Genomic DNA, 115,343 nt, shown 5'->3' on the forward strand with positions numbered 1-115,343 from the left:
CGTTTTGCCGCCATGGAGGCGGTGTCTCCTGAGCTTGCGCCCAAGGCGGCATCACGAGTGCTGCTTGGCGGCTTGGTGGCGGCCTTCCTCGGGCCTGAACTTGCGGTGCTGGGGGCCGAGTTGGTACAAGGCTCCTATGCCGGTGCCTTCCTCTTATTGTCCTGTGTGTCGCTGGCAGCAGGGGGCGTGCTGCTTGCCTACCGCAATGAATCCCAGTGGCAAGCCAGTGGCCTGGCGTCTGCCACCGAGGCAGACCGCAGTTTGACTGAGCTGCTTGGGCAGAGCCAGTTATGGGTGGCCCTCGGAGCGGCCGCGATAGGCTACGGCATGATGAGCCTTATTATGACCGCCACGCCGCTGCATATGCATCATATGGAACATCACTCGCTGGCAGACACCAAGTGGGTTATCCAAAGCCATATCGTGGCCATGTATCTGCCGTCGCTGTTCAGTGGCATGCTGATTGCCCGCTTCGGCCACGGCAATATGATGCTGGCGGGACTGACGGCCTATGGCGCGACTATCGCCATGGCATTGTCGGGCAGTGAGCTGCTGAACTACTGGACGGCGCTTGTACTGCTCGGTATTGGCTGGAATTTCCTGTTCGTTTCCGGTACCTCGCTGCTTCCGTCCTGCTATCGCGGCGGCGAGAAATTCAGGGTGCAGATGTTTAACGACTTCTCGGTATTCGGTTTTCAGGCGATGGCATCGCTGGGGGCCGGGGCGCTGCTGACCGGCCTTGGCTGGCAGATATTGCTGGTGGCCTGCCTGCCCTTCATTGGGGTGCAGCTGATGTTGGTGGCTTGGTGGAAACTCAGTAAAAGCAGGGTGTTACAGGGTGATAACAATTGATTTATTCAATCTCCTTACCTACAACACTGTGTTAAACTTCACTATCCCTGCTCGGGGTCAGAGCAGGGCGTATCAGTGGAGTAAATGATGCAAAGGTTAACACTCGATGTGGGGGGAACCAACGGCCTATTTGAACTCAGGCACGAAGGTCACACAGAACAATACAAATTCCCCACCGGTGATGGTTTCTCAATCCGTGATTTGAACGAGCAGATCCAGGCGTTCGAGCAGGACTTTGGCCTTGGCAATTATCGCCTCGCCATTGCCGTGCCCGGTCTGGTGCGGGACAACCGCCTGGTCACCTGCAAGTCGCTGCCCGGGCTGACCGGGCTGAATCCATCACACATCCAATGCAGTGGTGAACTCGCCTTTATCGTTAACGATATGGACGCGGGTATACAAGCCATTGCCGATCCCCGTCACGACTGCGAAGTGCTGGTGATGTGCGGCGCCGGGCTGGGTATGGCGATTGCCATGAACGGCCGGGTGTTCAGCGGCGCCAGTGGCTTTGCAGGCGAATTGGGACACTGCCGGATCATGACGGAAGGCGGTGAATTTTCCCTTGAGCAGCTGGCATCGGCGGAACTGCTGCGTGGCCGCAAGCAGGCTCCTGCCGATGAACTCAACCAGGGCGGTATGTATCTGGGTATGGGGCTGGCGTGGGTGGTCAACCTGTTCAACCCCAACCGGATTTGGCTGGCGGGCAGCATGATGAACAGTGCCGAATTCTACAAGGGCTGTATGAGCAGCCTGCGGGATATGGCATTGGGCGCGCCCATGGCCAACTGCCAGGTGCACAGGGTGGATGATATGGAAACCCTGGTTTGCCGAGGATTGGTTGCCATGCTGGATAAGCAGGAAAGCTAAAGTAAGAAAAAACGCCGCAATCGCGGCGTTTTTTATGCCTGCAGCCGGGGCGGTTCCAGCGGCAGATCCTGGCGCTCGTCATCCCAGCTGGCCATAAAGCGAATTTCATCTTCATCGCGGCTGAAGTTGCCAAGGGGCGATAGCAGGTTTGGCCGTCGTGCTTCTTCCTGTGCCCTGTGTTTGAGGCCAACTATCAGACTCACCAGCCACCAGCCAAACACCCCAAGGCCGGTGTACAGCAGCCAATCGGGGGCGAAATACCAGATAAGTGCCATCAGCACAGAACCCGGTAGCAGGTACCAGAGGCTCACGTGGCCAAGGCCGAGGGTGAGTTTATGCAGCCGATACCAAAAACCTCTTGGTTTCAAGGCGTTGATATCGATGTGCGGCGATGGGATGCCAAGGGTTTCATAGTGGTCGAAGGCGCTCTTGCCGCTTTTATCCAGCACGCTAATATCCACACCGCGGGCCAGCAGCGAGGCGGCGCCCTTGTGGTTGAGCATCAGCACCGCGCTCATCAGCGGCGTCTGGCCTTCGCGGTTGAGGGCATCGGCATCACAACCGGCATCCAGCAACAAGGGGCAAAGATCTTCATCGTGCATCGCGCCCATGCGGGCGGCGAGGTGCAGCGGGGTGTCTTTGTCATGCTCGCTCGGCATATCCAGCGACAAGCCCGCCGACAGCAGAGTAGGGATGAGTTCGCCATGGCCACGATAACAGGCCGTGTGCAGTAAGGATTCGCCCTCAAACCAGCTGTGTGGATCGGCGCCTTCGGCCAGCAGGTATTCGGTCAGGGCCAAGTGGCCATTGGCTACCGCAAAATAGAGCGCGGTGGCGCCATCTTTGTCACGGGCATTGAGGCGGGCCTTGTGCTCAACCAGCAGCCTGGTCATGGTCACATCCCCAAGATAGGCCGCCCAGCTCAGCAGCGCCTGACGTCCCTGTGGTCTTAAGGGCTCGCGCAGGGCATCGGCTTCCTGGCGCAGACGGCTCAGCGGACCCAATAACACCTCGAGGCTGCGATGACTGCCGGTGGCCTTGAGCCTGGGCACCCTGAGCAGATCGCGGGTGCTGGCACCGGCATCGAGCAGCATACGGCAGATGTCGGTGTTGCCGCTTATCACTGCCATTGCCAGTGCCGTGTTGCCCTCATGATTGGCGTGGTTGAGGCTTTGCGCCTTGCCCACCAAAAAGGCGACTATTTCGCGGGCGCCGTGGCGACAGGCGTGAATCAGCAGGGTATCGCCCTGATGATTGATGATGCGTTTGTCTCTGAGCCTTAGCCAGCTGCGCTCGAACGCGGCGGTGTCGCCAAGGGCAATCACAAGCCAGATATGCTCGCTCACCGGCAACTCAAACAGCGCATCGTGAAAGACCTGATGCAGCTCGTCATCCTTGGGACGCAGCCGCAGCATGGCCTCAAATACGGTTTCGCCATCGAAATTGGTTTCGGCGGGATTTTCTCCCGAGGCCAGCAGCATACGCGCGGCCATGGGGCTCAACTCTTCCAGATAGTCGTGCAGCAGCGGCGTGCGGTAACGAAACGGTTTATTGGCTTTCAGCAGAATCGATAGGTTATTCAAAGCATTGTGATGAATTGCCGTGCCAATCGCCCTATTATGGTCGAAGTGCTGAATGCGGCGGGTGATGATGGAGATAAGCCGGCTGGCTCTGTCGTCTGCCACCAGATACTCCACCAGATCGGCGCAGCAATCATCGATATTCAGCCCCAGAGATTCTGACTTGAGCAGCAGATAGGCCACCAGCCGGAAAGCGCCGCTGGATGCCGCCCCCTGCAGCAGTTCCACCATGTCATCGCCATGGCCGCCAAACTCCAGCCCGAGCGACTCCAGATGCTTAAAGCCCACCAGATTGTCGACCTGGGCACAAATGCCCGCCAGCACCATCAGTTGATCGTGATTGAGTACCAGTGTTGACAGCAGCCGCTCCAGCACGGGCTTATCGTGATGACGAATAGCGCGCTTGATTTGCTGCTCCATATTGCCGTCGCGGTAGGCGGCCTCGGGGCGTAAATAGGGAAAGCCCTGACGATGCAGGCTGCCCGCCAGCTCATAGTCGAGGGCAAAGCTGTGCCATAAAATCGAGCCGCCATCGTCCAGGCGCCGCGCCTTGTCCCAGCCGGCATCGATTAACGCCTGAATAAAAGGAGCCAGCTTTTTGTCGCCCAGGGCAAACAGATGGGCCATTAAATCCTGTCCCTGACGGTCGCGCTCTTCCCGATCGGCGCCGCGGCGCAGCAGTAGAGTGAATATCTCCAGGCTGCGATGCAAAATGGCGTTGAAAATCAGTGGCTCATCACCGATGGGAGTATTGGGATTCAGGCCCTGGATCAGCAGCCGTGCCAACTCATCGGCCTTGTGCTCGCGGATAAGGGATTCCAGCGTATCTTCAGGTAGATAGCGCGCAAGCAGTGATGCAAGTTCGGCATCCTGCGGCCGGCGGCCGTGAAAGAAAAAACTGTCTTGACTGGCTTCGAGAGCACCGCAACGGGCGTGAACCTTGATAAATTCCACCCCCAGAGCTTTGGCGGCCCGCATCAGGCGGAAATTGATCCCGGCGTCGCTGGCAATATCGAGTCTGAGGTGATTGCTGAAGGCTTTAAAATCGTCGAGGGTTTCATGACTGTCGAGCCATTGGGACAGCCCGAGCAGATCCAGAGCCTGCATTGGCGTCAACGCGCTTACCTGCTGCCTGGCGCGCTCGCCATCAGCTGCTGATAAACACAGGCTGTACCTGAACCAATTGGCCGCCATGGCTCCCTCTGACACCTTTTCCCCCGGGTAACTGCGCAGCGTTTTCGGCCCGAATGGTCGAACCACGCAACACTGGCGTCACAATACCCACAAGCGCCTCATCTGGCAATCGAAATTGGCCCGTGAACGGGGCTGGATTGCCCAGCGCGATCTCCGGCGCCGATTTATCGCACAAAAGCCCCGTTTGGGTGGCAGCGATTGCCTGGAACCGCTGCTTTGTTGCTTATTGCAAGCATCTGTGAGGGCTGCGATTAACAGTTCGTTGGCGCCGGATTGTCGCCGCTTGTCAGGGTTAAAAAATAGTGACCCTGTTGACCTTTTAGCAGCTTGCGCAGCGCTGTGCCAGCAGACGGCGATGGATATGTGAGCCACTCAGGTGAAATCTGACCGAAAATCATACCTCAAGGTGATAATTGTCAGCGGCTGACCCCCAAAATCGGCCTTGATGAAATGAATTCTGATTCACTGTTTGTATACTTTATGCTAAAAAGGCGGCAATCAGGAAGCGCGACCAGCGGCCTTTCGTAACGCTAACAAGAGGTGAAGTATGACCATAGGTGTAGGCGGGTTAACCGCAGAGCAGGCACTGGCCGGGCTCAGTGACATGACCCACGGGGTTGAGCCCATCGCAGTGGCCGAGTTCCAGGAGCGTATCAACAAGGCGCAGGGCTTGATGAAGTCGCTGGGTTTGGATGCGGTTTACCTCAATGCAGGCACCAATCTTTACTACTTCACCGGCACCCGTTGGTACGCCAGCGAACGCATGGTGGGTGCTATTCTGCCCGCCGAAGGGGCGCTGGAATACATAGCGCCGGCCTTTGAGCTGGATACCCTCAAAGGCTACATGGCCATCAAGGGCGAGGTAAACACCTGGCATGAGGACGAAAGCCCATATCAGCTGTTTGGCGCAGTGCTTGCGCGCCTCGGTCTCACGCAGGGCCGGGTGGGCATGGATGAGTCGGCGGCCTTTTTTATCAGCGAAGGCATTCGTGATGCCAACCCGGAACTTAAGGTGGTCAGTGCCAAGGGCGTGACTGCCGGATGCCGGATGCAAAAATCCGCCATTGAACTTGCGCTGATGCAGCGTGCCAAGGATATGACCCTGGAAGTGCACAAGGCGGCCGCGGCCATGCTGCGTCCCGGCATTAGCGTTGGTGAAGTGGAAGCCTTTATCGATGCTGCTCACCGCAAGGTTGGGGCTCCGGCGGGCTCCTATTTCTGTATCGTGCTCTTTGGCGAAGACACCGCCTATCCCCATGGCGTTAAGAACCCCAAAGCGCTGGCTGAGGGCGATACAGTGCTGATTGACACCGGCTGCCAGCTCTATGGTTACAACTCAGACATCACCCGCACCTATGTTTATGGCACCCCAAGTGCGCGTCAGCGTGAGCTGTGGAACCTGGAAAAGCAGGCGCAGGCAGCGGCTTTTGAAGCAGCAAGATTGGGCGCGCCCTGTGGCAGCGTCGATAAGGCCGCCCGCAGCGTGCTCGAGGCCGCAGGCTTTGGCCCCGGCTACGCCGTGCCAGGTCTGCCACACCGCACCGGCCATGGCATAGGGCTGGATATTCACGAATGGCCTTATCTGGTGGCAAACGACACTACGCCGCTGGCGCCGGGCATGTGTTTTTCCAACGAGCCCATGTTGTGTGTGCCGGGGGAATTTGGGGTGCGCCTGGAGGATCACTTCTATATGACGGCGTCGGGGCCAAAGTGGTTTACCCAGCCTTCTTACTCCATTGATGACCCGTTTGGATTTGAGGTCTGACCAGACTCCTGATGCGGCGCCAATCGGCGCCGTTTGTTTTTAAGTTTATGAATAAAATCGATATTATTTAAAGTTTTCACTCCAGCCTATATCCACTTTCCGCTGAATTTCACCAAAACAGATAGCGTTCTGTAAATAAGTTGTTGCCGCCTTAAAAATAATTAGCCTATGCTGAATTATGAATGACAACGTTGTCATTTGGTTCTGCCAAATAGTCATTTGTGAAAAAGGCAAACCGGTCGAAATGCCGGGACGCAAAGCCACCGGTCTAAGGGCGCTCTGTAAAGACAGAGGCTACGACAGCGGGGATACCACAGGATGATGTCTTAAGCGGGTGTTTGGTCGCACCCCATGCTTGTTGTCGGCATCTGCCGTTCCTGAAGGCGCTTTGCCTTGCCTTATTGAAAAGAATAAAAACCAATAAGGACAAAGACATGTTTCTAACTAAACCCTCAGTAACCGCGCTCGTGGTGGCGTCGGCGCTGGCCGCGCCTGCCATGGCCGCCAAACCTGGAAAACCGGCTCTTGCATGGGGCGAAACCAAGTTTTCCATCATCGAAATCAATCAGGCGGCCACCGCCTACAATCAGCTGGTCACGGTTAAGGATGCCGCCAATGTGTCGGTAAGCTGGAACCTGTGGAGCGGCGATGTGGGCGATACCGCCAAGGTGCTGCTGGACGGTGTGGAATACTGGAGCGGCCCGTCGGGCGCGTCCGGCACCGCAACCTTCCCTGTTAGCCAGGGCGGCCGCTATCAGCTCACCGTGGCCCTGTGTAATGCCGATGGCTGCACCGCCAGTGATGCCCGTGAAATTCTGGTTGCCGATACCGATGGCAGCCACCTGGCGCCACTGACTGCGCCGCTCAAGGAAAACAACAAACCTTACGCCAATAAATCCGGCAAGGTGGTGGGCGCCTACTACGTGGAGTGGGGCGTCTATGGCCGCAAGTTCACCGTGGACGATATTCCGGCGCAAAACCTGACTCACCTGCTGTACGGCTTTACACCAATCTGTGGCGGCAATGGCATCAACGACAGCCTTAAAGAAATCGAAGGCAGCTTTGAAGCGCTGCAGCGCGCCTGTTCCGGCCGCGAAGATTTCAAAGTGGCGATTCACGACCCCTGGGCGGCAGTGCAGATGCCACAGGGCGATTTGTCGGCCTACGACGAACCCTATAAGGGCAACTTTGGCAACCTGATGGCGCTGAAACAGGCCTATCCGGACCTGAAAATTCTGCCGTCCGTTGGTGGCTGGACCCTGTCCGATCCTTTCTACTTCCTTGGTGACAAGACCAGGCGCGACACCTTTGTTGCCTCGGTGAAGGAGTTCCTGCAAACCTGGAAATTCTTCGACGGTGTGGATATCGACTGGGAATTCCCGGGTGGTCTGGGCGCCAACCCCAACCTTGGCAGCCCCGAAGATGGCGCCACCTACGTGACCCTGATGAAAGAGCTGCGCGCCATGCTCGATGAGCTGGAAGCCGAAACCGGCCGCGAGTTCCAACTGACCTCGGCCATCAGCGCCGGTGATGACAAGATTGCCAAGGTCGATTACCTGCAGGCACAGCAGTACATGGACCACATCTTTGTGATGAGCTATGACTTCAACGGCGCCTGGAGCAACACCGAGCTTGGCCATCAGACCGCACTTTACGATGCCTCCTGGGATCCCAACACCCGTTACACCACCGACAAGGGCGTGCAGGCGCTGCTGGCTCAGGGCGTGACTCCGGGCAAACTGGTGGTGGGCGCCGCCATGTATGGTCGCGGCTGGACCGGCGTGAGCAACTACAGCAACAATAATCCCTTCACCGGCACCGCCAGCGGACCGGTAAAAGGCACCTGGGAAAATGGCGTGGTGGATTACCGCGACATAGTCAACAACCGTATGGGCAGTGGTTGGCAACAAGGTTATGACGAAGCGGCTGAGGCACCATGGCTGTTTAACCCATCGAGCGGCGACCTTATCACCTTCGATAACGAGCGCTCGGTCAAAGCCAAGGGTCAGTATGTGCTTGCCAATCAGCTGGGTGGTCTGTTTGCCTGGGAAATCGATGCCGATAACGGCGATATCCTCAATGCCATGCACGAAGGCCTGGGCCACGGCGAAGGCACCAACCCGCCTGCCAACAAGGCGCCCATAGCCAATGCAGGCGCTGACGTCAGTGTTACCGGCCCTGCCGATGTCGCGCTGAATGGTTCAGCATCCCGCGACCCTGAAGGTGGTGCCCTGAGCTACGCCTGGAGCCAAACCTCTGGCCCGGTTGTTGCCATCAGCGGCAGCGACAGTGCCAATGCCAGTATTTCCCTTGGCTCAACCGAGGCGGACGTCAGCTATGTATTCAGCCTGACAGTGACAGACCCACAGGGGCTTGCCAGCACTGACTCAGTGACAGTCACCAACAAGGCTGAAACGCCAAACCGTGCCCCTGAAGTGACTGTGGATGCAGCCTTCAGCGCCGAGTCCGGCGCCGCGGTGAGCATAGCGGCCAGCGCTGCTGATGCCGATGGGGATGCGCTGACTTATCAGTGGACAGTGCCTACGGGCCTCAGTGTGTCCGGCCAAAACAGTGCCACTCTGGTGGTGACTGCGCCTGAGGTGACTGCCGATACCCAGTTCAACATCAGCGTGCTGGTGTCGGATGGGGCGCTCGATGCCAGTGCAGCCACAGTGCTGACCGTGAAACCCAAGTCAGGCGGTGGTGACAACGGCGGCTGTAATGCCACCGATCCCAATGCCGGTAACTTCCCAGCCTGGTCAGCAACTACCATCTACAACGGCGGTGACAAGGTGAGCCACAGCCAGCTGGTATGGCGCGCCAAATACTGGACTCAGGGCAACGAGCCAAGCCGCAGTGCCGATGCCTGGGCGCTGGAGAGCAATGTTGACCTCGGCTGGGATGCGGCTGTTGCCTACAACGGCGGCGATGTGACCTCCCACAATGGCCGCAACTGGAAAGCGTCCTGGTGGACCAAGGGCGAAGAGCCGGGTGTTGCCAGCGTATGGGTCGATGTGGGCCCAGCCAGCTGCAACTGAGACCTGAGCGATAACGACTAACCCAATACAAGCCCGGCTTCGGCCGGGCTTGCTGTTCATGGGAATAACATCATGAATAAAATATCTATTTTGGCAGGCGCTATGGGCGCACTGCTTACGGCCAGCCTGTATGCGGCCGACCTGTACGATATCAACAAAGCCTATGGCGGCGGCAGCCAGGTCAGCTTCAATGGCAAGCTCTATGAAGCCAAATGGTATGCCAACCCCGGACAAAGTCCGGGTAACAGCTATCCCAACGAATGGGATAATCCCTGGAGCCTGGTTGGGGACGACCCGGGTGATACCGGCAGCGCGGGCGGCGGTACAGAGAGCGGCGGCGGCACAGATTCTGGCGGCACAGGTGGCGGTGGCAGTGGCGGCGCCAATGCCGATGGCACTGTTACCATGACGGCGGCCGAGGTGGCGGCGAAAGAGGCGAGTCTTACCGACTTTCCCCTGATGCATGCCGTTAAATCCTCCATCGCCACCCGCGACAATGCCATTGTTGAGGCTGTGCTCCCCGGCCGCGCCGAAAATCCGGCCAACGTGAAGCGGCTCGAGGCGATACTGCCTGAAGCCGAGTTTGAGTTTATCTTCCCGGTCCGGGCGCCGGAGTACAGCTACCGCGGCCTGTTGCAGGCGGCGGCCAAGTTTCCGGCGCTCTGCGGTGACTATGATGATGGCCGCAATGCCGAGGCCATTTGCCGCAAGTCGCTGGCTACCATGTTCGCCCATTTTGCCCAGGAAACCGGTGCCCATGATGTGTGGCGCCCAGAGCCCCAGTGGCGTCAGGGGCTTTACTGGGTGCGGGAAGTGGGCTGGGATGAAACCAAACGTGGCGGCTACAACGCCGAGTGCAGCCCGGATACCTGGCAGGGGCAGGAGTGGCCCTGTGGCAGCTTCGCTAACGGTGAATACAAAAGTTACTTCGGCCGCGGCGCCAAGCAGTTGTCGTACAACTATAACTATGGCCCCTTCTCAGAGGCCATGTTCGGCACAGTGCGTACCCTGCTCGATAGCCCAGAGCTGGTGGCTGACAGCTGGCTGAACCTCGCCAGCGCGGTGTTTTTCTTTAGCTATCCCCAGCCGCCCAAGCCGTCGATGCTGCATGTTATTGATGGCACCTGGCAGCCCAATGCCCAGGATCTGGCATCCAATCTGACGCCGGGGTTCGGGGTGACCACCATGATAATCAATGGTGGCATCGAGTGTGGGCAGGGCACAGAGAAGCCTCAGTCTGTTAACCGTATCGAGTATTACCGCGCCCATGCGGCCAATCTCGGTGTACCGGTTGCCGATTCTGAGGTACTGGGCTGTAAGGATATGAAGGCCTTTGCCGTGGGCGGCAGTGGCGCCATGAACATCTACTGGGAGCAGGACTGGAGCTATGTGCCCGGCAATCCCAATGGTGGCAAGAGCTACGCCTGTAAGCTGGTGGGCTATCAAACCCGTTTCAGCGCCTTCCGCGATGGGGATTATGGCCGCTGCCTGAGCCACTTCTTCCCGGAACTGGTGATTGAGGCAGGTGATGGCTCCGGTGGCGGTGGCGACAATGGCGGTGGGGACAACGGTGGCGGCGGTGAGCCTGCCAACCAGCCTCCACTGGCGAAAATCAGTGGTCCATCCGAGGCTGACAGCGGTGCTTCGGTGCAGCTGTCGGCGCAGCAATCACGCGATCCTGAAGGCAAGGCGCTAAGCTTCGCCTGGAGTTTACCGGCGGGCGTGACGGCAGACAGTGTCGATGGCGCGCTCATCACCCTGTCACTGCCTGAGGTAAGCACGGATATTAGCTTGAGCATAGGTGTGACAGTCTCTGATCCCGAAGGCGCGAGCCACAGTGTCAGTCACGTGCTGCTGCTGAAGGCGGGCGCCGGGGAAACACCGGCCTATCCTGGCTATCAGCCAGGCGCGAATTATCAGGCCGGCAGCCGGGTCAGCAATCATGGCAAAAACTACGAGTGTAAGCCATACCCTTACAGTGGCTGGTGCAGTGGTTCAGCCTGGGCCTATGAGCCGGGCGCAGGTGCCTATTGGAGCGATGCCTGGCTGGAGTTGTAAGTTGCCAGTGGTATAAGTCGTCAGCGTTGTAAGTTGCCAGTGGTGCTAGTTGCAGCTAAATGAGCTTAACGTGCAGCTAAATTAGCGCATCTTGCTTGCAAGTGTTGGAAAATAAAAACGGAGGCTCAGGCCTCCGTTTTTATTTTGCGTCAGTCAGTATTTACTCGATGGCAATCAGTTCAACATCGAAAATCAGTACCGAGCCGCCCGGGATCTTGCCCACGCTGCGGCTGCCGTATGCCAGACTTGCCGGAATGAAGAAGCGGAACTTGTCGCCTTCTTTCATCAGTTGCACCCCTTCGGTCCAACCTTTGATAACCCGGTTCAGTGGGAAGGCGATGGTTTCGCCGCGATCAACCGAAGAATCGAACACTGTGCCATCGGTCAGGGTGCCATGGTAGTGCACCCGTACTGTGTCACTGGCGCTGGGGTGACGTTCACCATTGCCTGCTACCAACACCTCATACTGCAAGCCGGAAGCTGTGGTTACCACGCCATCGCGTTTGCCGTTGTCGGCAAGATACTGGGCACCTTTTTCTTCGTTGGCTTTGGCGGCCTTTTGGCCGTTCATGGTGGTGAAAAAGTAAAAGATAACGCAGGCAATAACGACAGCAGCGAGGGCAATTCTCATGGGTGGGTTCCAGTGTCCGGATTAATAACCTGTGCAGTATGGTACGGGGGGAATGAAGAGCGAACAAGCCTTTAATTAGAAGCGGTTGTCGCAGCGAACCTGAAGCTGGCACTGAACGTTTGCGGCTTGTCTATTCTGCCTTTTTATCGGGTATTGGCTCGGGGCTCAGCCCCCGGCATTTATATCAGGAATAGCCATCTGCCGACCTATTCGTCTGCGGTAAGTACGGGAGTATGATAAGTTGAAACTTTGAGCAGTGAATTTGGATTGTGCTGGCTGATAGTGTAAAATATCCCATTTAAACAGCATGTTACAAGGATTTTACCTATGTTGCGTCCCACTGGAAATGCAGTTTTACATCTGTTGCTTCTTTGTTCGCTGATCACGTCCGGCACCCTGCGCGCAGGAGAACTGACCGGCTCCCCCGATGATACTTCCTTCAGCCCATACCCCTATGTGGGAGCCAAAGCCGGCTGGATGCATTATCAAAATGCCTGTGAAGACTGGAATGTTGGCTGCGATGGCGATGACAATGCCTTCGGTGGTTTTGCCGGTTATCAAATTAATGAATTCCTTGGCTTTGAAGCCGCCTGGTTGGATCTGGGCAATGCCGTGGGGATTTACCCAGAAGGCGGGGTTAGCCAAACCTATACAGGCTCCATGGCTGGCTGGGAGTTCTCGTTTCTGGGCCGGTTTGGGCTGACTGAAAACCTCGATGCCTTTATCAAGGCAGGTGCCTTTGTTTGGGATGGTGAAAACCAGGGCCCGAGGCGCACCGACACGGATTCAGGTACGGCACCCATGGCCGGTGTAGGCCTCGAATATCAGTTTGCCAGGCATTGGAGTGCACGGCTCGAATACCAGTACATCGACAGCCTCGGCAGCGATAAGCTGGGGGGCAGCAACGGCCACTTTACCAGCCTTGGGGTTATCTATCGCTTTGGCTCCGAGCCAGAGCCCGTGGTCAGCACAACGCCAGAGCCTGAGCCGCAGCCCGTGGTGGTGATGCCAACCACGGTGAGCCAAACCTTGGAGGCGCTGCATCTGGTGACCCTGTTCGCCTTCGACAGCAGCGCCCTGACCGATACTGCAGCGCTCGATACGGCCCTGGAAAGATTGCAGCGTTACCCCACCGCCAAGGTGCAGCTGAAAGGCTACACAGATGCCAAAGGCAGCAATGCCTACAACCTTAAGCTTTCCGAGCGGCGGGCGCAGGCGGTAGCAGATTATTTTATGGCAAGGGGCATCAGTGCAGACCGAATTCAGACCCAGGCCTTTGGTGAAGACTTCCCGGCAGCGGCTAACGACAGCGCCGAGCACCGTCATTTGAATCGTCGGGTGGATGTGTTTTCGCCGTCAATTGTGATTGAAGTGGATGTGACTCCGGTCAGCAACGATGCCAATGCACGCTGAGGAGGGCTGGGTGACTTTGTTCAATCGATTGAAAAAACACCTGTTATTGCCACTGGTGATGCTGCTTGGCGCCTGCGGTGGTGATAACGATGGTTTCCCCACCGCCGAATGCGGCGGGCCGGACAATCCCTGCCCACCCTATGCGGTTTCCCTGAGCGTGAGCCCGAAGGAAAGTCGGCTCGCGGTGAATACATCGCTTCAATATCAGGCACTTGCTACTTACAGTGATGGCAGCGCAAAAGATGTGACCACCAGTGTCAGCTGGCAAGCCAGTGACACTAATGTGGCCAGCATAGCCGCCGGTGGCAAGGCATTGGCGCTGGCCGCAGGCAGTACCCGTATCAGCGCAACTCTCACATCCACAACGCCTGGCGCCAGCGACCTGACTGACGATGCCAATCTCAGTGTGACCGATGCTGCGCTGGATGCGCTGGTGGTAACGCCGGCAGAGGCGTTGACGCTGGTTGGGCTCGATAAGGCCTTTATGGCTGAGGCGCTGTTCAGTGATGGCCATCGCCAGGATGTCACTCAGGACGCCAGTTGGTCGAGCCTGAACAGCGCTGTCGCCACTGTGACCAACAGCGAAAACAGTAAGGGTGTGGCCCGTGGCATCAGCGTGGGGGATGTGTTTATCCAGGCGAGCTTTGGCGCCAAGGCTGCCAGCGGCGAGCTTATCGTGCTGGCGAGCAAGCCAAAAGCCCTGGTGGTCAGCCCCAAAAATCACACTCTGCCCAAAGGTACGGGTGTGGCGCTGCACGCGGATCTGCTGCTCGAAGATGGCCTTAGCCTGAATGTCACAGCGCAGAGCCAGTGGCAAGCGGCCGCGCCTTCCGTGGCGACGGTAGACAATGCAGGCTTCGTCTCGGCCCAGCAGTCTGGCCAAACCGCCGTGACTGCCACCCTCAGCTTTGCAGGGGTTTCTTTAGCCGACTCTGCCAGCATTACAGTCACAGACGCAGTGCTTGAATCCTTGTCGCTGACACCGGCGCAGGCGAGCATTCCGGTTGGCCGTACTCAGAGTTATCAGCTGATGGGGCTCTACAGCGATGGCAGCATCCATCCCCTTGGGCAGGTGGCGAGCTGGCAAAGCAGCGATCCGGCCATTGCCACGGTAAAGGGGGCGGGCACCGCAGTTGGGCTGCAACCAGGGTCAGTGCAAATTGAGGCCAGTGTGCATGGGCTCAGCGCCCAGGCGCAGCTCGCGGTAACCGATGCTGTGGTGACATCATTGGTGGTTACGCCCGGGACGGCGCGGGTGCCGCTGGGGTATGAAGGACGTTTCAGTGCCAATGCTCATTTCAGTGACGGCAGCAGTCAGGATGTGACCCAGGATGCCCTTTGGCAAAGTGGCGATGAGTCTGTGGTGACTCTGGTTGCCCTTGGAGAGTTTGGCGGCAGTGCCAAGGGCGTTGCCGTTGGCGCGACTGAAGTCACGGCAAGCTTTGCCGGTTTGACGGCCAGCAGTCTTGTTACCGTTACTGACGCTGAGCTTAAGCAGTACAGTATCGCCCCTGTGACCAGCACAGTGGCGGCAGGGCTGACACTGCAATACACGGCTAGCGGTGTCTTTACCGATGGTACAGTGCAGGACCTGACCCGCCAGTCCAGTTGGATAACTACGGACCCAAGCATTGCCGATATCAATGGCGGGGGATTGGCAGGTGCCTACAAGCCCGGGACAGTGACAGTTCAGGGCAGTTTCCGGGGTTACAGTGCCAATGCCAGCCTGACAGTGACCGCAGCCGAGGTGCGTGAGCTGCAACTGACACCTTTGCAGGTGAAGGTGCCGGTGGGCACAGAGGGGCTGTTTGAGGCCACGGCGTTTTACACTGATGGCCATATTGAGCAGGTGAATACCAAAGCGCAGTGGCGCAGCAATGACGAGACCCTGGTGGCGGTGACCAATGGCGCTGAGGGTGGTATGGCGCAGGCATTGGCGGTTGGGCAGACGCAGGTGAGTGTTACTTTCGCAGGCCTTAGCCGCAGTGCTGAAGTGGAAGTGACACCAGCCACCCTGGTGGAGCTGACCATTTCGCCCATTCAGGCCGAGGTAGCGCTGGGCCTCAATCAACACTATCAGGCGTTTGCCCGTTTCTCGGACAACAGCAGCAAAGAGGTGACACTGGAGTCGTCATGGCTTGCCGCCGATGCTGCCGTCGCCCGCATCGACAAATATGGTGTTGCCCACAGTGTGACAACCGGCGAGACCCAGGTTCAGGCGAGCTATCTTGGTTATAAGGCCACAGCCAGTTTGAAGGTGACAGAGCCGGTTCTGCTTGAGCTGCAGATAAGCCCGCCCACTGCCAGCCTGCCCATCAAGGGGGTGATGAACTTCCGCGCCAGCGCTATCTTCAGCGACAGCCAGGTGGTGGATGTGACTACCGGCAGTGGCTGGACTGTGGACGACCCAGGCATAGCCCAGGTGGAAACAGTCAGTATTACTTCGGGCCGCACCACTGGGCTTGCCACTGGCAACACCCGGGTGAATGTTACCTACGCAGGTATGACCGCCACAGCTGAGCTGACGGTGACAGATCTTGAGTATCTGGGGATCAATGTTGAGCCCTATGAATCATCGGTTATTCAGGGGCTGACCCGCCAGTACCGCACCTTTGCAGTGTACAAAAATGCCCTTGGGCAGACTATCAGCCAAGAGGTGTCCGGTGCCCTGTGGGAGGTGGAAAAGCCAAGCATAGCGACCATTGACCAGATGGGGCTCGCCACCGGTCAGTCCGAAGGCCAAACCATGATATTTGCCCACTATTTGGGATATCGTGGCGAAGCCAGCTTGCGAGTGTTGCCCAAAAACTTCGATAGTCTCAAGGTCGTTCCCGACACCGCCAAAGTGCCGCTGGGTACCAAGGGAAGGTTTAAGGCGCTGGCTTCATACGCGGGCTACAGCTATGAGGTGGATGTGACCGAGCTGTCGACCTGGAGCTCGAATGCGACCGATATTGTCTCTGTGGTGGCAACCGGGGCCAAAGGTGGCCAGGCAACCGCTCTGGCCCTTGGCAACGCCACAGTGACAGCAAGCTTCGATCGCAGGCTAACCGCATCAGCGGCCGTTGCTGTTTATGAGCCTGAGATAGCTTCCTTTGAGGTCACACCCGCTTACTTGGCGGTGGAGCCCAATACCACTGGGCAGTTGAATGCCATAGTGCATTATGTGGATGGCAGCAGCCGGGATGTCACTTTGGACAGCGTCTGGGTATCTGACACACCCTCGGATGCCACGGTGGAAACCGGCACAGAGTTCTCCGGTCGGGTAACGGGCCATGTCGACAATGGTTTTGCTACTGTTACAGCAAGCTATCAGGGCATGAGTGATACCGCTGAAGTGAGCGTGTACGATCAGCCCATCGCTTACTTCCGCTTCGAGCCCAGCACGCTTGAAGTGCAGGTCGGCAAGGTTGGCAGCTATATCCTGTGGGCGGTGTTCGATGATGGTCATGAAGAGGATTACACCCGCTTTATTGAGGTGACCGCCGACGATGACACCCTGGTGAATGTGTACGGCAATGGCACCTTTGAAGGGTTGGCGCCTGGTGAAACCCTACTGAGGGCGCGCCTCGATATGGTGACGGGTGAGGCGAAACTTACAGTGCTGCCCTGAAAAATCTGAACCCCCATAAATCAGTGCCTTTAAAGCCGCTGCTTGTGCATTTGCCGCAGCGGTTTGAAGGGGGTAAGGCCCAAAACCGTGCAATGCGTGAAACCAGTGCAAAAAAGCCACCCCTGGGTGGCTTTTTTATTGTTGGATGCGGCAGGGAAAAGGGCTCAGTTGCATTCGCCTTTGCTTTGCCCCAGTGCTTTGTCCTGATGCTTTGCTGATATGCACTGAGCTGGACTGGGCTGGGCTGGGCTGGGATTACAGCCTGCCTGTGCTGGCAGAGTTAACTGACGCTACCCTGCCCGAGCATATACCATATCAGCCCGGCGGCAAGCAGCAAATGGACTGTGGTTGCCACAAAGAACGGCCATAAAAAACTGCGCTTGCTGGTTTTGTGGCGAAACAGTCCCATAGCCAATATGGCACCGGCAAACCCGCCGATAAGCGCCAGCAGCCAGAGTTTGACCTCGGCGGTTCTTTGCAGCTCTTTTTTGGCGGCGCGTTTGTCGAGGCCGTACACCGCAAAGGTAAAAAGTCCAAGCGCAGCGTAGCTTACCAGCAGCCAAAGCGGCAGCAGATTGAGTGCCACCGCGATGGCCAGTAACAAATAGAACAGCAAGGCAAACACTATCATGAACTTACCTCTGAGGTGCCGCTGCGGCCAGCCTGTCTGCCAAAGGCCAGATAGCGCCACAAGGTTTCCAGCGGCCCTTGCTTGAACACTTTCAGATACAGGCTCGCCAGCAGCAACTGACACAGAGCCCAGACGATGGCCGCGGCCAAATAGTGGATGCGATCGAAGTCCATCAGCCACTCGGGGAACAGGTAGCGGAAACACAAAATCCCCACCACAGACTGCAAAATATACAGTGACAGTGCAAGCTTACCCACTGCCTGCAGCGCGGATAACCGCGAGGGGCCAGCGGCGCAAAGGCGAATAATGGCATCGGCATACAGCAGGGCAACCGGGATTGCGCTGTAAATCACCGTGGCCTGAGACAGGGAATGTAGCCGCGGTGAATCACTTAAAAACAGCATCAGGTCGATGGCCACCAGAAGCAAGGCCAGCGCCCACACTCGGCTCCTGTGACGGCTGGAGAAGCCATAGCTGAAAAACTCTGAGCGATACAAGTACATCCCCAGCAGCATCATACCCGCCACATACCAAAGCATCGCCAGCGGCAGAATGAACATGTTCATGGTCGCCATCATCATCAGGTGTTGCAGCAGCTGCTCGGGATAGCTGCCAACCCAGGGCGCCAGCATTTCCCGGAACTCTTCGCTGGTACGGATTTGGTTAATGGATTCGATATCTATCTGCGAAAGGGCGGCCATGGACACCAGCGAAATACCGATAAACAGTGCCGAGCGGGCGCGCAGGGTGTGCATATCCGCGTTCAGATAACTGATGGCCAGCAGCGACGACAGGCCGTAAGTCAGCAGCACATCACCGGGCCAGATAAACACGCCGTGCAACAGGCCGAACAACATCAGTATTTTGAGCCGCTTTTTGATGGGCACAAAGGGGGTGTCTGTGGTGCGGCTGAAACTGGCAAATTGGATAGCCAATCCCACTCCGAACAGCAGGGTAAACAGCCCGATAAAGCGTCCTTCGAGGAACACCCGCGAAAACAGCTCAACGGCAGTATCCGTGGCCGCGGCCGGGTCGGTGGCGCCATAGCCAAACAGGCTGTTGCCCATAAACAGGATATTCATGAAAAAGATCCCGAGCACTGCAAGGCCTCGGACGGCATCGATACTGGGGTTTCGAGTACGGCGAACTTCAGACATCCACTGTCTTCCATCAGGTTGATTAGCAAGGGAATCAGCCTAGCATGAAAACAAAATCGCGAGCCAGTGGCTCGCGATGATTTGTACGAAAGGCTACCCGTGTCAGAACATCAGCGCCTCAATCCAGTGTTTGTAGAGCGGGATCCCTATCAGGACGTTCACCGGAAAGGTAATGCCGAGGGAGGCCAGCATCGCCAGGCCGATATTGGCATCGGGAATCGCAGCGCGGATGGCAGCCGGTGCGGCTATGTAGGAGGCGCTCGCGGTCAGGCCGGCCAACACCAGCACTGTGCCCGCAGGCAGCCCAAGGGCGATGCCTGTGCCTATGCCGACCCAAGCGAGCACAAAGGGGGCGGTGGCGGCGAATGCCAGCAGACGCCATTGTTTCAGCGGCAGCGGGATAAACACTTTGGCGGTAACCAGACCCATTTCCAGCAGGAACAGTGCGAGCAGGGTTTTAAATCCGCCCAGCAGCATAGGCGCCAGTGGCTCAAGACCGGCCGGACCGTAAAGCCAGCCGATAAATACGCCACCGAGCAGCAGCACCACGCCGCGGCTGGTCAGCGCCTCATGCAGGATGTTGCCGCCCTGGGGCTTGCTGGCTGCTGTTGCATCTTGCTGGCCCTGGCTCAGCTTGCGGTGCAGCCACAGCATGATGACGATGGCAGGTAGTTCCAGCAGCACCAGATACAGGGTGGTTTCGGGCCTCAACTCCCAGCCTGCCGTTTCAGTCAGCGCCATGACCACCGCAAAGGTGCCAGCGCTCACAGAGCCGTAGTGGGCAGCGATACTGGCCGAATCTGAGGTGCTCAGTTTCACCAGCAGCCTCAGCACCGGAAACAGCAGCAGCGGGATGGCAAAACCCAGGCCGACCACTGCAACCAGTTCCAGCGGTTCCAGGGTGGCGGTTTGGCCGTGCAGCGACATGCCGCCTTTGAGGCCCAGGGTCAGCATCAGCAAAATCGACAGGGTTTCGTAAATGGACTCTGGGACCTTGAGGTCCGATTTGATCACCCCGGCCAGCAGACCGAGGGCAAAAAAGGCAATAACGATATCCGGCATGACTGTCTCTCTTTATCCTCTGTTTCTGGTGCCACAGCTTGCATGGCTTGGTAAAAGACTCAGGTTCAGCGGATGGCGATTCTGCCTTGAATTGGTTATATTGAAAAATAAATTTTAAGTCATTCAGGTATAGATAGATATCTATGATCAATCCCCGGCTCAAACACCTCAGCATGCGGTTATTGGAGGTTTTCATTACCGTGGTGCGCCTTGGCAAGGTGTCGGCAGCGGCGCGCAGTTTGCACCTTACTCAGCCAACAGTGTCGTTGCAGCTGAAAAAAATGGCAGAGCTGGTGGGTGAGCCACTGCTTGAGAGCCGCGATGGCAACATGGTGCCCACCGAAGTGGGCGCAGAAGTGTACCGAGCTGCTTGCGATGTGTTGTCGCGGCTTGACGATCTGGACAGCTTCCTTGGCGGGATCCGTGAAGGCAGCTCCGGCCATATCCGCATTGGGCTGGTGACCACCGCCAAGTATGTAATGCCGCGTATTCTGGGGCCCTTTTATCGCCGTTTCCCCGGGGTGCAGGTCACCCTGAGCATTGGCAACCGCGCCCATGTGCTGAATCGTTTTGAGCAGCAGGAAGACGATTTGTACCTCTTCAGCCACCCACCGGCCGGTGAACGTGTGTTGGCGTCCCGGATCATTTCCAATCCGCTTAGATTGATTGCACCGGCGGATCATTGGGCCGTGGGGCAAAAAGGTTTGAGTTTTGATGCCCTTAAGACAGAGCGCTTTATTATGCGAGAGCCGGGCTCGGCGACCCGGATGATGTTTGAAAGCTGGCTCAGTGCCCGAGGGATTGAGCTCAGTGACACCATGCAAATCGAGAGCAATGAAGCGATTCGTCTCAGTGTGGCTTCGGGGCTGGGGCTGTCGGTCATTTCGGCCCACACCCTCAGCGAAGGGGACATGGGGCCGAAGAAACCCACGGTGCTGGACGTGGCGGATTTTCCCCTGCGCAGCAACTGGTATCTGGTGGCACGGCGCGATAAGCGTTTGCCCCAGAGTGCGCTGCGGCTTATCCGTTTTATGGCCGAAAATCTGGGGGACTGTATCGACCCCAGATACGTGGCTGGTGATATAGGTAATTTGGCGTCGGTATTTGGCAAGGCTCCCAAGCGATAGCGCCAGCCACATGAATTCAAAGGCATAAATACAATTGTATTTAACTTGTTGAAATTATGTGACTTGAGATAGATCAATGCCACTGCTTTCTGCAATTGTGTTTTGCTTGCCCCTCCTCTAGAATGCGCCGCCCTCCAAGCCTTCCCAGCTTGGAGCAGGCACAGCAGATCCCGACCGTTGGCATCAGTTTGCCGGCGGTTATTTAATTCAGGAGTTAACTATGTCCACCCCTCTGGCCAACCCCGCCCCCCTCGGGCTGATGGGCTTTGGCATGACCACCATTTTGCTCAATATCCACAATGCCGGTTTCTTTCCCATCGATGCCATGATCTTGGCCATGGGGATTTTTTACGGCGGTTTGGGGCAGGTGATCGTTGGCATTATGTGCTTTATGCGTGGTGACACCTTTGGCACCACAGCCTTTACCTCGTACGGCCTGTTCTGGCTGACCCTGGTTGGGCTGATTTTGATGCCAAACGCCGGTGTGGCGGCGAGTCCAGCGTCCTTTATGGGCTGGTATCTGGCTCTGTGGGGCGTGTTCACCGGCTTTATGTTTATCGGTTCGCTGCGCTACGCCCGCATCAAACAGTTCATTTTCGGCTCGCTGACGGTACTCTTTTTCCTGCTGGCGGCCCGCGACTTCACCGGCAGTGAACTGATTGGCACCATAGCCGCGTGGGAAGGCATTATCTGCGGCGCATCAGCCATTTACTTTGCTATGGCGCAGGTGATTAACGGTGAGTATGGCCGCACTGTGCTGCCAATTGGTGAACGCAAAGTCAAGACGCCAGTGGTCGCCGTGAGCGAAGCCAAAGCGGCCTGACAGATAAATGTGACTCAACAGTGAAACGCCCCGACTTCTCGGGGCGTTTTTGTGTCTTACCGCATCTACGGCATGGTGATATTAGAAGCCGTTATTTGTCAGCCACTCAATCAGCGCCGCCACATCTTCTGCAAACAGTCGCTCTGAAAACGACTCGTCAATCAATACCATGTCAAAAAGCAGCAGATTTCTGCTGAGCTCAATGACGGTATAGGCACCTCTTTTCACAGTGACCGAATGCCGAAAAAAAAGTGTTTCTGGTGTAAGTTTATCGACCGCTTTTGTTCTAGGGCCTGCTTTAATTCACACAATAGCGGTCTGGTTACGTTTACCGACTTACTAAGCTTGTGATTCCACTTGTGGCCAAAACGCATTTGGTAGCGGCCCTTGGCGTATTCAGAAAGGGTAAATTCCAAGCCGGTCTCCGGCCTGACTTGCAGTTGGATTTGTATGATGCTCACAGGCCCTCATGTTCGAGTCATTTGATTGATTTGGAAAGAAGATAAGCTTAAAGCCTGGATTTGCAATGTTTCTGTTATCAATTCTGACTACGTTGCATCGCTCATCTTGGGGCCAAACCTGAGCTGACTCGCAGAGTGGGGATGTGAGGCAGTTGGTCAGGGTCTGTGCCCTGGAGGCAAAGCCGTGACTATGCTGACACGCTGCCTCCTGCTTGGCGGGGCATTGATGACCTTGAGCGGGTGTATTATTTTTCCCACTGACGATTCAAATCAGGTTAAGGTGTTGTGGCACAATCCGACGGCGCTGGCGCAGTGCCGACATTTTGGCTTTGTTATCGGCTCTCAGGGGCATTTTTACGATTACAGGCTGTACGCAGACAGCGACATGCTTTGGGGCACCCTCAATGAAATAGGATAAAGGGGGCCGCCATGGGCGGCGATACCCTGTATCAGCCGTTTGGCTTTATTGGCTCGGTGACCCTGTTTGGTAATGCCTACCAATGCGAAACCGGTGATTCCAACGGTGGTTGATGGCACGTTTCTGTCCGTTGTCGACTCATGATCCTGTGCGAGTCATGGTACCTAAGTAGTCTTTGTCAAAACTAACATACTCGATTAGGTCGTGGCTGATGGCTGCGATCCTGCGGTCATACACTTTAACCTCGGTACTGGTTTTGCGCTTGCCGTAGTCTGAGGGGGTGGTACTGTGCAGCTTAATCAACAGCTGATTACCGTTCAGTGTCCAGTTGCCGTGCATCTCTACCTTTACCCCGTTGATACTGGTGCTGCCCATATAACTGCCATCACCGCCGAAGTATTCGTCCACGTCTATGTCGGAGTTATCAGTCCAGCGACCGATAATCTGGCTCTTACTGACCTTGACCTTGTTGCTGAGAGTACTGACCTCTTCGTTGTCGGCATTCTTGCCTTTTTTGGGCTTCACCTCTTCGGCCGTATCAGATTGTGGCCGGTCGCCAAAGTGAACCTTGCCGTCTTTATCGACCCACTTGTAGACGTTTTCTGCCAATGCTGGCTGGGCGAGGCTCAGACCTAATATCAGTCCGAGCAAAGTGATCTCTAATCTCATGGTCTATTTCCCTATGTAACCAGCGGGCGATCTTCGCAGCTGATGGCAGTACAATGCAATCGGCTGCGAAGCTTTAATGGGCTATTTTTTATCAGAACGCAGTACCAGTTCCACCCGGCGATTTTGGCTCTGACCTGCCTCGTTGGCGTTGCTGGCAACGGGGCTGAATTCGCCCATGCCATGCGCTTCGAGCTGCGCAGGCTGGATCTGATAGTCCTTCACCAGGGCGTTAACCACGGCTGCTGCTCGTCGCTCTGACAGGCTGCGGTTGTAAGCTTTGTCACCCTTGTCGTCTGTGTGACCCACCACATAAAAATACAGTGCCGGATGTTGCTTGAGGTAACTTGCCAGCACTTCCATAACCGGTTTGGACTCTGGCAGCATGCGGTCGCTGTCGTAGTCGAACAGCAGGCCTTCCAGGGTTGCCTTGCCGGTTTGGCTGATGGCATCGGTGAGGGCTTCGAGATTAATGCCAATCCGGTCGTCCTTAAGGCCCGTTTCTTCAATTACCCTGAGCTCGTTCCACAGTGCCCCGGAGAAGCCAAGGGTGTAGCTGGACACTGTGATGTCGCCTTCGGGGCGACTGAGGCGATACAGACCGTAGAACTGGCTCTCGTCGGTGCCATTGGAGACTAAGGGCTTTAGCGCATAGTAGAGCGAATCCTTTCTGCCACAGCCCTTGCCTTCGCAGCTGAAAACCTCCTGAAAACCGAGCTTTTTCAATGCGGCCACATAGTTGGCATTGACTTCAAACTCCGAGTAAGTGCGTGGCAGGCTGTAAGCGATTTGGGTCAGTTTGCCTTCCCGTGCCTCGGTCACGGCTTTGTTTTCGTTAAAACCTGTGAGTACCAGCGATTTGGCGTAGCCCTGTTGGGTGTATTCAAAAATATAGGCGCCGGGGAGGCGCTTCATCAATGGATGGTCGGCGCTGTTGCGGGCATCTTTTTTACTGTTGTCCGCCATGGCAATTTCAGTGGGCTGAGCGCTAAGCAGTGCCCCGTTTATCTGCACCAGATCCAATGGCTCGGGCGTCTCTTCCAACACATCGATTTGAATGTCGGTGCCGTTATGCCAATTGGCAGCGTAAAGCCCCACATAGATGGCGCCATTTGGGCGACTGAGCTTGGCTGACAGGTAGTTTGGCTGGTATTTGCTGACCGAAAACAGCGGCGCAATCATGCGCTTGAACTTTTCATCGTTGCCGCAGGCCTCATTGGCACATTCAAACAGGATCTCGGCGCCCTGCTTTTGCAGCTCGGCCTTATAGTTGTTGATAAGGTGCTGTGGCTCGTAGCTGCGTGGCAGCTCAAAGCTGGTGCGGCTAAGCACGCCGCCCACTTCGGTAAACCCAAATCCCTTGCCATCACCATCGGTGATAAGCCTGAAGGGGATGTAGTGGCGCAGCTCTTTTTTCGTCGATTGTACATCGGGCGGCGAGGTAAAAAGTTCAGCCGCATCGGTTGCCATAACCGGCGTAGCGCCAAGGCCCATCAGCAGGCCAAAGGCGAGGGAGTATCCAAGGGTACGCATCCTTTTATATCCTTAGTATTATTTTGATTTACAATTACTTTTTATCAGAGCGGAGCACCAGTTCCACCCGCCGGTTCAGCCGCTGACCGGCTTCGTTGGCATTGCTGGCAACGGGGCTGAATTCGCCGTTGCCATGGGCGGTTAATTGGCTGGCGGGGATCTGGTATTGCTCGGTGAGCTGCTTTATCACGGCTATCGCGCGGCGCTGTGACAGGCTCTGGTTGTAGCTGCTGTCGCCCTTATCATCGGTGTGGCCGACCACGTAAAAATCCAGCTTCGGATGTTGCTTAAGGTAGCTTGCCAGTACTTCCAATACGCCCCTGGACTCGGGTAGCATTTGCTCACTGTCGTAATCGAACAGCAGGCCTTCCAGGGTTGCCTTGCCGGATTGGGTAATGGCCTTGGTAAGGGCGTCAAGGTCAATGGCAACCCTGTCTTCTTTCAGTGCCGAGAGCTCCATTACACGCACAGTGGTGTCGGCTGGCGTGCCATCGTAGTAGCCCTGGGCATAGATATCGAAATACAGATCACCGCCAGGATGGCTTAGTTTAAATAGCTGATAGTCCTGCCATTCATCGGTTTTAACATCCTGATATAACCCCATCGCCTCTATGAGTTCTGCGTCGTCACCACAGGTATTACCCTTGCAATGGAACACAGGCTCTGCCCCTAATTTTTTGGCTGCGGCGGCGTAGTTACTGCTTATTTCAAACAGCGAGTATTCCTCAGGCATCCGATAACGGATCTCGGTGAGTTTGGCATCGAGTGGTTGGGTTTGATATCCGGCTGCAGAAATACCCACAATCACAGGGACTTGGGTAAAATTGGTTTGCTTATAGCGGCTGATGTAACTGCCTGGCATGCGGCCAAGCAACGGATGATCGGCCGAGTCCTTTCTATCTTCACTGCGTCTGTCTTTTATCTCCACGTCTTTTGGAGCCTGCTGTAAAAACGCCTGATTTGCCTCAATCAGACCCAGCGGCTCGGGCATGCCCTCGAGGGTAGCAAGCTGCACCCTGGTGTAACTGCCTTCACGGTGAAAGGCATAAATGATGCTGTAAACATCCCCGTTGACACCTTTGAGCTTTGCCGCCACGTAGGCGCCGGGATAACTGGTGTCTACGCTTATCCTGGGTGCCAACCGATCCCTTAGGGCGTAGGGCTCGCCGCAGGCTTGCTGCTGGCATTGAAACACGATTTCGGCGTTTAGTTTTTTGAGCTGAGCCAAATAGTTATTGATAACCAGCTCCAGCGTATAGCTGTCTGGCAGCTCAAAACTCTGTTGGGTAAGTTTGCCTGACACCGGCAAAACCGAGAGCTTGTCACCATCAACCGCAGTAATGACATCGAGTGGCGTAAAATGTATGTGTTTTTCTGCGGGATATTTGGCATCCGGGAAGGTGCTGAACAGTGCATCGGCAGAAGCATTGAAGGCAGTCGCTGCTAAAAATATCGTACTCAATAAAGTATTTTGTCCCATAAAAAATCCTTTTCAGCGGGCGAATCTTACTTTAGCGTATTAATTAAGAGAGCAGGATGATACGACAAAACAATTAAAATGTCCGCCTCTTGTAGTCGTAGTACCCAGTAGTAATTTTACCCCTGAGAAACGCAATATGGATATACAAACCCGTGCCAGCATTCACTTGGAAGGCGAGGGCTTCGACTTATTACCTGAGTTGAAACAACTTTACCTTGCAAATGGTGGGTGTTTACGAAAGGCGCTGCTAAACACGGACGAGCAACACATAGACCGTGTTGTTTTTGTGGATTGCTGCCAAAAACCGCCTACATCCAACTCTCTAAGTCGTAAGCCCTTTCTTGCGTATATCGCTATTGTCGACCAAGCAGATCTACAACTGGAAATTGAGCTGTTACGGGCGGGATTTTTTGGGCTGGTGCTTGTTGAAAGCCCTTTGGTCCTTCAGCTTTCGGCGATTGATAGCATAACTAGAGGAGAAATGTGCTTCTCTAGGAAGGCGCTTTCTAAGTTTGTTGAAGAAATTACAGGGGGTGTAGGAGTAGAAAGCAGGAATTGGGTAGGTAATGTAGATTTAGATCTAACCGTTAAAGAACGGCAAGTAGTTGATTATGTATTTCAAGGCTTAGGTAATCAACAAATAGCTGATAAATTAGCTATTTCTCAGAATACGGTAAAAATGCATTTACAGAATATTTATCGTAAAAACAATTTGAAAGGACGTGTTCATCTACTCTCGTCATTCTAAAGGGCTAGCTATCGTGGGTGTAGTTTTCGCATTTTGACCTGCCTCTACGGGTAATAGAGTTTGTAAGCGGGATTGTGTGATAATCCCGCTGAATATTTGTTCTATTTCTGTGTCAAGGAGTGATTCATGAAAAAACGTAAGATAATGGGTATGGCAGCAACAGAGTATGTTTTGGTGCTGGCCTTGGTGGCGATAGCTGCAATTGGTGTTTATAGCTTCTTTGGAAAGACGCTCAGAAACCAAGTAGCAGGTTTGGCTTCTGAGCTTTCAGGACAGGATGCTCAGCAAAACATCCAAAATGCCAAGTCTGCAGCAGATAACGGGGAAACTGTTGCAAATAAAGATTACAATCTGGGGAACTATAACGAGGGTGCCAATAAGGCTGCCTCTGGCCAGTAATACCGGATTAAAGAGCTCCTTTATAACCTTATTATAGGGGGCTCTAATTAGGTTCAAGGATTGAATATGAATAAGCAGCAAGGTCTATCAAGTGTAGAATATGTGTTAGTTCTGGCACTGGTTGCTATAGCAGCAATTGGAACATTCAGCTTTCTTGGAAAGACATTAAGGAACCAAGTAGCTGGTATTTCCAGTGAACTATCGGGGCAAGATGCCCAAGGAAATATTGCTAATGCTAAAAGTGCGGCAGGCAGTGCTAAAACTGTCGCCAACAAGGATTACAATTTAGGGAACTATAACGAAGGAGCTAACAAAGCTGCCGGTGGGACATCCGGTGGTGGCGGTGGCGGTGGTCCAGTTGTAGATTAAATCCCTAAGGCCAACGAGCTTTAGGAGACGCAGGGATGTTGAAAACTCGTCAACGTGGACAGGCAATGATCCTGTCCGTCATTTTGCTAGGGTTTGCTGTGATGGCGATGTTGTTTGGCTTTAATGCTTCACAGCTAAACCACCAAGGCACCAAGCTTCAATACACGGCTGATAATGCAGCATATTCTTTGGCGGCCATAGCCGCTCGCGACTTGAACTTTAAGGCTTACACAAACAGAGCTGCTGTTGCAAATCAAGTTGCGGTTGCACAAATGGTTGGTCTGTCTGCTTGGTTTAATATGACCGAGACCTTCACCGATAATGCATGTGATTTACTTTGCTGGGTTCCTTATCTTGGGCAAGCAATTAACGCCGTAGCCAATGTAACGCGTACAGTTAATCAAGGTGCACAACCATTTTTTGAGGTGGTTATAGATCTTGAGAATGTGGTGCTGAAACTAATTAGCGGTGCTCAGTATGCGGTAAACTATGCGGGTTTTGTTGGAGGGATCGATACAGCTAGGAAAATTGTAGAGGTCAATGACCCTGATGCTCGATTAGATCTAATGCAGAACCCATTGATGATAAACGATGTAAAAAGCATCTGGATGGATTTTCAAAAGCGATTTAGTCGTGAAGATAGCGATGATGGCACTCAATACCAAGACTTCCTTGCGGTGACAGGGGCATCAAGAGACAACTTTTCAAAGGGTAGCAACTATAAACTCGGATTTCCCTGGTCATTAAGGCTTTGGCCAATACGCTGGGCAACCAAAAAGGCCGGAGGGAGTGATCTTATTTCGAATGGTTCGAGTGAAGCAGAAACTTGGACTTCAGCGCATACACTTGGGATCCATCTTGAACGTTGGAGTTGCAAGAGATTTAGATGTAAGTGGAGAGGGGGAGAAATACCTGTTGGATGGGGAGGAACTCGATCTGACGAAAGAACAAGTCTAAGCGATGTAAACTCAAACAATGTTTGGGGACGGAGTCGAGCTACAAACTCTAGAGCGACCTACTTAGCAGCTTACAATGAAGAAACTCGTGGGGATTATGATGGCATACAGCCATTTTATGCTTTGGATAATAAAGGTGATGGAAAGAGTGAAACTGACAACATAGCGATCGTGATTTCGAAATCGCAAGGTTATGTCAGAACGTCTGCTAGATTAAGCGTTGGTCACACGAATACAAATCCGGCACTCAATGAGAAGATGCTTGGGGATAGGATGTCTGCAATGGCATCTGCAAGTGTGTTTTATTCCAGACCAAATGATCTATCTAGTTGGCTTCGAAGGGATAAAAAAACAGAGTACGGCAACTTATACAATCCCTTCTGGCAACCTCATTTAACTGATGACTCGGGCGTAGATCGACGTTGGGTATATTTTCTTACCAACGTGATCTGAGTAATGAGGGTACGGATGAAACGTCAAAAAGGTCAGGCAATGACAGAAACTGCAATAGCGCTGGCGTTTGTTATATTGCCATTGATTTTGCTTATACCATTTCTGCATAAAATATCTGAAGTTAGAAATCGTACGTCTCAAGCTGCCCAATATGCAGCATGGGAAAGAACTGTATGGCGTGCTGACAGGCCAGAACAATTTCCTAGTGGATCATTTCATTTTGCCAGTAAGTCGGAAATGTCCATTCACAATGAATTACCCTGGAGATTCTTTTCCAAAAATGGGGAAGCATTAAGAAGTAATTACTCTGACGACTGGAGTTGGGAAAATAAAGTAAATCCTTTATTAAAGCATAATCTAGAACGCGATAAAGCCCCTATTACGATTATCAAATCTGTAGGAGATTCTGCAAAAGATAAAGAACCACAGGATCGCCTAATAGCATCTATTATCGGGAAAAAGGCTCCTGGACTCTGGGAGTCAGGAGTTGGTACTGCAAGAAACATGCTTTCCTATACAGGTTTCTCACTGGATAGAAATCGCTTTTACGAGGCTAAGGTTTCGGCAACTATGGAGAAGTTTAAACTGTTCCCATTGTCTGATTCAACTCAAGAAGACCCAATGCAAATATTGGATCTCAATTTAGTTGGAAGCAGTGCGCTCTTAGCCAACTCATGGAATGCTGGTGGTCCTGTTCACGCAAAGAATTTAACGGAACGCCTAGTCTTAACCAAATATATGGATATGAAACCAGTGAGTTTATTGCAGCAGGTGCTAGGAATAATCCCCTTCGGGCGAGAGTTGAAGCCAGGAAGCTTAAGATTTGGTCATACAGATATGGAAGCCATTCCTGCTAATCGACTCTGTAACTATGGCTCACCAAATTGTGGGAATGGGGGTAAGTAGTGCGTTGGTTAATAATACCTTTTCTGTTTTTTTCCGGTGTTACTAGTGCTGATGAATGGCCTGAAATTACATTTCCCCAAAATGCGTCTGTTGACATCGTGAGCGATAACATGAATTTCATGGGACTGCCTATGCGGACTTGGGTTGTAAACTATCGAGGTGATGCGTCTGAACTTGCTAGGTTTTTTACAACTCAATGGGAAGGTAATAGTGTAAAGTTTAATGATACCATTTTAAATGGAGACGTGATTATTAATAGCTGGCAGCCACCATATCTATTGACAGCCAGAGTCAAGAGGAGATACGAATTTTCAGTTGCCTATGTCGGAGTCTCACAGAATCTTTCCTTTGACGAGTATGAAACTAATAAGTCAAATGTATTTCCTTCCCTCAATGGTACGGCAGTACTTTCTGATGTTAGCTCAATAGATCTTTTTAAACGAGGTCGAACAGTCGTTTTAATGAATGAAAGACGAGTTTCTGAAAGCTATTACTATTATAAAAACTACTTCCAGTCGAGGGGATGGACAGAGGTTGTTGGTATTCTTGAGCCTTCAGTAAATCAGGCAGTGTTAAGGTTTAACAAACAGAATAGCTTCATGGATATCAGTTTGAAGTCTGAACTAGGTAAAACTCATATAGTAGCTAACGAGATGGTAGATGGTCTATGAATAAGCATTGTTTGAAGGGGCAGTCTAGTGTTGAGTATCTTTTGGTTTGCGGAGCCTTAGTTGCGGCATTGTTAGTGCCAATAGACCACAGCTCAGGTGGCAAAAATGTAGTTGAAGTTTGCTTAGATGCTTTAAAAACATGGTATGTGGCTTTTGCTCACTCAAAGTCACAACCTCCATTACCTCTTTGAAATAAGGATGTAGAATAAATGCAGTTGAAACGCATAGACTTTAACTGGGTCTTGCTGGTTATTGCTCTTCTTTTGGGGATGATTGCCGCTTGGGCAACTAAGAACTATTTTATTGTAAAAGAACAAGAAATTAGGGCTGAGCTTTCTAATAGTAATGTACAAATGATAGACGTTGTCGTTGCTACACAAGACTTGCGAAAGGGCGATATTGTTAGTGAGTCAAACATGTCAGTTCGATCTATTCGTGAAGATGTATTGCCTTTGGATGTGATTCACCCTTCGCGTTTTAGTGAAGTGGCAGGGCAGATGTTGTTGAACGAAATGTCTCCCGGCCGCCCCTTATTGAGTACCTATTTACCTGGTTTTAAAGCGAAACAGTTTTCGGATCTATTATCTGAGGGTCAGCGAGCCGTAACTATTGATATTGACGAGGAAAACTCAACTGCTGGTATGTTAGTGCCGTCAGATGTTGTTGATTTGTACTTAAGCTACAAGGTTGGAGAGCAGGAGGCTTCAAGAGGAAAGTTAGAGCTACTAATTGAAAAGGCGCAGGTGCTTGCTACGGGGAAGAGGAGTATAGATATACATCCTGAACTCGTCGAGTCTATCTATGACAATCCCGACTCTTATAATACCGTTACTTTAGCGTTATCGGTTGAAGATGCCGTGCGTGTATCTTTAGCTAAAGGTAAAGGTAAGTTCGTCTCTTTACTCAGGAATAAGAATGAGACAATTCCAGTAAGAATAAAAGATATGTATAGCGATCAGATTTTTGGAGTGAATTCAAACAGTCAGTTTAAGCAAGTAGAGATAATTACTGGTGGCAGTGGAGCAAAAAGCTCATTCCAAGCGTATCCACTTCCTGAGAAAATCATGGCTGAACTAGCAAAGGAAAGCAATAAAGCAGCACTATGAATACTATAAAATCTATTTTTTTATTAGTGATGATTTTTCTCGCTAACAGTGTATATGCACATAATAATCAACCTGTTAGGTTATATGTGGGGGCAGTTGAACTCTACAAAGTGAAGGATGTAGAAAGAGTTGTAATTGGAAACTCAGGAATTGTAAGTGCGAAAGTAGTCGATGAGAGTAATGTTCTTCTTATTGCTGAGGGAGAAGGTCTTTCAGACATACAGTTTTGGCAAAAAAATGGTTCCATTAAAAAAATGAGTGTAGTAGTAACTGCCGATAATACACTAAGTACAATGTCAGCTCTTAAGCGAAAGCTGTCTGAGTTTAGTGCATTAGATGTCACGGAAGCAGATGGTGTAGTTATTGTCCATGGTGAGATAGACGCTTCTCATAAGGAAGTGTTGGATAAGATATTGACTGGACATGAAAATGTGTTGCCTCTTATAAAATATGTAAAGTATGGTAAGTCTATAGAGCCAATGGTTAAGATGGAAGTAAAGATAGTAGAGTTTAACAAGTCTACACTTAATAACCTTGGTGTACAGTGGGACACAGCTATTTCAGGTCCCGCTTATGGTGCTGCAAAAGCGTTTACTGCAAACCCAATATTCAGTGTTACTTCGCCAGGGCAATATGCAGACGCAATTAGTGAGGCTGTTTCCGGCTCCATTGGTGTGCTCGACACTCGTGGATGGAGCTATTTAGGCATAGTGACAGGCATTGGATCTCAAATTCAGTTGTTGGCACAAAAAGGGGATGCCCGAATGCTGGCAGAACCTAATCTTACGACTAGAAGCGGCGAATCGGCTAGCTTTTTGGCCGGTGGTGAAATTCCTATCAGAACCGTAAGTGGCGTTGGGTCAGTCGACATACAATATAAAGAGTATGGTATTAGACTCGATATTGAACCAGTTGTTGATTCTGACTCAAATATTGTTAGTAAAGTAATGGCAGAAGTAAGCTCAGTTGATCCTTCAATACAATTAGAAGGCGGAGCTCCAGGATTTCTAACACGTAGAACCGAATCTGTAATCAATGTGCAAAATAAACAGACAATGGTCATTTCTGGTTTAGTAAACAGTGAAATGTCAAAGGTGGTTCATAAATTTCCCTTTTTAGGAGATATTCCAATCCTTGGTGAGTTATTTAAATCTCGTGACTTTAAAGAAGATAAAACTGAGTTAGTAATATTTGTTACGCCCACTGTTGTATATCCAGGGGAGGAAAGTCACGAAAAGTCACTGTTGAGGGCAAGGGAAATGGTTGATGATGCATTAAAGTTGGAAGCGTTTTACATTCTGGATTAGGAGTTACCATGTTTAATGTAATCGTTAGTACAACAAAGGGGACAAAAGTCGGTGAATTTAGCTGTATTCACCGTGAATGTCATATCGGTAAAGATCCTGAGAATCTTATTGTTTTAAGAGGGATTAAGGTTGCCCGACATCATGCCACTCTTAAACGAGAGGATGCAGGTATTTTTATTGAAGACAACCGTAGCATGACTGGGATTAGAGTTAACGAACAACGTGAGCGCATATTTGGTCCCTTGCAGTTTACTGATAAAGTTCAGATTGGTGACTACTTTATACGAGTACAAGATAACAATAGGGGTTTTGAGGGGATTGGAATAAGTGAGGTTATTCCCCAATCAAATGCTGTCGATGCAGAAAATCTCGAGCAAGTGGGAGAATCTGTCGGGACGCAAGCTGACCCAGCTAGTCAGAAGACCACGGCTGAGCCTCCATCGTTCGACTTAACCTCGAGCATTGATCGAAGCCATATCAAGCTCCGTAATCACTGGCGCCGGCAAGTCCATAAAGAGTTGTTGAAACAGTTTGACCTTCGACGGGTAAATGTTAATGAGATGAGTGACGTAGAGCTTAGAGAGCAAAGTGAAGCTTTGATCCGACATATCGTCATAAACATGACGTTGCCAGAAGGAATTGATGCCGATGACCTAATTAAAGAGGTTCTTGACGAAACTATTGGACTTGGACCATTAGAGGCATTAATTGCTGATTCGGATGTCACCGAAATTATGGTGAATAGTCATGATCAGATTTTTTTTGAGAAGTCCGGCCAGTTATATTTGTCTGAGATTTCGTTTAGTGATGACCAAGCTGTTCTAGGTGCAATTGAGCGAATCGTCGCACCTATCGGTCGGCGGATCGATGAAGGCTCCCCAATGGTGGATGCGCGACTTAAAGATGGTTCAAGGGTTAATGCAGTCATACCTCCTCTCGCATTAAAAGGGCCCTGTATAACAATTCGTAAGTTTATGCAGAGGCGCTTGAGTGCAAGTGATTTAGTTGTATTTGGCTCAATGAATCAAAAAATGGCCGATTTCTTGGAAATGGCGGTTAAGCAAAAGTGCAATATCGTTATTTCCGGGGGGACTGGTTCAGGTAAGACAACTTTGTTGAACGTCCTTTCCAACTTTATCCCGGAAGATGAACGCATTATTACTGTTGAGGATGCTGCAGAGTTGCGGCTCTACCAGCCTAATTTGGTTTCCCTCGAAGCGAGACCTCCTAACCAAGAGGGTAAGGGGGCCATAGAAATACGTGACTTGGTCAAAAATTGCCTTCGAATGCGACCTGACCGAGTCGTTATTGGCGAATGCCGAGGCGGAGAAGCACTTGACATGCTTCAGGCAATGAACACCGGCCACGATGGTTCGCTTACAACTGCTCACTCGAACTCGCCCCGAGATTGTATATCGAGGCTTGAGGTTATGGTGATGATGTCAGGGATGGATTTGCCGGTACAGGCAATTCGCGAACAAATTGCGTCAGCAGTGAACATCATTGTACAGCAGTCCAGGTTTTCCGATGGCTCTCGAAGAGTAACGAGTATTTGCGAAGTAACTGGAATGGAAGGTAGTACTGTTCAACTATCCGAGATATTCAGGTTCCAGCAAACCGGCTTCGACGAGAGAGGTAAAGTATTAGGATTCTATACCGCGACAGGAACAATTCCTGAGTTTTACGAAGCTCTACGCAATAGAGGTGTTCGGGTACAACTCGATATCTTTGATAAGGAAGCTCGTCATGGCTGATGTGTTGCTTCCTATGCTTTTGGCATTCGTTTCGATGTCTTTGCTGGTGTGGTCAGTGAAGCACATTGGAGAATCACTGGCTCGTAGATATCAAGAAACCTTTACTTCATCTGCCAGAACGAATTTGGCAGATATGTTTTTGTTTATTGAGCCTAAACAATTGTTTTTCATAAATATATTGACTTTGGTCTCTGTTCCATTCTTTGGCAGGTTGCTGTTCGGATCTTGGTTTGTTGGCATTTTATTGAGCATCGCGTTGGCGGTATTACCACGATACGCCTATCGATACTTACATACCAGGAGGCGCCGTCAATTCGTGCACCAGCTGCCTGATGCACTCAATATGATTTCTGCTTCTATGCAAGCTGGTGCCAATGTCACAAATGCGATTGAATTCATGGCAGAAGAAATGGAAGCACCCATTAAGCAAGAGTTTCAACTATTTCTGCGAGAGCAGCGTTTAGGGGTGGAGTTCAATACAGCACTTGAAAATGTTTATCAGAGGATCCCGGAAAGTGAATTTCAGCTTGTGGTTGCCGGAATGCAAATTTCAAGAGATGTTGGCGGAAACTTGGCGGAGGTTTTACTCAGATTGTCCGAGACTTTGCGGAAAAAAATCGAGATGGAAGGCAAAATTACAACTTTAACCTCGCAAGGGAAAATGCAAGGCATAGTGATGACGCTATTGCCCGTGGGCATTGGGGTTACTTTGTATCATATGGAACCACAATCAATGGGCCGTATTCTTACTGAGCCAGTTGGCTGGGCCGTGATTTTTGTATCTTCACTTTTGCTTTTTGGTGGATATATCACCATCAGAAAGATTGTTTCGATCGATGTGTAGGAGGGGATATGGTTAATCTGCTGGTTGCCTTCTATGCCCTATCAATCATTTTTTTGATTGTTTCTTGTGCACGAATTTATCGTCGAGTTCCCGAAGAGCGTAGGGAATTTATGGACCCTTTAACGCCAGGTCTAAAATTGATCTGGCCTTTGGTCAATGTCGTGGCATTTTACTTCAGTGAAAAGCTAAGCGTCGATTATCTTGAGCGTATTTCAAAAAAGCTTCAGGTTTCCGGCCTATCATATCTGATGACTGCCGAGCAGTATTTTGCAATTCGTATTATTAGCACCTTGTTTTCAATATTCCTTGTCTGGCTTGGGTGCTGGATGCTAGATGCACTATCTATCAATTATTTATTAATTGGGGCGATAGTAGGTTACTTTCTGCCAATGTTAACGCTAAACGATCTTCGGAAAACTCGCCAAGAGAAAATTGTGAAAGTCTTACCGGTGTATCTTGACTATTTGACAATGGCAATCGAGGCTGGGTTAAACATGTCTGGCGCGCTAACTCAAGCTGTTGAGAGGGGGCCTGTTGGTCCTCTTAAAATTGAATTTGAGAAGGTAATACGTGACATGCGTGCGGGTATCTCACGGGCTCAAGCATTCCGAAATATGGCTGAACGGGTTCAAATTACAGAAATTAACAGTTTGGTTAGTGCCTTGGCACAAGCAGAGAGAACTGGTGCAAGTTTGGGGTATACCCTGAGAGTTCAAGCAGATCAGCGGCGTGTGGAGCGGTTTCAGCGTGCAGAGAAAAAGGCTATGGAAGCACCCATAAAACTTATGTTTCCGCTCATTATGTTTATTTTTCCAGTGACATTTCTGATCCTCTTGTTCCCTATTGTGTCCAAGTTTTTGTATGAGATGTGATATGGAAAAAATACGGTTGGTACATAAGAAAAGCGGGCAACTGATTAAGGTTTTGGTTGCAAAGAGCATGTTTCAAAAACTGCGTGGACTGCTTGGCCTTAAGCCACTTCAGGAAGGTGAAGCTATGTTAATAACCCGTTGTAGCTCTGTACATACTTGCTTTATGGGATATCCACTTGACCTTGTCTACTTAGATTCTGAGTTGAAAGTTACTAAATTGGTAAAGTCCATACATCCATGGCGAGCCAGTAGCTGCTTCCAAGCCTGCCAAGTGATGGAATTTGCCGCTGGAGAAATAGATAAGATGGCACTTTCAGTAGGAGACAGTTTTCAATGAAATACCTGAGCCAAATAATCAGCGTAACTTTGCTCGTGAGCATGTCCATGGGGTGTGCATCAACCAGCAGCCAACAGGAACATGTTGGTGATCCGCATATTATGTCGTTGCAGGCGCAGGCCGAGGCGTCCTATAAGCTGGCGAAGTTAGATCAAGCAGAAAGTCAGTATCTTCAAGTACTGCAGTCGGTTCCAAACTACGCACCAGGTTGGTTCCGATTAGGTAACATCTATACCCGTACGGGACGTCATGATGCAGCTATCGCAGCCTATCAACGTTGCGTGGAGTTAGAGCCTGAGAACCAAAAAGCCTGGTATAACATGGGGCTCGTGAGGATAAAGCAATCTACAGAAATATTGGAATCGATCGATCGTCGTGGAGATGTTAATACCCCGGTAGGCAAACAGATATCGGCACTGCTGGATGCTCTCAATAGGTTGCAACGTGAGCCGGGCTCCAGCTCGCAGGCGAGTTTGAAATGAACTTGCGATCCAGACAGCTTGGCCAAGCGATGTTTGAGTTTAACCTTGCTTTGCCGCTGCTCATTCCTTTTGTATTGCTTTCTATGATGCTGGCGGTGCAATGGGTGTTTATTTATGTCGGAAAGTCTACATTGGATGCAGCCACTATAAAGGCAGTACGAGCGGGCGCTCTGAATCATGGCAATAAGGGGGAAATGGAGAAGGCGCTCGCGGAGGGACTTATACCCCTGTATGTTCGAGATACCGATCTCCTGAGTAGTTATTCGGCACTAGCTGAGGCAAGAATCGCAGTTGCTACTTTGAGTGATCTAAAGGTTCTTAATCCAACCAAGGCTGTATTTGATCAATTTAAGTATCGGGCCAAGGTGAACAATAACAGTGTTAACGAAATACCAAATGATAATCTGATGTATCGAAGTACTGTGCAGAAAGATGTAGGTGACGGACGAAAGATTAATATTCAGGATGCGAACTTGCTACAAATTGAAGTGCGTTGGTGTCATCGCTTGGTGGTACCATTTGCCAATTATGCAATTAAGCAAATAGTCACCTCAGTTCTTTACCAACCAAGCAAAGAGCAACTTACTTGCAACGCACTTGGGTTGGCAACAGATGATGTTTATTTGGCCATGATTTCACAGGGGATGATGCGGATGCAAACCCCTTTTAGGATGTAAAGTTAAGGGAATGATGATGAACTATAGAAAATTGTCTCTGGCATTATTTATTGCCAGCGCGCTGGCAGTTACAGGCTGTAATGGTGAATTGGAACCTGATGAAGGTAGCGGCTCTGTGCCAGATTCGGGAAGTCCAACAACACCACCAGATACTGGCATTCCACCAGACTCCGGTAACCCTACTACTCCGGGTAATCAGGTTGGCACATGGGAAAATAAAGATGAGGATGGTGATGGCGTCCCTGACGAGCAGGATGACTATCCTTTTGATAAGACAAAAAGTAAGTATACAAAATTTGAAGATACCGAATTCAACAACAACCTGTCAGTAGCCACACCTATCAGCTCGGCGGTCCCGTTTACAGTGATAGGTAATGTTCAACAAAAAAATGATACCGATCTGTATAAGTTCACTTCTGAGGCAGACCAAACTATTACTGTTCTGCTGACTTCATATAATGCCGAGTTTGATCCGTACATTACTATTTTTGACAATAAAGGTGAGTCGATTCAACTGCTTCCTACAAATTACAAACCTATAGGTAGACATAAGGCCGTTGGAACATTTTCTTTAAGGTATTCCGGAGACTATTATCTTGTTGTGAATGATAAAGACCGAAATGGCGGTACTGACTTTAATTATCAAGTGAGTGTATTTACTGATTCAGACGTCGATGGAATCGACGATGCTATAGAGTCAGCGTTTGGCTTTTTACCAGGAGCACAAGATTCTGATGATGACCGGGTCTTCGATTCAAATGAATTCTACGTTTATGAATATGATGATGTATATTTACATGATGTAGATGGTGATGGTATTCCCAACTGGTTGGATGATGACTCTGATGCCGATGGTATTAAAGATAGACTTGAAGGCGTTTTCGACTTTGACTTAGACGGTGCACCGTCCTTTGCCGATTTAGATTCAGATGGTAATGGTAGCAACGACACTAGTGATGCCGGCGGGGATGTCGGAAGCCCCAAGGACTTAGACAACGACGGACTATTTGACTTCTACGATACGGATGATGATTCAGACGGATTGCTAGACGTTAATGATCTTGAACCTACCGTTAGGAATAAGCAAAAACTTCCTGGAGAGGATGGATATATCTCAATTTATGATATCTCTTATGTTCTATCTGGAGAAAGAATTGGTGAAGTAAATATTGCTGGTGAAGCTCATAGTCTTTCTGGTAATGGATTTACAGATAATGGTATGTTAGTTTTTGATATGGGGGCAGACAATCCACCTATAAATATTTCAGTGAACAATATTTCCGCAAGTGAAATATTGTTCAAACTACCTAGGCTTGCAAGAAGTGTATACTACAATTCGGCTAGCGGAAATAGATCTAATGCGCTACCTATTAATTATGTAAATCAGCGTATACCTATAGTGCAAAGCCTTCAAGGTGAATATTATCAAGTAGGCGATATTATAGAAGTAAAAGGTGTTAACTTTTTTAGCGATACCAAGGTGTTTATAGATGATCAACAAGTAGATTCTACAATCTATTCAGAGGGGAGTTTGTCCTTTGTATTACCAGATATAACTGCGAGAAAATCTAAAGTTTCATTGCTAACCTCTTACGGTAAGAGTAATGAAATGACTATTAAAATAGGGCGAAAGATTGAACTTTCTATCGATAACTTGCCGATAGATAATGTTGAATCATTTTTTGCGGTTTCTGCCTTTAGTCCTAACGGGGAAAGAGCTACTTTTACAAAAGAGAAGCTCAACTCACCTTTGGTAGTATCTCCAGGTTATGATGTTGCAATATTAATGTATTCAAACACACCGGATAGTCGTAAGCCATATTTGTTTTCAACAGTGTTTTCTGATACTAAAGATATTGATTTCACATATTTAGGTTCAGCCGTAGCCGAGGTGTTTTATTACTCGGATATGAATAAAAGATTACCTCAAGATAAGCTTCGTGAATTCCACTCTGCGGTGTCAAATTTATCAGAAGTTATAGCTCTGGCTAAATACATAACTGATCACTCTGCAAACCCAGGTTATCAAGATGACGACATTTATGATAGTATTAGAACGGATGCTGTAAACGCGGCGATAGAGTTTTCCAGAAATTTTTCCGTTAGCCAAGGACAGGCTAACGGAAAAAATAAAAAATCAATGGTAGCTGGTCGCAAAGAATTATCAGGATCTTCTGACGGATACAGCCCAGATATAGTTGTTGATTGGGATGAATATGAAGATGTTATTGACGTTTATCCGACCAAGAAATGGGACAATTTTGGAGACCTAGTTTTTGATGGCAATCTTGGTGTCGACAATGATACGGGACTTTTTTTAAGCGCTCAGTTTAATATTCTAGGTAATGAGAGTATTGCATTTCCACATATTGATTCTTGGTTTCACGCAGATATGATTGGTCCCCAGGATTGGGGGGTATTAAATCTATCGGTTACAAAAGAGGACTACAAGCAGTGTAATTATCATGACTGTATTATTGAGGTTGTAACACCCGGATTTACTGGTAACCAACCTGTCACTGACATTGCTTTAAGTGCTCAAGAACTGTTATTGCTGAGAACCTCGGTTGAACAGATCATACTACCAGCGATCGGCCTTGTTTTGGGAGATGATGATCTAATCGGTGACCGTAAATGGGTTGCTTCTTTATTAGAAGAACTTTATCCAAGTTTTAAGAAGGCAATAGAATTATCCCAACAGAAAACTCCCATAGATATTACCCAAAAGTTTCTTGATATTGTAGTAACAGATTTGCTTAACGCAAATGGTACCAGTAAACTTATTAGTATAATTGCTCAGAAACTTGGTACTGGAGATATTATTGAAGTTGTCGTAAAAAGGATAGCGCAGTACGTCGCGCCTTTGGCTGTCCCTGTTGCTGGCGAAATTGCTGTTTTTGTAAAGCTTTTACATGATCTGTTAATGCTTACAAATACGTTTAACCAAGTTGCAAATACCGCCTATGATCTTATAAATGTCCCGGGGTTAATTCGATATGAGGTCAAGTGGCCAGTATTTATTTCAGCAACCATTCCTGCTGCTATTAATAAAAAGAAACTTGATAGCGATGTGAAGCTAATTATTGAGGGAGGCGGTTTTCTACCTGTTGATGGATTTTTGGGTGAAATTTATCCAGAGGTGCAGGTTATAGATACCAAGGGGACTGAGGATGAGAGTGATGATGTCGAACTATATGATCATCCAGTTAGTATGTCTCAACTGGTTAACGATGGTAGTAAAATTGACCATGTGATGTTAGAGAGTGAAAAGTTAAAAGCTGCAACTGGTCCTCTTAGAGTGTTTGTTGAGGTTTCCGACAGTAAAGTATACAAAGATATTGAATTTTTCGATGGCATTAAGATTACCTCAGTTCATCCAGATAAAGTTTTTGTTGGAAGAGAGATACTGATTGACGGCGTAGGATTCAGCAGTTTAGCTGAGCAAAACATAGTCACATTCCAAGGCGTTTCCACCAGAATCAAAGCTAATGTTATTTCAGCAGGTGAAAGTCGGCTTAAAGTTATCGTACCTGATGGTGCGGTAACAGGTGAGCTTAAATTGACAGTAAATGGTACTCCAGCGGTAAACAGTTACCCAATAACTGTTGTCGAGAGTGGCATCACTATCAGGTTTGGTGATAATGGTAATGATCCTGACGACATTTTTACTGTATCCATTGATGGCAAGAGTTTGGTTATGCAAACAGAAGGGCAGCGAGCAATAGAGTTGAATAAAACTATTGCACCTGGTGAATATACCGTGATTATGAATGCTGATACTGTTCCCGATGCTCGTGGTACCTACTATGTTTGTTTTTCGGATAACGTCGAAGTTTTAAATGGTTCGCCGTTAACATCAAAGACACTGTTGCAAAAAACCAATGATAAGGCATCATGGACAGTCAAGGTCAGTCCGGGGCGTGGAGACGTGATATCTCAATGCTCTCAGGGTGAAATCCAGCCCAATGCGACTAGTCAGTTGTTAAGTAGCGGAATTATTGATTAAACATTTTACAGGGTCTTTTTATTCATTTTTCGTAATGCGTAAAGAGGCCTTTTTACACTTTTAGGGTAGGATTATGAAAAATTATGGTTTTTTTAGTATTTTGCTGTCGATTTTGTTTATGAATAGTTACTCGGTGATAGCAGACGAATCCGATACAGATAAACTCCGACAGCTGTGTGTCGACTATTACACCGCTGCATTGAATAACGATTTAGATGAAGTGATTAAGTTTTATCGAATGGACAAAGCGAAATATCCTGAAAAACAGTGGGAATCTGGGAAAAAGTCTATTCAGAAGCAGCTTGATAAATTGACTGCGAAAGTTGTTAAATACGGACGCCCTGAGTTAAAGGTTGGAGATGTTGACCACAACACAAGAGATAAGTCAGGAGAAAAGCGTGGATTGATCAACACTCACACAGTAAATATAGATTTAGATTTTTCACAAATTAACCGCAATTCGTTCTGTAATTTTGGCTATAGAGAAGCATCGAAAGAATGGGTGATATATAATGCGCCTTGATGCAGACGGAGTTCACAAGAGACACGAATATTGTGATTAAATGGATGTCTGGCGTGTTTTTTTAGTATTTAATAACGTTAATTTTTACGGAAAAGGAATTGTGGTGGATGATGGTTGAGCAGAAAAAACTTTTGTCAAGCGTACTAGTTCTCGCGTCGGCTAGCGCTGTTGCCAACACAGATGATTTGGCCTTGACAGAGGTTTTTAAGCCCCGCTGTGATCAGGTGTTGCTTGACCTTAAAGCCAAAGATGAGCAGGCTATCTTTGAGCGATTTCATCCAATGCGGCAGTCATGGAACGAAGGGAAATCAGCCAAGAAAATGGTCGCTCGTAAAATCGCGGACTTTAATGTGATTCTAGCGCCATTGGAAAGTTTTACCTTGGATGTTTCAAACTCTGGAGTCATGCCCTTGCCCAAGGAACTTAAGAAGCTGTATCCCAATGCCACCAGAATGGTGAGGATTGAGTATAGCTATGGGGTCAAATTCGTTGGGAGCTACTATTGTGACTGGTTTGAGTCTGAAGGTAACTGGTATTTCTATGAAATATAAGAAGTTTGAATTTACCCGGTAGCGCCATTTTTACAAGTAATCTGCACTACCGGTGGTGCTTTAAAAGGATAAGTTTTTTAACAACAGGAAGTGAAAATGATGAAGTTGAAGTATGTTTCTTTGGTCGCAGTTGTTCTGGGTCTTGCAGGCTGTTCTTCCACTGAGCCGGCGCCTCGGGTGGCGCAGGAGAAAAAGGTTGCCGTTGACGGCGTTGACCTGACCTTCGGTGGCAGTTTCGACGAGCGCAAAAACTTGCTGGTGCTTAAGGTCAATGGAGACCCCATCATGCAAGGCTCTTTCCCTCCATACACCCCCACACAGAACCTGAATGCCAAATACAAGGACATGAATATCAAGGGTAACTGCTACTTTGGCTCTGTACTTGGTAAGCAAGGCGGCGCCTTCGGTGCCATCGCCGGTGCTATTCAATCCTCCAAAAACAGCACCGCCGACAAGTGCGAATTGGTGGTGAACGGCAAACAGGTCGAAAATCTGTACTTCTAACCGCAGTTTGTGACGCGGATAGCCGGAGGGCTTCCTCCGGCAGCACCTTTTGAGAGAAATGGATTAGGGCTTTATCGCCCAACAGGAAGTCTTCATGAATCCCCCAGATTTTCGCCTGACGGCCATAGCGGCCGCTACCCTTATGTTGTCCGCCTGTGGCGGCTCCGATACCGATGCCCCCGACGCCATTGAGCCTATCCCTCCTGTAGAGTTTGCGCATGAGCAAGTGGGCACCGCCAGTTTTGCCGGGGCTTTGGTTGGTGCACAGGTTTGCGCTGACCTTAATTTCAATGCCAGCTGCGACGGCGGGGAGCCCAGCGCTACCACCGATAGCGACGGTGCTTTTACCCTGAACTGGCAAAGTAGTAATGAAACAGAAGCATATCAACTGGTTGCAGTGTTGCCGGTGGCAAGTGCTGTTAAACAGCCGCTGCGGCTGGCAATGCCGTCGCCTGTGGGAGCTTCAAATGCTCCAGCGGCTGGCACACGCACCAGTTTGCTTGCCCATAGCAAGCATAGCGGTACTATTAATCCGCTGACCGATCTTGAAGCCAGGCGCATGAACGCAGCTGGCAGTGATGATAAGGCCGCTGTTGAAGCACGCCTTGGGTTGCTTCTGCCCGGTATTTTTACCGTTTCTGCCACCAGCCCTTATCAAATAACCGCAGATGACACGGCCAAGCCGGAATTTAAAGACGCGTTGGCGCTGCTTGACCATATTGAAATGCTGATAGATGGCCAGTTACCGCAAATACTGGCGGCGGAAGAAGTGATGTTTGTTGGCAAAAGTCTCTTTACCGGTCTTGCCGATGAGGCAGGCCTGAGTGTGACCGATTGGCTCGCGAGCGATCCGCTGAATCTGCGTTATCGGGTCAGCGATGTGCTTAAAAACCTCGGTTATATCAGTTCGCCAATTGATGAGCGGCTAATGTCTGAGGCCAATTGGTCTGAGCTTTTGGACAACGAAAGTGATGATGACGGCGACAGCCATTTACTCAGTATCGCCCAACTGGGGGATTCCAAGGTGGTTGAACTGCGCGCGGGCGCCGAAGCGAACGGGCTTTGGTTGACCCTAATCAACGGCCAGCTTATGCGAACCACTTTGGACGGTCATGAGTTGGCATCTGAGTGCTGGAATACTGAGCTTTCCCGCTGGGTTGGGGAAGAGGGGGCCCAAGGGTACCAAAGGCCTGAACCAATTTTTCAGGACAACCGTCTGACCCGGGTGTATGAAGGCACCATGGTAGCGGTTGAGACCACAGTGGATAAATTCCGCAGCGATGACAGTGAGTTCCAAACCCTGATAGCAGCTTTGCCGCCTGAGCTTAAACTGGGCTCGCTGGACTGGCCAAATACCGTTTATCGTCTTAATTACCATCAAACTGCCGATGTGCTGTGCCGATCGCAAGGTGCTATCAGCTATCCCTTTACCGTTGCTGCGGCCGAGATTAACGGCGAAGCCATAGTGGCGGCCTTGTGGCCTTACGAGTTTGCCGATGGGCTATATGAAATCCAGGGTGATGATGAGTTTGTGATAAAAGATGCCATGGGGCCGGGTGAAGATATCGGCTATCGCTGGGCACTCGATAACAGTGTGGCAGGTAAAACCCTGGTGCACCTGAAAACCATCAGTGGTGTGCCTGAGCAGGCATTATCCCTGGATGAAGGCGAATATTGGCTGGTAGAAGCGGGCGTAATCGGTGAAGTTGACCTGAACAAGGCATTTAATACCGAGACGCTTAATTGGTTGTGGTTAAGTTATGACCCCGCCTTTACGCCTGTCATCCGTGCTCATCTGAACGGCTTGTAATTTAAAGGCGCCTTACTTCAGGCGCCTTATTTCAGGCGCCTGATTTTAATTGAAGTGTGGAAAATAAGGATGCCAGCGTTGAAATCGAATCGTGAACATTCAATTCCCCAGACTCTGGTCATTAAGGCTATGGCTGGCATTCTGCTGCTGTTGCTGCAGTCCACATCGATGGCAGATGAGGGCAAGTCTCTTTTGGACGCGCTGATGGACGCCATGCCCAAGCCACATGAGTTAGAGCTTGCCCGCAAGCGCATGGCAGAAACCCATATCGAACGACCTTGGGACATCTTTGAAACCAGTTGTCCTTATAAGGAACTCAGCGGAACCAAGGAAGAGGAAGATGAGTTCTTCTACCGCTGCAAGCGCTGGGATGACTGCGCTGCCGCAGGCAGTTCGGCCAGTATCTACGCCGAGGCGTTTTTTCAAAATCACCAAAGAGCTCCCAAAGATCAAGTGCCATGGGAACACTACCGCGATGGCAGCATTTTTTTGCTGGAAGCGGCTGACTTCGAAGGGGTTAGCGGGCATTTAAGGCAGCATGCGCTCAAGTCTGCCGAGGAAAACTGGCGCTTGTTTGAGGGGCGGGATGCTGCCGAGGCCAGCGACTTGGTAGAGAAAGGCTTCTGGCAATGGTGCTCAGCAGAGCCTTTGTCCTTATGGATAGCCGAATACCAATAACCTCTGAATATGCCTTTGGGCATTGCAATATCAAGGATGACACTATGCTAAATCGCCCTCTGTCTCTCACTGCGCTTGCTTCTATGCTGCTGGCGGGCACTGCTTTTGCTGCCGATCGTGATGCCTTGATTGCCGAGTTTGATGCCAGCACAGCGCCTTTGGTGCGCCAGAGCAAGGCCATTGAGCATGGCTGGGATGACAAGGCGTTTCGTAATGGACTTGAGCGTCACAATGGTGATGCAACAGCGCTGCTGCGGGAGGGCTGGGTTAGCCGCTTTTTGCAGGATGCCAATGCCCAGCAGCAGTTGGCGCGTCAGTATCGCGCCCATCTTGGCAGCATGCTTGCCGCTATGCCGACTGGCAGCCATTGCCAAAGCCAAGCCCCGCTTACCCAAATGGATACCGAACTTGCCGCCATAGATGCCTATATTCAGCGCCTTGAAGGTTATCAGGGGCTCAGCAGTCAGGAACAAGCCTATCCGGCGGTAATGGATATGACAATCAGCCACGCCCGGGTAGTGTCTGTCATCTCCCTGGGGGCCACCTTCAGGCATTGCGTGCTGCTGGACGAGGCGCCTGCGCTCGCAAAGGGGCTCAGTGGTGAGGAAGGTGATGCCCTTGCCATCAATCTTATTTCCACATTGGCCGCAGAGGATGTGTCTGCGCTGATGGCCGAGGCAGGTAAGGGCGATAACGCCGAGGTGCTGGCGGCGCTGATGGAAGCACAGGCCGGGCAGACGCCAACCGATGATACGGCCAAATCCTCAATAGCCAAGCCCTTGATAGCACAGCCCTTGATGCCACAGCCAGACACTGCCGGGCAGAGTTCTCAAGGCACTGACAATCGCGTGGCAGATACGCCGCAGGCGCCCTCTCTTTCGGCTGCTTCACCTCAGCTTATCAGTGCAGTGACGTTTACGGATGCTGCGCTGGGCGGCTGCATTAAGGAAGCTGCCAGGTCGATGTCAGTAACCATGACAGACGAGCTTGAGTTGCTGCAATGCGATTTGAACGGAAAATCAGTCAAGTTCGCTGATTTACGCCAGTTTCCGGCCTTGTCGATGCTGGCGCTGTCAAATACCCACATCGACGACATCACGACGCTATCAGGTATCGATAACCTGATTTTATCCAACGTCACCCTGACTGGTTTCGATGGGCTTCTCGACGTCAGCAGCATACAGCTTGCCAATGCCGACGTTGGCGACTGGCTGAGTCTGGCAGCGCTAAAAGGCACAACAGTGAGTATCAAGTCCGGCAATTGTGACGACCTGGCCGCCCTCGATGGCCGGGACGATCCGGTGCTTATTCATAAAGGGCTTGATAGCCGCGAGCTTGCCGGGCGCATGGCGCGCTCGGAGCAGTCGGGTGTGGCGACTGTTATGACCCGCTGTAGCTTCGGGGCCACAAGGCTGGCAGAGCTGCCGGGAGGGACCAACCGGTGAGCCAGTTCCGCTCAGGCCAAGCGGCCGCCGATTTGAATATTCAGGCATTGGGACCCGGGGCACGAATGCACCTTAAACGCAGCCGCAGCGGCGAGCTGTACCTGCTAAGCGAGTGGCAAATCAAAGCAATAACCTTTGGGGTGATTGCCTTGGTGCCCATGGCTTCGTCTTTGGTCATGGCACTGGTGCTCGATGGCAGTGAGGCATTCATGTATGGCGTTATTGCGCCGCTGCTGTTGCTGCTGGCTTTGGGGCTGCTCGGATTACGTGAGCACTGGGTGTTTCGCGCTGATGCGCTGGTGCGTGAACGCAGTTTTTACGGCCTGTCCGCCAGGGTAAAGCAGCGCTGGCCCATGGCCGAGGTGCAACTGGTGGCCGAGCCTATTGGTGCCCTTGAAAAGGGCTGTTGGCTCAGTCTGTATGCCGGAGATTCCAAAGCCCGTTACAGCATAGGCGAGCAGGCCCAAACGCAAGCCCTGGTGCGGTCGCTGGCTCAGGCGACCGGTGCCAAAGGGTTTGAGCGGATAAGCCGCTGGCCCGAATTGTGCCCGCTGGCAGCAGTTGGCTCGGAGGCGGATATTGGCTCGTCAGCATCTGTGGCCGCTTGCAATGGGGGGGAAGGTCCACAGCCTAGTCAGTCCCTTGCCTGGCGCGCCGGTTCCCTGTGGCTGCTGCTGTTGCCGCTACCGCTGTTTATTGCCCTCGGTTTTGCACTGATGTTGCTTGGCCACTGACAAGAGCGAATACCTGTATGAAATGGACGTCAGAGAATTCGGCCCAGGGTCGCCTGGAGCTTGGCAGTCGCGCTGCCTTGTTGGTGGTGGGGGCGATTCCGCTTATCCCAACGTTGATTTTTGGCCTGCTGGGGTTTGATGGTAACACCGAGCGGGTGCTGATTTGGGCGCTGGCGGCAAGCTTGAGCTGGCACTGCCTGTTTGCCCGGCATCAGATTGTTCTCGATAAGGGCAGAGGCCTGCTCACCCGGCGGATAAGCAGCCTTTATCCCATTCTTGTGGTGCAGCTAAAGCTCAATGATATTCAGGGTTTTATGGTCGCCAAGTCGCTTGGAAGCCGTCGTTATGCCCTGATTGCTCTGTGTAAAAACGGTGAGCGCCTTGAGCTGCTCTCGGGCCACAGGGGCACCATGTTGGAGGCGGGCACTTACCTTGCCGACTTCAGCGACAAGGCGATTGCCGAAGGCTGAGACACCAGAGTATAAAATGTACGTTTTTTATTCTTTGCCCTTGACGGCAAATGTGTTTAACATTTGCGCCACAAAAATAACAGCCTGACGAAAGTACGAGTAACGGGATAATGAACAAGGGACAAGGGATCACCTTTATTGGCGCCGGCACCCGCCTGGAAGGCGAGCTGACGCTGGAAAGCGCCGCGCTGGTTTCCGGCGAGCTCAGAGGCAAAATCAGCTCTGCCGGACAAATCAAAATTGAGCCGGAAGGCCTGATTGATGGCGAACTGAATTGCCACGAGCTCAGAGTTTGCGGCACCTTTCGCGGTAAGCTGCGCTGCCAGAAACTCACCATAGTCCATGGCGGCGTGGTCGAAGGCGAAGTGGCCAGCAATCAAATGGAAATTTTCGACGGTGGCCAGTTTGTGGGCAGCCGTACCCGTGGCCCGGATGCCGTGGATATGCCCATGCCGGCCAACGCCGTGTTGCCACAGGAAGGTGGCAAGAGCCATCTTAAGTTGGTTGTGGGGCTCGCCGCTGCCATTGGTATTGGTTGGCTGGTGGTGGCCAAAACGCCGCTGATTGCCAATATCAGCCACAGCTTACAGACGCTGACTGCATCCAAAGCGGACGCCGGTGATGACAAAGCACGGGCCGTCCTCGATAACCTGATTGCCACCGAAACCTCCGCAGGTTTGGCTCAGGGCGATGCATCGCAGGCAGGTATTGCGCTTGAAGCTTCGGGCTCTTTGCCTGCTGCCGGTTATTTTGCTGAAGACAGTGAAGCCATGGATGCTGCCAATGCCATGCTGCTGGAGCAGTCCTTCAGCGAAAACAGCGCTGCCGATGCTGATGTTGAAGCAGACCAGGGCTTGCAGCCTCAGCCTTCGGAAAGTGAAACCGCAGACAGCGCGTCGGAAAGCACTGCGACAGACAATATTGAGACAGGCGCTGTGACTGGCTCCAGCACTCTGGTGGTGGATAGCGACGCCAGTGCAGTTGGCACCCAGGGCGCAGCCGATGTACCTGTGAATGCACCGGTTAATCGCATGTAAGCCATTGTCTTGGCGAGTTAAAAAACGCGGCCTTTAAGCCGCGTTTTTTATTGCCATGATGCGCTTTATCAGTGCAGCAGCGCCTGCCGGGCGTGAGGTTTTAAGGCCAGCACATCGCACCTCAGTTGATTCAGCAGTTGCTCCGAGGCACGGCCTTTTAGCGAACTCAGTAAACTGGCGTGTTCACCTGCGCCCATGACCACCAGATTGCTGTGCCAGCGGCGGGCGGCTTCGGGCACCATGTCGTCGGGCAGGCCTGCGGCCAGATGCAGGCGTTTATCCTCCAGTGCCAACGGCTCGGCGGTTTGCCGCAGTCGTCGCCACTGCTCGGCAACCCAGGTGTGATGATTCAAATCTTTGTTTTCAAACGACACACTCAAGTCGTGCGCCTGATAGCAGGTCAGCAAATGCAGCTCCATGCTAAAGAGTTTGGCCAGTTCATCTGACACATCCAGCAGCTGGCGATTGAATTGACGATGGGGGTCGCTCTCTTCGTCTACTTCCAGCGCCGTCAGTAATTTACCGTCGTTTTCCCAGGGCTCGCGGCTGACAAACAATACCGGCAGCGGTGCCTGTTGCAACAGCAGCCAATCATCGGTGTGGCTGAATTCACACCTGAAGGTGGAGAATTCGTGGTGTTCCAGGATCAGTAAGTCGTATTCGTTGTGTTCGAGCTCATTCAGCACTGCATTGGCCAGGGTGGCGGCATGGCAGTGTTTGAGGGTGAGATGCAGGTCTTTGTCCGGGTAACTGGGCTGTTTTTGTCGTTGATGGCTGATGCCGGGCGCCATCATCAACAAATGCTGTAACCATTGACTGATAGCCGCCTGCTTTGGGAGCTGAACCCTGAGTACCGTAAGGTCTGCATGGCTTTGATTAGCAAAGTGAATTGCTTTTCTGAGCGCAGGCTTGGCGTGTAGCCCATCGTCGGTGGCAACGAGGACCCGTGAAAAATGACACATTTGGATTTCCTCTGTGGTGGCTAAATTTCCCTTTCAGGCAATTTTAGTGTGCTGTCACCGGCCTGACTAAATACCCTTTTGGACTTGGAGCCCTTGCCTATAGCGGGATTCGGTCTGTTTGAGGATGCAAATTGGTGTGCATTTTGCCGCATGCCATTCCATTTATGGTTATTGGCTTTTTAAGGAACATTTTCGAGCACTTCTATCTGCCAATCGGGGAGTTTGGCGGCCAGATCGGCGCGGATCACGCTGGCATCGCCTTTGACCACAATCAGCGGCGCCTGACTGAACACCAGCCGGTTGAACCCGGCCAGAGCAAGGCTATCCAGCAAGGTGCCCGCAGCCTTTGGCTGTGATTGCCCCTGCTCCAGTGCATCCAGCCAATCAGCCAGGGCGGCACCCGGACTGTCGGTTCGCAGTATGCGCTGTCCGGCCAGATAGCTTTGCAGCGCATTGAGCTCCTCTGTGCCCGCGTCGTCATTTGCCAGCAGTGCCAGGTGGTCAACAATGCCGCGCACGAAAGCGCCGCTGCTTTCATTGGCGCTGGCACCGTAAAACTTGAGGGTGCGGCTTAGTGGGTTGTCGATGCAGCTGCCGTACACGCCATAGGTCAGGCCTCGCTGGCTGCGAAGATCGTAAAACAGCCTGCCACTTTGACTGCGGCCAAGGAGTGCGGCAGCCGCTTTGCAGCTGCTGCTGTCGCCTGAGGGGCTAAGGCCGTAGCCGATGCGGACCTGGGCCTGCACCTGTCCGGGGGCATCCAGCAAATAGAGGCGTTTGCCAGATTGGAGCGGCGGGGTCAGCAGGGCTGGCTTCTCGGGCTCGGCGTGGCTCTGTGGCGGGACAATCATTTCCGTCTGAGCATGGAAAGAGTGAGGCGCATTGTCATCCTGGGTCGCTGCACTATTACTGAGTAAATGGGTTTGGGCCTGCGCCCGGAACGCCTGCAGGCTTGCGCTCAGCTCATTGGGATTGCCATCAAAAGGGCGGTTGTAGCCAAGATACGGGTGGCCGTCACCCAGCACCTTTTGCGCCCACAGCCGGTCGATATCGGCGCCGGTGAAGGCATCTATGTGACGCGCAAGCTTATGTTCGCGCACGATACGGTTAAAGTCGGCGCTGGTCATTTGGCTAAGACCGTCCATCAACGCCTGGGCCCGTTGTTTCAGCACAGCGGCTGAGTCACAGCGGCTTGAGAAGCTTAAGCTGTGCAGCCTTGCCACAACGACAAGGTTTTCGGCGCAGGTGTCGCCATTCAGTGCGGCATGCCTTGCTCGGGCGTTCAGTGCGCGGGCAAGCAAGTCGCCGTGGGGCAGGGGGCTGCCAGGGCTAACCAAGATGAAATGGGCTGCTTTGAGGCGAGCATCGACGGTGACTGCGCCCTGCTGCCAGATGCCTGAGCGCATGAGAGTTTCAGCTTGTTTCTGGTCAAGCGGCTCAGCGCCAATTTGTGGAAACGGTGGCAGCCCGGAAACTGGCTTGGTCTGATGGCCATTGTTGGCATCGGCCAAGCCGGTTTCGATGGCAAGATTGGCGATGCTGCCGGTGTTTGCAAAGTCGGCCAGCATAGGCGCTGCCACCGGCTCGAAGCTCAGCTGGGTTTGTTGGCAGCTGCAAAGCAGTGGCGCGGCTATCAGCAGCACAGCTGTCTGCAGCGTCCGGATCCCCGGCGCCCGGTGCGGATTCACAAAAGCCTTCACAGTGCCAGCTCCTCCAGTCCATCGGCCCAGCCATCCGGCAGCCATTCCAGCAGCCCCTTGCCAAAGCGGGTATGCCAGGCGGGCAGCAAATCGAGTCTCACGGTATGGCCATTGAAATACTGCACGGCCACCCGCTGTAAATCGGCGGCCGTGACAGATTCAATTGCCCGCCACGGCGCCTGCAGCGGGCTTGGGTTGTCTGCCGCCGGGGTGGCGGCGAGTTGCTGCGCCAGCAACTCATCCCGCTCGAGTCGCTGCTGATACTGACTCAGCCACAGCGATTTAAGCCCGCACAGTTCTGACTCGCTCAGCGGCTTGTCTGCGGCGGCTTGAAGCAGTTGGCCAACGCCCTTTGCCAGCGTGTCAAGGCTGACCCGCGCCCTTGGTACCAACACCAGATTGGTCATCCCGTGCAGGTCCATATCCAGCGGCAGAGACTGACTGAGCATAGTCTGCCCCCCCTTGATGCCGGCGCGCTCAAGGCCGGAAGCAATGCGCTGAAACAGCTGCAGTTCCAGCAGCCGAATGGCAGCTGCATCCGGGTGGCTGCGACCGACCGTGTGCCAGGCGAGCAGCAATCCAGGCCAGGGAGCGCGTTCATCCACCACTTCGCCATGGCTTGCAGGCCTTGGCCGCCAGAGTGGAGGTTCCGTGGCCGTGGCATTGTTGCTGATTTGGGGGCTGGCATTGGCATTGTTGCGGGCATCGGACTGGGCTTGATTGTTCCAGTCGCCAAAGTGCTGCTGCACCAGGGCGCGGGTGTTGTCCGGCAGCTTACCTGTCAGAGCGAGAGTCATGGCGGCAGGCTGATAATGGCGGCGGTGAAATGCCTGCAAGTGCTCGGGCGTGGCGGCCTGAATATCGGCTTTAGTGCCAATAATTGCATGGCGGTAGGGAGTATCGGCTGCCTGAGCGAGCAGGTATTCCATTGCGGCGCGAAAATACGGCTGGTTATCAATGGTCTGTGCCATTTCCGCCAGCACGGTTTTTTGCTGATTGGCCACCGCCTGTTCGGAAAGCTCGGGGCGGGAGAAGCGGTCGCGCTCCAATGCCAGGCTGAAGTTCAGCCCTTCGGCGGGAATGCGGCTGTAGTAGCGGGTATCATCAAAACTGGTGCTGGCATTGAAACTGGCGCCCATGGCATTCATCAGCTTGCTGTAATCGTCCCCCGGCGCCAGCGCACTGCCTTTGAACAGCGAATGCTCAAATAGATGCGCCCAACCGGTTTGCCCGGCCAGTTCGTGGCGCGAGCCCACTGCGAAGCGGCTCGCCATGGCGATGCTCTGCTTGCCTTCTTGGGGCAGCAGATACAGACCCAAGCCATTGTCCAATTGGCTGTAGCTGATGGCCTGGTCCAGTTGCCTGAGGTGGCTGTCGTCCAGGCGGCACTCGCCTGCATGTGCGGCAATAGGCACCGATAGCAGCATAGCCAGCGGCATGGCTGGCAGGGATGTCGGCAACAGCGGACGAAGGCGGCCAAGCAGGTTCATGGTTGTAATTTCCAAGCCTAGGGACTGTTTATCTTTTGAGCTGATTTTTGCAGCAGTTTGTGGGTTCTTTATACAAGGCAGAGGGTTTGAAAGGTAGTTATTCTACTTCATAAGCCGATAACGCCGTAGAAAGGATCCACAAACGCTGCCCGAAGGGTTCGGCTAAAAGCGTTGTACTCTGTTTTGAGCGCTCCTTGCTTAGGATTCTGGGCGGCAGAGCTCTCGCCTTGATTAAAACGCTTTTACCTTGAACAAAATTTAACCGCTAAAGATAAACAGTCCCTGAGCATGTCATTCAGTTTTTCATCTTTGCTGATATGATGGCAAGGCTTCCCTTTTCGCCTTTTGTAATTGCAAGGATGTGTTCAATGAGCCGCTCCCCTTTCGAGTCTTTTGTCTGGCACAGCGAGATTTTCGAGTGCAACAGCACGGATATCAGCCGTTTTTACGCCTTGTTGGAGCAGGAAAAGACCCGCCTGGGGTTGAGTGCCAAAAAGCTTGGCAGCGCCGGAGGCCATCCACTGTGGCTGATGCAATCGCCCGGACAAAAAGCGGGACTGCCAAACCTGCTGATAAGCGCAGGCTTTCACGGCGAAGAGGCTGCGGGCCCATGGGGGCTGCTGTGTTTATTGTCGCAGCTCGACGCCAGTTTGTTCGAGCGGGTGAATCTGAGCCTGCTGCCACTGGTGAACCCCACCGGCTTTGCCAAAGGGCACAGGTTCAACGAGCTGGGCGAAAACCCCAATCGCGGCTTTTTTGTTGAAAACGGTAAGGCCAGGGCGGGTGATGATACGTCTTATGAAGGCAAGATTTTGCTGGAACACGCCCATCTGCTGCAGGTGGCGAGCCGGGATGGCATTCTCACCTGCCATGAAGACGTGCTGCTCACAGACACCTATGTATACACCTTCGAGCCCAGTCAGGCGCCGGGACGATTCAGCCATACCCTGAGGGATGCTCTGGGGCAGTATTTCCCCATCGCGAGCGACGGCAACATCGACGATTGCCCGGTGCGTGATGGGGTTATCTTCAATCACTTCGATACCTCGTTCGAGTCCTTCCTGGTGCGCAGCGGCGCCCGTGTCGGCTGCTGCAGTGAGACACCTGGGCAGCAGAATCTGGATCAGCGTATTCTCGCCAACGCCGCCGCCATGGGCGCATTTTTGGATATGCTGGCTGCCGCAGAGTAATTTCCGGTGATTTTTCTCATGGTTTTTGAGCGCTTTGAGCATTAATAACATTAAAAGCCCAAATTGCTGCCAGGCGTATGGCGTCTCATTGGTTTTGCTCTCTGTGGTATGGTCAATCCCGGAGTGCTGTTGCAGCTGTAAAAGCCCGGCTTAATGATAAAGACCTTGTTGATAAAGACCTTGCTGATAAGAAGCAACCGATGAAAGGTAAGATGCCGGATAACAAAAAAGCCGCCCAAGGGCGGCTTTTTTGTTATCCGGCAATCCGCATCAGGGATTGATGCGGGTTGGCATGCCGGTGCGCTGCTCAAGCAGGCGTTTGAGCACGAAGGAGTTGGTCTCTGCGTGGGCCACAAAACGGGTGATGTTGGCTGGCAGTGACAGGGGCACAGGCGTGGCCGAGTCAAACTCTTCCTGGGTGCGTGACAGCGGCTGGTGCACCTCAAGGTAGCGGGCGCCGTCGGGCTCTTCGGTGGCCTTGATAGGCTGATTCACAAATTGCACCCGGGTACCCACTGGCACGCTGTTGAACAGGTGTTCGATGTCGGTATCACGCAGACGCACGCAGCCCTGGCTTACCCGCAGGCCGATACCAAAGCTGGCGTTGGTGCCGTGAATTGCGTACAGGTTGCCGATGTAGAGCGCGAACAGCCCCATGGGGTTATCCGGACCGGCTGGCCACACCGGCGGCAGGGTCACACCCTTGGCGGCATATTCCTTACGGATGCGCTCGGTGGGGGTCCAGGTTGGGTTGGCGCGCTTGCGCTGCACCTTGGTGACCCAGTTTTCCGGGGTATCGCGGCCCACCTGACCTATACCGATAGGCAGCACTTCGACGATGTTTTTACCCTTGGGGTAATAGTACAGGCGCATCTCGGCGATGTTGATCACTATGCCTTCGCGGGGGGCGTCCGGCAGGATCAGCTGATGGGGAATAATCAGGGTGCTGCCGGGACGTGGCAGGAAAGGGTCAGCCCCGGGGTTGGCTTCCATGATGTTCGACAGCCCCAGCTGGAACTGGGCGGCAATGTCTTCGAGGGTGCGCTTGTCGTCCGGCACCACATAATACTGAATTTCGCCCACCAGACGGCTATCTTTGGCCGGCAAGGGATAGACAACCGCCAGCGCCGCCTGGCACAGACCGGTGAGTCCAACAAATACGGCTAACTGTAAAAAACGCTTCATTAAATTCATCTGACTCTTTGTTGGCATTCGCTCTGTCCTGAGCCTGCGACTCGCCTGTTTTCGCTCCGTGGCAAAGCTGGCATCCTCATAGAATTCGGCCAGAATTTCAACTCTTATTTGAACTCTGGTCGCAATCACTATTTTAAGCCAAGGCGGCGTGCCAGCCGGTGCAGGTTGCCGGGATCCAGCCCCAGCGCCCGTGCGGTGGCAGCCCAGTTGCCCTTGTGGGCATTCAGGCAGGATTGGATATAGCGCGCCTGAAATCCATCGGTCGCATCTTTCAATGCCTTACCTTCAAATTCGGGCTCGGCGGCCTTGCTGCCAAGGGTCTGGGGGGACGCAGGCGCGCCGCCGATTGCCAGCATCTGAGGCAATATCAGTACTTCCCCTTGCTCGGATGCCGCCCGCGCCAGGGTGGCTGCGCGTTTGATTACGTGTTCGAGCTCGCGCACGTTTCCGGGCCAGTCATGCTTTTTAATCCGCGACAGCGCTTCCGGGCTGAGGCGCAGCACCGATAGCCCCAATGACTTGCGGCTTTGCTCAAGAAAATGACCGCACAGCGGGCCAATATCTTCCACCCGTTCTCTGAGCGTGGGTACATGCAGCGGAAACACGCTCAGGCGATGGTACAGATCGGCTCGAAAGCGCCCCGCCAGCACCTCTTGCTTTAAATCCTTGTTGGTGGCGGCGATGATGCGCACATCGACCTTGAGACTTCTGTCATCGCCAATACGCTGCACATCGCCATATTGCAGCACCCGCAGCAGCTTGGCCTGCAGCCCAAGGGGCAGCTCGCCAATTTCATCCAAAAACAGGGTGCCTTTGTCGGCGGTTTCAAACTTGCCGCTGCGATGGCTGATGGCGCCGGTAAAAGCGCCTTTAACATGGCCGAAGAGTTCGCTCTCTGCCACCGATTCGGGCAGGGCGGCGCAGTTCAAATACACCAGCGGCTTGGCGGCGCGGGTACTGGCCTGATGGACTGCGCGGGCAACCAGCTCTTTTCCGGTACCGGTTTCGCCGAGAATAAGCACGCTCAAGTCGGTGCCTGCCACCGCGAGGATCTCCTGGCGCAAGCTTTCCATGGCGGCGGCATTGCCCACCATAGGTTGGCTGTCGTCGGTGGTTTCACGGCTGGCTGGCCCAAGCAGGGATACCCGCTCAAGCTTGTCGAGCAGCAGCGCATTCTTGAGGGAGGCTGCGCTCAGCGCCCCCAGAGCACGCAGATCCATCAGCCCCAGATTGTCGAATTGCTCCGGGGAAAAGGCATCCAGCGTCAGCGCACCAATCAGTTTCTCGCCATCGAACAGCGGCAGACCGATGCAGGCGTGCACGTGCAGGCGATCGTCCTGATTGGGAATGAGGCCGTCGTAAGGGTCGGGCAGTTCGCTGTCGGCGGGGAAGCGCACCAGATCGCCGGCGCGGGCGATGGCTTCAAGCCGAGGGTGGTCGTCAATGGCAAAGTGGCGCCCGGCCACGTCTTCGGCAAGGCCTGCGGTAGCAAGCGGCACAAAGTGACGGTCGCGAAACTCCAGCAGTGCGGTGGCATCGCAGCCAAGGTTGGTTTTCACCGTATCGACCAGGCGGGCAAAGCGGTCACGATGGGACAGACCCGAGGTGATATCCAGGGCAATACGGGTAAGCAGGGTTTGACTTAAGGACATGGGCGTATGCTGACCCTTGGAGAAAAGTGTGTCTGTCAGCATACGCTTATCATTCTGGATTGTCATTTTGACAGGGGAGCGCTGGGCGCTCCCATTGTCTATTTGACCAGTGTTGAAGGGCTGAGTTCTGGTTTTATTTTCCTGACTCAGGCTTTATCAGGCTGTTACCGGGCGGGTTGCTGCGGCTTTTTTACCGGCAAAGGCCTTGCGAACAACATCCCAAAGGAACATGGCCAGCAGCATGCCGCCGAAGGCAAAGATCACATCACCCACCACCCGCAGCCACACCAGGGTTTCTACTGTACTGCTGTGGATGACTTCAGGGGAGCGGGCAAACCAGTAGCCGTTTTCGATCACCGCGAAGAATTGGGTGATCCCCACTGGCAGCAGCGACATGAATACCATGGCGGCAAGGCCGATATTCAGGCTCCAGAAGGCGCCCTTGAGCAGTTTCTCGTTCCACTGCATTTCCAGTGTCAGACCACGGACACAGGAGAGCATCAGACCGATCCCCAGCATGCCATATACCCCCATAAAGGCGGCGTGGCCGTGGGTGGCGGTGGTGTTGAGGCCCTGCACAAAGTAGAGCGAAATCGGTGGGTTAATCAGGAAGCCAAGCATACCGGCGCCAACCAGGTTCCAGAAGGCGGTAGCCACAAAGAACATGATGGCCCAGTGGTAGCGCTGCATCCAGGGAGCGGCGTTGCGCAGGCGATAGCTTTCTACGGCTTCATAGCCAATCAGGGCCAGTGGCACTACTTCCAGCGCCGAGAAGATAGCCCCCCAGGCAATGATGGAGTTGGTGGTGCCGGTGAAGTACAGGTGGTGCAGGGTACCGATAAGGCCGCCAGTGAGGAAGATCACCGTGGTAAACAGTACGGCGGCGTTGGCACTGCGGGCACGGATAAGTCCCAGACGCACCAGCAGCAGCGCGATAACTGAGGTCGCGAAGGTTTCAAAGAAGCCTTCTACCCACAGGTGAACTACCCACCAACGCCAGTATTCAGCCATGGCCAGGTTGGTGTGCTTACCCATAAAGAGACCGGCACCGTAGAAGAGGCCGATGGCCACGCAGGATGCGTACAGCACCCATACTACGGGGCGCATTTCGCCCTGATCATTGAGCGCAGGACGAATGGCCGCAGTAACCAGTGCCAGCCAGATCATCAGCCCGGCCAGCAACAGGATTTGCCACACCCGGCCCAAATCCACGTACTCGTAGCCCTGATGGCCAAAGAGGAAGTTGTTGTCGAGGTTGAAGTATTGCTGAACACCCAGCCATTCACCGGCCATGGAGCCGAGAACGACCACTACCAGGGCAACCCAGAGCACGTTCACGCCAAGGCGCTGAAACTTGGGCTCATGGCCCGAAAGCGCAGGCGCTATGTACAGGCCGGTGCCAAGCCAGGCAGTGGCAATCCAGAACACTGCCAGTTGAGTGTGCCAGGTACGGGTGACCGAATAAGGCAGAATCTCAGACAGCGGAATACCGTAAAACTGCTGACCTTCCACCGCATAGTGCGCCGTGATCCCACCCAGCACTATTTGCAGTAAAAACAGCCCAATAGCAGTAATGAAGTACTTGCCAACCGCCTTCTGTGAGGGGGTGGGCTTGAAGCGGAACAGGGGGTCTTCTTTGGCCGGAGTAGGCAGTGGCTGTTCACGCCCGGCGGCGTGATACCACACCAGACCACCGATACCGGCGATCAGGGTGACGATACTCAGAATCGACCAAACGATGTTGTCCGACGTTGGGGTGTTGCCAAGCTGGGGATCGTACGGCCAGTTGGCGGTGTAGGTGTAGGTCTCGCCGGGACGCTCGGTGATGGCGGCCCAGGCACTCCAGAACACAAAGGCAGTCAGCTGCTGACGGCGCTCGAAATCGGGCACAGTGGCCTCTTTCATGGCGTACTGTTCACGCAGCGGCTGCATGGCGGCATCGTCACCGAACAGGGCGACATAGTGATCAGCCACTGTCTGAATGGCCTCGATGCGGGTAGCGCTTAAGGACACTTCCAGTTTGTCGCCGTTTTTGAACAGGCTATTGCGGCGCATATCATCGCGCAGCGCCTGCTCCAGACCGGCCTGCTGGCTGCTGTCCAGACTGGCGAAGTCTTTGCCATACTGTGCCTTGGCGCTGATATCCAGCCAGGCTTGGGCTTCGCGGTGCAGCCAATCGGCTGACCAGTCGGGGGCAACGTAAGAGCCGTGGCCCCAAATGGAACCCAGTTGATGGCCGCCCATGGAGCGCCACACCAGTTGGCCGCGCAGTATGTCCTGTTTATCAAACACCACCTGACCGCTTTCGCTGGTGTAGGCATCGGCGATAGGGGGCATCTCCCGATAAATCTCACTGCCCAAGCTGAGCAGTACTGTGAAGGAGGCAATCAGCACTACTAACAGTGCGATAGCCGTTTTGCGAAGTGAACTCATTCTGGCCTCTCTAGCGCTTGTTCTAATGTCATTCCTACAAGGCAGTTTGTGTGCCAAAGTTAAAAAGTGATAAATAACAATGCGATGAGTTCTACTCTTGACTGAAGGCTGTCACTAAGACAATGTTTTTTGTTGTGTAAATTACACTTGAATTGTCATTTTGATACTAAGGTGGTTTTTAGGTAGTCTGTTGATTTTGTTGCTCTGGGTTTGCTTATTGAATGAATGCTGAATATTTCTGAGAAAATGCCTTTAATGGCTTAAATAGCTTGGGTTTTAATGCCTTCAACTTTTAATTAAAAATCGTTAACCCACAGCTGAATGGCAATGGTGACTGATATAATTGCCGCGTAACTTTTGCAGGAGGTGATATGGGCGCTGAAAATATGAATCTGTTTTTTCTGGTAGCCGCTGCGCTGGTGGGTCTCAGTGTGGTACTCAGCCCCCTGTCTTCGCGCCTTGGAGTGCCGATCCTGCTGGTATTTTTGGGGGTGGGCATGCTGGCCGGAGAGGATGGCCCCGGCGGTATTCAGTTCGATGATTTCTCGACCGCCTACCTGGTGAGTAACCTGGCACTGGCGGTGATTTTGCTCGATGGCGGCCTCAGAACCAAGATGGCAAGCTTTCGACTGGCGTTGTGGCCATCCTTGTCGCTGGCCACGGTTGGCGTGGCGGTCACCACGGCGCTGACCGGCATGTTGGCGGCCTGGCTGTTTAATCTGGATTTACTCAGTGGCCTGCTGATTGGCGCTATCGTTGGCAGTACCGATGCCGCGGCGGTGTTTTCACTGCTCAAGGGGCGGGCGCTCAACGAGCGAGTGGGCTCGACGCTGGAAATCGAGTCGGGCAGTAACGATCCCATGGCGGTGTTCTTAACCGTTACCCTGATTGCCATGATAGCCGCTGGTGGCAACTTCGATTTACCTGTGCTGTTTAAAAGCTTGATATTGCAGGCTGGAGTTGGCTTGACGGCGGGCTTGGGCGGCGGATATCTGATGTGGCGTCTGGTTAATCGCAGTGTGCTGGCCGATGGGCTTTACCCCATTCTGGTGTTGGCGGGTGGCCTGTTGCTGTTTGCGCTGTCCAACAGCCTCGGCGGCAGTGGCATTTTGTCGGTTTACCTCTATGGCCTGTTTTTGGGCAATCGTGGCATGCGCGGCAAACACAGCACCCTGGCGGTGATGGATGGCCTGACCTGGCTTGCACAAATCGGTATGTTCCTGGTGCTGGGATTGCTGCTGACGCCGTCTTCTTTGCTGGATGTGCTGCTGCCTGGGCTTGCGCTGGCAATTGGGATGATAGTGTTCGCCCGGCCACTGGCGGTTTGGCTTAGTCTGGCGCCATTTAAGCGTTTTACCTCACGGGAGCGCTGGTTTATCAGTTGGGTGGGGCTTCGCGGCGCCGTGCCCATTATTCTGGCGGTATTCCCTATGATGGCCGGACTGCCCCATGCGGAGCTTTACTTCAACCTGGCGTTTTGTGTGGTGTTGGTGTCCTTGCTGCTGCAGGGAACCAGCCTGCCGCTGGCGATGCGTCTGGCAAAGGTAGAGCTGCCTGCCAGACCTGAGCCCATCAGCCGCGCCGGGGTGGATATCTTCCCCGCCAGCGAGTGGGAGATTTTTGTGTATCGCCTCAAGGCGCACAAATGGTGTGTGGGCGAGCCGTTGAAGCGGCTGGACATGCCTGAGGGAACCCGTATTGCCGCGCTGTTTCGCCACAACACCCTGCTGCACCCATCGGGCAGCACTGTGCTGGAAGCGGACGATGTGCTCTGTGTGCTCGGTCAGGAAAAAGATCTGGCGGCGCTGAGTCAGCTGTTCAGTGAAGCGCCTGCAACGGCGGCCATGTCGGGTTTTTTCGGCGACTTTATGTTGGATACCCGGGTTAGGCTGGCCGAGCTTGCGCCCCTGTACGGACTGGCATTGGCCGAGGATGAAAGTGAGCTGACGCTGGCGCAGCTTTGCGAGCGGATGCTGGGCAAAACTCCCATCGAAGGTGACGTGTTTGTGTGGCAGGGACGTGAATGGGTGGTGGCACAGCTTGAGGGGGATTGTCCGTCCTGCCTGGGCCTGAGGCTGCAGGCAGGACGCTGAGACGCGTTACTTATACAGCGAGGGCGCGTTCTCATCGGGGCGGGTTTTGAAGCGGCGGTGCAACCACATGTACTGCGGCAGATTGCGGGAAATCAGCTGCTCAACTACCTGATTGCCACGGATGGCATCTGATACCTCATCCTCGCCGGGGAAGTCCTCCAGCGGCGGCATGATCTCGATGTGGTAGCCCTTGTCATCGTCGTTACGTTGCACGAAAAATGGCAGCACCCTGGCTTTGCCGAGCTTGGCAAGGGTGGTGGCACCTGTGATGGTGGCGGCGTCTGGTACCGCAAAAAACGGAATAAACACTGCCGATGAGCGGCCAAAGTCCTGATCGGCGGTATACCAAATCACTTCAGCGCTGCGCAGACAACGCACCATCTGACGCAGGTCGCGCTTGGGCACCAGCCCCTTGTTGGAGCGCAGGCGTCCCTTCACTTGCAGGTATTCCATCACCGCATTGTTATGCGGGCGATAAACCCCAATCCCCGGCTGAAACTGACCGAAAATCCGCGCGCCCATCTCCAGCGGCAAACAGTGCACTGCAAACAGGATAACCCCCTGGCCATTGGCAATGGTTTGCTCCACATGCTCGGTGCCCTTGATGGTCATATGCTGTTGAATGCGCTCATCGCTCCACCACCAGGCACTGATGGTGTCGAACACCGCCTTGCCGGTTTCTTCAAAATTACGCTTGAACAGGGCTTCGCGCTCAGCGGCGGGCATATCGGGGAAGCAAAGCTCCAGATTACGTCTGGCAGTATTGCTGCGGCTGCCCGCGAGCTTTCTCACCAGGGTGCCTAGGCCGGCACCGAGTTTCATTTGCCATGACAAAGGCAAAGCCGATAACAGCCTCATCAGGCCAACGCCCAGCCACAGCAGCCAATACTTGGGGTGATACAGGTGATTGGAAAATTGCGCGCTTTCTACCACTTGGGGTTCACTCACAGACAAAAATTAGTGGCTATTCTAACGCAAAACACACACAACAGCCGGAGAAAATTGGGTACAATCCAGCATTAATTTAGCCGAATTTGATGTGAGAGATATGAAGGTTACCTTGCCAGCGTTTGAAAAGGCCCGGGTTCTGGTGGTGGGCGATGTGATGTTGGACCGCTACTGGGTGGGACCAACCGGCCGCATCTCCCCCGAGGCCCCTGTGCCCGTGGTTCGTATCAATCAGATTGAAGACAGACCCGGTGGCGCGGCCAACGTGGCGCTGAATATCGCCACCCTGGGTGGTCAGGTGCAGTTGGCCGGTTTGGTCGGCCAGGACGACACAGCCGCAGCGCTCACCAGAGGGGTGCAGGCGCTTGGCGTTGAGCCTCGCTGGTTGACGGTTGAAGACAAACCCACCATCACTAAGCTCAGGGTATTGTCGCGCAATCAGCAGCTTATTCGTCTCGACTTTGAAGAGTCGTTCGACAAAAGCCATAGCCAGGCGCTACTGAGCCAGGCCGAAGTCTCGCTGAATAATGTGGATGTGGTGGTGCTGTCTGACTATGCCAAGGGCGCCATTGCCGACCCAGCTGACTTTATCGCCAGGGCCCGGGCCCAGGGGGTAAAGGTGCTGGTGGACCCCAAGGGCAGCGACTTTTCCCGCTATCGCGGCGCCTTTTTGCTGACCCCCAACATGAGCGAGTTTGAGGCCGTGGTGGGCGCTGTAACCAGCGAAGCTGATCTGGTGGAGAAGGCCCATAAGCTGCTTAAGGATCTGGCGCTGGATGCGCTGCTGGTGACCCGCTCTGAAAAAGGCATGACCCTTATCACCCCGGATGCGCCTGAGCTGCATATTCCCACCGTGGCCCGCGAGGTGTACGACGTAACCGGCGCTGGCGATACCGTGATTTCGGCGCTGGCTACCGCCATTGCCGCCGGGGCCGAGCTGCCCCAGGCCTGTGCCATTGCCAATACCGCCGCCGGTGTGGTGGTGGGCAAGCTGGGTACATCCACCGTCAGCCGTATTGAACTGATTGAGGCGCTTAAAAGCCATCAGGGCGAGTCCGGTGTGGGCGTTGTGAGTGAAGATCAGCTGGTGTATGCGCTGGAGCAGGCCAGGCTTCGCGGCGAGCGGGTGGTGATGACCAACGGCTGTTTCGATATTCTGCATGCCGGCCATGTAAGTTATCTTGCCCAGGCCAAGGCGCTGGGTGACCGCCTGATCGTGGCGGTAAACGATGATGAGTCAGTGCGTCGCCTTAAGGGCGATGGCCGCCCGGTGAACTCGGTGGACAGACGCATGGCGGTGCTCGCCGGGCTTGCCTCGGTGGATTGGGTAGTGCCCTTCAGTGAAGATACGCCGCAGCGGGTTATTGCCCGTTTGCTGCCGGATCTGTTGGTGAAAGGCGGCGACTATAAAGTGGAAGACATTGCCGGCGGCGCCGAAGTGCTTGCCAATGGCGGTCAGGTGAAGGTGCTGGGTTTTGAAGATGGGGTGTCCACCACCGCCATTATTCAAAACATCATGAGCCGTCACTGATGCGACCCGCTCCCACGCAATGGTCTGTGCTGGCGTGGGGGCTGCCCTGGATGCTGGCGCTGCTTGCAGCGCCCTGGTTGGCATGGGGGCAACAAGCTTTTATTCCGCCTGAGGTGAAGGTGGCGGGCAAGCCGGTACTCATTTGTGAGACGGCGACGCTGCCTGCCTGCTTGCAACGCCTGCCTGAATCGACCCGCGCCCAGTTGCCGGAAGATATCAGCTCCCGCCTGGGTTATCGCTCGGCCATGGTGTTTCCCTTAAGCAGCGCTGAGGTGGCAGGGCTTATCCTGTGGGCACCTTGGCGCGAGCAGTTTTCCCAAAGCGCGCTGGTGGGCAGTCAACTGCTGGAGCTTGAGCTCAGCCAGCAGTTGATGCTGACCTTCTGGCACGAGGTTGGGCACCTTGAGGTGCGGGCTTTGCAGGGTAAGGTGTTGCCCGAGCGGCTGAGCCTTAGGGAGCAGGAATGGCTGGCCGATGCGTATCTCTATTGGCATCTCGCCAAAGAGCAGGGTTCACTGCAACTGGCCTGGCAACAATTTCACCGCCGCAACCTGCAAGTGATGAATGATGTCAGTCATTTGTCTCATTGGAGTTCGCTTTACCTCCTTCCTCTGCTTAACAGCTATAAAGTTGAAGATCTGGTGTTATTCACTGGTTTTGGTGAGTTTTGCCAGAGTTTCTATCCAAGGCTGAGACGCTGGTCTGACGCAGAACTGACAGAGTTTTCCCATCTGCTGCAATATTTGTTCGGCTCGGCCACTCTGCCGGTTTTGCCGGACTACCTGTATTGGCGAAAACCTGAGCTGGCTCCGGTGCTCGAGCCCACCCTGAACCAGCTGATGGGACCCTCAATGGCGTCGGATTGGCTCGCAAAGCAACACTTGTTAATCAAAGGTTAACGCAGGCGTACGCTATGCTGTTTCAAGCTGAACCCTAGCTGAACAAAAGTCAGATACTCTTGGGAACGACGTTTTTTTGGCAGTAATCCCTCTAATGCTTTGATAAGCTCTCTGCAACAAAAATAACAAGGGGGGATACATTTCATGGCGAAACGTTCCAAAGTACAGACTGAGCAAACCATCAATCAGATTATGGATGAGGCGCTCAAGCAAATCCTGAGTATTGGTTTTGATGCTATGTCCTACACTACCTTGTCTGAAGCGACAGGGATCAGTCGGACTGGTATCAGTCACCATTTCCCCAAGAAAACGGACTTTCTGGTCAGGTTAGATGCACGTATTGGTCGTTTGTTTTTGGCTGCACTGGATTTTTCCGGTCCTGAAGCGCTGGAGCGCTCATGGATGACGGCGATGCGTGAATCGCATTACCGTGCCGTGCTGAAGCTGTTTTTCAGCCTGTGTGGCAGCAACGATAAAGACATTACGCTGTTCCGTGCCATAAGCAGTGCCCGCGAGAGCGCGGTCATTGAGCTGGGTGCCATCGGTGAAAAGACCATCAACCAACTGCTGGGTCGCACAGCGGTGATGTTGTTGGCCGAATCTGAAACCGCGGTGACCAGCCAGGCGGCTTGAACTTCGACGTGATGAGATAAAAAAGGAGCCAATTGGCTCCTTTTTTACGTTCCGGCTAAGGCCTCAGCGTGATCACAGGCTCGAAGTTTACCTCGCCCCATTCGTCTATGGTGGCCAGTCGCGCATCCTGGCGAGCTATCGCCAATGCCCTGTCACCCTGGCTGCGAACGAACAAGAGTTGGTAACCCAGTTTGGCCAGCGTATAAAACGCAAACCTCTGAGCCGTGGATAACCTGTTCCAATGTTCCAAACTGGACAGGGGCTTGCTGCGGCGGTCGCCTTTCTCCCTGTGGCCGCCATGGTTGGTGCTTACCTGCATCATGTCGTGCCTCCAACTATGACCCCAAACACTGCCGTGGCAGTCCTTCTGTTATACCCCAACCAACCGACGGGGCAAACAGGGATTTTGGCGCTGAATACCGTCAGTGTCGGGCTGGTTTGGATGAAACTGGCTATCTTGTTGGTTTTGTTGGTGGATAATGCTGTTTGGCGCCGAGCCTGTACTGGTCTTATCAGTTTGGCGTAACTTTCGCCAAAGGGTAGCGCTGTGCGGCGTGGATGGGTATCCTTATGCTTTTGCACGAAGCAAGATTAATTTCTTATATAAATCCATAATTTAGGAGTTCATGGATATGGAAGTCGACAACAAGGCAAAGCCCGCAGAAGCGGCCGTTGGCACTGCTAATGTGGCAGGGCGCCACAATGTGCGTCTGGACAATCAGGAGCTGGTCAAAAGCAGCTTTTGGATCAGTCAGATCTTTATGATTATCGCCACCGTGGCCGGTGTCTATCTGGCCGCCAAAGAAGGTCTGAGTCAGGCGATCGCCTTCGACTCGCTGATGAGTCAGCAGAACAACTACCACCTGCGCCGGGCCTTGTATGAGGAGCTGTCGGATAACGTAGCCATCCTCAACGCCTATGCCGACAAGGTGGAAAAAGAGCGCCCGTACGACATCAAACAGCATCATCCGGCTGTCGCCACTTTTATCTGGGAAAACATGCGCTTTTCTCAAGCAACGCTGGAAACTCCCGCCGATATTCTGTCTGCCGCGCGCCGCTTTTATGCGACCAGCGACGATGTGGTGAGCAAGATGGAATCCAAGTTTTATGGCCCCACCCATGGGGTAAAACTGCTGCGGGAAGTGACCCTCAAACTCGAGCAGGATACCCTGCCACAGCTTAAGCAAAACTATGAGGCGTTGGGCGTTAGCCTCAGAGACGCCGGCGTGATGGTGGAGTAAGCCATGAAGAAGATGCCTTGTCCCGGCTGCGGCCATGATGTGTTTCGTGAGTTTGATTTTCATGGCGAGCAGGTGGATGCCTGCCAGCAATGCGGTGGGTTGTGGTTTGAGCACGGTGAGCTGAACAAGGCACTGTCCAGTGCCGATAACGGCGACAGTAACGTGGCGCTGGAGCAGAGCCTGGGGCGTCACCTCGGCGAGTCGAGCCGCCGCTGCTGCAGCTGCGACACCACCCTTGAGCGTTATCATCTGATGAACGAGTTCGAGATTGAAGTGGACGTGTGCCCCGGCTGTAAAGGCGTGTGGCTCGACAAGGCTGAATGCGACAAGGTGGTGCAATCACCCCTGGTGCGTCAGGCGCTGACCGAACTGGATGGCAAGGTGAGTGTAAAAACCTGGCTGTTTCAGTTTTTGTCGCAGATGCCGGTGGAGTTTAACCTCAAACCCAAGTCCAAACCTGTGGTTACCTGGTGGCTGCTGGCGCTGAATATGGTGATTTTCGGCATTTATGGCTTCGATTTGTCGATGACCGACCCCATGTTTGAAAACTTTGCCCTGGTGCCGAGGGATGTCCTCCACGGCAGCCATGTGTGGACTTTGGTAAGCCACATGTTCCTCCACGGTGACTTTTTGCACCTGGCGGGCAATATGTACTTCCTCTATGTGGTGGGAGACAACCTGGAAGATGCCCTGGGCCGGGCACGCTTTTTGGGGCTGTATCTGGTGTGTGGTCTTGCGGCTGCGGCGGCGCAGATCATCTCCGAGCCCGGCAGCGATATCTACATGGTGGGCGCCAGCGGTGCCATCGCCGGGCTGTTCGGTATGTATCTGCTGTGGTTCCGCTACGCGAGCCTGACCTTTATGTTCATCATCTACCAAAAGAAGGTATCGCCGCTGGTGTTCTTCGGTATTTGGCTGGCGTTTAACATCTTTGGCTTGTACATGGCGGGTGAGGGCGTGGCCTACTGGGCGCATATCGGCGGCTTTGTGGCGGGGCTTATCATCGGCAAGCTGATGCGCCAGCAGGTGATGGCGGCCAATCCCATGTTGGCGCTGATGAACTCACCGGAAGTGAGGGTGAGCCGTTAAGCTCAATGAAAAAGGCGCCCAGGGCGCCTTTTTTACTGATCATGTTGCCCTTTGGGCTGTGCCGGATACTACCCTTTGGGCCGTGCCGGATACTAAAAGCGCCTTGGATTAAGCTCCCAGTACTCCCAGCTTTCCAGCCCCTGAGCTTCGGCCAGCGCCATGGCGCGGCTGTGCAGGGCCTGGGCTTCGGCTATGGCGCCCATGGCCTTTTTGGCTTCACTCATTTGCGCCAGCCAGTCGGCGCTTTGCTCGCCTTCTTTCTGTGCCCGCAGCAGCACTTTTTGCGCTTCCTCAGGCTGCTTTTTTTTCAAATAGGCTTTGGCCATGGCAACGCATAACTCTGTGTTGGATTCAGGGAAGCGTTTTTGGGCTTCATCGAGGAAGGAGTCAATTTTATCTTGCTGTTTAGTAATGAAAAAATACTTGGCCAGATAGTAAGACTGTAACCATTCGAAGCGAAATCCGGCCCATTGGCTGCGCTTGGCCTCAAAGTGGTTCAACACATCTTTGTAGTTATCCATTGGCACTAGCACATCCAGATCTGTGTAGTAGGCCGGAGCCAGATACTCCAGGGCATCCAACAGCGCAGGCATAGCGGTGCTGTAGTGGGTTTCATCCGGGTAGCGCTTGAACACCACCCCGGAGTTTGGCACTGACTTTTCAATCAACTTGAACAGCGGCTGCACCCCCATGCCTTCTTCGTTGGCCACCGATAAAAACAGTGGTGGCAGTGACTTGTGCTTTTTGATGTAAGCCGCCATGCGGCCTTTGATGCCGTAATCGTCGTACCAGGCGCTGGGGCTCATGGCCAAAAAGGCGGAGAAGGGCGTGTTGTCGGCCATCAAGGCCTCGAGGGTAAAGAGGCCGCCCAATGAATAGCCCGCAACAGCGTTCTTGCCGCTGGTGCGAAATCGGCTATCAATCAGCGGCACCAGCTCGTCTTTCAGGTAGGCCATCATGGTATCGGCGCCACCAAACTCATCACCTTCGCGCTCGGAGGCCCAGGTGGTGGATTTGATATAGTCCGCCTGCCCCTGGGTGGCGACGCCCACCACTATCATGGGCGGGATCTTGCCCATGCGGGTGAGGTTATTTACCGCCGCAGAGACATGACGAAACTGAAAATCGCCATCGATAACATAAAGCACGGGATAGCGGCGCTCGCTGGCTTGATAGCGTTCTGGCAGCGCCACCATAAAGCGCCTGCCTTCTCCAAAATGGCGTGACGGGGCCTGATAGCTGTTGCCGTAGGTCAGTGGCGTGGCAATGGCGGCGCTGGCAGGCTTATCGGTTTCGGCGGGTTCGGCTTGGGCAAAGGCGGCCAGCGGGGCGGCAGTTGTCAGCAGCAGCCCAAGGAGCAAGCTGCGGGGCAGATGTTGCCACTTGCCGGGCTGAATTCCTGATGTCATCTGAGGTCCTTGTTATTGTAATCATCTTATATCCAGTGTTTTACCCTGCCAGAGTTGGCGACAAAAGTGAAGGATGCTGGATTTTTCGCCTTGTAACGGCGCTACTGTGCCCCCATGTGTGGTTTTATCCAGCCTTTATTTTTGGAGCCATAGCCATGATCCTTGCCTGCCCCCAATGCCACGGCCTTAACCGGGTGCCCGATGACAGACTCAGCGACGCCCCCAGTTGCGGCCGTTGTAAATCGCCACTGTTTGTTGGTAAGCCGTTAGAGCTGACTGCTGCCAACTTCGACGCCCATGCCGTTAAATCCGAGATACCGCTGGTTGTAGACTTTTGGGCTGCCTGGTGCGGTCCCTGTCAGAGCTTTGCGCCGGTATTTGCCCAGACCGCAGCCGAGTTTGAACCCCGGTTCCGCTTTGGCAAATTAGATACCGAAAGTCAGCAGGCACTGGCGGCAAAGTTTGGGATCCGCTCCATCCCCACTGTGATGGTGATCCAGGGGGGTAAGGTGCTGGCGCAGCAGGCTGGCGCCTTGCCCAAACAGGCATTTACCCAGTGGCTTAAACAATTTGCCTGATTAATCAGCAGTCTTTACCATCATGCTCAGGCCCTGTATTTGGATTGGTGGCTTGGAGGTGAAAGGTGCTGGACGTACGCTGTGAACCGGAAGGTGAAGCAGAGCGGGTGTTTTCCGTTTATGGCTTTGCCAAGCTTGATGAAGCCACGCAGGAGCTGCTGCGTCAGTCACTTTTTTGCATCGGTTGCGGCGCCCGCGCCTATTTTCGCCGCGCCTCAAGCGATGGTAAGGCGGCCTGTTTTGGCTCGCTCTACCACGCCGATGATTGCCCCGAATACCGGCCATCAACCGCGCGTAAAGAGGAAGAAGGCGCGGCTGCCGAAGTGCGGGAAGCCATTGAGCGGGAAGATGGCCTCAGCATCGACTTCGATGCGCCGGTGCGTTTACCACGGCAAAAGAGCGCGGCTGCCAGTGATGAAGGCGTTCGCGAACCCAAGGCGGATTATCGACCCGCCTCCCGCCAGACCGGCAAAACGGAACCCCAAACTGCCGACGCGGCGCAAGCCGCTGTCTCAGCGCCCAAGCTGGGGCTGAAAAAAGTACTGCAAAGTTTGCTGCGCGGCAGTGAACTTGCCAGCTCAGATCTGTGGGTTTACACCGATGAGGTGCACCGCTGGCGGGCAAAAAACCTGTTTGTGAATTTCGCCGATGCCGAACCGACCGAAAACGGTGCGCCCCGGATGTATTGGGGCACACTGTCGCACTCTGATAAAGATATGAACTGGCTTAATCCCAGCGAGAGCCGTGAAACCGGCATTGCCATTTCTGAGATCCGTGACAGCCTGCTTAAACGCTTCGGCATTAAAGAGCGTAGGGAGCTTGAGGGCGCCGGTATTATCCTGTTCGGCAAGTGTTTCTATACCAAGGATAAAAAGCGTAAAATTATCAAACCATGGAGCCGGGATCCCAAGTGGATATTTATTGTTTGCCCGTCTGATTAATGCGACACAAGCGGAAGGTAGAAAGGGAGTTTGCCCATGTCTGGTGATGCAATGAACGGAAGTGATGCCCCTGTGCCCAGCGAGCCGAAACGATCCTTCTTAAGCCGCATTTGGCGCGGCCTCTGGCGTTGGCTGTTCAAGCTGACTTTGATTTTTGTGCTGCTCAGCGTCGCGCTGGTTGCGGCCGTTACCTTTTTCGACCCGCCCACCTGGGCCTGGCGTATCGACCGGAGCTTGTTTCCACCCAGGGCGGGGATTGAGGTCAGCCACAGCTGGCGGCCGCTGGAGAATATCTCCCCCAATCTGCAATTGGCGGTGATTGCCTCTGAGGATCAGCGGTTTCCACTGCATTATGGGGTTGATTTTGAAGCGATAAAAATCGCTTTGGCAGACAGGGAGCCCAGAGAGCGATTGCGCGGCGCCAGCACTCTGACCCAGCAAACCGCCAAGAATCTGTTTTTATGGTCATCCCGCAGCTTGGTGCGTAAGGGCCTTGAGGCCTGGTTTGCACTGCTGCTGGATACCATTGCCGGTAAGCGCCGGACGCTGGAGCTTTATTTGAATATTGTGGAGTTTGGCCCCGGCATTTATGGCGCCGAGGCCGCCTCGGTGCATTACTTTGGCAAGAGTGCTTCCAGGCTCAGTGTACGTGAGGCGGCGCTGCTGGCGGCGCTGTTGCCAAACCCCTGGGAATACCGCATCAGTCCGCCCACCGAATATATGTCCGGCCGTGCCGACTGGATTAGCCGCCAGATGGGGCAGCTTGGCGCAGCCACCCTGAAGGAGCTTGATTAGCGGCGAGCTTGCTGCGGCGATTGGGGTTAATGCTTTTGACTGATCTCAGCTAATTCATGGAACTCTAATTCTTGGCAATGGGTCGAAAGCCAAAATAATTAACCTGGCCACCCTATGCTGAATTTGAACCTTTTTGAGCATCGTGCTCTGCGTTTATCGCTGCTTTCAGCGCTGCTTCTTTGCGGCGCTTCCACCATTGCCCATGCCAGACTTACCGACTTGCCTTCCCCCGAAATAGATACCGTAGAGAGCCGTTATCAGGCTGGTGAATACCAGGCGCTGCTGGGGCTGATTGATGCCGATGCGCCCGCCAATCTGATGGCCTTTCGCTTAAAAAGTTTGATTAAACTCGAACGTGAAGATGAGGCCGAAGATGAGCTCACCGCCTGGCTTACCGCCAATGCCATGGCATCGACCTCTGCCAGGGCGCAGGGGCTTAAAATGGCCGGCGATATTTATGCCAATATGGCGATGGGCGCCTCGGTGTTTTCAGCGCCGGGCTTGGCGTCAAAGTCACTTGAGAGTTATCAGGCAGCGCAGCAGCTTGCCCCCAAGGATATGGATATTGCCAAGGCATTGTTTGGCTTCTACCTTCATGCCCCCGGCATTGTGGGGGGCGATGAAAACAAGGCGCGGCAAGTGGCGCTCAATATCGCTGCTATTTCACCACTGGAAGGACAGTTGGCTTTACTGGATGTTGCCCTTAAGCAGGAAGACAACAAGACCTTCGATGCTCAGCTTGCCGAAGCCCGCAAGGCGTTTCGCACTGACAGGCAGCTGAGCCTGCGCCATTCGGTGCGCATGGGGGATGACCATGAAAAGGCGGCGGCTGTGCTCAGTGAAGCCATTGGCTGGGGCAAGCAGCCCGATGAAGATGCTGAATTGGATCCACAGCTTAGATACCAGCTGTTAAAACATGCGGTAAAGGGCGGGGTGTATCTGAAGGAAGCGAGTGAAGGCATGGAGCCACTGTTTGCCAACTTGCCGGATAAGTACCGTCCCTGGGCCCAGCTTCGTCGGGCACAGCTGCTGGCACTGATGGGGGATAAGACCTCAGCCCGCACCTGGCTCGACAGCGCCGCGCAAATAGCGCCCGATGACAAGGCGTTCAGCAAAGAAGTCAAAGCGCTGAAAAAGCAGCTGTAATCGCAGTATTTTGCCGTTATTTGGCAGGTGTGGTGCCAGCCAAATAACGGTGAGTCTGGCCCAGCCTTGCCTGGCTGAGTCTAGTCTGAAGCAAGCCGAGTCTGATGTCAGTCGAGTTTGGATGCATTGTCTCAGTGGGAGGCTTTCAGACTGAGGTGGCGTGCGCGGATATCGGCTTCCAAAAACGCGCCTTCTTCGTCACCAAAAAAGGCACGGTGAAATTTAATGTAGTCTTCCAGCATGGCGTCTTTGGCAAAGGCCATATCAAGCGCCTCCACCATGGCTTTTCCCTGATTATCTTTGCTGCAGGCAATAAAACCTGCCACCGCAGAATTTTCACCGGCTATGGGTATCGCTTTGAATGCAAAAGGGCTTTGGATTTCATCCAGATACACCCGCACCGAGCGGCTGTAATCAACGGTGGCGCTGATGCGCTTGGCGATCAACATATCCAAAGTGCGTTCGGCAGGTTCGGTGCCACCCCGTACAAAGTAATGTTGCGGCGTGGCGGCAAAGGCAATATCGAGCGCCTCGCCGTAGCTGCGGCCTTTTACCAGCCCTATAAGGTTATTGCCCGGCAGGTTGTAACTGGCTGGGGTAAATTCTGCCGGCCAGCTTGTGGCTGTGGCCTGCGCCACTATCAAGCGCAGCGGTGGATAAAGCGTCAACGGGAAGTGAGTGAAGTAGGCTTTGGCTTGCCGCTCCGGGGTCTTGATTTGGTTGATAAGGCAGGCAGGCATTTTCTCAAGCATGCGCCAACTGCGGTTCTGGGGCACCAGCTGATAGCTGAAATGCAGTTGGCCGTCCGCATGTTGTTCAAGCGCATTCAGTATATTGGCATTGAGGGTTTCCTGGCTGAGATGAATATCAATCGGGTGATCGGCAAAGAGCAGGATCTGGGTTTGTGCCTGCGACAAGCAGCTTACCAACCACAGAAGGGCAATGCCGAATTTGGCCATGATGTTGTCTCTTTGTCGGACTTGTGAAGACAGTTGCGGCCGCAACCTGATAGTGTTTGCGACTCCTAAAGCATAGCCTAACGTCAGCCTCCGCGTTGGGTCGAACGCACAGTGATTGGCACTGTCGCCCGCAGTATCGCCTGATGACTCTCATACAAATGACTGATAGGCAAAGCCGTTAACTTTGTTTAGTTTGCCTGTTGCGGTTTACCGGCCTGAGAAGGATCCAACTCCCATACGGTTTGCCGTTGTCCCGTTCCCTGAGTAAAAGGAATTTACAGCATGAAAAATCGCACTCTCATCGCAGCGCTGGTTTTGGCCCCCTTGGTCAGCACAGCGGTTTTTGCCAAAGATGATACCTCCTGGCTGACCCAGGAATATCTCGAGAACACCTTAAAATCTATGATTGCCCAGGGCATGAATCAGCCTGGTTTTGAAGCCGTTGCCGCCTGTGCCGGCATGAGCAAGCAAGAAGCCGGTAAGGCGCTGGAAAAAGCCTTCAGGGGGTGTTACGACCAGTATCTGAAGACCGGCGACGGCACCCAGGTTGAGCAATGTCTGGATAAAGGCCCGCAAACTGCGCTGGGGTTGTCTGAGCGGGAAATCGACGCCTGTATGGCTAAAAAAGGCTTCGTTGTGGAGGAAACCGCCGAAGAACAGCTGGCGTCAGATGTGGAAGTGCTCCGTGAGCAGATGATGTCACTGCAATCCAGTATAGATGCGCTCTATGACATGGAAGACAGGAGCGAGGCTGATGATGCACGCCTTGAGCAATTGCAAGCTCAGTACGACGCGCTGGGGCAAAGGCTCAATGATGCGGAAAATGGGCTACATATGGCCGAAATGAGCCCTACGGAGCGCAAGTTGATGGAAATGATGGACAAAATCGGCGAGCGTGAGCCCACTGCCAGCGAAGAGGCAGAGCTTAGAAAACTTGGTGAACAGCTCCGTCAGGAACGCATTGCCGCCGGCAACAACCTGATGAAAGGGCTGGACTGACAGCGTATGCCAGACGGGGGCGCAGGCTAATCTGACGCCGGATCCTCGCCTGAATAACGGCAGGCTGGACAATCAGTGACCAGTCTGCCAACAATGGCTCCAGTATGTATCGCCTTTGGGGGAAGGTTATGGCCAACGATAAGATTAGCGGCAGTTGCCTTTGCGGCGCTGTCACTGTGGCCTTTGATACGCCGGTGAAGTGGGTTGCCCACTGTCACTGCAGCCAATGTCAGCGCGCCCATGGTGCAGCCTTTGTCACCTGGCTTGGGGTCGATGAGCAGCAAGCTCAAATTGGCGACCCTGAAGGCAAGTTAATCTGGTTTGCCTCTTCCGCCCCTGCCCGGCGGGGCTTTTGTGGCCGCTGTGGCAGCAGCCTCTTTTTCACATCCAGCCGCTGGCCAGGTGAACTGCACATAGTGCGTGCCTGTCTGCACCAGGCCATTGAAACCGAGCCAATGGCCCATGTGTTTTACGATACCCATGTCGATTGGGTCAGCATCAACGACACCCTTCCCAAAAAGACGGCGGCAGAATTGTCATGACCGAGACTCTGGCCAAGGTGCCTTGCCGCGCCGCCACCACAGCCGATGTCAGTGCGATTGCCGCCCTTACTCTGGAGCTTGGCTATCAAACCACTGTGATGGAAACCGGCGTCTGTCTTGCTGCGATCCTTGCTTCGCAGGACCACGCTATTTTTGTTGCTGAGTGGCAGGGGCGGGTGGCCGCCTGGCTGGTAGTTGAGCAACGACTCACCCTCGAAACCGGCGTTAAGGCCGAGATCACCGGCCTGGTGGTGGGAAACCATGCCCGCAGACAGGGGCTGGGCGAAGCACTGGTCGCCGAGGCCGAGACCTGGGCCCGTCAGCGCGGACTGGAAAGGTTACTGGTGCGCTCTGATATTCGCCGCGAAGCATCCCATCGTTTTTATCGTGCCATTGGCTTTGAAGCCAACAAAACCAGCCACGTCTACCTGAAACCGCTGTAAGCGGCCGCCCTGTTGCAGGGAAAAGGATCTTGGGCCAGGGGAGGCCAACACCATGAATCACGTAACCGTTGTCCGCAGCGCCGGGCAGCACGGGGTCTTGCCCTGTGTTCAAACTTCATCTGACCATTTGGCGCCCTATACGTTGCAGCTTCCCGGGCCGCTTTTTAAGGGGATTTGCCAAAGTGCCGTTGCGCTATTGCAGCAGGCCATGGCGCCTGAGCGGCTTGCCAGGGCCCGTCAGTGGGTACCCAAAGCACTGCTGATTGGCGATGCGCCGGATTGGTGCGAATTCTTTGCGGTCGATTTTGCCATCTGTGAAGCTGCCGGTACCCTCAATCATCGACTGATTGAGTTGCAGGCTTTCCCATCTCTCTATGCCTGGGCACACAGCCAGGAAGCCGCGCTTTCATACTCTGCGTTTGGACTCGCCCCCTTGAGTGAGCGGCGCCGCGCCCTTGGGCAAATTGTGCTGGGGCAGACTGCCTCTGCCGATGCCGTGGTCATGCTCGATGAAGCGCCTTTGACACAGGCCACAGGTTTTTGTTTTGAGTTGATGGCGCGCCAATACGGCATTTCGCCGCAGCCGCTCTCGAATATAGTGCGCCGCGGCAACCGGCTTTTTTATCACAGCACGAAGGCAGGCGGCGCACTGCAGCCGATTGAGCGCATTTATAATCGCCTGATAGTCATCAGCCCCGAGCAAGCGGCCCATTGCCGGGAGTTGTTTCTCGGCGCTGAAGTGAGTTTTGCCGGGCACCCCGACTGGTACTATTTACTCGCAAAATCTATGCTACCGCTGCTGGATGACCCAAGTGTGCTGCCTTGTCGCATGCTGCATTTGCCCGGAGATACCATTGCACCACAGCAGGTCATCAAGCCGCTTTTTGGCTATGGCGGTGCAGGTGTGGTGCTAAACCCCGCGCTGACGCCTGCTGATGACTTACCCCGCGGCCCTGTGCTTGCGCAGCAGCGGGTAGAGTACGCGCCTTGCGTGTATCTGGCGCCGGAAGACCTGAGTCTGTGCCTTGAAGTACGAGCCCTGTGTTTGTGGCCCAAAGGTGCACCCAGCCCACAAATTTCGGGGCTGATGGGGCGCACTTCTATAGAGGGCATGGTCAGCGCCACCCGTCAGCGCCATCCTTTGGCTGGCGCCTGTTTGGTGACAGGTCCTGCTGCTATCGGCCGGGGTGAATGAGCCATGGAAAGGCTTTCAATACCGGGCGACATTCCGGGAAACCCAGGCCATGTTGGTACACAACTCGATTCGGCTGTGGATGCAAAAGCGCTGCTGGCGGGTTTGAGCTTTGGCTTCGAAGAAGAGTATTTGCTGCTGGATGCCAGCGGGCAGGTGGCTGAGTTGCCCTTTGAGGCGCTTATCGGCACGGATGGGCCATCGGGACTGTGGAGCCCCGAAGCCCATATCGGCATGCTTGAGCACAGCAGTCCTGTGTTTCACAATGCCCGCGAGCAGGCGTTGCACCTGCGGCGCTGCCGCGACTTTTTAACCTTGCGGCTGGATAGACTGCAGCTGCAGCTTTTTGTGGGCGGCGCCCATCCCACTCTGGACTGGCGGGAGATGGCCATTCGTGATTGTTATCGAGCCAGTGTGGATGAGCTGCAGGAACTGCTGCGTCAGCTCTTCACCTTTGGCATGCACTGCCATATTGGCTCATGCCCCGAGCCCTGGCTTAGCCGACTTTTTAATGCACTGCGGCCATTTTTGGCGCCGCTGATTGCACTTTGTGCAAACTCTCGGATGTATGCAGGTCGCGACACCGGGCTTGCCAGTTATCGCTGTGCGGCACTCGGGCAGCTGCCCCGCGGTGGCACGCCGCCAGAGGTGGTTTCCTTTGAGAGCGAACTTGAAGCCATCAGCAGGTTACTGAGTGCCGGGCTTATTCACAAACCTACCTGTATCTGGACCGACGCGCGGCTGCATCCAGTGTATCGCACCATAGAAATCAGGGTGATGGATATGCAGCCCGCCCCCATGTTGGCATCTTCAGTGGCGACGCTCTGCGCTTTGTTGGCAACCGAGTTGCTGCGGGGGCTGTTGGATGGCGAGCAGCAGCTTTCGCTTGCCGACTGGCAACTGCGCGAAAACCGCTGGCAGGCGGTGCGACATGGCATGGCGGCGCGGTTCTTCTGGCAGGGAGAGATGCTGGATGCCCGCAGACTGTGGCAGCAGTGGCTGCTGAAACTGGCGCCACTGTTCAGTGAGCAGCGGTTGGAGGCCGAGTTTGCCTGTTTGGCGGCTTATATCGAAAGCGACTAGTTGCCGCTGGCTTTATCAAAGGCAGCCAGCGGCCTGGATTACTCACACCGCAAAGCAGCGCTTTAAGAGTGGCTGATAAAAAACGACTTTTGTGAGCTTGCCGGGCTATTCACAAATTTTGTTGCCCTTGCTCTTTTTGGCGAGATACATCTTCTGATCGGCCCGGTGCAGCAGGCTGTCGACATCCACATCGACCTTGTCGAGCATTTCCACAATGCCAATGCTGATGCTGTATTCCGCGAAGGCGCTGCTGAAATGCTCGATAATGAGCTCTGCCTTGGTTTTGGCTTCTTTCAGGGTGCAGTCGAGCAGGGCGATACAAAACTCATCGCCACCCTGGCGGGAGGGGATATCGGTTTCCCTCACCACCTGTTTGATGATTTGCCCCAGTGAGCCCAACACTTTATCGCCGGTTTCGTGGCCACGACTGTCGTTGATGCCCTTAAAAGAATCGACATCGATATAAATGATGGAAATGGTGCTATTGGTGCGCTTCGACAGCAGCATCTCGCGCCTGAGTAATTCGCGAAACGCGCGTTTGTTGTAAAGCTCGGTCAGCACGTCCTTATTGGCAAGCCCTTCCAGGTATTTGATTTTGCTTTCGAGTGAGCGCACGTAAAGGTCATTCTTGGCGTTTTGCGAGCGCATTTCATCGACCAGCGAGGTGATGTAAGTATCGAAAATCCAGGACGTATCGAAGGAGATAAGCCGCTCGACCAAGAGCCCTATTCGCCAGGCTTCGTCCGGATCGGCAATGATCTGCCGGATGGACTCCTGAATGACGCTGGTGAGGTAGCGCTGGGCCGAAATAAAATACTTGGGTTCCAGCCCAATGCGTTTGTGCACCAGCCCGATACGCAGACGATTGTTGACGTATTCGCTGTCGTAAAAGCCTGAAAACATGTCGAGAATGTATTTATTCAGCCCCAACTTGAGCCGCTCAAAGGTGTCGGTGTCGCCAATCAGCAGGGTAGCGTGTTCGTCCTGCGATACCAGTTCGTAAAAGCGGCCGATAATCGAGCCCGAGTGCTCCTCAATCAGAAAACGGTAGTCGTGCAGCGCCTCAAGCTCGCTATCGCTGAGTTCAAACAGCTTTTTGCGGCTTTGGATCTCAAGCTCTGAGATCTTGTACTGCTCCAGCAGGGTTTGTTGGATGCGCTCTTTCATAGACCGTCCTTCGGCATATCTCATAAGAGTGTAGTCGATGTATTTGTATGTTTTTGCGGGACTCAGTCAGCCTTGAGTTGGCTTTTGCCATGACTGCCAGCAGCTGAGGCATTGGTAATGGCTGAGCAGGTGATAGAGAACGCCATAGCTATGAAATTCAACGGGAATTTAAAAGGAATCGAAATATTCAATGCTATATTCCTGATGGCGACTATGCTTTGTACTTAAAACCGCATGTTTTTAAAGTGCTTTTTATCCTCCTATTCGGGTACTCAGGACGAGGATTTCAATGCAAGGCACAGGACTGGTTAAGAGCTCCTTTTCGCAGCAACCTCTGTTGTCATTATGGTTGCCTGTACTGATCATTCTGTTGGGGTATTGGGTAGGCAGTGAGCTTGCTGCCCGTCAGCATGCTGAAAACAACGCCAGGGTTGCCGACGCCCTGCATACACGGGTACAGGAGATTGGAGCCGGGGTGGCAGAGAAGGTCTCGCTGTATGAGCACGGCCTGCGCGGACTCAGGGGCTCCATGGTGACCGTCGGCCCCGACAACTTCAACTATCAACATATGCAAACCTACACAGGCACCCGGGACTATGATATGGAGTTCCCCGGCGCCAGAGGTTTTGGCTTTGTGCAATATGTGCCCCAAAACCATCTTACTGAATTCCTTGAACAAGCCGTGGCAGAGCGGCCAGATGGCAACTTTAATCTGCGGCAATTACAGCCCCATCAGGATGATTTACTTATCATCCGTTTTATTGAGCCTGAGAACCGTAACAGGCAAGCCGTTGGGCTGGATATTGGTTCTGAATCAAACCGGCGCCAGGCGGCGCTGCGGGCGGCGCGGGAAAAGACAGCAAGCCTGACCGGTCCCATTACTCTGGTACAGGCAAGTCAGAAGAGTCTGCACGGCTTTTTAATTTTGCTGCCAGTGTTTCGTCCTGACGCACATAACCCCGATACCTCCGCGACGATGCAACGTCTGGTGGGGTGGAGCTATGCACCGATTCTGATTGATGAAGTGCTCAGTACTGTATCTGGGCTGGATGACAATCTGACTCTGTCGATTTTTGATGTCACCGATGAGAAAAAGGAACTCTTCTTTATGCGGGGGCAGCAATCGGATGCGCTTAAGGACAGGGAAATCAGTGAATCCATCACGATATTTGGTCGTAATTGGCTGCTGAGTTTGGCTCCGGCAGAAGGCTTTATCCAAGCCATGTCACTCACTGCACCAAGAACGAGGCTGTGGAATGCCTGGATCTCGAGCTGGCTTGTGGCTGTGCTGGTGTATCTGGCGCAGCTGATGTGGCTCAGGCGTTTAACGGTACTGAGGCACAGCGCCGAGCTTGCCAAAGCCAAGGAAGATGCCCTGATTGCTGCCAAGGCCGAGCTGGAAGTGTTGGTGCAACAGCGTACCGCACAGCTTGAGCAGATGGGCGCGCTGCAGCGCAGTATTTTCAATTCGGCAGCATATGCCCTGATCGCCACCGACCCTGAAGGTATTATCACCGACTTCAACCCCTCAGCTGAGCGCATGCTGGGGTACAGTGCCGGCGAAATGATAGGCCTGCAAACCCCGGCCATATTCCATGTAGAACAGGAGGTTGTGGAACGCGCGGCAGTGCTCAGCAAGGAGCTTGGGCAAAAGGTCGAGCCCGGTTTCGATGCCTTTGTCGCCAAGGCGAGGCGTGGCAAGCCCGATACCAATAATTGGACCTACATCAGCAAAAGCGGCAGGCAGATCCCGGTGCGGCTCAGTGTAACGGCCCTTTGCAGTGAAGAAGGTGAGCTGAGCGGTTATCTTGGTATTGCCTATGACCTCACCGAGCAGTTGCAGCGGGAGCAGGAACTGGCAGATGCCCGGGAGCAGGCGCTGCATGCAAGCCAGGCCAAGTCCGACTTTCTCGCCAACATGAGCCATGAAATCCGTACTCCAATGAATGCTGTACTCGGGCTGTTGCAAATGACCCTCTATACCGAACTCGAGCCGCAGCAACGTGACTATTTGCTGAAGACTCAGCAGGCGGCTAAATCGCTGCTGGCGCTGCTGAACGACATTCTGGATTTCTCCAAAATCGAGGCAGGCAGGATAGAGCTGGAGCAGCAACCTTTCTCGTTGCAGCAACTGCTGACTGAGATGGGCAGCATTTTGTCATCCCAGGCGCAGCATAAGGCCATTGAACTGGTTTATCAGGTGGATGATGCGGTACCAGACACCCTGATAGGGGACAGCCTGCGGCTGCGACAGGTGATGCTTAACGTGCTTGGCAATGCCATTAAATTTACCGAGGTTGGTGAAGTTATCACCCGTATCGGCGTGTGTATTGAGGATGAACGGCGTTGTGAGCTACAAGTGGAGATATCTGACTCGGGTATTGGGATGACTGAGGCTCAGCAGGAGATCATTTTCACCGGTTTCCAGCAGGCCGATTCATCTATCTCTCGCCGCTACGGTGGCACTGGCCTTGGGCTTGCCATCACCCGTGAGCTTATCAGCCTGATGCGTGGCGATATTGAGGTCGCCAGCACCCCTGGTCAGGGCAGCACCTTTACCCTGAGGGTGCCGCTGGGCTACATCCCCTCTGAAACCGCGCAAACCAGCATAGCTACATTGGCGCCCATCCGGGTGATGCTGGTTGAGGATAACGATACCTCCCGGCTGGTGTTGCAGGAAATGCTGCAAAAGCTTGGCTGTGAGGTCAGCAGTTGTAAAGATGCCGAGTCGGCGCTGTGGAGCGTACAGGCGCCTGAGACTGCCGGGTTTGATGTACTGCTCATCGACTGGCAATTGCCGGACATCGATGGACTCACCCTGGCGGCAACTATTCGCAGGCTAACGGCTCTGCCCAGGCAGCCGGCGATTGTGATAGTGACCGCCTTCAGTGAAAGGATCCTTGAGGCCCAATTGCAGCAGGCCGATGGCAGTTACGATGCCACCCTGATTAAACCCATAACCCGGGAGATGCTGTATAACACCCTGCAGGAGGTGGCCTGTGAGCACCCCAAAGCCAAAGACGGCCAGCAACTGGCGCTGCCCGGAGCATCGCTTGAAGGTAAGCATCTGCTGCTGGTGGAGGACAACGCTACCAATCGGCTGGTGGCTACCACCTTACTGACGCAGCTTGGCGCCCGGGTGACCGATGCCGTGGATGGCTTTCAGGCGCTGGAACGTCTGGTGTCGATGAGCTTTGATCTGGTGCTGATGGACATTCAGATGCCGGGCATGGATGGCTATGAAACCACCCGCCGTATTCGCCAGCAGTTGAAACTCACCCAATTGCCGATTATTGCCATGACCGCCAATGCCATGCCCCAGGACAAACTGGCCTGCCAGCAGGCGGGCATGAATGACCATATTGCCAAACCATTTGATATTGAACAGGTTGCGGAGAAATTGTGCCAGCATCTTGAAGGCGCCTCTCCCAGCCAATCCAGCGGCAATGACAAAGGCTACTCAGCCGCGTTGGCTGCAACATCGGATACAGCCACATCAGTGCCGCTGGCGGCTGATGGCCTGCCAAAAGAGGTGCTGCAATTCAGTGAACGACTCGGATTGGAGCTGGATGTAGCCTGTAAACGGCTGGGAGATACCGCACTTTACTGTATGGTGCTGACCCAGTTTCTGGCCGATATCAAGCTTGCGCAAACCTTATTGGTGCAGCCGAAACTGAATATGAAAGATGCGCGAATTCAATATCATAGTTTGAAGAGCGCCGCCGCGACCTGTGGTTTCGGTGCCTTGTCAGCCTTGCTGCGTGAAGCGGAACATCAGTGCGATAAAAGCAGCAACGAGCCGGTAGTGGCCGATGCGCGGGTGCTAGAGGCTCTGGAGCAGGCTGCCGCTCAGGTGGCAGAGCTTGAGGCCTTGCTTAAACCGTACTTTCCAGAGATTTAACGGGATGTTGCAGACACTTGGTAAGTGCAAATTGGTTTTAATGTTTTGATATGAAGTGAAAAACAGTCCGGCTGAGTAAAGGCTGTTTGCACTGGGTGCATAAGATTAGGCTCAGATGTGCTTAGCTCTCACCATAAAGGGCAAACACCGGACTGCTTCAGCTTACCGCGGCAGATCAGTTGCCTGCGCCAGACTGCTCATCCATCTTGGCTTTGGCCGCTTCCACCCTGGAGAAATCCAGCCCCAGTTCTTCAACTGCTTCTTTGATCAGCCCGGGGTTTTGCATCACCAGCATCATCATGCCCTGAAGTTTTTCAGGGGCAATACCAAGCTGACCCAACACACCCATGGCCATCAAGGGGTTTTCGGTCAGGGTTTGGAACAGGCTTTTCACCTGCTCATCACTCACATTGTGCTCTTTAAGCAGCGCAATAATGGGGTTCATCGCGTTTCCTTCAACATCAGTCAAACATCAAGATGGGCGGATTCTAGCAGACTTGGCCCGTGAGTGCAGGTGGCGACGCTCGCCCTTGAGTGAGCGAAGTTACCAGCGCTATTTACATCCGCCCGATGAAGGGGTACAAACCTCCTCAGTGAACCCATAGAGTTCAGGGATAATTTCAGCCGAAAAGGGAGATGGGCATGCGCGGTGCAGGCGGCAGCAATGGTGGTTTAGGCCACTTTTTTATTGGCTTGGCGATGATGGTGATTGGCGTATATTTACTGCTCAATGCCATTCAGGTCAGGTCACATTTTGGTTTTGGCATGTCGCTTTATGGATTTCAGGCCATGGGGATGAATGTCAGTATCACCACTGGCATGGTGATGGTGCCCTTTATCTTTGGGGTGGGGATTATGTTTTACAATGCCAAAAACCCCTTTGGCTGGCTGCTGACCTTTGGCTCCCTCGCAGCCTTGCTGTTTGGGGTGATCACCTCGGTTCATTTCAGCTTACGGGCCATGACCGCCTTCGATTTAATCATGATTCTGGTGCTGAGCTTCGGTGGCCTGGGGCTGTTTTTACGGTCGTTAAAAAGCTTCGATAGCCCGTCTGCTTCTGAATAAGCGCTCTAAGCCAATACCAAAAATAAAGCCCGCATCATGCGGGCTTTATTTTGAACAAGCGGCTAGGCATTACTCAGTGACACTGATGCTGTCAGAGCCTGGCTTATTTCATCAACCAGGCTCGGTACGACTTGCCTTTAATGCGACCGGAGGTGATTTTACCCAGTGCCTTTTTGGCAACCTTTCGGTTAACCGCCACATAGGCGCGGTAATCGGTCACTAAAATCTTGCCCACTTCGGCACCTTCGATACCGTTTTGGCCGGTTAAGGCACCGAGGATATCGCCGGGGCGCAGCTTATCTTTTTTACCGCCATCGATTTGCAACGTGATCATGCTTGGCGCCTGGGGCATTTTGCCAAGCAGGCTTGCCGACGGCAGCGGCTCGCTTTGAATGTCACGCTCCAGATACTCTTCCAGCAGCGCCATCTTGTAGCCGTCTTTGTCGTTATAGAAGGTGAAGGCGGCGCCCTTGCTGCCCGCGCGGCCGGTGCGGCCAATGCGGTGAATATGTACTTCGGTGTCGTGGGCCACGTGGTAGTTGAATACCGCATCGAGGGCATCGATATCCAGACCGCGGGCGGCAACGTCGGTGGCCACCAGTACGCAGGCACTCTTGTTGGCAAACTGCAGCAGGGTTTCATCGCGGTCGCGCTGCTCCAGGTCACCATGCAGCGCCAGCACGCTGAAACCGGCATTGCTGAGCTCATCGGCCACCTTCTGGGTTTCGCGCTTGGTATTACAGAACACCACAGCACTCTCTGGCTTATGCTCAAGCAGCAGTAGTCGCAGTGCCTGCATCCGCGCGCCGTCGTCTTCCAGATGGAAAAAGTGCTGGGCTATGGTGCTCTTCTCGTGGGTTACAGCCACTTTTACCATCACAGGGTTGTACATAACCTGCTGAGCAATAGATTGAATTTGCTCAGGGAAGGTCGCGCTGAACAGCAGGGTTTGGCGCTCGCGCGGGCTTCTGGCAATAATCGCATCCAGCTGCGGCTGGAAGCCCATTTCCAGCATGCGGTCGGCTTCATCGAGCACCAACATATTGAGGTTGCTTAAATCGAGGCGATCGCGCTCCAGATGGTCAACAATCCGCCCCGGCGTACCTACGATGATGTGAGCGCCATGCTCAAGTGAGCCCACCTGCGGTCCCATGGGCACGCCGCCGCACAGGGTAAGCACTTTCACGTTGTGAATGCCACGGGCAAGGGTGCGGATTTCCTGCGCCACCTGATCCGCAAGCTCACGGGTAGGGCACAGCACCAGGGTTTGAATGCGAAAACGCTTCACATCCAACTTGTTCAGCAGCCCCAGACCAAAGGCCGCCGTTTTACCCGAGCCGGTTTTGCCCTGACCAATCACATCCTCACCCGCCAGAATGGCTGGCAGACTCTGGGCCTGAATGGGCGTCATCTCGTGATAGCCCATGGAGGACAGGTTCTCAAGCAGTTCGGTTTTAAGCTTAAGGGTGGAAAACGCCATGGAAGGCTGGGTGTCTGAAGTGCTCAAGGAAGTATCCTGTGGTGATCGGCGCTGGCCGGAAAACTTAAATAGCAAGGTGTGCAGCTCTATCTACGGAGTCGGCTAAGCCCCCATGGAATCGCCGCACTGACGGCGTTGACTGCCAATAGCTGTGGCTTGTCTGGCTGAAATGACGATGCCAATTCGGCGTAAAGCCTGGCTATTGTAGCAACAAGCAGCAACCTTTGCCTCAAGTAGATTCGGGCCCTTGGAACCGGGTGTTGGATCTGCTTTGTCATGGCCCTCGTTTTGCGCTTAAAAACATCCAGCAGCTGCCACACTGACAGCGCTGGATTTGAGTAAAGCAATCAGATCCCAAAGAGCTTGGCTTTCATCAGCGCTTTAACCACGTCGCCAATCCAGCGATCGTCGGCTGTGGCCTGATTCAGAACCAGTACTATGCTGGCTTGAGTCTTGGGTTCGTAATAAGCATGTATTCCCCAAAAACCATCGTGGCCATAGAGTTTTACATCGCGGTACTTGTCCAGCTTGTATACACGTTCAACCAATCCAAGCCCGTAATTGTATTGGGTCAGGAACTCGTTAGTTGGAAAGTCGGTGGCCGAGAACGAGGTCATTTCCGCCAGTGATGCTTCTTGGGTGAGCAAGTGTTTGTTAAACAGTGCCGATAGCAAGTTGCTGAGACTGACTGCATCGGTCACAACACCGCCACCTCCCCAATCGAGTGAGGTATTTATCTCAAGTTCCACAATATTGAGGTTGCCAAGCCCATCGTGACTGGCATCGAGGTAGTGGTCGACCGGCGCGGCCGATTTGGCTGGTTCATACCATTCCAGATAGGCACCGGGCATGTCAGCGTGACTATAAATGCCGTCTCTGTAGTTATCCGCAAGCGACCTGCCGGTAAGTTTCTCCACTATCATGCCTAAAAGCAGATAGTTAGAGTCAGTGTAGAAAAAGCGGCTATCTGGCACTGCATAGGGCAGGTTACCCATACCGTTTTGGAAGAAGTAATCCAGTAACGCCAACGAGCTCCACTGCTTTTGAGAAACCCCGCTGGGCAGTACGCCAGTGGCATCAAGCACCATGAGTTCAGCCAGTGTCATACCGCTTGAACCTTCGCCGAACAGGTAGTCGTGGATCCCTGAGCGGTGGTTGAGTAGTTGTCGCACGGTTATCTGCCCGCCTATGGCTTGGCCCTGATACACGCTGAGCTCAGCCAGTGTTTTACCTGCTGGCATATCAGCATCAGACAACAAGGTTGCTATGGGTTGGTCGAGGTCCAGCAGCCCTTGTTCGGCAAGCTGCAGCACTCTTATAGCGGTCAGCATCTTGCTGACACTGCCGGTGCGGAAATTTTGCTTGGGACTCAAAGGGGCCTGGGTGCGGCTATTGCCTATGCCTACGGCTTTATGCCAGCGATAACCATGCTTGGGTACATCCACCATCAAGATGGCGTTTTCGATATTTTTCTCTTGGGCGATACGGGTAAGCACGGCATCCAGTTCGCTATTGGCTCTGCCATCCAGAAACACATTCACGTCTACACCGGATTTGTCTACATCTATGTCGTCTGAACCTCCACATCCTGTGAGAATAGTGGTGACAGCAAGCGACAGCCACAGTGAAATACCTGAAAAACAAACAGAGAAGATCTGTTTTTTGCTTTGCCAAATGAGTGTGTCCATTAACCAGTTCCTTGGGTTGGGTTTGAACCCCGGATACTAGGTAATTTTTACTGGCTGCAAGTGCCGCCCGATAGGACAGGACTCAGGAAAAAGGGATATAGGACTTGTGTGTTCAGGCTTCTACCGCTTCGGCCTTGCTCAGCTGGCGGAACTTGCTGGGGGTCATGCCTGTGCTCTTTCGAAAGGCGGCATAAAACGCCGATTTTGAGTTAAAACCGGACTGTAAACCTATGTCTATGATAGTCATGTCCGGCTCGGCAACCAGCCTGGATTTGACCGTCTCCACTCGGTATTGGTTAACGAAGTCAAAAAAGTTCAGTTGCTGGCTTTGATTAATCGCCTGAGAAATATTATGCAGTGAATGCCCCGTCTCTTCTGCCAGCTGATTTAAGGATAGCTCGGAGTCAAGGTAACTCTGATGGGATTCCATATGCTGGCTGAGCTCTCTAAACAGGTTTTCTGCCAGGGAGGCGGTCAAGGATGACTTCTCATATTTTACTTTTCGATCTTCAGGTGATGACTGCGGCGGCGCTAACTCGATGGCTTTTTGGTGTGGGTTATAACCCCGCTGTGCTTGTCCTATTTCTGGGTGAGCTATCAAAGGTTCGAACAGCGTCTGCTTCTGAAAACCCAGAACCGTCATCACCACCAAAATGACAAGCAGCATAAGGTCGGTGATTTGGTTGATTGGAAATCCGCTGACACCAAAGCTATCCAACATCAGATACGTAATATCCAGAACCCAGAACAGTACAAAAGCCAACTGCAGTGCAATTATCCAGATGATGGTGGAAACAAAGGGCGAGGAGTAATAGCTTTTCAGTGCATTGATGGTTCGCAACGTCTGCTTCAGGCAAAGCCAAAGGTAAATCGGTGTCTGAATGAAGGAGCCCGCGACAATAAAGACGATGCCGGGTGTCAGATACCATGGAGCCTGCTCAGCCGCGCTGCCAGCCATAAGTGCGGCTTTATCGGCTGAGGATTGCAGATAGAAAGGCATCATAAGCAACACAGAAAGGGCGAAAGGCGCAAGGTGCCACAGGAACACGCGCTTGACCTCTTTGCAAAGCAGATGACTGATATAGCCATAGAGCAAAGGTGCAAAAAGCAGGTGCAGGGGAAAAATCAACCCAAGGATATGTGGATATGCGGTGTGCAGGTTTTGCTGATAACTGAAACTGTCAAACAGCACTAATGTTAAAGCACCACTGAGCGCAGCCAGCCATTTTCTGGCAGTACCAAGTTGGCGGTGAGAAAGTAGCATAGTGGTTAAAAGAGCGCTTAGCAGGACGGCAAAAAGCGTCGCGGTTTCAATCCATTGCATAACCTGGTCCGTTCAAGTATCCCTTATGACTGGGCCACAAGGTCAAGAGATCCTGATTTCCTCTGCCGAGAGTAACAAAAAACCGGGGAAAAGTGAGAAAAAAGCAGAATGGGTCTGTCACAGCAGTCAAAGGTTGCACCACATTCTGTCCAAATTGCCGGGAGGCTTTGCTGTCATTGAAAGATGCGTCTGTAGCTGCATTTTCCTATTGCCCATCTTAAAGCCACCACAGCTGCAACAGAGCAGCTCGGCGTACCTATCATAGCCGCACTCGATAGCCTGTTACTGCTTGGCGAACCAGTCAGTCTCAGACTCAGGCTCAGGCTCAGACTCACCCGTTGATCCATCGCCGTCCCCGGCGGCATCGCACTCGTTGTACTCAATCGCTTGGGGAAATAGCCTGGCTGCAGAAGCTCAAGTCGGGCGGAAAGCAAGGCTTTGCCTGTCCGGTCTTTTGTTCTAAGCCTGCCGCAGGCATGCTTGGTTATCGCAGTTTTTGCATAAGTGTTGGCAAATTACTGGGGCCATCAAACCTACTTTCAGTAATTCATCGCCATTTATCAGAGATTGAAGCGAAACAGAGTGTATCTTCGTAGTTCACAAAGTGTTTAGGATGTCCCCTGTACCGTCCTTGGCAGAAAGCCAAAAAACCAAAAACCAAATGCGCAGAAAGGTCGAATGAACAAAAAGCCACAGATTGCATCAACCCAGGATAACGGTCGGCTGTGGCTGCTCACGGCGCTGACCATGCTGGCCTTTGCGGCCAACTCGCTCCTTTGCCGCGAGGCGCTGGTGTCCGGCAGTATTGATGCAGCGAGCTTCACCCTGGTGCGGATGGTGAGTGGCGCCCTGGTACTTATGATGCTTGCCTTTATGCAATCAGGAACTGCTCCGGCGCCAGAATCAAAACGACAGTCAAAGCAGGCGAGGCTTGCCGGCAACTGGCGCTCGGCGCTGGCGCTGCTGGGCTACGCCGCAGCCTTTTCATTTGCCTACCTCAGCCTCACTGCTGCTACCGGCGCCCTGCTGCTGTTTGGGGCGGTGCAGGCCACCATGATTGGCTATGGCCTTTGGGCGGGTGAGCGGCCGAATCGGTTGCAGCTGTTTGGCATGTTGCTGGCGCTGCTCGGCTTGGGCTGGTTTTTACTGCCTGGGGTAGCAGCGCCCGACAGCGTCGGCGCCCTGTTAATGCTGCTGGCAGGCGTTTGCTGGGGCGTCTATTCGTTACTCGGGCGCGGCGCTGCATCGCCGCTTTCTGCCACTGCCGGCAACTTTGTCCGCAGCGTCCCCTTGGCATTGCTGCTGTATGGGGTGATTGCGGCGGCTGAGATGGCGTCGCAAGGCGAAATAGCGGGGCAGGGAGAAGAAGCGGCGATTTTCAGCGTTTCCGCCATTGGTGTGCTGTACGGCATTGGGTCTGGTGCCATCGCATCCGGGCTCGGCTATGCACTCTGGTATGCGGTATTGCCCCGCCTCGAAGCCACCACAGCTGCAACAGTGCAGCTCAGCGTACCCATCATAGCCGCGTTCGGCGGCCTGTTACTGCTTGGCGAGCCACTCAGCCTCAGACTAGTCCTCTGCTCCATCGCCGTCCTCGGCGGCATCGCACTCGTCGTACTCAACCGCTCGGGGAAGTAGTCTTACTGAAGATGCTCAAATGGGGGAGCGCAAGGCTATGCCTGTCTTGTCGTTCGTCCTCTATTAATTGATGCGACGGGCTGAGGCATTGTAGGCATCAATTGAGTTTTGATGTTTACTTCAATGGTCAATCGACGACGCGGGAAACCTCAAAAAGGTTTGGCTGTCATCTATTGTTCTTTCACACCGAATAAAAATGCCCGCCGCACGCAGCGACTGATGCAGTGATAGAAAGGCGTGTCTTCCAGACTTACCTGCGTATACCTTGGCCGTGGCATCACCCATCTCCCCGCTTCCTGTCAATGGCTTGTTTAAAGCCTAGTCAAGCCTCGGGGAAGCTACCGACAATTGTGGGTGTCTTTGTTATTTTTTTTGGGGGGGAGTTTTAAAACTTTAAAAGAGTATTTGTTTTCCTTGCTGATGCTTAAGTATCCATTTTTAGATAAGTAAACTAATATACTATCGAGTTTCTGCTTGTTGTTTTTTATTTTTGTTGAGAAGTCATTTATGTTCCATTCACTGCCGTGGTTTCTATAAAACCATTCCAGCTCTTTTAGAAACTGTCTCTCAATGTTTGTGAAAATGCCACTAAGAGATTCACTATTTTTAATTTTACACGTAGTTTTGTTGAGACTTTCTTTCTCTGTCGGGAATTCATCTAGGAAGCTGTTTTTCAAAGGCTCTAGTACTTCAATGAACTCTTGAAGCGTGATACTTATAGTCGTTTCTATTGCGCTGCTAGCATCCCAAAATGTAATAAAACCTTCTTCTAATTCATAACCATGCTCCTCTCTTACTACACATATACCATTACTCACGGCCTCTAAAAAACTGAGAAAATCACAAGGAGGCAATACAAACAGATACTTAATTAATGGATCGTACCTTTTATCTAAGTAAGCATATATGTTGGGTAGATGCATTTTTTAAACCTTTGCGAGGGCTAGTTGGAGTCAAAGAAGACTCAGGATAACCCCAACACTGTGTGGATAAAAGAATCCTTGGTGTTTCCCCCTCTTTCTTCCGGTAGGAGTGTCTCAGAGAGGCCTCTATTTTGTTGTAGCTATTGCATGCACTCACTTTAGCCTCAATGGGTAGAACAATCGTCAGGACAGGCATCTGGCTGTATCTGAAGGCGCCACCAAACACTGGCATGTCCCCAGTAGTGGCCGCACCAAGCTCGAGCAAACGGGACTCGACCCAATCCCGCCGATGTTCAGAGCTTTTGCCGCTGTAATCGTCCACACCGCACAAAAATGCCCTCCGCACGAAGCGACTAATGCAGTGATAGAAAGGCGTGTCTTCCGGACTCACCTGCGTATATCTTGGCCGTGGCATCACACACCTCCCCGCTTCCTGACAATGGCTTGTTTAAAGCCTAGTCAAGCCTCGGGAAAGCTACCAACAATTGTGGGTGTCTTTGTTATTCATTGTTTGTACCAACAATCATGGGTGTCTTTGTTATTGTTGTTTATAATTAGTATGTATTTACTATTGATATCTTTCTGTCGTCGATAGCATAATCAAATAGGAAGGGAGTGGATCAAAGCATAAATGGAGGTTTTTATGAAAAGAATTTTAGGCTTGATAGTTATCGGGACAGTAGTTGGCTCATTTTTGAGTACTTCTGTTAGCGCTTTTTCGGCTGGATGCTATTCAGAGCAAGATAGCTTTTTCTCGGCATCGGATGCAGCAATGTCAAATCCAAATGATAGTAATTTACAAGCAGCAGCTGATACCGCAGAGCAAGTGTATATGGCTTGCCTGCGTTCGCAATATCCAGAGGCTCCAGAAGAGACTTAAACCAGCACAAACCTATGGTTTGTTTTTTTAGGGACAGTTCTAATAAGCAGCTTAATGCTGCTTTTGTTTTTGAACATTAGTCAGGACAGGCATCTGGCTGTATCTGAAGGCGCCACCAAACACTGGCATGTCCCCAGTAGTGACCGCACCAAGCTCCAGCAAACGGAACTCGACCCAATCCCGCCGATGTTCAGAGCTTTTGCCGCTGTAATCGTCCACACCGCACAAAAATGCCCTCCGCACGAAGCGACTAATGCAGTGATAGAAAGGCGTGTCTTCCGGACTCACCTGCGTATATCTTGGCAAAAAGATCTGCCTGTCCTGTCTTTTGATGTTTTGTGCGAATTCTGACAGTGATTAACCGCTCGCTCTTGCTGTGTTAATCTAAGATACTGACACATAAAAACATTTTTTGATTTCTATCAGTCCTTGATAAAATGTTCTTTGAACTAGCAATCGGAGATCGACTGATGAAACCCAACCTTGATGTTCAACTCCATGTTCTGACCATTCTTGCAGACTCAACCACTAATCAAGTGCTGACGCTCGATGAGCTTCCCCGTAAAAATTTTAGCCTAGGCCAGTTGTCCTATGCTGTCGAAATGCTGTTGGAACAACGATTCATTCGAGCAAAAAGCTTGCAGACAGATACTGATGAACACACTTCGTTCATCATCCATGGATTAACTATTGGTGGGCGTCAATATCTCGCGAGCTTGGCTGTCAACTCATCTTTTTCTGAAAAGTTACGAAGCCTGTTAAAACGTATTTGGAAAGGGTTTGTTTCTGAGGGTGAAAAACAAATTTATCAATGGATTATCAAGGGATATTGGGTTTATCCTTCGCTTACATTTTATCTCTAGGAAAGACGGGGCAGGCATAACACTTTGCTCGAAGGCAGCACCAAATTTAGGCATATCCCCAGTAGTGACCATCGACAGCAAGGATGCTGTCGTTGAGCTTACAGGGACGTACTTGCAGCGTGTCACGGATGGGGATATGCGAACGGCACACCGCAGGTGATTGGTTGCGGCAAAGCTGGCAGCCAGTTTTCTGCCGATTAGAAGCGAAAGGCATACAGCAAGATTCTGGGCGCCAGCCCAAAAAACAAAAGCCGCATTAAGCGGCTTTTGTTTTTCATTCCCGATAGGGTGATTCGCGACCCTGATCACTCAGGGCGACTTATTCAGGGTCATAGTCAAGCACTGGTGCCAACCACTTCTCAGTTTCAGCAACCGTCATCCCCTTACGGCGGGCGTAGTCTTCAACCTGATCCCTGCCGATATTGGTCACGCCGAAATAGCGTGCCTCGGGGTGGGCGAAGTACCAGCCGCTAACGGCCGCTGTGGGGTACATGGCAAAGCTTTCGGTGATATTAAGGTCAATGCACTCGTTGGGCTTGAGCAAATCCCACAAGAGCCCCTTCTCGGTGTGATCCGGGCAGGCGGGGTAGCCGGGGGCGGGGCGGATGCCGCGGTATTTCTCGCGGATAAGCGCCTCGTTGTCGAGGTTCTCATCGCTGGCGTAACCCCAGAACTCTTTACGTACCCGCTCGTGCATGCGCTCGGCGAAGGCCTCGGCCAGACGGTCGGCCAGTACTTTAAGCATGATGGCATTGTAGTCGTCGTGGTTGGCCTCGAAGCGTGCCAGATGCTCATCGATGCCGTGGCCTGCGCACACCGCAAAGCCGCCGGTGTAGTCGGCCACGCCGCTGTCTTTGGGGGCAACAAAGTCCGACAGACAGAAGTTATCGTTGCCGACCCGCTCGATTTGCATCCGCAGGTGATGGGTGGTCATCAGTACTTGGGTGCGGCTCTCGTCAGCGTAAAGCTCGATATCGTCATGGTTTACGGTATTGGCCGGGAACAGGCCAATCACGCCTTTGGCGGTGAGCCACTTTTCATCGATGATGGTTTGCAGCATGGCCTTGGCATCGGCAAAGAGTTTACGGGCTTCTTCACCTACTACTTCGTCTTCGAGAATGCGCGGGAAGTGGCCGTGCAGTTCCCAGGCGCGGAAAAACGGCGTCCAGTCGATACGGTCAACCAAATCATCCAGCGGGTAGTCTTCAAATACCTGAATACCCAGTTTATTCGGCACCTTGGGCTGGTAGTTGGCCCAGTCGAGCTGGCAGCGGTTTTCACGCGCCGCCTCGATGGAGATAATTTCTTTGCGCCTCCCCTGTGACAGGCGTTTTTCGCGCATCACATCGTATTCATCGTAGGTGGCCTTGATGGTGGCTGCGCGGGTCTCTTCGTTGATGAGTTTGCTCACCATGGGCACGGCGCGGGACGCATCGGGGATGTAGATGGCGCCGTGGGGGTAGTGGGGCGCAATCTTGACCGCGGTATGGATTTTCGAGCAGGTGGCGCCGCCGATAATGGCAGGCAAGGTCAGGCCTTCACGCTCGAAGGTTTTGACGTTGTGCACCATTTCATCGAGGCTTGGGGTAATGAGCCCCGACATGCCGATAATGTCCACATTCTCTTTTTTGGCGACTTCGACGATTTTCTCCACTGGCACCATAACGCCCAGGTCAATCACCTCGTAGCCGTTACAGGCGAGCACCACGCCAACGATGTTCTTGCCGATGTCGTGCACGTCGCCTTTTACGGTGACCATCAGCACCTTGCCGTTGCTCTGGCCCGCGACCTTTTCGGCCTCGATAAAGGGGTTTAAGTAGGCCACGGCCTTTTTCATCACCCGGGCGGATTTCACCACCTGGGGCAGGAACATCTTGCCCTCGCCAAAGAGGTCGCCTACTACGTTCATGCCGTCCATCAGCGGGCCTTCAATCACATCCAGCGGACGGGTGGCCTGCTGACGGGCCTCTTCGGTGTCGGCGTCGATAAATTCGGTAATGCCTTTTACCAGCGCATGCTCAAGGCGCTTATTCACCGGCAGGCTGCGCCACTCCAAATCTTCTTTTTTACCGGCGCCGCTGCCAGCGCCGCCGCGATACTTTTCAGCAATCTCAAGCAGTTGCTCTGTGTTGGTAGAGTCTTCCACCGGGCAGGGCAGGTTAAGCACCACGGCTTCAACCCGCTCCTTAAGCTCGGCCGGAATGTCATCGTAAATTGCCAGTTGCCCGGCGTTCACAATGCCCATGTCCATGCCTTCTTTAATGGCATGGTAGAGGAACACGGCGTGGATGGCCTCGCGCACCGGGTTATTGCCACGGAACGAGAAGGACACGTTGGACACGCCGCCGGAAATCATCGCATGGGGCAGGGTGGCCTTGATGTCGCGCACCGCCTCGATAAAGTCCACCGCGTAGTTGTCGTGCTCTTCGATGCCGGTGGCCACGGCAAAAATGTTGGGGTCGAAGATAATGTCTTCCGGTGGGAAGCCTACTTTATCAACCAGAATGCGGTAGGCGCGGGTACAGATTTCAATTTTGCGGGCGCGGGTGTCGGCCTGACCGGTTTCATCAAAGGCCATGATGATGGCGGCGGCGCCGTAGCGCTTCACCAGGGTGGCCTGCTCGATAAACTTGGCTTCGCCTTCTTTGAGGGAGATGGAGTTAACGATGCACTTGCCCTGCACGCACTTAAGGCCCGCCTCGATGACTTCCCATTTGGAGGAGTCAATCATGATGGGCACCTTGCTGATTTCAGGCTCGGAGGCGACAAGATTGAGGAAGGTGGTCATCACCTCTTCGCCATCCAGCATGCCCTCATCCATGTTGATGTCGATGATCTGGGCGCCGTTTTCCACCTGATCCCGGGCGACATCGAGCGCGGTCTCGTATTGGCCTTCTTTAATCAGCTTCAAAAACTTGGCAGAGCCTGTGACGTTGGTGCGCTCACCCACGTTCACAAACAGACTATCGGCGCTGATGGTGAGCGGCTCAAGTCCGGCGAGGCGACAGGCAACCGGCAGCTCAGGCAACTTGCGCGGCGCGTGCTTTTCAACGGCTTCGCGGATAACGCGGATATGCTCAGGGGTGGTGCCGCAGCAGCCGCCGACTATGTTCAGCATGCCTTCAATGGCCCACTGCACTATGATGTCGGCCATTTCTTCGGGTGTTTCATCGTAGCCACCGAACTCGTTTGGCAGGCCCGCGTTGGGGTGGGCCGACACATAGGATTCGCTGATGCGGGAAAGTTCTTCTACATAAGGTCGCAGCTCTTTTGGCCCCAGGGCACAGTTAAGGCCCATGCTGATGGGCTTGATATGGCGCAGCGAATTGTAAAAGGCTTCGGTGGTCTGGCCTGTGAGGGTACGGCCGGAGGCATCGGTAATGGTGCCTGAAATCATTACCGGCAGGCGCAGACCAACCTCATCAAAAATGGATTCGATGGCAAACAGCGCGGCCTTGGCGTTCAGGGTATCGAAAATGGTTTCCACCATGATGATATCGGCGCCGCCTTCAATCAGGGCTGCGGTGGATTCGCGGTAGGCGGTTACCAGATCATCGAAGTGGATATTTCGGTAACCCGGGTCATTCACATCCGGGCTGATGGAGCAGGTGCGGTTGGTGGGGCCAAGTACCCCGGCCACATAGCGGGGGATGCCGGTTTTGGCTTCCACTTCATCGGCCACTTCCCGGGCAATGTGGGCACCAACAAGGTTTATCTCGGCCGAGAGCGACTGCATGTCGTAGTCGGCCATGGCCACAGTGGTGGCGTTAAAGGTGTTGGTCTCGATGATATCGGCACCGGCCAGCAGATACTCGCGGTGGATGCCCTTGATTATCTCAGGCTGGGTGAGTACCAAGAGGTCGTTATTGCCTTTAACGTCGCAGTGCCAGTCGGCGAAGCGGCTGCCGCGGTAATGCTCTTCCTCCAGTTTGTGGCCCTGGATCATGGTTCCCATGGCGCCGTCGAGGATAAGAATGCGGTTGGAGAGATCCTCGTTCAGTCGCTGTTGACGGCTGTGGGCAAGCGCCTTGGTCGCCTGGGATAACACTGGAGTTGCCATAAAAACACCTGCAAAGTACAAAAAGGTTCAGTCCTGAATGCGCCGCCCCGTGGGGCTTTGGGCTTCTTAAACGGCAGAGCCGATAGAGCCAAAAGCCAGTTTACGGCCTGAAACAGGCTATGGCGAGGCTGCTGCGCTGGATTTCTGCGCAGCCTTTGGCCGGGGCAGAAATTTGATTTGGACATTTATACGTATAGACGTCCATAATACGCGAAAAGTCCGCCCCGGAGCAAGTAACGCTCAAGCAGGCCACGGTGCGAAAAAACAGTGCGGATAAACAACCAGAGGTGAGCGCCAGTATGATTTCCTGTGAGCTGATATTCTGGCGTCACGGCAAGTGTGAGAACGAAGGTGTGCTGCGGGGCAAAACCGACAGCGCCCCAGAGCCGTCGGCAATCCAGGCCATTGCAGAGCGTGCTGCCAACATGCCAGTGCCCCATGCCATTTTCAGCTCGCCGCTGCGTCGCTGCCTTGAGCTTGCTGAGGCGATGGCACTGCCTTTGGGGCAAGCGGTGCAATTGCAGCCCGGCCTTGCCGAGATGGACTTTGGCGACTGGGATGGCCGCAGTCTTAACGAGCTGTGGCAGCAAGAACCCATAGAGGCCTGGTGGCAGGCCCCCTGGGACCAGAACGCCGGAAACCAGCTGCCCCCCAATGGTGAAACAATGCAGGCCTTCGAGGCGCGGGTCGATGAAGTTATTGCTCAGATTCTTTGCGATGTGCAGGATGGCGAGCGGCTGTGGCTGGTGACCCACGGCGGTGTTATTCGCTGCATGATGGCTTCCTTGCTTGGGGCGAACAGAGTCGCCGGTTTTTATAATCGCCTCGATATTCCCCATGGCGCCTGTGTCCGAACCCGCTGGTTTGCCACTGCTCAGGGTTGGCAGGGGCAGCTTATCTGGCAGAATATGGAACTTGTGCGCTAAAGCGCGGATAATCTGCAGTTTAGTGGCCGTGTGGTCGCCACAAATTTGAACATTATTGGGTAAAGGTGTCGGGGGCTAAGCCAACCCGACGTGAAAAGGGAACCGGGGAGTGCCTGTTGGTACCAGCCCGGACTGTGCCCGCAACTGTGTGAAGCAAGTGTGCTATGGGTTAATAGCCGTGCTTCGAGTCAGGATACCTGCCTTTATCTGTCGCAACTTAACCTATGCATCCGGACGGGTTATCCGGAGGAGTTTTATGCCTATCAACTTTGCTCCCCCGGGCTATACCGCGGGAGATTTTCTGTTATGAACACCGCCATCACGGTGAATGAACTGTGCTGGCAGGTGAACGGCCGGGCGCTGCTGGACTCGCTCAGCTTTACCCTGAGCGGTCGTGGCATGTACGGCGTGATTGGCCCCAATGGCGCGGGCAAGTCGTCGCTGCTGCGCTGTTTATACCGTTTTATCCGCCCCGACAGCGGCACCATTGTGATTAATGGTCAGGACATAGATGCCTTCTCCCGCAAGGCCTTTGCCCGGCTGGTGGCTGTGGTGCCCCAGGAGTTGCCGCCGCTTTTTGACCTTGCCACCGAAACCGTGGTCGCAATGGGGCTTATTCCCCACAAGGGCTGGCTTGGCGCCGACAGCGCCGCCGACAAAAAGGCGGTGGCCGAAGCGCTTGCCAAGGTTGGTCTTGAAGGTTATGGCAAGCAGCCCTTTGGCAAGTTGTCCGGCGGCGAAAAGCAGCGGGCCTTGATTGCCCGGGCGCTGGTGCAGCGGCCGACGATTCTGATCCTTGATGAACCAACCAGCCATTTGGATGTGCGCTATCAAATTGAAGTGCTGGAGCTTTTGAAACGGCTCGATGTGTTTGTGCTTTGCACCATCCACGACTTAAACCTTGCCAGTGCCCTGTGTGATGAGCTGCTACTGCTGGATCACGGCCGGCTGATTGCCAAAGGCACGCCAAAACAGGTGTTGACCGAATCCCTGATTGGCGACGTATTTGGGGTGTGCTGCACCGTTGAGCCCCATCCTCAGCACGGCAAGCCGCTTATTCATTACTTTTACGGCTACGACCGAAGTCTGGGGGCGCACATATGAGCGGTATCCGCGCCTTGTTTACGCCCCTCGGGCAGCGTGATTATCTGCTGGCCGCTCTGGTACTGGCCTGTTTGGTATCCCCTGCGCTTGCCAGCATGTTTGGCGCTGCGGATATTCAGTTCAGCGAAGCCATGTCGGTGTACCTGCATGCCCTGATTGGTGAGCGCCCGGCGGACGTGCCATATCTTGACAGCCGTATTCTGCTTGAACTCAGATTGCCACGCATTCTGCTGGCGTTTGTCTGCGGTGCAGGTCTGGCGCTGGCAGGTTGGGCGCTGCAATTGGTGACCCGTAACCCCCTTGCCGATCCATACCTGTTTGGTATCAGCTCGGGGGCATCCCTCGGCGCCATTGTGGTGATGAGTCTGAGCAGCCTGTTCGGCGGCGCCTTTGTAGAAGCGGCAGCTGGTATCAGCTTGCCGCTGGGAGCCTTTGCCGGCGCCTCGGCTTCGGTGCTGATGGTGCTGGCCTTAAGTGGTTTTGGGCTGCAAAGTCAGGTGGAGCGCATGCTGCTCTCGGGGGTGGCCATCTCGTTTCTGTTTGGCGCTCTTGGCAGTTTGCTGCTGTATTTTTCAAGCCCTCAGGTAACAGCTTCACTGCTTTTCTGGAGTCTGGGCAGTTTTGCCCGCGCCAGTTGGGATCTGCTCTGGTTGCCATGGACCATCTTCGGGGTGTTTGTTGGCTTTTTATCTGTGATGCGTCGCCAGTTGCTGGCGCTTTCGGCCGGGGATGAAACCGCCCATGGCCTTGGGGTGCCGGTGGCGAGGCTCAGGATAGTCAGCCTGCTGATGTGTTCCCTGATGACCGCAGTGCTGGTGGCAAGTTGCGGGGGCATTGGTTTTGTCGGCTTAATGATCCCGCACATCACCCGGCTGATGTTTCCCGGGCGCCAGTCGCTTATGATTGTGGTGCTGATGGGCGGCCTGTTTATGATGTGGGTGGATGTGCTGGCCCGTTCGTTGCTGCCCGCTCAGGAACTGCCGGTGGGCGTGATTACCGCCGTGATAGGCAGTGGATTTTTCCTGCTGCTGTTGCTTGGTCGCAAAGGTCAATAACAAGCTGTAAAAGGATTTGAATAAGGATAGGCAATGTTTGAAATAACACCGCCGGACAGGCAAAAGGATGCGGACATTCAGGCGCGCATCGATGGCAAAACCAAGCCTCCCGGCGCCTTGGGACAGCTTGAAGGGCTCGCCGCTTCGCTGGTGCGTCTGCTTGGGGATGAGCCGCAGATCCGTCGTCCGGCCATGTTGGTGTTTGCCGCCGACCATGGCATTGCCAATGCCGGAGTGTCGATTGCGCCGCCGGAAGTGACCGCGCAGATGGTGGCGAATTTTGCCCGTGGCGGCGCGGCCATCAATGTGTTTTGTCGTCAGCTTGGCTGGGAAATCGAAATTATCGATGCCGGTATGTTAACGGCGCCGGACCCAAGTCTTGGGGTAACAGATTGTCGCCTGGGGGCGGGCACTGGCCCTATCCACAAGCGTGCTGCCATGACCCTTGGTCAGGTGGAACACGGCCTTAATTTCGGCCGCGAGCGGGTCAGAGCCCATGTTGTCGAGGGCAGTAACCTGATTGGTCTGGGCGAGATGGGCATTGGCAATACTTCCAGCGCAGCGGCTATGATGGCCGCGCTGCTGGGGCTTGAAGCCAAAGACTGTGTCGGCCGCGGCACCGGCGTGGATGCCGCCACCCTCAAGCGCAAGCAAATGCTGGTGGAGCAGGCGCTGCTGTTACATCTGGACACCTTAACCAGTCCGCAATCTGTGCTTGCCTGTGTCGGCGGCTTTGAAATTGTGGAGATGACCGGCGCGGTACTGGCGGCGGCAGAACTTGGCGTCCCGGTGATTATCGATGGCTTTATTGCCACGGCCGCTGCGCTGGCGGCGGTGAAAATGCACCCTGAGTGCCGCGATTATCTGATTTTTGCCCACCGCTCCGGCGAGCGTGCCCATGGGCTGATGCTTGAGCACCTCAAGGCCGAACCCTTGCTGGACCTGGGGCTCAGACTGGGCGAAGGCACTGGCGCGGCGCTGGCGCTGCCTTTGGTGCAGGCGGCGGCCAACTTCTACCGCGAAATGGCCAGTTTCGATGATGCAGGGATTGAGAAGGTATAAGACGTATGTCATTCAAGCGTGAACTCGAGCTGTTTTTGTTGGCGCTCACCTTTTTTACCCGTATCCCTGTGCCGGTACGGCTGGAATACAGCCTCGAAGGTCTTAGCCGCGCCAGCCGTTATTTCGGACTGGTGGGCACCCTGGTTGGGCTGCTGTCGGCGCTGGTGTTTTATCTGGCGCAGTTGGCGTTCCCGCCCAGCGTGGCGGTGGTGCTGGCCATGGTGGCGTCGGTGCTTATTACGGGTGGGTTTCATGAAGATGGTCTTGCCGACACCGCCGACGGTTTTGGCGGCGCTTTTGAGCGTGAGCGCAAGCTGGACATCATGAAAGACAGCCGCCTTGGCAGTTATGGTGCTCTGGCGCTGATATTGGCGCTGCTGTTTAAGTTTCAGCTACTCAGTGAACTCGCGCTCTATTCAGCGTCCAGCGTGGTGGGCGCGCTGATTTTGGGCCATACCCTCAGCCGCGCTTTTGCCGCCAGTTTTATTTTCAGCCACACCTATGTGCGGGATGACGATGCCAGTAAATCCAAGCCGCTGGCGCAATCAATGCACTGGGACGAGGTGCTGTTTTTGATGCTGAGCGCCGCTGTGGTGTGTCTGCTGCTCACCGGCATTGGTGCCACGCTGGTGATTCTGGCGACCCTTTTTATCACCCGCAGCCTGCTTGGCCGCTGGCAGAAGCGTCATATCGGCGGCTACACAGGTGACACTCTGGGAGCCTGCCAGCAAATCCTCGAGCTGGCGCTGTATCTGGCATTGCTGCTTCTTTGGAGCCAGTCGTGATCCATCTGGTACTTGGCGGTGCCCGCAGCGGCAAGAGCCGTTTTGGCGAAAACTGTGTCCGCGAACTGGCGAATGAAGGCATTTATCTTGCCACTGCGCTTGCCGGTGATGGCGAGATGGCTGCACGCATCGAGCGCCACAAACTCGACAGGCTCGAGTCGGGTGTTAACTGGCAAGTAATTGAAGCGCCATTTGATTTATCAAGGCGCCTCGATGAACTGGCACGCAGCGAGAAACCTGTACTGGTGGACTGCCTGACGCTCTGGCTCACCCAGTGTCTTGTTTCGAACCCCAATGGTATTGCCGATGCCCGTGATGCACTGCTGGCCACACTGGCAGGATTTCAGGGGCAGCTTATTCTTATCAGCAATGAGGTGGGCTCGGGCATAGTACCCCTTGGCGAGCTCAGCAGGCAGTTTGTTGACGAAGCGGGCAGGCTAAATCAGGCCATCGCCGCCCTCGCTGACAAGGTCACCTTAGTGGTGGCCGGATTGCCGCTAAGCCTCAAGGATGAAACGGTAACTATCAGGAAAGCAAAGAAGTTGCCCCAAATGGGAGGATAACCCATGGCATGCGCCACACTCATGATCCAGGGCACCGCCTCGGATGCCGGCAAGACCACCCTGGTGGCCGGTCTGTGCCGGATACTCGCCCGCGAGGGCGTTAAGGTCGCACCCTTCAAGCCACAGAACATGGCGCTCAACAGTGCTGTCACCACAGACGGCGGTGAGATTGGCCGCGCCCAGGCGCTGCAAGCCATTGCCTGTGGCCTTGAGCCACACACAGATTTCAATCCGATTCTGCTCAAACCCGCCTCCGACAGCCGCGCCCAGGTGATAGTCCAGGGTAAGGCCTTATCTCACCTGGAAGCCGCCGAGTTTTTTGGCCAGGCTGGCAAGGGATATAAAGCCATGGCGATGGAGGCTGTGCTGGACTCCCATCAACGATTGTGTGGGCAATATGATTGCCTTTTGGTGGAAGGTGCCGGCAGCCCCGCCGAGATTAACCTGCGTGAAAACGATATCGCCAATATGGGCTTTGCCGAGGCGGTGGATTGCCCGGTGATCCTGGTGGCCGATATCGACAAAGGCGGGGTATTTGCTCAGTTGGTGGGCACGCTGGCGCTCTTGTCCGAGTCGGAGCGTGAGCGGGTTAAAGGCTTTGTCATCAACCGCTTTCGCGGTGATATCAGCCTGCTTCAATCCGGGCTCGACTGGCTTGAGGCCCATACCGGCAAGCCTGTGCTGGGCGTGGTGCCTTATCTGCATAATTTGCTGCTGGATGCCGAAGATGCGCTGGTGCCCTTTACGCCTTCGAGCCTCCAAGACCAGCGCATTAAGGTGCGGGTGCTGGTGTACCCAAGAACCAGCAACCACACCGACTTTGACCCGCTGCGGCTGCACCCCGGTGTGGATTTCGATTATCTGCAGATCCAGAACACCAGCCCGGATGCCCTGGCGGGTGCCGATCTGGTGATACTGCCCGGCAGCAAAAATGTACGGGCGGATCTTGAATGCCTCAAGGCGCAGGGGTTCGATAAGGCGCTTAAAAAGCACTTAAGGTACGGCGGCAAACTGCTGGGCATTTGCGGTGGTTATCAGATGCTGGGGTTGGAAATCGATGACCCCGAGGGCATAGAGGAGGCCCCCGGCAGCAGCGAGGGGCTGGAGTTTTTGCCGCTTATCACCGAGCTTAAGCCCGGCAAGGTGCTGGCCAATGTGACCGGTGAACTGACTCTGGGCGAGTGCCATGTGGCGCTGAAGGGTTATGAAATTCACTGCGGCCACACCAGTGTGCTCGGCAAGCTGACCCGGCCGCTGTTTTTGACCGATGACGCCGGTAACCCGGCCTCAGACAGGGGCTGCATCAGCGACGATGAGGCGGTGTTCGGTACTTATCTGCATGGGATTTTTGATACCCCCGAGGCGCTGAGTGCTGTGCTTGCCTGGGCGGGTTATCAGGGCGAAGAGGTAGCAGTATCTTTGGATGCGCACCGTGAGCAGCAGCTCAATCGCCTCGCCGACACCCTGGAGCAGCATCTGGATATGAACCGGCTTAAGGCCATCTTTTTATAATTATCAACGCGATAACCAGTTAGGAAACAGCATGACCGACAACAACGCCAAGGCCCGTGGAGATGAACGCCATAAGGCTCGCCAGCAGAAGGTGAAAGAGGCCGTGGACGCCAAGGTAGCCGCCGCCAACATAGAGAAAGGCGTGCTGATGGTGATTACTGGCAACGGCAAGGGCAAGACCACCGCTGGTTTCGGTACTGTTGCCCGCGCTGTTGGCCATGGCAAACAGGCGGCTGTAGTGCAATTTATCAAGGGCAACTGGGACTGCGGTGAGCGTAAGTTGCTCGAAGGCGCAGGCGTGCCTTTCGAAGTGATGGCCACCGGCTTTACCTGGGATACTCAAAACCGCGAAACCGATACCCAGGCGGCCGAAAAGGCCTGGGCACAGGCCGAGATTTGGCTTAAAGACGAGCGCATCGACCTTATCCTGCTGGATGAGCTCACCTATATGCTCAGTTACCACTATCTGGATCTGGAGCGGGTGCTCAGCGCCCTTAAAAGCCGTCCGCCCATGCAGCATGTCGTAGTGACAGGTCGCAATTGCCATCGGCAGCTACTGGAGCTTGCCGATACCGTGAGCGAGATTGAGTGTGTGAGGCATGCGTTTGAGGCTGGCGTGAAAGCCCAGCCCGGTTTCGACTACTGATCTTAGCTTCGTGATTGGCGTTTTGGCGGTATTGCCGTCACTGCGCATCCCATCACGTAGCGCTACTACGCTCAGGTCTGTCGCCGCTCGGCGGCTTTGCCAAAAACACCAATCACTGTGCTGACGTTTTCCCGTTGACGACGAGTGTGTCGGAATTGTCTGCAAGATTTCACCATCACGTACTGAACGTACGCTCAGGGGCTGAAATCTTTTGACAGCTTTGCCACAGCCGCGATCACTGTGCTGAGTATTACCCGCCACTCGGATATCGGACTGTTTTGTCTGCAAGATTTCACCCCATCACGTACTGAACATACGCTCAGGGGGGAATCTTTTGACGGCATTGCCGTCACTATGTCACCCCATTCGTGTCGCAGCTACGCTGAGGGCGGCTTGAGATCAGAGTGCCGGTTGCAGCTCGCGTCTTGAGGCTTGGTGCTGCTAAGTCTGGCCTTATCGATGAGAAAAGTGTGGAATCTCTGGTCCAGATGTCGCCAATTGTCAGCATTCATGGCTGCCTTTAAATACTCGGCTGGGTCCTGCCCTTGTGCCACGGCAAGGTAAAGGGATTTGAGGCCCGAACTCCCCAGCTCTGCCAGAATGAACTCCCTTATCCAGGCACTTTGTATATAGAAGTCCACCGCGTGGTCGATGGTCTTTTGCTCCTTAAGCACCATCACCATGGGGCTTTTTTCACCTGCTGCCTGTTGTTGCTTCGCTTGTTGTTGCATGGCTAGTATTTGTTGCTGCATCTGCGCCATGACCGGATGGGGCATTGCCATAAATTGCTCCAGGGGGATGGGGCTGAACTCCTCTTGCAGGCGACTGTTTTCGGGTTCGCACATGACCGCCAGGGTTTCATCCAGCCAGTCGGCAACCTTGGGATGACCATAAGCCAGACCTTGGGTTTCTCCCTTTGCCAGCCCCGCCTGCACCCAGCCATTTATGGCCATAACATGGCAGGCCTCATGGCGAACTACCTGCGACTGCCGGTCCGGTTTGACCATCAGCGTCTCCCCGGTGAGATGCAAAACCGTGGTGGTGTTTTCGGAGGTTTTCTTAAGGTTCAACAGGGCCGCACCGTCTTTCACCAAAACCACATTCAGAGGCGTTGGCTCAATAAGGTATTTGGCAAAGCTGGTTCTTGCTTGCTGCAAATCATGGCTCAGCTGCTCGCTGTCTCCTGTGCCATCGGTCCACAGATTGATGCCTTCTGAGGTGGAGTGTTTTTGGAGTTCTGTGGCCAAAGCGTTAATCGGTAGTAGGGTAGTGCTGGCTGCGGAGGCTATCAGTAGCAGGGGCAAGATGACTTTCATGAAGGTTCCTTTTCATTTGAATAGAGTCAAACAAAGACAAAAGCTATGCCAAAAAATATTTACCAATAAAACAGTTTGTTAGGGTTTGTATGAGCCAGAGGTTTCCCGATTTGGGGAACAGGATATGACCATATGGGAAAGCCGTTGGCTTGGGGTTGTGATTCTGGGCGTTGGCGAGGTGGGCGGCATTTCTGGCGACAAGTTTCGCCTTTGCCGGTTCGGGTCTGTACAATGACGCTGATTTTTCATTGCGTTGGGCCTTAAGGCCGCTATGGACAGTATCTATGCACGTACACATTCTCGGAATTTGCGGAACCTTTATGGGCGGCCTGGCGCTGCTGGCACGGGCTATGGGCCACAGGGTCACGGGTTCGGATGCCAACGTCTACCCGCCAATGAGCACCCAGCTTGAAGAGCAGGGCATTGATTTAATTCAGGGTTTTGACCCTTCTCAGTTGGAACCTGCGCCGGACCTGGTGGTGATAGGCAACGCCATGAGCCGCGGCAATCCCTGTGTGGAAGCCGTGCTGGATAAGGGCCTTGCCTATACCTCAGGGCCACAGTTTCTGCGCGATCATATTCTGCCGGGGCGCTGGGTTCTCGCGGTATCCGGCACCCACGGCAAAACTTCGACCTCCAGCATGCTGGCCTGGATTCTGGAATCCTGTGGCTATGAGCCGGGCTTCCTGATTGGCGGCGTGCCGCAAAACTTCGGGGTGTCGGCGCGGCTCGGTAACTCGCCCTTCTTTGTGGTAGAGGCCGACGAGTACGACAGCGCCTTTTTCGACAAGCGCTCCAAGTTTGTGCACTATCAGCCGCGCACTCTGGTGATTAATAACCTCGAGTTTGACCACGCCGATATCTTCGACTCCCTGGCCGATATTCAGCGCCAGTTCAATCATGTCATTCGTACCGTGCCCGGAACCGGCAAGGTTATTTGGCCCAAAGACAGCAAGGCGGTGGCCGAGGTGATCGACAGGGGCCTGTGGAGCGAGCAGGAGACTTTCAGCCACAACGATGGCGCCGACTGGTCGGTGCGTCCCCTTGCGGCAGATGGCCACGAGTTTGAGGTGCTGTTTGGCGCACAAGTACAGGGCGTACTGGACTGGCAGCTTATCGGTGCCCACAACATGGAAAACGCCGTTATGGCCATTGCGGCCGCGCGTCATGTTGGCGTGCAGCCTGCCGCTGCCATTGAGGCGCTCAGTGCATTTGCCCCGCCCAAGCGCCGTCTGGAGCTTCTGGGCGAGGTGGCCGGTGTAAGCCTGTACGATGATTTTGCCCATCATCCCACGGCCATTGAAACCACCTTGAAGGGCCTTAGAGCCAAGGTCGGCAATGCCCGTATTCTGGTGGTGCTGGAGCCACGTTCCAATACCATGAAGCGCGGCGTGCACAAGGATACCCTGGCTCGTTCCATGACCCTGGCTGACAAGGCATTTTTGTATCAGGCCGACAATATCGACTGGGATATCCGTCAGGCCATGGACGCTGCGCCGCTGCCGGTGGATGTGGACTATGATATTGATACTCTGGTGGCCAAATTGGCCGCAGAGGTACGTCCGGGCGATCATCTGGTGGTCATGAGTAACGGCGGCTTTGGCGGTATTCATGGCAAGCTGAAACAGGTTATCGCTGAGACGCTGGATAAGGTTTAAGAGGACGATCCATGAGTGCGCCGCTCACACCCAAGAAAAACAGCATCAGCCTGGCCTGGACCGGCGCCTCTGGTGCGCCCTATGGTTTGACGCTGCTCAAATGTCTGCTCGAGGCCGATTATCGGGTATTTCTGATGATCTCCAGCGCCGCCCGGGTGGTGTTTGCCACGGAAGAAGGGCTGAAACTGTCGGCCGATGGCAAAAAGGCCGAGGCGCAGATCCGCAGCTTTATCGGCTCTGAGGCCGGTGAGCTGATAGTGCTTGGCAAGGATGAGTGGTTCTCGCCGCCGGCGTCGGGGTCGGCCGCACCCAAACAGATGGTGATTTGCCCCTGCTCCACCGGCACACTGGCCGCCGTGGCTACCGGCATGAGCAATAATTTGCTGGAAAGAGCTGCTGATGTGGTGCTTAAGGAGCGCGGCAAGCTGCTCTTGGTGCCGAGGGAAACCCCCTTTAATGCCATCCATCTTGAGCATATGTTAAAGCTGACCCAGCTTGGCGCCGTGGTGATGCCGGCAGCGCCCGGCTTTTACCACAATCCCAAATCGGTGCAGGATCTGGTAGACTTCCTCGTCGCACGCATACTTGACCATTTGGGCATAGACCACAGCCTGACCAACCGCTGGGGCTATGGTGGCGAAGGTGCCACACAAGCATCTGATAATTGAGAGTATTATGAAACACACCATCGAAGAGATGATCTCGGCCGCCGAGATTGACCAAAAACTCAATGAACTGGCCGAGCGTATTAACGCTCATTACCAAAACAGCGAACGCCTGCTGATGGTAGGCCTGCTCAAGGGCTCTGCGGTCTTTATGGCAGATCTGTGTCGCCGTATTCATGGCCACGTGGAAATCGACTTTATGTGCGTTTCCAGCTACGGCAATGCCATGTCCAGCTCACGTGACGTGAAAATCCTCAAGGATGTGCAGTCAGATATCGCCGGTCGCGATGTGCTGATCGTGGAAGATCTGATTGACTCGGGTAACACCCTGTCCAAGGTACGAGAGCTGCTGATGGTACGCGAGCCAAAGAGCCTGGCGCTCTGTACCCTGCTCGATAAGCCCGAGCGCCGCGAAGTGGATGTACACGTGGATTTCGTCGGCTTTACCATTCCGGACGAGTTTATTGTGGGTTACGGCATCGACTATGCTGAGCAGTATCGCAATCTGCCTTATATCGCCAAAGTAATCCCACTGGAATAACATTTGTGCGGTTGCAGTTCGGGGGCTTGGCCCCCGTTTTTGTTTCAATTGAATTGGTTTAAGCCTGTTGTTGGGGGATAAAGATGACAGACACACCAGCCGCGCTTGCCATTGCGGGGCTTAAAAAAACCTACAAAGGCGGCGTTGAAGCCGTGAAGGGCATCAGCCTGGAGGTTGCCCAAGGCGACTTTTTCGCTCTGCTTGGCCCCAATGGGGCTGGCAAGTCCACCACCATAGGCATTATCAGCTCGCTGGTACACAAGAGTGCCGGCAAGGTGCAGGTATTTGGCCACGATCTCGACAGCGAACTCGAAGCCGCCAAACTCTGCATTGGTCTGGTGCCGCAGGAGTTTAACTTCAACCAGTTTGAAACCGTGCTGCAAATTGTGGTCAATCAGGCCGGTTACTATGGTGTGAGCCGCCCGCTGGCGCTGGAGCGCGCCGAGAAATACCTTACTGCACTGGATTTGTGGGAGAAGCGTAACAGCCCATCCCGTCAGCTTTCAGGCGGTATGAAGCGGCGACTGATGATTGCCCGCGCGCTGATGCACGAACCCAAGCTGCTGATCCTGGATGAGCCCACCGCCGGGGTGGACATTGAGCTGCGCCGCTCCATGTGGAGCTTTTTGACTGAGCTTAATCGCCAGGGCGTGACCATTATCCTCACCACCCACTATCTGGAAGAAGCCGAGATGCTGTGCCGCAATATCGGCATCATCGACAAGGGTGAGCTGGTGGAGTGCACCAGCATGAAAAAGCTGCTGTCCAAGCTGAACATGGAAACCTTTGTGCTGGATATCCGTCAGGAGCTTAAGGCTGCCCCCGCCCTTGATGGCATTCAGTGCCGTGTCACCGATGTTCATAGCCTGGAAGTGGATATTGCCAAGGAGCACAGCCTTAATCAGCTGTTTGCCCAGCTGTCGGCCCAGGGCATAGAAGTGCTGTCGATGCGCAACAAGGCCAATCGCCTCGAAGAGCTGTTCGTAGCGCTGGTGGAAGGCGCCAAAAACAAGCCTTCCCCAGGCGTTCAAAATCAGAGCCAGCAACAAGGGGAGAAAGCCGTATCATGAAGGCGCTGTACCTGACCGCATTCAAAAGTATCCTTATCAAGGAAATCACCCGTTTCACCCGCATTTGGGTGCAAACTCTGGTGCCGCCCGCCATCACCATGACATTGTATTTTCTGATTTTTGGCAATCTGGTGGGCAGCCGTATCGGCGAGATGGGCGGCGTAAGCTACATGGAGTTTATCGCGCCAGGTCTTATCATGATGTCGGTGATCACCAACTCCTACTCCAACGTGGCCTCAAGCTTTTTCAGCGCCAAGTTTCAGCGCAACCTCGAAGAGCTTATCGTCGCGCCCGTGCCCCATTATGTAATGATTGCGGGCTATGTAGGCGGCGGTGTGGCCCGCGGTCTGTGTGTGGGCTTTATCGTGACCCTGGTGGCCATGTGCTTTGTGGATTTAAGCGTGCAGCATCTGGGGCTGGTGGCAGTGACAGTGTTTATGACCTCGGTGCTTTTTGCCCTCGGCGGCCTTATCAACGCCGTGTTTGCCAAGAGCTTTGATGACATCAGCATTATTCCGACCTTCGTGCTGACGCCGCTGACCTACCTTGGCGGGGTATTCTATTCGCTGTCTCTGCTGCCTGACTTCTGGCGCGGCGTCTCTGCGCTGAACCCGGTGGTTTATATGATAAACCTGTTCCGCTACGGCTTTCTGGGCACGGCTGATTTGAGTCTGTGGCTGTCGTTCGGGGTGATGCTGGGCTTTTGCGCGGGGCTTTGGTATCTGGCCTATTACCTGATTTCCAGAGGTATAGGCCTTAGAAGTTAATCAGGGTTTGGCGTTTTCTTTCTCGGCGTCAGCAACCTGCTGGCGCCGCTCTTTGAGCATGGTAATTGTGCCTTCGTTATTGGTCTTCATTTCATTGAAGCGCTGATTCATCTCATCCACGTCTTTTAAAAACTCAGGGTCGTTCTCAGGCGCGCCGCGCCAGAAGCGCTTGCGGTCGAGCTTTTGTTTTTCACTGGTACGCAGAATCTCGATGTAGCTGTTTTCCTGCTTGAGGCGGTAAATTTCGCCGTCGATAAGCAGCAACAGTTTTTCGGTGGAGATGGTTTTGCCACTCATCAGCGCCATCAGGGGGTCGTCGGGATCTTTGAGGCGGTCTGAGTCGACTTCGCGGGTCAGGCCCAGTTCAAATTCCAGCTCGCGCTGATTGTATTCGGTGGGGCACACAGACTGGGAATACACCACCCGGTCGCCTTTGATGCACTTGTAGATGGTATCAGCCCCTGAGGCCGACAGCGGCAGGGCAAATAGCAAACACAGGGCAAGGGCTCGCATTGATGGCACATCCTTTTGATATTGGTGTGAAAATAGCACCCGACATCGTCCGTCATAAACCGGGCACAGCTGTCAATAATATGACGTATGACGACCGAAATATCCAGAAAATGTATACACTTGTTGCGTAATTGGAATGGTTTGCTGAAAAAGGCAACAAAAAAGGGAGCCAGGCTCCCTTTGCTTAAGTTGCTGCCGCCATCAGCGGCTAAACACCAGATTATCAATCAGCCTGGCCTTGCCCATGTAAGCGGCGGCAAGCACCACCAGTTCTTTATCGGCATCGGTGGCAGGGGCCAGGGTAGTGGCACTGCGAACTTCCAGATAGTCCGGACGGAAACCGGCATCTATCAGACGCTGATTGGCGCCATCAATGGCCTCGCTAATCTGACCACCGCTGCTAATCTGGCTTGCAAGGGTATCCAGCGCGGCCTTGAGCGCAGCTGCGCGATGCTTTTCATCGGCACTCAGATAGCCATTGCGTGAGCTCATGGCCAGGCCACTTGGCTCGCGCACTGTCTCAACGCCAATGATCTCCAGCGGTAGCGACAGGTCTTCCACCATGGTGCGGATCACCAGCAGTTGCTGGAAGTCTTTGCGACCAAACAGGGCGATATCGGGCTGCACTATGTTGAACAGCTTAAGCACAATCGTCGCCACACCGCGGAAATGCCCAGGGCGGCTGGCGCCGCACAGCTCATCTGAAATACCCGGAACTTCCACAAAGGTTTGAGCGTCCAGCCCTTTGGGATAGATGATGTCCGGCGTTGGGGTAAACAGCAGCTCACAGCCTGCGCTGATAAGGCCGGCCTGATCGTCGGCCAGGGTGCGCGGATACGCATCCAGATCTTCGTTTTTGCCAAACTGCATGGGGTTAACGAAGATGGAGGCCACCACATGGTCGGCGCGGCGCTTGGCCTCTTTTACCAGGGTGATGTGACCGGCATGGAGGTTACCCATGGTTGGCACAAAGGCCACGGTTTCCCCTTTGGCGCGCCAGGCGCGCACCTGGGCACGGATTTCAGCGATTACTGCGGTTGTGTACATCTTGGGCTCAGTTGAAAGTGTGTTCTGGACCGGGGAAGCTGCCGTTGTCGACTTCGTCGACATAGGCGCGCACGGCGGCGCGGATTTCGCCGGTCTGCTTGAGGTAATTCTTGGAGAAGCGAGGAATGTAGCCGCTGGAGATCCCAAGCACATCGTGCATTACCAGGATCTGGCCGTCGGTATCCTTGCCTGCGCCAATACCTATGACCGGAATGGTCAGGGCTTCGCTGATGGTTTTGGCCAGAGAAGCAGGAATACATTCGATTACCAGCAGTTGGGCACCGGCGGCTTCGAGCGCCTTGGCTTCGTTCAGAATGCGCTGGGCGTTGTCGGCATCGCGGCCCTGTACCTTAAAGCCACCAAATACATGCACCGACTGGGGAGTGAGGCCAATGTGAGCACACACGGGCACGCCGCGCTCGGTCAGCATTTTCACGCTTTCCAGCAGCCACTCGCCGCCTTCCAGTTTGACCATATTGGCACCGGCCTGCATCAGCACTGTGGCGGTGGTCATGGTCTGCTCAGGAGTGGCGTAACTCATAAAAGGCATGTCGGCTATCAGGAGTGCCCGCTCAATGCCACGACGCACACAGCGGGTGTGATAGGCAATATCCTCAACGGTTACTGGCAGGGTGTCGCTGTGGCCCTGAAGCACCATGCCCAGCGAGTCGCCAACCAGCAGCACGTCGATGCCTTCGCTGTCGAAGGCGCCGGCAAAGCTGGCGTCGTAGGCGGTCAGTGCCGTGAACTTTTTCCCTTCCTGCTTGAACTTCAACAGGGTTGCGGTGGTGACTTTGGACATAATCTTCTTTCTTAACAACGGTAGAGAAGTGGAGTTATAAGCCAACTGAGGTCGGACTTCAATCTTCGCTGGCCAATGGTTGAAGTTCATCGCGCATTGAAGCCGTGATGAGGTCGCTGACAGCGGTGTTGCAGGGCAGGATCAGCCCGGGGTCGAGATCGGCAAGCGGTACCAGCACAAAACTGCGCGCTTTCATGCCGTAATGGGGCAGGGTGAGACGTTCACTGTGCATCACCATATCGCCATACAGCAGTAAATCCAGATCCAGGGTACGGGCGCCCCAACGAATCAGACGCTCGCGGCCCTGCTGCGACTCAATCGCTTGCAGGGCGTCCAGCAGTGCCAGTGGCGTAAGCTCGGTATCGAAACTTGCCACGGCATTGACATAGTCAGGCTGAACCACTTCGCCCATTGGCTTACTGGCGTAATAGGGCGACACAGCAAAACTGTCCGGCGCAGCTAAAGACAACAGGGCCTCACAGGCCCTGTTTAATTGGCTCACGGGCTCGGCGAGGTTGGCGCCGAGGGCCACGAAAACCTTGGTCATGCCTCGCTGCCGCTGTGCTGGGCTTTTGAACCTTCGCCCTTGCCGCCTTCGCTGCGGGGGCGACGGCGCACCCGGCGCTTGCGGTTACGTGGCGCATCAGACTTGGCGCCGCTGCGGGCGATGTCGCCGCGCTCATCGTCGGAGGCTTCCACAAAGTTCTGCCACCATTGAGCGGATTTCTTCAGGCTGCCGCCTTCAATTTCGGCGCGCATCAGCAAGAGATCGTAGGCGGCGCGGAACTTCGGATTTTCCATCAGCTTAAAGGCACGGGTGCCCTGGCTGCGCTCGAATCTCAGTTGCAACTGCCAGATATCACGGGCAGGCACGCTGAAACGCTTAGGGATCGCAATGGACTGACACTGCTGTTCGAGCACATCACCCATGGCGGCGAAGTAGGCGTCATAGAGGCTCAGACCGCTCTCGTGGGCAATTTCTTCGGCGCGGCGCTTAAGCGGATACCACAAGAGCGCAGCGTAGAAGAAGGCCGGAGTCACGGGTTTGTCTTCCATAACCCTAAGATCAGTGCTGCGCATGACCAGCGTTGCCATGCGGGCGCAGTCACCCTTGGGCGCTTCGCGCATCATGTCGTCCAGCAGCGGGAACAGCGGCGCAAACAGGTTGTATT

Annotated in this window: 100 protein-coding genes, 3 pseudogenes and 2 riboswitches (2 of these 105 only partly in view); of the genes and pseudogenes, 68 read left to right on the forward strand and 35 right to left on the reverse strand. The window is 53.7% G+C overall.

Annotated elements, in window-relative coordinates:
- Together MJ923_RS01940 and MJ923_RS01945 are read left to right on the forward strand one after the other, a co-directional pair.
- Positions 1–852, forward strand: partial view of an MFS transporter gene (locus MJ923_RS01940; RefSeq protein WP_240589680.1) — the 3' portion only. Its footprint begins 342 nt before the window's first position; only the last 852 of its 1,194 coding nucleotides appear in the window; its start codon lies off the left edge, out of view; the stop codon is at positions 850–852.
- Positions 853–939: 87 nt separating this feature from the next.
- The gene (locus tag MJ923_RS01945; RefSeq protein WP_240589681.1) at positions 940–1,719 is read left to right on the forward strand and encodes an ROK family protein; all 780 of its coding nucleotides are present in this window, start codon (positions 940–942) and stop codon (positions 1,717–1,719) included.
- Positions 1,720–1,751: 32 nt separating this feature from the next.
- On the opposite strand, the gene MJ923_RS20830 is transcribed toward MJ923_RS01945, so the two are convergent.
- Positions 1,752–4,508: an ankyrin repeat domain-containing protein gene (locus tag MJ923_RS20830; protein ID WP_240589682.1), complete on the reverse strand. Its 2,757-nt coding sequence runs from the start codon at positions 4,506–4,508 to the stop codon at positions 1,752–1,754.
- 532 nt (positions 4,509–5,040) lie between these two features.
- Between MJ923_RS20830 and MJ923_RS01955 the strand changes: the two genes are divergently transcribed.
- The 3 genes from MJ923_RS01955 (at position 5,041) to MJ923_RS01965 (ending at position 11,354) form a co-directional block, all read left to right on the forward strand.
- Positions 5,041–6,258, forward strand: coding sequence for a M24 family metallopeptidase (locus MJ923_RS01955; protein WP_240589683.1), 1,218 nt, complete (start codon positions 5,041–5,043; stop codon positions 6,256–6,258).
- A 219-nt stretch (positions 6,259–6,477) separates the two neighbouring features.
- A riboswitch (cyclic di-GMP riboswitch) is annotated at positions 6,478–6,574 on the forward strand.
- A 118-nt stretch (positions 6,575–6,692) separates the two neighbouring features.
- Positions 6,693–9,296 (forward strand): glycosyl hydrolase family 18 protein, encoded by a 2,604-nt coding sequence (locus MJ923_RS01960; RefSeq protein WP_240589684.1) that lies wholly within the window; start codon positions 6,693–6,695, stop codon positions 9,294–9,296.
- A 72-nt stretch (positions 9,297–9,368) separates the two neighbouring features.
- A complete protein-coding gene (locus tag MJ923_RS01965; protein WP_240589685.1) occupies positions 9,369–11,354 on the forward strand; it encodes a glycoside hydrolase family 19 protein in 1,986 nt (661 codons plus the stop codon).
- 160 nt (positions 11,355–11,514) lie between these two features.
- Here MJ923_RS01965 and MJ923_RS01970 read toward each other — a convergent pair whose 3' ends face one another.
- A complete protein-coding gene (locus MJ923_RS01970) occupies positions 11,515–11,985 on the reverse strand; it encodes a BamJ family beta-barrel-assembly machinery protein (protein WP_240589686.1) in 471 nt (156 codons plus the stop codon).
- Between the two features lie 327 nt (positions 11,986–12,312).
- On the opposite strand from MJ923_RS01970, the gene MJ923_RS01975 reads away from it, so the two are divergent.
- Entirely contained in the window at positions 12,313–13,398 is a 1,086-nt protein-coding gene (locus MJ923_RS01975) for an OmpA family protein (protein WP_240589687.1), read from the forward strand.
- A gap of 10 nt (positions 13,399–13,408) precedes the next feature.
- A complete protein-coding gene (locus MJ923_RS01980) occupies positions 13,409–17,011 on the forward strand; it encodes an Ig-like domain-containing protein (RefSeq protein ID WP_240589688.1) in 3,603 nt (1,200 codons plus the stop codon).
- Between the two features lie 280 nt (positions 17,012–17,291).
- On the opposite strand, the gene MJ923_RS01985 is transcribed toward MJ923_RS01980, so the two are convergent.
- The 3 genes from MJ923_RS01985 to MJ923_RS01995 form a co-directional block, all read right to left on the reverse strand.
- Entirely contained in the window at positions 17,292–17,642 is a 351-nt protein-coding gene (locus MJ923_RS01985) for a DUF1294 domain-containing protein (protein ID WP_240589689.1), read from the reverse strand.
- Positions 17,639–18,799 (reverse strand): DUF418 domain-containing protein, encoded by a 1,161-nt coding sequence (locus MJ923_RS01990; RefSeq protein ID WP_240589690.1) that lies wholly within the window; start codon positions 18,797–18,799, stop codon positions 17,639–17,641. The genes MJ923_RS01985 and MJ923_RS01990 overlap by 4 nt, the downstream gene beginning before the upstream one ends.
- Positions 18,800–18,901: 102 nt before the next feature.
- Positions 18,902–19,861: a sodium-dependent bicarbonate transport family permease gene (locus tag MJ923_RS01995; RefSeq protein ID WP_240589691.1), complete on the reverse strand. Its 960-nt coding sequence runs from the start codon at positions 19,859–19,861 to the stop codon at positions 18,902–18,904.
- 143 nt (positions 19,862–20,004) lie between these two features.
- On the opposite strand from MJ923_RS01995, the gene MJ923_RS02000 reads away from it, so the two are divergent.
- Both MJ923_RS02000 and MJ923_RS02005 read left to right on the forward strand, forming a co-directional pair.
- A complete protein-coding gene (locus tag MJ923_RS02000; protein WP_240589692.1) occupies positions 20,005–20,988 on the forward strand; it encodes a LysR family transcriptional regulator in 984 nt (327 codons plus the stop codon).
- A gap of 220 nt (positions 20,989–21,208) precedes the next feature.
- Positions 21,209–21,811, forward strand: coding sequence for an acetate uptake transporter (locus MJ923_RS02005; RefSeq protein ID WP_240589693.1), 603 nt, complete (start codon positions 21,209–21,211; stop codon positions 21,809–21,811).
- Positions 21,812–21,892: 81 nt separating this feature from the next.
- Here the strand turns inward: MJ923_RS02005 and MJ923_RS02010 are convergent, their stop codons facing one another.
- A complete protein-coding gene (locus tag MJ923_RS02010) occupies positions 21,893–22,039 on the reverse strand; it encodes a hypothetical protein (protein ID WP_240589694.1) in 147 nt (48 codons plus the stop codon).
- Between the two features lie 417 nt (positions 22,040–22,456).
- Here MJ923_RS02010 and MJ923_RS02015 point away from each other — a divergent pair, with 417 nt between their 5' ends.
- On the forward strand, positions 22,457–22,690 hold the full coding sequence (locus MJ923_RS02015; protein WP_240589695.1) for a DUF4156 domain-containing protein: 234 nt from the start codon (positions 22,457–22,459) through the stop codon (positions 22,688–22,690).
- Between the two features lie 138 nt (positions 22,691–22,828).
- Here MJ923_RS02015 and MJ923_RS02020 read toward each other — a convergent pair whose 3' ends face one another.
- The 3 genes from MJ923_RS02020 to MJ923_RS02030 form a co-directional block, all read right to left on the reverse strand.
- Complete coding sequence (locus MJ923_RS02020; RefSeq protein ID WP_240589696.1) at positions 22,829–23,359, reverse strand: DUF4124 domain-containing protein; 531 nt, start codon at positions 23,357–23,359, stop codon at positions 22,829–22,831.
- 81 nt (positions 23,360–23,440) lie between these two features.
- Positions 23,441–24,889 carry an OmpA family protein gene (locus tag MJ923_RS02025; protein ID WP_240589697.1) on the reverse strand — a complete coding sequence of 483 codons (1,449 nt, stop codon included), beginning with the start codon at positions 24,887–24,889 and terminating at the stop codon, positions 23,441–23,443.
- Positions 24,890–24,923: 34 nt separating this feature from the next.
- Positions 24,924–26,369, reverse strand: coding sequence for an OmpA family protein (locus tag MJ923_RS02030; protein WP_240589698.1), 1,446 nt, complete (start codon positions 26,367–26,369; stop codon positions 24,924–24,926).
- 136 nt (positions 26,370–26,505) lie between these two features.
- On the opposite strand from MJ923_RS02030, the gene MJ923_RS02035 reads away from it, so the two are divergent.
- The 24 genes from MJ923_RS02035 (at position 26,506) to MJ923_RS02150 (ending at position 50,008) form a co-directional block, all read left to right on the forward strand.
- Positions 26,506–27,117 (forward strand): response regulator transcription factor, encoded by a 612-nt coding sequence (locus tag MJ923_RS02035; protein ID WP_240589699.1) that lies wholly within the window; start codon positions 26,506–26,508, stop codon positions 27,115–27,117.
- Positions 27,118–27,243: 126 nt separating this feature from the next.
- A complete protein-coding gene (locus MJ923_RS02040) occupies positions 27,244–27,516 on the forward strand; it encodes a Flp family type IVb pilin (protein ID WP_240589700.1) in 273 nt (90 codons plus the stop codon).
- A gap of 66 nt (positions 27,517–27,582) precedes the next feature.
- Positions 27,583–27,885, forward strand: coding sequence for a Flp family type IVb pilin (locus tag MJ923_RS02045; RefSeq protein WP_240589701.1), 303 nt, complete (start codon positions 27,583–27,585; stop codon positions 27,883–27,885).
- A 35-nt stretch (positions 27,886–27,920) separates the two neighbouring features.
- The gene (locus tag MJ923_RS02050; protein WP_240589702.1) at positions 27,921–29,294 is read left to right on the forward strand and encodes a pilus assembly protein TadG-related protein; all 1,374 of its coding nucleotides are present in this window, start codon (positions 27,921–27,923) and stop codon (positions 29,292–29,294) included.
- Between the two features lie 15 nt (positions 29,295–29,309).
- Complete coding sequence (locus MJ923_RS02055) at positions 29,310–30,200, forward strand: hypothetical protein (RefSeq protein WP_240589703.1); 891 nt, start codon at positions 29,310–29,312, stop codon at positions 30,198–30,200.
- Complete coding sequence (locus MJ923_RS02060) at positions 30,200–30,871, forward strand: hypothetical protein (RefSeq protein ID WP_240589704.1); 672 nt, start codon at positions 30,200–30,202, stop codon at positions 30,869–30,871. Before MJ923_RS02055 ends, MJ923_RS02060 begins: the two co-directional genes overlap by 1 nt.
- Positions 30,872–31,080: 209 nt before the next feature.
- Positions 31,081–31,977 (forward strand): Flp pilus assembly protein CpaB, encoded by an 897-nt coding sequence (gene cpaB, locus MJ923_RS02065; RefSeq protein ID WP_240589705.1) that lies wholly within the window; start codon positions 31,081–31,083, stop codon positions 31,975–31,977.
- The gene (locus MJ923_RS02070) at positions 31,974–33,284 is read left to right on the forward strand and encodes a type II and III secretion system protein family protein (protein WP_240589706.1); all 1,311 of its coding nucleotides are present in this window, start codon (positions 31,974–31,976) and stop codon (positions 33,282–33,284) included. Before cpaB ends, MJ923_RS02070 begins: the two co-directional genes overlap by 4 nt.
- An 8-nt stretch (positions 33,285–33,292) precedes the next feature.
- Positions 33,293–35,038, forward strand: coding sequence for a TadA family conjugal transfer-associated ATPase (locus MJ923_RS02075; RefSeq protein ID WP_240589707.1), 1,746 nt, complete (start codon positions 33,293–33,295; stop codon positions 35,036–35,038).
- On the forward strand, positions 35,031–35,882 hold the full coding sequence (locus tag MJ923_RS02080; protein WP_240589708.1) for a type II secretion system F family protein: 852 nt from the start codon (positions 35,031–35,033) through the stop codon (positions 35,880–35,882). The genes MJ923_RS02075 and MJ923_RS02080 overlap by 8 nt, the downstream gene beginning before the upstream one ends.
- Before the next feature lie 8 nt (positions 35,883–35,890).
- Positions 35,891–36,754 (forward strand): type II secretion system F family protein, encoded by an 864-nt coding sequence (locus MJ923_RS02085; RefSeq protein ID WP_240589709.1) that lies wholly within the window; start codon positions 35,891–35,893, stop codon positions 36,752–36,754.
- Position 36,755: 1 nt separating this feature from the next.
- Positions 36,756–37,091, forward strand: a complete 336-nt coding sequence (locus MJ923_RS02090; protein ID WP_240589710.1) for a DUF192 domain-containing protein — start codon at positions 36,756–36,758, stop codon at positions 37,089–37,091.
- Positions 37,088–37,573: a tetratricopeptide repeat protein gene (locus MJ923_RS02095; protein ID WP_240589711.1), complete on the forward strand. Its 486-nt coding sequence runs from the start codon at positions 37,088–37,090 to the stop codon at positions 37,571–37,573. Before MJ923_RS02090 ends, MJ923_RS02095 begins: the two co-directional genes overlap by 4 nt.
- Positions 37,570–38,250 (forward strand): pilus assembly protein, encoded by a 681-nt coding sequence (locus tag MJ923_RS02100; RefSeq protein ID WP_240589712.1) that lies wholly within the window; start codon positions 37,570–37,572, stop codon positions 38,248–38,250. The genes MJ923_RS02095 and MJ923_RS02100 overlap by 4 nt, the downstream gene beginning before the upstream one ends.
- A gap of 16 nt (positions 38,251–38,266) precedes the next feature.
- The gene (locus tag MJ923_RS02105) at positions 38,267–42,256 is read left to right on the forward strand and encodes an IPT/TIG domain-containing protein (protein ID WP_240589713.1); all 3,990 of its coding nucleotides are present in this window, start codon (positions 38,267–38,269) and stop codon (positions 42,254–42,256) included.
- A 73-nt stretch (positions 42,257–42,329) separates the two neighbouring features.
- Positions 42,330–42,779 carry a ketosteroid isomerase family protein gene (locus tag MJ923_RS02110; protein ID WP_240589714.1) on the forward strand — a complete coding sequence of 150 codons (450 nt, stop codon included), beginning with the start codon at positions 42,330–42,332 and terminating at the stop codon, positions 42,777–42,779.
- A 107-nt stretch (positions 42,780–42,886) separates the two neighbouring features.
- Positions 42,887–43,330, forward strand: a complete 444-nt coding sequence (locus tag MJ923_RS02115) for a hypothetical protein (protein ID WP_240589715.1) — start codon at positions 42,887–42,889, stop codon at positions 43,328–43,330.
- Positions 43,331–43,426: 96 nt separating this feature from the next.
- Positions 43,427–43,834: a hypothetical protein gene (locus MJ923_RS02120; RefSeq protein ID WP_420854402.1), complete on the forward strand. Its 408-nt coding sequence runs from the start codon at positions 43,427–43,429 to the stop codon at positions 43,832–43,834.
- A gap of 94 nt (positions 43,835–43,928) precedes the next feature.
- On the forward strand, positions 43,929–45,644 hold the full coding sequence (locus MJ923_RS02125) for a hypothetical protein (RefSeq protein WP_240589716.1): 1,716 nt from the start codon (positions 43,929–43,931) through the stop codon (positions 45,642–45,644).
- Between the two features lie 78 nt (positions 45,645–45,722).
- Positions 45,723–46,322 (forward strand): hypothetical protein, encoded by a 600-nt coding sequence (locus tag MJ923_RS02130; protein ID WP_240589717.1) that lies wholly within the window; start codon positions 45,723–45,725, stop codon positions 46,320–46,322.
- Between the two features lie 44 nt (positions 46,323–46,366).
- A complete protein-coding gene (locus MJ923_RS02135) occupies positions 46,367–47,767 on the forward strand; it encodes a hypothetical protein (protein WP_240589718.1) in 1,401 nt (466 codons plus the stop codon).
- Positions 47,764–48,501, forward strand: coding sequence for a hypothetical protein (locus tag MJ923_RS02140; RefSeq protein ID WP_240589719.1), 738 nt, complete (start codon positions 47,764–47,766; stop codon positions 48,499–48,501). The genes MJ923_RS02135 and MJ923_RS02140 overlap by 4 nt, the downstream gene beginning before the upstream one ends.
- 17 nt (positions 48,502–48,518) lie before the next feature.
- Complete coding sequence (locus tag MJ923_RS02145; protein ID WP_240589720.1) at positions 48,519–48,971, forward strand: hypothetical protein; 453 nt, start codon at positions 48,519–48,521, stop codon at positions 48,969–48,971.
- 110 nt (positions 48,972–49,081) lie between these two features.
- Positions 49,082–50,008, forward strand: a complete 927-nt coding sequence (locus MJ923_RS02150) for a bactofilin family protein (protein WP_276312933.1) — start codon at positions 49,082–49,084, stop codon at positions 50,006–50,008.
- Between the two features lie 68 nt (positions 50,009–50,076).
- Here the strand turns inward: MJ923_RS02150 and MJ923_RS02155 are convergent, their stop codons facing one another.
- The 3 genes from MJ923_RS02155 to MJ923_RS02165 form a co-directional block, all read right to left on the reverse strand.
- Entirely contained in the window at positions 50,077–50,970 is an 894-nt protein-coding gene (locus MJ923_RS02155; protein ID WP_240589721.1) for a universal stress protein, read from the reverse strand.
- Positions 50,971–51,149: 179 nt separating this feature from the next.
- Complete coding sequence (locus MJ923_RS20835) at positions 51,150–52,670, reverse strand: insulinase family protein (RefSeq protein WP_240589722.1); 1,521 nt, start codon at positions 52,668–52,670, stop codon at positions 51,150–51,152.
- Complete coding sequence (locus MJ923_RS02165) at positions 52,667–54,160, reverse strand: M16 family metallopeptidase (protein WP_240589723.1); 1,494 nt, start codon at positions 54,158–54,160, stop codon at positions 52,667–52,669. Before MJ923_RS02165 ends, MJ923_RS20835 begins: the two co-directional genes overlap by 4 nt.
- A 368-nt stretch (positions 54,161–54,528) precedes the next feature.
- On the opposite strand from MJ923_RS02165, the gene MJ923_RS02170 reads away from it, so the two are divergent.
- On the forward strand, positions 54,529–55,350 hold the full coding sequence (locus MJ923_RS02170) for an N-acetyl-ornithine deacetylase (RefSeq protein ID WP_240589724.1): 822 nt from the start codon (positions 54,529–54,531) through the stop codon (positions 55,348–55,350).
- A gap of 270 nt (positions 55,351–55,620) precedes the next feature.
- Here the strand turns inward: MJ923_RS02170 and MJ923_RS02175 are convergent, their stop codons facing one another.
- The 3 genes from MJ923_RS02175 to MJ923_RS02185 form a co-directional block, all read right to left on the reverse strand.
- Positions 55,621–56,535, reverse strand: a complete 915-nt coding sequence (locus tag MJ923_RS02175) for a L,D-transpeptidase family protein (protein ID WP_240590230.1) — start codon at positions 56,533–56,535, stop codon at positions 55,621–55,623.
- Between the two features lie 137 nt (positions 56,536–56,672).
- Entirely contained in the window at positions 56,673–58,196 is a 1,524-nt protein-coding gene (gene norR / locus MJ923_RS02180; protein ID WP_240590231.1) for a nitric oxide reductase transcriptional regulator NorR, read from the reverse strand.
- A 156-nt stretch (positions 58,197–58,352) separates the two neighbouring features.
- Positions 58,353–60,629: a nitric-oxide reductase large subunit gene (locus MJ923_RS02185; protein ID WP_240589725.1), complete on the reverse strand. Its 2,277-nt coding sequence runs from the start codon at positions 60,627–60,629 to the stop codon at positions 58,353–58,355.
- A gap of 371 nt (positions 60,630–61,000) precedes the next feature.
- Between MJ923_RS02185 and MJ923_RS02190 the strand changes: the two genes are divergently transcribed.
- Entirely contained in the window at positions 61,001–62,722 is a 1,722-nt protein-coding gene (locus MJ923_RS02190) for a potassium/proton antiporter (RefSeq protein WP_240589726.1), read from the forward strand.
- Positions 62,723–62,728: 6 nt separating this feature from the next.
- Here MJ923_RS02190 and MJ923_RS02195 read toward each other — a convergent pair whose 3' ends face one another.
- Complete coding sequence (locus MJ923_RS02195) at positions 62,729–63,655, reverse strand: LpxL/LpxP family Kdo(2)-lipid IV(A) lauroyl/palmitoleoyl acyltransferase (RefSeq protein ID WP_126165875.1); 927 nt, start codon at positions 63,653–63,655, stop codon at positions 62,729–62,731.
- Positions 63,656–63,770: 115 nt separating this feature from the next.
- Between MJ923_RS02195 and hldE the strand changes: the two genes are divergently transcribed.
- The 3 genes from hldE (at position 63,771) to MJ923_RS02210 (ending at position 66,733) form a co-directional block, all read left to right on the forward strand.
- Complete coding sequence (gene hldE, locus MJ923_RS02200) at positions 63,771–65,201, forward strand: bifunctional D-glycero-beta-D-manno-heptose-7-phosphate kinase/D-glycero-beta-D-manno-heptose 1-phosphate adenylyltransferase HldE (protein WP_240589727.1); 1,431 nt, start codon at positions 63,771–63,773, stop codon at positions 65,199–65,201.
- Positions 65,201–66,100, forward strand: coding sequence for a hypothetical protein (locus MJ923_RS02205; protein ID WP_240589728.1), 900 nt, complete (start codon positions 65,201–65,203; stop codon positions 66,098–66,100). The genes hldE and MJ923_RS02205 overlap by 1 nt, the downstream gene beginning before the upstream one ends.
- A 144-nt stretch (positions 66,101–66,244) precedes the next feature.
- Positions 66,245–66,733, forward strand: coding sequence for a TetR family transcriptional regulator (locus tag MJ923_RS02210; RefSeq protein ID WP_126165878.1), 489 nt, complete (start codon positions 66,245–66,247; stop codon positions 66,731–66,733).
- Between the two features lie 55 nt (positions 66,734–66,788).
- On the opposite strand, the gene MJ923_RS02215 is transcribed toward MJ923_RS02210, so the two are convergent.
- A complete protein-coding gene (locus MJ923_RS02215) occupies positions 66,789–67,055 on the reverse strand; it encodes a hypothetical protein (RefSeq protein WP_237158708.1) in 267 nt (88 codons plus the stop codon).
- A gap of 310 nt (positions 67,056–67,365) precedes the next feature.
- Between MJ923_RS02215 and MJ923_RS02220 the strand changes: the two genes are divergently transcribed.
- Both MJ923_RS02220 and MJ923_RS02225 read left to right on the forward strand, forming a co-directional pair.
- Positions 67,366–67,974 carry a hypothetical protein gene (locus MJ923_RS02220; RefSeq protein WP_240589729.1) on the forward strand — a complete coding sequence of 203 codons (609 nt, stop codon included), beginning with the start codon at positions 67,366–67,368 and terminating at the stop codon, positions 67,972–67,974.
- A gap of 3 nt (positions 67,975–67,977) precedes the next feature.
- Positions 67,978–69,063, forward strand: a complete 1,086-nt coding sequence (locus tag MJ923_RS02225; protein WP_240589730.1) for a rhomboid family intramembrane serine protease — start codon at positions 67,978–67,980, stop codon at positions 69,061–69,063.
- Between the two features lie 92 nt (positions 69,064–69,155).
- Here the strand turns inward: MJ923_RS02225 and MJ923_RS02230 are convergent, their stop codons facing one another.
- A complete protein-coding gene (locus MJ923_RS02230) occupies positions 69,156–70,472 on the reverse strand; it encodes an alpha/beta hydrolase-fold protein (RefSeq protein WP_240589731.1) in 1,317 nt (438 codons plus the stop codon).
- Positions 70,473–70,627: 155 nt separating this feature from the next.
- On the opposite strand from MJ923_RS02230, the gene trxC reads away from it, so the two are divergent.
- The 4 genes from trxC (at position 70,628) to MJ923_RS02250 (ending at position 73,932) form a co-directional block, all read left to right on the forward strand.
- A complete protein-coding gene (gene trxC / locus MJ923_RS02235) occupies positions 70,628–71,050 on the forward strand; it encodes a thioredoxin TrxC (protein WP_240589732.1) in 423 nt (140 codons plus the stop codon).
- Positions 71,051–71,115: 65 nt separating this feature from the next.
- The gene (locus tag MJ923_RS02240; protein WP_240589733.1) at positions 71,116–71,991 is read left to right on the forward strand and encodes a hypothetical protein; all 876 of its coding nucleotides are present in this window, start codon (positions 71,116–71,118) and stop codon (positions 71,989–71,991) included.
- A 36-nt stretch (positions 71,992–72,027) separates the two neighbouring features.
- The gene (gene mtgA / locus MJ923_RS02245) at positions 72,028–72,786 is read left to right on the forward strand and encodes a monofunctional biosynthetic peptidoglycan transglycosylase (RefSeq protein WP_240589734.1); all 759 of its coding nucleotides are present in this window, start codon (positions 72,028–72,030) and stop codon (positions 72,784–72,786) included.
- 114 nt (positions 72,787–72,900) lie between these two features.
- Positions 72,901–73,932: a hypothetical protein gene (locus MJ923_RS02250; RefSeq protein ID WP_240589735.1), complete on the forward strand. Its 1,032-nt coding sequence runs from the start codon at positions 72,901–72,903 to the stop codon at positions 73,930–73,932.
- Between the two features lie 131 nt (positions 73,933–74,063).
- Here MJ923_RS02250 and MJ923_RS02255 read toward each other — a convergent pair whose 3' ends face one another.
- A complete protein-coding gene (locus tag MJ923_RS02255) occupies positions 74,064–74,891 on the reverse strand; it encodes a hypothetical protein (RefSeq protein WP_240589736.1) in 828 nt (275 codons plus the stop codon).
- Between the two features lie 282 nt (positions 74,892–75,173).
- On the opposite strand from MJ923_RS02255, the gene MJ923_RS02260 reads away from it, so the two are divergent.
- From MJ923_RS02260 to MJ923_RS02280, 5 genes are all read left to right on the forward strand, one after another.
- Positions 75,174–75,890 (forward strand): hypothetical protein, encoded by a 717-nt coding sequence (locus MJ923_RS02260; protein WP_240589737.1) that lies wholly within the window; start codon positions 75,174–75,176, stop codon positions 75,888–75,890.
- Between the two features lie 128 nt (positions 75,891–76,018).
- Positions 76,019–76,432, forward strand: coding sequence for a GFA family protein (locus MJ923_RS02265; RefSeq protein ID WP_240589738.1), 414 nt, complete (start codon positions 76,019–76,021; stop codon positions 76,430–76,432).
- The gene (locus MJ923_RS02270) at positions 76,429–76,875 is read left to right on the forward strand and encodes a GNAT family N-acetyltransferase (RefSeq protein ID WP_240589739.1); all 447 of its coding nucleotides are present in this window, start codon (positions 76,429–76,431) and stop codon (positions 76,873–76,875) included. Before MJ923_RS02265 ends, MJ923_RS02270 begins: the two co-directional genes overlap by 4 nt.
- A 52-nt stretch (positions 76,876–76,927) precedes the next feature.
- The gene (locus tag MJ923_RS02275) at positions 76,928–78,070 is read left to right on the forward strand and encodes a hypothetical protein (RefSeq protein WP_240589740.1); all 1,143 of its coding nucleotides are present in this window, start codon (positions 76,928–76,930) and stop codon (positions 78,068–78,070) included.
- Positions 78,071–78,073: 3 nt separating this feature from the next.
- Complete coding sequence (locus MJ923_RS02280; RefSeq protein WP_240589741.1) at positions 78,074–79,150, forward strand: carboxylate-amine ligase; 1,077 nt, start codon at positions 78,074–78,076, stop codon at positions 79,148–79,150.
- Positions 79,151–79,255: 105 nt separating this feature from the next.
- Here MJ923_RS02280 and MJ923_RS02285 read toward each other — a convergent pair whose 3' ends face one another.
- Positions 79,256–80,317, reverse strand: coding sequence for a GGDEF domain-containing protein (locus MJ923_RS02285; protein ID WP_240589742.1), 1,062 nt, complete (start codon positions 80,315–80,317; stop codon positions 79,256–79,258).
- Positions 80,318–80,654: 337 nt separating this feature from the next.
- Here MJ923_RS02285 and MJ923_RS02290 point away from each other — a divergent pair, with 337 nt between their 5' ends.
- Positions 80,655–84,218, forward strand: a complete 3,564-nt coding sequence (locus MJ923_RS02290) for a response regulator (protein WP_240589743.1) — start codon at positions 80,655–80,657, stop codon at positions 84,216–84,218.
- 175 nt (positions 84,219–84,393) lie between these two features.
- Here MJ923_RS02290 and MJ923_RS02295 read toward each other — a convergent pair whose 3' ends face one another.
- Positions 84,394–84,663 carry a DUF2999 family protein gene (locus MJ923_RS02295; protein WP_240589744.1) on the reverse strand — a complete coding sequence of 90 codons (270 nt, stop codon included), beginning with the start codon at positions 84,661–84,663 and terminating at the stop codon, positions 84,394–84,396.
- A gap of 197 nt (positions 84,664–84,860) precedes the next feature.
- Here MJ923_RS02295 and MJ923_RS02300 point away from each other — a divergent pair, with 197 nt between their 5' ends.
- Entirely contained in the window at positions 84,861–85,283 is a 423-nt protein-coding gene (locus tag MJ923_RS02300) for a hypothetical protein (RefSeq protein ID WP_240589745.1), read from the forward strand.
- Between the two features lie 103 nt (positions 85,284–85,386).
- On the opposite strand, the gene dbpA is transcribed toward MJ923_RS02300, so the two are convergent.
- The 3 genes from dbpA to MJ923_RS02315 all read right to left on the reverse strand — a co-directional run bounded on the left by dbpA (position 85,387) and on the right by MJ923_RS02315 (position 89,775).
- Positions 85,387–86,763 carry an ATP-dependent RNA helicase DbpA gene (gene dbpA, locus MJ923_RS02305; RefSeq protein WP_240590232.1) on the reverse strand — a complete coding sequence of 459 codons (1,377 nt, stop codon included), beginning with the start codon at positions 86,761–86,763 and terminating at the stop codon, positions 85,387–85,389.
- A gap of 347 nt (positions 86,764–87,110) precedes the next feature.
- On the reverse strand, positions 87,111–88,451 hold the full coding sequence (locus MJ923_RS02310) for a serine hydrolase domain-containing protein (RefSeq protein WP_240589746.1): 1,341 nt from the start codon (positions 88,449–88,451) through the stop codon (positions 87,111–87,113).
- A 112-nt stretch (positions 88,452–88,563) separates the two neighbouring features.
- Entirely contained in the window at positions 88,564–89,775 is a 1,212-nt protein-coding gene (locus MJ923_RS02315; protein ID WP_240589747.1) for a helix-turn-helix domain-containing protein, read from the reverse strand.
- Between the two features lie 678 nt (positions 89,776–90,453).
- Between MJ923_RS02315 and MJ923_RS02320 the strand changes: the two genes are divergently transcribed.
- Entirely contained in the window at positions 90,454–91,413 is a 960-nt protein-coding gene (locus MJ923_RS02320; RefSeq protein ID WP_240589748.1) for a DMT family transporter, read from the forward strand.
- A 185-nt stretch (positions 91,414–91,598) separates the two neighbouring features.
- Here the strand turns inward: MJ923_RS02320 and MJ923_RS02325 are convergent.
- From MJ923_RS02325 to MJ923_RS02335, 3 genes and pseudogenes are all read right to left on the reverse strand, one after another.
- Positions 91,599–91,691: pseudogene (locus MJ923_RS02325) on the reverse strand (Mobile element protein); the annotation flags it as partial.
- Between the two features lie 60 nt (positions 91,692–91,751).
- Entirely contained in the window at positions 91,752–92,336 is a 585-nt protein-coding gene (locus MJ923_RS02330) for a hypothetical protein (RefSeq protein WP_240589749.1), read from the reverse strand.
- Positions 92,337–92,556: 220 nt separating this feature from the next.
- A pseudogene (locus MJ923_RS02335) lies at positions 92,557–92,751 on the reverse strand (transposase); the annotation flags it as partial.
- Between the two features lie 228 nt (positions 92,752–92,979).
- On the opposite strand from MJ923_RS02335, the gene MJ923_RS02340 reads away from it, so the two are divergent.
- On the forward strand, positions 92,980–93,216 hold the full coding sequence (locus tag MJ923_RS02340; protein ID WP_240589750.1) for a hypothetical protein: 237 nt from the start codon (positions 92,980–92,982) through the stop codon (positions 93,214–93,216).
- Between the two features lie 117 nt (positions 93,217–93,333).
- Here MJ923_RS02340 and MJ923_RS02345 read toward each other — a convergent pair.
- Positions 93,334–93,528, reverse strand: a pseudogene (locus MJ923_RS02345) (transposase); the annotation flags it as partial.
- Positions 93,529–93,686: 158 nt separating this feature from the next.
- Between MJ923_RS02345 and MJ923_RS02350 the strand changes: the two are divergent.
- Positions 93,687–94,079, forward strand: a complete 393-nt coding sequence (locus MJ923_RS02350) for a hypothetical protein (protein ID WP_240589751.1) — start codon at positions 93,687–93,689, stop codon at positions 94,077–94,079.
- A gap of 319 nt (positions 94,080–94,398) precedes the next feature.
- Here the strand turns inward: MJ923_RS02350 and metH are convergent, their stop codons facing one another.
- Positions 94,399–98,139 carry a methionine synthase gene (metH, locus tag MJ923_RS02355; protein WP_240589752.1) on the reverse strand — a complete coding sequence of 1,247 codons (3,741 nt, stop codon included), beginning with the start codon at positions 98,137–98,139 and terminating at the stop codon, positions 94,399–94,401.
- 254 nt (positions 98,140–98,393) lie between these two features.
- Here metH and MJ923_RS02360 point away from each other — a divergent pair, with 254 nt between their 5' ends.
- The 8 genes from MJ923_RS02360 (at position 98,394) to cobO (ending at position 105,792) form a co-directional block, all read left to right on the forward strand.
- Complete coding sequence (locus MJ923_RS02360) at positions 98,394–99,065, forward strand: histidine phosphatase family protein (protein WP_240589753.1); 672 nt, start codon at positions 98,394–98,396, stop codon at positions 99,063–99,065.
- Positions 99,066–99,111: 46 nt separating this feature from the next.
- Positions 99,112–99,284, forward strand: a riboswitch (cobalamin riboswitch).
- An 87-nt stretch (positions 99,285–99,371) separates the two neighbouring features.
- The gene (locus tag MJ923_RS02365; RefSeq protein ID WP_240589754.1) at positions 99,372–100,169 is read left to right on the forward strand and encodes an ABC transporter ATP-binding protein; all 798 of its coding nucleotides are present in this window, start codon (positions 99,372–99,374) and stop codon (positions 100,167–100,169) included.
- Positions 100,166–101,224 (forward strand): FecCD family ABC transporter permease, encoded by a 1,059-nt coding sequence (locus tag MJ923_RS02370; RefSeq protein ID WP_240589755.1) that lies wholly within the window; start codon positions 100,166–100,168, stop codon positions 101,222–101,224. Before MJ923_RS02365 ends, MJ923_RS02370 begins: the two co-directional genes overlap by 4 nt.
- Positions 101,225–101,257: 33 nt before the next feature.
- Positions 101,258–102,286, forward strand: a complete 1,029-nt coding sequence (gene cobT / locus MJ923_RS02375) for a nicotinate-nucleotide--dimethylbenzimidazole phosphoribosyltransferase (protein ID WP_240589756.1) — start codon at positions 101,258–101,260, stop codon at positions 102,284–102,286.
- Positions 102,287–102,291: 5 nt separating this feature from the next.
- A complete protein-coding gene (locus tag MJ923_RS02380; protein ID WP_240589757.1) occupies positions 102,292–103,071 on the forward strand; it encodes an adenosylcobinamide-GDP ribazoletransferase in 780 nt (259 codons plus the stop codon).
- On the forward strand, positions 103,068–103,634 hold the full coding sequence (cobU, locus tag MJ923_RS02385) for a bifunctional adenosylcobinamide kinase/adenosylcobinamide-phosphate guanylyltransferase (RefSeq protein ID WP_240589758.1): 567 nt from the start codon (positions 103,068–103,070) through the stop codon (positions 103,632–103,634). Before MJ923_RS02380 ends, cobU begins: the two co-directional genes overlap by 4 nt.
- A 3-nt stretch (positions 103,635–103,637) precedes the next feature.
- The gene (locus tag MJ923_RS02390; protein ID WP_240589759.1) at positions 103,638–105,146 is read left to right on the forward strand and encodes a cobyric acid synthase; all 1,509 of its coding nucleotides are present in this window, start codon (positions 103,638–103,640) and stop codon (positions 105,144–105,146) included.
- 31 nt (positions 105,147–105,177) lie between these two features.
- Complete coding sequence (cobO, locus tag MJ923_RS02395) at positions 105,178–105,792, forward strand: cob(I)yrinic acid a,c-diamide adenosyltransferase (protein WP_240589760.1); 615 nt, start codon at positions 105,178–105,180, stop codon at positions 105,790–105,792.
- Between the two features lie 377 nt (positions 105,793–106,169).
- Here the strand turns inward: cobO and MJ923_RS02400 are convergent, their stop codons facing one another.
- Positions 106,170–107,108, reverse strand: a complete 939-nt coding sequence (locus MJ923_RS02400; RefSeq protein ID WP_240589761.1) for a hypothetical protein — start codon at positions 107,106–107,108, stop codon at positions 106,170–106,172.
- 284 nt (positions 107,109–107,392) lie between these two features.
- Between MJ923_RS02400 and mpl the strand changes: the two genes are divergently transcribed.
- The 5 genes from mpl (at position 107,393) to MJ923_RS02425 (ending at position 111,809) form a co-directional block, all read left to right on the forward strand.
- On the forward strand, positions 107,393–108,766 hold the full coding sequence (mpl, locus tag MJ923_RS02405) for a UDP-N-acetylmuramate:L-alanyl-gamma-D-glutamyl-meso-diaminopimelate ligase (RefSeq protein WP_240589762.1): 1,374 nt from the start codon (positions 107,393–107,395) through the stop codon (positions 108,764–108,766).
- 11 nt (positions 108,767–108,777) lie between these two features.
- Positions 108,778–109,434 carry a flavin prenyltransferase UbiX gene (locus MJ923_RS02410; RefSeq protein ID WP_240589763.1) on the forward strand — a complete coding sequence of 219 codons (657 nt, stop codon included), beginning with the start codon at positions 108,778–108,780 and terminating at the stop codon, positions 109,432–109,434.
- A 7-nt stretch (positions 109,435–109,441) separates the two neighbouring features.
- On the forward strand, positions 109,442–109,972 hold the full coding sequence (gene hpt, locus MJ923_RS02415; protein ID WP_126165908.1) for a hypoxanthine phosphoribosyltransferase: 531 nt from the start codon (positions 109,442–109,444) through the stop codon (positions 109,970–109,972).
- Between the two features lie 83 nt (positions 109,973–110,055).
- The gene (locus MJ923_RS02420) at positions 110,056–111,042 is read left to right on the forward strand and encodes an ABC transporter ATP-binding protein (RefSeq protein ID WP_240589764.1); all 987 of its coding nucleotides are present in this window, start codon (positions 110,056–110,058) and stop codon (positions 111,040–111,042) included.
- A complete protein-coding gene (locus tag MJ923_RS02425) occupies positions 111,039–111,809 on the forward strand; it encodes an ABC transporter permease (RefSeq protein ID WP_126165910.1) in 771 nt (256 codons plus the stop codon). The genes MJ923_RS02420 and MJ923_RS02425 overlap by 4 nt, the downstream gene beginning before the upstream one ends.
- Here MJ923_RS02425 and MJ923_RS02430 read toward each other — a convergent pair whose 3' ends face one another.
- The 5 genes from MJ923_RS02430 to MJ923_RS02450 all read right to left on the reverse strand — a co-directional run.
- On the reverse strand, positions 111,810–112,322 hold the full coding sequence (locus MJ923_RS02430; RefSeq protein ID WP_240589765.1) for a DUF4124 domain-containing protein: 513 nt from the start codon (positions 112,320–112,322) through the stop codon (positions 111,810–111,812).
- A 201-nt stretch (positions 112,323–112,523) separates the two neighbouring features.
- On the reverse strand, positions 112,524–113,369 hold the full coding sequence (panC, locus tag MJ923_RS02435; RefSeq protein WP_240589766.1) for a pantoate--beta-alanine ligase: 846 nt from the start codon (positions 113,367–113,369) through the stop codon (positions 112,524–112,526).
- Between the two features lie 7 nt (positions 113,370–113,376).
- On the reverse strand, positions 113,377–114,171 hold the full coding sequence (gene panB, locus MJ923_RS02440; RefSeq protein WP_240589767.1) for a 3-methyl-2-oxobutanoate hydroxymethyltransferase: 795 nt from the start codon (positions 114,169–114,171) through the stop codon (positions 113,377–113,379).
- 58 nt (positions 114,172–114,229) lie between these two features.
- Entirely contained in the window at positions 114,230–114,718 is a 489-nt protein-coding gene (gene folK / locus MJ923_RS02445) for a 2-amino-4-hydroxy-6-hydroxymethyldihydropteridine diphosphokinase (protein ID WP_240589768.1), read from the reverse strand.
- On the reverse strand, positions 114,715–115,343 hold the final stretch of the coding sequence (locus tag MJ923_RS02450; protein ID WP_338092211.1) for a polynucleotide adenylyltransferase PcnB. Its footprint extends 649 nt past the window's final position; the window shows 629 of its 1,278 coding nt (coding positions 650–1,278); the start codon falls outside the window, past its right edge; it ends in the stop codon at positions 114,715–114,717. The genes folK and MJ923_RS02450 overlap by 4 nt, the downstream gene beginning before the upstream one ends.

Source organism: Shewanella zhuhaiensis (genome assembly GCF_022484835.1).
Lineage (GTDB): Bacteria > Pseudomonadota > Gammaproteobacteria > Enterobacterales > Shewanellaceae > Shewanella > Shewanella khirikhana.

Coding starts and splice junctions, on each gene's coding strand:
- MJ923_RS01945 (WP_240589681.1), top strand. CDS start 940: ATGCAAAGGTTAACACTCGATGTGGGGGGAACCAACGGCCTATTTGAA.
- MJ923_RS01955 (WP_240589683.1), top strand. CDS start 5,041: ATGACCATAGGTGTAGGCGGGTTAACCGCAGAGCAGGCACTGGCCGGG.
- MJ923_RS01960 (WP_240589684.1), top strand. CDS start 6,693: ATGTTTCTAACTAAACCCTCAGTAACCGCGCTCGTGGTGGCGTCGGCG.
- MJ923_RS01965 (WP_240589685.1), top strand. CDS start 9,369: ATGAATAAAATATCTATTTTGGCAGGCGCTATGGGCGCACTGCTTACG.
- MJ923_RS01970 (WP_240589686.1), bottom strand. CDS start 11,985: ATGAGAATTGCCCTCGCTGCTGTCGTTATTGCCTGCGTTATCTTTTAC.
- MJ923_RS01975 (WP_240589687.1), top strand. CDS start 12,313: ATGTTGCGTCCCACTGGAAATGCAGTTTTACATCTGTTGCTTCTTTGT.
- MJ923_RS01985 (WP_240589689.1), bottom strand. CDS start 17,642: ATGATAGTGTTTGCCTTGCTGTTCTATTTGTTACTGGCCATCGCGGTG.
- MJ923_RS01990 (WP_240589690.1), bottom strand. CDS start 18,799: ATGTCTGAAGTTCGCCGTACTCGAAACCCCAGTATCGATGCCGTCCGA.
- MJ923_RS01995 (WP_240589691.1), bottom strand. CDS start 19,861: ATGCCGGATATCGTTATTGCCTTTTTTGCCCTCGGTCTGCTGGCCGGG.
- MJ923_RS02000 (WP_240589692.1), top strand. CDS start 20,005: ATGATCAATCCCCGGCTCAAACACCTCAGCATGCGGTTATTGGAGGTT.
- MJ923_RS02005 (WP_240589693.1), top strand. CDS start 21,209: ATGTCCACCCCTCTGGCCAACCCCGCCCCCCTCGGGCTGATGGGCTTT.
- MJ923_RS02020 (WP_240589696.1), bottom strand. CDS start 23,359: ATGAGATTAGAGATCACTTTGCTCGGACTGATATTAGGTCTGAGCCTC.
- MJ923_RS02025 (WP_240589697.1), bottom strand. CDS start 24,889: ATGCGTACCCTTGGATACTCCCTCGCCTTTGGCCTGCTGATGGGCCTT.
- MJ923_RS02030 (WP_240589698.1), bottom strand. CDS start 26,369: ATGGGACAAAATACTTTATTGAGTACGATATTTTTAGCAGCGACTGCC.
- MJ923_RS02035 (WP_240589699.1), top strand. CDS start 26,506: ATGGATATACAAACCCGTGCCAGCATTCACTTGGAAGGCGAGGGCTTC.
- MJ923_RS02040 (WP_240589700.1), top strand. CDS start 27,244: ATGAAAAAACGTAAGATAATGGGTATGGCAGCAACAGAGTATGTTTTG.
- MJ923_RS02045 (WP_240589701.1), top strand. CDS start 27,583: ATGAATAAGCAGCAAGGTCTATCAAGTGTAGAATATGTGTTAGTTCTG.
- MJ923_RS02050 (WP_240589702.1), top strand. CDS start 27,921: ATGTTGAAAACTCGTCAACGTGGACAGGCAATGATCCTGTCCGTCATT.
- MJ923_RS02055 (WP_240589703.1), top strand. CDS start 29,310: ATGAAACGTCAAAAAGGTCAGGCAATGACAGAAACTGCAATAGCGCTG.
- cpaB (WP_240589705.1), top strand. CDS start 31,081: ATGCAGTTGAAACGCATAGACTTTAACTGGGTCTTGCTGGTTATTGCT.
- MJ923_RS02070 (WP_240589706.1), top strand. CDS start 31,974: ATGAATACTATAAAATCTATTTTTTTATTAGTGATGATTTTTCTCGCT.
- MJ923_RS02075 (WP_240589707.1), top strand. CDS start 33,293: ATGTTTAATGTAATCGTTAGTACAACAAAGGGGACAAAAGTCGGTGAA.
- MJ923_RS02080 (WP_240589708.1), top strand. CDS start 35,031: ATGGCTGATGTGTTGCTTCCTATGCTTTTGGCATTCGTTTCGATGTCT.
- MJ923_RS02085 (WP_240589709.1), top strand. CDS start 35,891: ATGGTTAATCTGCTGGTTGCCTTCTATGCCCTATCAATCATTTTTTTG.
- MJ923_RS02090 (WP_240589710.1), top strand. CDS start 36,756: ATGGAAAAAATACGGTTGGTACATAAGAAAAGCGGGCAACTGATTAAG.
- MJ923_RS02095 (WP_240589711.1), top strand. CDS start 37,088: ATGAAATACCTGAGCCAAATAATCAGCGTAACTTTGCTCGTGAGCATG.
- MJ923_RS02100 (WP_240589712.1), top strand. CDS start 37,570: ATGAACTTGCGATCCAGACAGCTTGGCCAAGCGATGTTTGAGTTTAAC.
- MJ923_RS02105 (WP_240589713.1), top strand. CDS start 38,267: ATGAACTATAGAAAATTGTCTCTGGCATTATTTATTGCCAGCGCGCTG.
- MJ923_RS02110 (WP_240589714.1), top strand. CDS start 42,330: ATGAAAAATTATGGTTTTTTTAGTATTTTGCTGTCGATTTTGTTTATG.
- MJ923_RS02115 (WP_240589715.1), top strand. CDS start 42,887: ATGATGGTTGAGCAGAAAAAACTTTTGTCAAGCGTACTAGTTCTCGCG.
- MJ923_RS02120 (WP_420854402.1), top strand. CDS start 43,427: ATGATGAAGTTGAAGTATGTTTCTTTGGTCGCAGTTGTTCTGGGTCTT.
- MJ923_RS02125 (WP_240589716.1), top strand. CDS start 43,929: ATGAATCCCCCAGATTTTCGCCTGACGGCCATAGCGGCCGCTACCCTT.
- MJ923_RS02135 (WP_240589718.1), top strand. CDS start 46,367: ATGCTAAATCGCCCTCTGTCTCTCACTGCGCTTGCTTCTATGCTGCTG.
- MJ923_RS02145 (WP_240589720.1), top strand. CDS start 48,519: ATGAAATGGACGTCAGAGAATTCGGCCCAGGGTCGCCTGGAGCTTGGC.
- MJ923_RS02150 (WP_276312933.1), top strand. CDS start 49,082: ATGAACAAGGGACAAGGGATCACCTTTATTGGCGCCGGCACCCGCCTG.
- MJ923_RS02155 (WP_240589721.1), bottom strand. CDS start 50,970: ATGTGTCATTTTTCACGGGTCCTCGTTGCCACCGACGATGGGCTACAC.
- MJ923_RS02165 (WP_240589723.1), bottom strand. CDS start 54,160: ATGAACCTGCTTGGCCGCCTTCGTCCGCTGTTGCCGACATCCCTGCCA.
- MJ923_RS02170 (WP_240589724.1), top strand. CDS start 54,529: ATGAGCCGCTCCCCTTTCGAGTCTTTTGTCTGGCACAGCGAGATTTTC.
- MJ923_RS02175 (WP_240590230.1), bottom strand. CDS start 56,535: ATGAAGCGTTTTTTACAGTTAGCCGTATTTGTTGGACTCACCGGTCTG.
- norR (WP_240590231.1), bottom strand. CDS start 58,196: ATGTCCTTAAGTCAAACCCTGCTTACCCGTATTGCCCTGGATATCACC.
- MJ923_RS02185 (WP_240589725.1), bottom strand. CDS start 60,629: ATGAGTTCACTTCGCAAAACGGCTATCGCACTGTTAGTAGTGCTGATT.
- MJ923_RS02190 (WP_240589726.1), top strand. CDS start 61,001: ATGGGCGCTGAAAATATGAATCTGTTTTTTCTGGTAGCCGCTGCGCTG.
- hldE (WP_240589727.1), top strand. CDS start 63,771: ATGAAGGTTACCTTGCCAGCGTTTGAAAAGGCCCGGGTTCTGGTGGTG.
- MJ923_RS02205 (WP_240589728.1), top strand. CDS start 65,201: ATGCGACCCGCTCCCACGCAATGGTCTGTGCTGGCGTGGGGGCTGCCC.
- MJ923_RS02210 (WP_126165878.1), top strand. CDS start 66,245: ATGGCGAAACGTTCCAAAGTACAGACTGAGCAAACCATCAATCAGATT.
- MJ923_RS02215 (WP_237158708.1), bottom strand. CDS start 67,055: ATGATGCAGGTAAGCACCAACCATGGCGGCCACAGGGAGAAAGGCGAC.
- MJ923_RS02220 (WP_240589729.1), top strand. CDS start 67,366: ATGGAAGTCGACAACAAGGCAAAGCCCGCAGAAGCGGCCGTTGGCACT.
- MJ923_RS02225 (WP_240589730.1), top strand. CDS start 67,978: ATGAAGAAGATGCCTTGTCCCGGCTGCGGCCATGATGTGTTTCGTGAG.
- MJ923_RS02230 (WP_240589731.1), bottom strand. CDS start 70,472: ATGACATCAGGAATTCAGCCCGGCAAGTGGCAACATCTGCCCCGCAGC.
- trxC (WP_240589732.1), top strand. CDS start 70,628: ATGATCCTTGCCTGCCCCCAATGCCACGGCCTTAACCGGGTGCCCGAT.
- mtgA (WP_240589734.1), top strand. CDS start 72,028: ATGTCTGGTGATGCAATGAACGGAAGTGATGCCCCTGTGCCCAGCGAG.
- MJ923_RS02250 (WP_240589735.1), top strand. CDS start 72,901: ATGCTGAATTTGAACCTTTTTGAGCATCGTGCTCTGCGTTTATCGCTG.
- MJ923_RS02255 (WP_240589736.1), bottom strand. CDS start 74,891: ATGGCCAAATTCGGCATTGCCCTTCTGTGGTTGGTAAGCTGCTTGTCG.
- MJ923_RS02260 (WP_240589737.1), top strand. CDS start 75,174: ATGAAAAATCGCACTCTCATCGCAGCGCTGGTTTTGGCCCCCTTGGTC.
- MJ923_RS02265 (WP_240589738.1), top strand. CDS start 76,019: ATGGCCAACGATAAGATTAGCGGCAGTTGCCTTTGCGGCGCTGTCACT.
- MJ923_RS02270 (WP_240589739.1), top strand. CDS start 76,429: ATGACCGAGACTCTGGCCAAGGTGCCTTGCCGCGCCGCCACCACAGCC.
- MJ923_RS02275 (WP_240589740.1), top strand. CDS start 76,928: ATGAATCACGTAACCGTTGTCCGCAGCGCCGGGCAGCACGGGGTCTTG.
- MJ923_RS02280 (WP_240589741.1), top strand. CDS start 78,074: ATGGAAAGGCTTTCAATACCGGGCGACATTCCGGGAAACCCAGGCCAT.
- MJ923_RS02285 (WP_240589742.1), bottom strand. CDS start 80,317: ATGAAAGAGCGCATCCAACAAACCCTGCTGGAGCAGTACAAGATCTCA.
- MJ923_RS02295 (WP_240589744.1), bottom strand. CDS start 84,663: ATGAACCCCATTATTGCGCTGCTTAAAGAGCACAATGTGAGTGATGAG.
- MJ923_RS02300 (WP_240589745.1), top strand. CDS start 84,861: ATGCGCGGTGCAGGCGGCAGCAATGGTGGTTTAGGCCACTTTTTTATT.
- dbpA (WP_240590232.1), bottom strand. CDS start 86,763: ATGGCGTTTTCCACCCTTAAGCTTAAAACCGAACTGCTTGAGAACCTG.
- MJ923_RS02310 (WP_240589746.1), bottom strand. CDS start 88,451: ATGGACACACTCATTTGGCAAAGCAAAAAACAGATCTTCTCTGTTTGT.
- MJ923_RS02315 (WP_240589747.1), bottom strand. CDS start 89,775: ATGCAATGGATTGAAACCGCGACGCTTTTTGCCGTCCTGCTAAGCGCT.
- MJ923_RS02320 (WP_240589748.1), top strand. CDS start 90,454: ATGAACAAAAAGCCACAGATTGCATCAACCCAGGATAACGGTCGGCTG.
- MJ923_RS02330 (WP_240589749.1), bottom strand. CDS start 92,336: ATGCATCTACCCAACATATATGCTTACTTAGATAAAAGGTACGATCCA.
- MJ923_RS02340 (WP_240589750.1), top strand. CDS start 92,980: ATGAAAAGAATTTTAGGCTTGATAGTTATCGGGACAGTAGTTGGCTCA.
- MJ923_RS02350 (WP_240589751.1), top strand. CDS start 93,687: ATGAAACCCAACCTTGATGTTCAACTCCATGTTCTGACCATTCTTGCA.
- metH (WP_240589752.1), bottom strand. CDS start 98,139: ATGGCAACTCCAGTGTTATCCCAGGCGACCAAGGCGCTTGCCCACAGC.
- MJ923_RS02365 (WP_240589754.1), top strand. CDS start 99,372: ATGAACACCGCCATCACGGTGAATGAACTGTGCTGGCAGGTGAACGGC.
- MJ923_RS02370 (WP_240589755.1), top strand. CDS start 100,166: ATGAGCGGTATCCGCGCCTTGTTTACGCCCCTCGGGCAGCGTGATTAT.
- cobT (WP_240589756.1), top strand. CDS start 101,258: ATGTTTGAAATAACACCGCCGGACAGGCAAAAGGATGCGGACATTCAG.
- MJ923_RS02380 (WP_240589757.1), top strand. CDS start 102,292: ATGTCATTCAAGCGTGAACTCGAGCTGTTTTTGTTGGCGCTCACCTTT.
- MJ923_RS02390 (WP_240589759.1), top strand. CDS start 103,638: ATGGCATGCGCCACACTCATGATCCAGGGCACCGCCTCGGATGCCGGC.
- cobO (WP_240589760.1), top strand. CDS start 105,178: ATGACCGACAACAACGCCAAGGCCCGTGGAGATGAACGCCATAAGGCT.
- MJ923_RS02400 (WP_240589761.1), bottom strand. CDS start 107,108: ATGAAAGTCATCTTGCCCCTGCTACTGATAGCCTCCGCAGCCAGCACT.
- mpl (WP_240589762.1), top strand. CDS start 107,393: ATGCACGTACACATTCTCGGAATTTGCGGAACCTTTATGGGCGGCCTG.
- MJ923_RS02410 (WP_240589763.1), top strand. CDS start 108,778: ATGAGTGCGCCGCTCACACCCAAGAAAAACAGCATCAGCCTGGCCTGG.
- hpt (WP_126165908.1), top strand. CDS start 109,442: ATGAAACACACCATCGAAGAGATGATCTCGGCCGCCGAGATTGACCAA.
- MJ923_RS02420 (WP_240589764.1), top strand. CDS start 110,056: ATGACAGACACACCAGCCGCGCTTGCCATTGCGGGGCTTAAAAAAACC.
- MJ923_RS02425 (WP_126165910.1), top strand. CDS start 111,039: ATGAAGGCGCTGTACCTGACCGCATTCAAAAGTATCCTTATCAAGGAA.
- MJ923_RS02430 (WP_240589765.1), bottom strand. CDS start 112,322: ATGCGAGCCCTTGCCCTGTGTTTGCTATTTGCCCTGCCGCTGTCGGCC.
- panC (WP_240589766.1), bottom strand. CDS start 113,369: ATGTACACAACCGCAGTAATCGCTGAAATCCGTGCCCAGGTGCGCGCC.
- panB (WP_240589767.1), bottom strand. CDS start 114,171: ATGTCCAAAGTCACCACCGCAACCCTGTTGAAGTTCAAGCAGGAAGGG.
- folK (WP_240589768.1), bottom strand. CDS start 114,718: ATGACCAAGGTTTTCGTGGCCCTCGGCGCCAACCTCGCCGAGCCCGTG.